General features: G+C 64.3%; 98 protein-coding genes and 3 pseudogenes. 62 read left to right on the forward strand and 39 right to left on the reverse strand.

All coding sequences use genetic code 11. The features are described 5' to 3' along the window. Nucleotides 1-158 precede the first annotated feature (158 nt). The 4 genes from EGK63_RS12695 to EGK63_RS12715 all read left to right on the forward strand — a co-directional run bounded on the left by EGK63_RS12695 (nucleotide 159) and on the right by EGK63_RS12715 (nucleotide 3,272). The gene (locus EGK63_RS12695) at nucleotides 159-773 is read left to right on the forward strand and encodes a recombinase family protein (protein WP_099593669.1); all 615 of its coding nucleotides are present in this window, start codon (nucleotides 159-161) and stop codon (nucleotides 771-773) included. A 65-nt stretch (nucleotides 774-838) separates the two neighbouring features. Then, a complete protein-coding gene (gene aph(3'')-Ib / locus EGK63_RS12700) occupies nucleotides 839-1,642 on the forward strand; it encodes an aminoglycoside O-phosphotransferase APH(3'')-Ib (RefSeq protein WP_025464697.1) in 804 nt (267 codons plus the stop codon). Next, nucleotides 1,642-2,478 carry an APH(6)-I family aminoglycoside O-phosphotransferase gene (locus EGK63_RS12705; RefSeq protein WP_000480959.1) on the forward strand — a complete coding sequence of 279 codons (837 nt, stop codon included), beginning with the start codon at nucleotides 1,642-1,644 and terminating at the stop codon, nucleotides 2,476-2,478. Before aph(3'')-Ib ends, EGK63_RS12705 begins: the two co-directional genes overlap by 1 nt. Nucleotides 2,479-3,017: 539 nt before the next feature. Beyond that, complete coding sequence (locus EGK63_RS12715) at nucleotides 3,018-3,272, forward strand: hypothetical protein (RefSeq protein WP_165906606.1); 255 nt, start codon at nucleotides 3,018-3,020, stop codon at nucleotides 3,270-3,272. 29 nt (nucleotides 3,273-3,301) lie between these two features. Here EGK63_RS12715 and EGK63_RS12720 read toward each other — a convergent pair whose 3' ends face one another. The 13 genes from EGK63_RS12720 to EGK63_RS12775 all read right to left on the reverse strand — a co-directional run bounded on the left by EGK63_RS12720 (nucleotide 3,302) and on the right by EGK63_RS12775 (nucleotide 22,748). Further along, nucleotides 3,302-3,745 (reverse strand): hypothetical protein, encoded by a 444-nt coding sequence (locus EGK63_RS12720; RefSeq protein ID WP_125901810.1) that lies wholly within the window; start codon nucleotides 3,743-3,745, stop codon nucleotides 3,302-3,304. Between the two features lie 170 nt (nucleotides 3,746-3,915). Beyond that, entirely contained in the window at nucleotides 3,916-5,256 is a 1,341-nt protein-coding gene (locus EGK63_RS12725) for a TrbI/VirB10 family protein (protein ID WP_125901811.1), read from the reverse strand. Beyond that, entirely contained in the window at nucleotides 5,253-5,693 is a 441-nt protein-coding gene (locus tag EGK63_RS12730) for a hypothetical protein (RefSeq protein ID WP_125901812.1), read from the reverse strand. The genes EGK63_RS12725 and EGK63_RS12730 overlap by 4 nt, the downstream gene beginning before the upstream one ends. After that, nucleotides 5,693-6,685, reverse strand: a complete 993-nt coding sequence (gene trbG / locus EGK63_RS12735; RefSeq protein WP_205618630.1) for a P-type conjugative transfer protein TrbG — start codon at nucleotides 6,683-6,685, stop codon at nucleotides 5,693-5,695. The genes EGK63_RS12730 and trbG overlap by 1 nt, the downstream gene beginning before the upstream one ends. Nucleotides 6,686-6,697: 12 nt before the next feature. Then, entirely contained in the window at nucleotides 6,698-7,378 is a 681-nt protein-coding gene (gene trbF / locus EGK63_RS12740) for a conjugal transfer protein TrbF (protein WP_039247771.1), read from the reverse strand. A 31-nt stretch (nucleotides 7,379-7,409) separates the two neighbouring features. Next, nucleotides 7,410-9,371 (reverse strand): P-type conjugative transfer protein TrbL, encoded by a 1,962-nt coding sequence (trbL, locus tag EGK63_RS12745; protein WP_125901813.1) that lies wholly within the window; start codon nucleotides 9,369-9,371, stop codon nucleotides 7,410-7,412. A gap of 13 nt (nucleotides 9,372-9,384) precedes the next feature. Continuing rightward, on the reverse strand, nucleotides 9,385-9,561 hold the full coding sequence (locus EGK63_RS16525; protein WP_165906607.1) for a hypothetical protein: 177 nt from the start codon (nucleotides 9,559-9,561) through the stop codon (nucleotides 9,385-9,387). Further along, nucleotides 9,561-10,310 (reverse strand): P-type conjugative transfer protein TrbJ, encoded by a 750-nt coding sequence (gene trbJ, locus EGK63_RS12750; RefSeq protein WP_052247814.1) that lies wholly within the window; start codon nucleotides 10,308-10,310, stop codon nucleotides 9,561-9,563. Before trbJ ends, EGK63_RS16525 begins: the two co-directional genes overlap by 1 nt. Next, complete coding sequence (locus tag EGK63_RS12755) at nucleotides 10,300-12,786, reverse strand: transporter (RefSeq protein ID WP_125901815.1); 2,487 nt, start codon at nucleotides 12,784-12,786, stop codon at nucleotides 10,300-10,302. The genes trbJ and EGK63_RS12755 overlap by 11 nt, the downstream gene beginning before the upstream one ends. Nucleotides 12,787-12,794: 8 nt before the next feature. Further along, the gene (trbD, locus tag EGK63_RS12760) at nucleotides 12,795-13,082 is read right to left on the reverse strand and encodes a conjugal transfer protein TrbD (RefSeq protein ID WP_039247780.1); all 288 of its coding nucleotides are present in this window, start codon (nucleotides 13,080-13,082) and stop codon (nucleotides 12,795-12,797) included. After that, nucleotides 13,079-13,459 (reverse strand): TrbC/VirB2 family protein, encoded by a 381-nt coding sequence (locus tag EGK63_RS12765; protein WP_052247815.1) that lies wholly within the window; start codon nucleotides 13,457-13,459, stop codon nucleotides 13,079-13,081. Before EGK63_RS12765 ends, trbD begins: the two co-directional genes overlap by 4 nt. A 9-nt stretch (nucleotides 13,460-13,468) precedes the next feature. After that, a complete protein-coding gene (gene trbB, locus EGK63_RS12770) occupies nucleotides 13,469-14,440 on the reverse strand; it encodes a P-type conjugative transfer ATPase TrbB (RefSeq protein WP_052247816.1) in 972 nt (323 codons plus the stop codon). Nucleotides 14,441-14,639: 199 nt separating this feature from the next. Then, nucleotides 14,640-22,748: an Ig-like domain-containing protein gene (locus EGK63_RS12775; protein ID WP_165906608.1), complete on the reverse strand. Its 8,109-nt coding sequence runs from the start codon at nucleotides 22,746-22,748 to the stop codon at nucleotides 14,640-14,642. A 403-nt stretch (nucleotides 22,749-23,151) separates the two neighbouring features. Here EGK63_RS12775 and EGK63_RS12780 point away from each other — a divergent pair, with 403 nt between their 5' ends. Continuing rightward, entirely contained in the window at nucleotides 23,152-23,739 is a 588-nt protein-coding gene (locus EGK63_RS12780) for a serine protease (RefSeq protein WP_125901817.1), read from the forward strand. 60 nt (nucleotides 23,740-23,799) lie between these two features. Here EGK63_RS12780 and EGK63_RS12785 read toward each other — a convergent pair whose 3' ends face one another. Beyond that, nucleotides 23,800-24,066 (reverse strand): helix-turn-helix domain-containing protein, encoded by a 267-nt coding sequence (locus EGK63_RS12785; protein ID WP_165906609.1) that lies wholly within the window; start codon nucleotides 24,064-24,066, stop codon nucleotides 23,800-23,802. 832 nt (nucleotides 24,067-24,898) lie between these two features. Here EGK63_RS12785 and EGK63_RS12790 point away from each other — a divergent pair. The 13 genes from EGK63_RS12790 (at nucleotide 24,899) to EGK63_RS12850 (ending at nucleotide 34,364) form a co-directional block, all read left to right on the forward strand. Continuing rightward, entirely contained in the window at nucleotides 24,899-26,116 is a 1,218-nt protein-coding gene (locus EGK63_RS12790; protein ID WP_125901819.1) for a replication initiator protein A, read from the forward strand. A gap of 723 nt (nucleotides 26,117-26,839) precedes the next feature. Continuing rightward, nucleotides 26,840-27,445 (forward strand): recombinase family protein, encoded by a 606-nt coding sequence (locus EGK63_RS12795; RefSeq protein ID WP_125901820.1) that lies wholly within the window; start codon nucleotides 26,840-26,842, stop codon nucleotides 27,443-27,445. 351 nt (nucleotides 27,446-27,796) lie between these two features. Further along, entirely contained in the window at nucleotides 27,797-28,177 is a 381-nt protein-coding gene (locus tag EGK63_RS12800) for a single-stranded DNA-binding protein (RefSeq protein WP_039247786.1), read from the forward strand. A gap of 81 nt (nucleotides 28,178-28,258) precedes the next feature. Next, complete coding sequence (locus tag EGK63_RS12805; protein WP_039247789.1) at nucleotides 28,259-28,519, forward strand: hypothetical protein; 261 nt, start codon at nucleotides 28,259-28,261, stop codon at nucleotides 28,517-28,519. Between the two features lie 775 nt (nucleotides 28,520-29,294). Then, complete coding sequence (locus EGK63_RS12810; protein ID WP_039247791.1) at nucleotides 29,295-29,573, forward strand: hypothetical protein; 279 nt, start codon at nucleotides 29,295-29,297, stop codon at nucleotides 29,571-29,573. A gap of 259 nt (nucleotides 29,574-29,832) precedes the next feature. Further along, complete coding sequence (locus EGK63_RS12815; RefSeq protein WP_125901821.1) at nucleotides 29,833-30,207, forward strand: hypothetical protein; 375 nt, start codon at nucleotides 29,833-29,835, stop codon at nucleotides 30,205-30,207. A gap of 368 nt (nucleotides 30,208-30,575) precedes the next feature. After that, nucleotides 30,576-31,262: a ParA family protein gene (locus EGK63_RS12820; RefSeq protein WP_039247795.1), complete on the forward strand. Its 687-nt coding sequence runs from the start codon at nucleotides 30,576-30,578 to the stop codon at nucleotides 31,260-31,262. Then, entirely contained in the window at nucleotides 31,259-31,720 is a 462-nt protein-coding gene (locus EGK63_RS12825; protein WP_125901822.1) for a hypothetical protein, read from the forward strand. The genes EGK63_RS12820 and EGK63_RS12825 overlap by 4 nt, the downstream gene beginning before the upstream one ends. 526 nt (nucleotides 31,721-32,246) lie before the next feature. Beyond that, nucleotides 32,247-32,552 carry a hypothetical protein gene (locus EGK63_RS12830; RefSeq protein WP_039247799.1) on the forward strand — a complete coding sequence of 102 codons (306 nt, stop codon included), beginning with the start codon at nucleotides 32,247-32,249 and terminating at the stop codon, nucleotides 32,550-32,552. Between the two features lie 75 nt (nucleotides 32,553-32,627). Beyond that, nucleotides 32,628-33,119: a hypothetical protein gene (locus EGK63_RS12835; protein ID WP_125901823.1), complete on the forward strand. Its 492-nt coding sequence runs from the start codon at nucleotides 32,628-32,630 to the stop codon at nucleotides 33,117-33,119. A 14-nt stretch (nucleotides 33,120-33,133) separates the two neighbouring features. Then, nucleotides 33,134-33,337 (forward strand): hypothetical protein, encoded by a 204-nt coding sequence (locus tag EGK63_RS12840; protein ID WP_039247801.1) that lies wholly within the window; start codon nucleotides 33,134-33,136, stop codon nucleotides 33,335-33,337. Beyond that, complete coding sequence (locus tag EGK63_RS12845) at nucleotides 33,337-33,582, forward strand: hypothetical protein (RefSeq protein ID WP_039247804.1); 246 nt, start codon at nucleotides 33,337-33,339, stop codon at nucleotides 33,580-33,582. Before EGK63_RS12840 ends, EGK63_RS12845 begins: the two co-directional genes overlap by 1 nt. Next, nucleotides 33,579-34,364 carry a phosphoadenosine phosphosulfate reductase family protein gene (locus tag EGK63_RS12850; protein WP_125901824.1) on the forward strand — a complete coding sequence of 262 codons (786 nt, stop codon included), beginning with the start codon at nucleotides 33,579-33,581 and terminating at the stop codon, nucleotides 34,362-34,364. The genes EGK63_RS12845 and EGK63_RS12850 overlap by 4 nt, the downstream gene beginning before the upstream one ends. Before the next feature lie 211 nt (nucleotides 34,365-34,575). On the opposite strand, the gene EGK63_RS12855 is transcribed toward EGK63_RS12850, so the two are convergent. Further along, nucleotides 34,576-34,860, reverse strand: a complete 285-nt coding sequence (locus EGK63_RS12855) for a hypothetical protein (RefSeq protein ID WP_039247806.1) — start codon at nucleotides 34,858-34,860, stop codon at nucleotides 34,576-34,578. A gap of 398 nt (nucleotides 34,861-35,258) precedes the next feature. Here EGK63_RS12855 and EGK63_RS12860 point away from each other — a divergent pair, with 398 nt between their 5' ends. The 5 genes from EGK63_RS12860 to EGK63_RS12880 all read left to right on the forward strand — a co-directional run bounded on the left by EGK63_RS12860 (nucleotide 35,259) and on the right by EGK63_RS12880 (nucleotide 39,157). Beyond that, nucleotides 35,259-35,582, forward strand: coding sequence for a hypothetical protein (locus tag EGK63_RS12860; protein WP_039247809.1), 324 nt, complete (start codon nucleotides 35,259-35,261; stop codon nucleotides 35,580-35,582). Between the two features lie 4 nt (nucleotides 35,583-35,586). Continuing rightward, nucleotides 35,587-36,009 (forward strand): hypothetical protein, encoded by a 423-nt coding sequence (locus EGK63_RS12865; protein ID WP_039247811.1) that lies wholly within the window; start codon nucleotides 35,587-35,589, stop codon nucleotides 36,007-36,009. Nucleotides 36,010-36,183: 174 nt separating this feature from the next. After that, nucleotides 36,184-36,687: a hypothetical protein gene (locus EGK63_RS12870; protein ID WP_039247813.1), complete on the forward strand. Its 504-nt coding sequence runs from the start codon at nucleotides 36,184-36,186 to the stop codon at nucleotides 36,685-36,687. 78 nt (nucleotides 36,688-36,765) lie between these two features. After that, nucleotides 36,766-38,763, forward strand: coding sequence for a ParB/RepB/Spo0J family partition protein (locus tag EGK63_RS12875; protein WP_125901825.1), 1,998 nt, complete (start codon nucleotides 36,766-36,768; stop codon nucleotides 38,761-38,763). Nucleotides 38,764-38,911: 148 nt separating this feature from the next. Next, complete coding sequence (locus EGK63_RS12880) at nucleotides 38,912-39,157, forward strand: hypothetical protein (protein WP_125901826.1); 246 nt, start codon at nucleotides 38,912-38,914, stop codon at nucleotides 39,155-39,157. A gap of 81 nt (nucleotides 39,158-39,238) precedes the next feature. On the opposite strand, the gene EGK63_RS12885 is transcribed toward EGK63_RS12880, so the two are convergent. Together EGK63_RS12885 and EGK63_RS12890 are read right to left on the reverse strand one after the other, a co-directional pair. Continuing rightward, entirely contained in the window at nucleotides 39,239-39,754 is a 516-nt protein-coding gene (locus tag EGK63_RS12885; protein ID WP_125901827.1) for a hypothetical protein, read from the reverse strand. After that, entirely contained in the window at nucleotides 39,754-40,476 is a 723-nt protein-coding gene (locus EGK63_RS12890) for a conjugal transfer protein TraL (protein WP_125901828.1), read from the reverse strand. Before EGK63_RS12890 ends, EGK63_RS12885 begins: the two co-directional genes overlap by 1 nt. A gap of 580 nt (nucleotides 40,477-41,056) precedes the next feature. On the opposite strand from EGK63_RS12890, the gene EGK63_RS16925 reads away from it, so the two are divergent. The 7 genes from EGK63_RS16925 to EGK63_RS12925 all read left to right on the forward strand — a co-directional run bounded on the left by EGK63_RS16925 (nucleotide 41,057) and on the right by EGK63_RS12925 (nucleotide 50,281). Then, nucleotides 41,057-41,182: a hypothetical protein gene (locus EGK63_RS16925; RefSeq protein WP_256375791.1), complete on the forward strand. Its 126-nt coding sequence runs from the start codon at nucleotides 41,057-41,059 to the stop codon at nucleotides 41,180-41,182. Then, a complete protein-coding gene (locus EGK63_RS12895) occupies nucleotides 41,179-41,526 on the forward strand; it encodes a conjugal transfer protein TraJ (RefSeq protein ID WP_125901829.1) in 348 nt (115 codons plus the stop codon). The genes EGK63_RS16925 and EGK63_RS12895 overlap by 4 nt, the downstream gene beginning before the upstream one ends. Beyond that, a complete protein-coding gene (traI, locus tag EGK63_RS12900; RefSeq protein ID WP_125901830.1) occupies nucleotides 41,523-43,613 on the forward strand; it encodes a TraI/MobA(P) family conjugative relaxase in 2,091 nt (696 codons plus the stop codon). Before EGK63_RS12895 ends, traI begins: the two co-directional genes overlap by 4 nt. Nucleotides 43,614-43,693: 80 nt before the next feature. Then, entirely contained in the window at nucleotides 43,694-45,577 is a 1,884-nt protein-coding gene (locus EGK63_RS12905; protein WP_243637689.1) for a type IV secretory system conjugative DNA transfer family protein, read from the forward strand. Continuing rightward, nucleotides 45,574-46,164, forward strand: a complete 591-nt coding sequence (gene traF / locus EGK63_RS12910; RefSeq protein WP_207896379.1) for a conjugative transfer signal peptidase TraF — start codon at nucleotides 45,574-45,576, stop codon at nucleotides 46,162-46,164. The genes EGK63_RS12905 and traF overlap by 4 nt, the downstream gene beginning before the upstream one ends. After that, on the forward strand, nucleotides 46,164-46,796 hold the full coding sequence (locus EGK63_RS12915) for a lytic transglycosylase domain-containing protein (RefSeq protein WP_125901832.1): 633 nt from the start codon (nucleotides 46,164-46,166) through the stop codon (nucleotides 46,794-46,796). The genes traF and EGK63_RS12915 overlap by 1 nt, the downstream gene beginning before the upstream one ends. 137 nt (nucleotides 46,797-46,933) lie before the next feature. Beyond that, entirely contained in the window at nucleotides 46,934-50,281 is a 3,348-nt protein-coding gene (locus EGK63_RS12925) for a zincin-like metallopeptidase domain-containing protein (protein ID WP_125901834.1), read from the forward strand. 386 nt (nucleotides 50,282-50,667) lie between these two features. Here the strand turns inward: EGK63_RS12925 and EGK63_RS12935 are convergent, their stop codons facing one another. From EGK63_RS12935 to EGK63_RS12990, 12 genes are all read right to left on the reverse strand, one after another. Further along, nucleotides 50,668-50,997, reverse strand: a complete 330-nt coding sequence (locus tag EGK63_RS12935; RefSeq protein WP_125901835.1) for a cytochrome c — start codon at nucleotides 50,995-50,997, stop codon at nucleotides 50,668-50,670. Between the two features lie 10 nt (nucleotides 50,998-51,007). After that, the gene (locus EGK63_RS12940; RefSeq protein ID WP_125901836.1) at nucleotides 51,008-51,364 is read right to left on the reverse strand and encodes a hypothetical protein; all 357 of its coding nucleotides are present in this window, start codon (nucleotides 51,362-51,364) and stop codon (nucleotides 51,008-51,010) included. Beyond that, nucleotides 51,318-52,709 carry a hypothetical protein gene (locus tag EGK63_RS12945; protein ID WP_125901837.1) on the reverse strand — a complete coding sequence of 464 codons (1,392 nt, stop codon included), beginning with the start codon at nucleotides 52,707-52,709 and terminating at the stop codon, nucleotides 51,318-51,320. Before EGK63_RS12945 ends, EGK63_RS12940 begins: the two co-directional genes overlap by 47 nt. A 29-nt stretch (nucleotides 52,710-52,738) precedes the next feature. After that, entirely contained in the window at nucleotides 52,739-53,215 is a 477-nt protein-coding gene (locus EGK63_RS12950; protein WP_207896381.1) for a DUF305 domain-containing protein, read from the reverse strand. After that, on the reverse strand, nucleotides 53,212-53,904 hold the full coding sequence (locus EGK63_RS12955) for an anti-sigma factor (RefSeq protein WP_125901838.1): 693 nt from the start codon (nucleotides 53,902-53,904) through the stop codon (nucleotides 53,212-53,214). The genes EGK63_RS12950 and EGK63_RS12955 overlap by 4 nt, the downstream gene beginning before the upstream one ends. Next, a complete protein-coding gene (locus tag EGK63_RS12960) occupies nucleotides 53,901-54,407 on the reverse strand; it encodes an RNA polymerase sigma factor (protein ID WP_125901839.1) in 507 nt (168 codons plus the stop codon). Before EGK63_RS12960 ends, EGK63_RS12955 begins: the two co-directional genes overlap by 4 nt. Nucleotides 54,408-54,459: 52 nt before the next feature. Then, entirely contained in the window at nucleotides 54,460-54,837 is a 378-nt protein-coding gene (locus EGK63_RS12965; RefSeq protein WP_125901840.1) for a hypothetical protein, read from the reverse strand. A gap of 405 nt (nucleotides 54,838-55,242) precedes the next feature. After that, nucleotides 55,243-56,000 (reverse strand): IS5 family transposase gene (locus EGK63_RS12970; RefSeq protein ID WP_125901841.1). Its coding sequence is split into 2 segments (ribosomal slippage): nucleotides 55,243-55,667 and nucleotides 55,667-56,000, totalling 759 coding nucleotides; the frame shifts between segments, so codons are not numbered across the junction. Between the two features lie 199 nt (nucleotides 56,001-56,199). Then, nucleotides 56,200-56,823: a recombinase family protein gene (locus EGK63_RS12975; protein WP_003155741.1), complete on the reverse strand. Its 624-nt coding sequence runs from the start codon at nucleotides 56,821-56,823 to the stop codon at nucleotides 56,200-56,202. A 61-nt stretch (nucleotides 56,824-56,884) separates the two neighbouring features. Continuing rightward, entirely contained in the window at nucleotides 56,885-58,102 is a 1,218-nt protein-coding gene (locus EGK63_RS12980) for a TniQ family protein (RefSeq protein WP_125901842.1), read from the reverse strand. Continuing rightward, complete coding sequence (locus EGK63_RS12985) at nucleotides 58,099-59,007, reverse strand: TniB family NTP-binding protein (protein WP_125901843.1); 909 nt, start codon at nucleotides 59,005-59,007, stop codon at nucleotides 58,099-58,101. Before EGK63_RS12985 ends, EGK63_RS12980 begins: the two co-directional genes overlap by 4 nt. Nucleotides 59,008-59,009: 2 nt before the next feature. Continuing rightward, nucleotides 59,010-60,689, reverse strand: coding sequence for a Mu transposase C-terminal domain-containing protein (locus tag EGK63_RS12990; RefSeq protein WP_000179844.1), 1,680 nt, complete (start codon nucleotides 60,687-60,689; stop codon nucleotides 59,010-59,012). Between the two features lie 153 nt (nucleotides 60,690-60,842). Between EGK63_RS12990 and EGK63_RS16535 the strand changes: the two genes are divergently transcribed. Beyond that, complete coding sequence (locus EGK63_RS16535; RefSeq protein WP_243637690.1) at nucleotides 60,843-61,019, forward strand: hypothetical protein; 177 nt, start codon at nucleotides 60,843-60,845, stop codon at nucleotides 61,017-61,019. Here the strand turns inward: EGK63_RS16535 and EGK63_RS13000 are convergent. The 3 genes from EGK63_RS13000 to EGK63_RS13010 all read right to left on the reverse strand — a co-directional run bounded on the left by EGK63_RS13000 (nucleotide 61,014) and on the right by EGK63_RS13010 (nucleotide 64,076). After that, the gene (locus EGK63_RS13000; protein WP_038148826.1) at nucleotides 61,014-61,235 is read right to left on the reverse strand and encodes a DUF2274 domain-containing protein; all 222 of its coding nucleotides are present in this window, start codon (nucleotides 61,233-61,235) and stop codon (nucleotides 61,014-61,016) included. The two genes, EGK63_RS16535 and EGK63_RS13000, sit on opposite strands and share 6 nt — an antisense overlap. Nucleotides 61,236-61,424: 189 nt before the next feature. After that, nucleotides 61,425-62,462, reverse strand: a complete 1,038-nt coding sequence (locus EGK63_RS13005) for a zinc-dependent alcohol dehydrogenase family protein (protein WP_113731489.1) — start codon at nucleotides 62,460-62,462, stop codon at nucleotides 61,425-61,427. Nucleotides 62,463-62,720: 258 nt separating this feature from the next. Next, entirely contained in the window at nucleotides 62,721-64,076 is a 1,356-nt protein-coding gene (locus EGK63_RS13010; protein ID WP_012112698.1) for an IS1380-like element ISPme1 family transposase, read from the reverse strand. 110 nt (nucleotides 64,077-64,186) lie between these two features. Here EGK63_RS13010 and EGK63_RS13015 point away from each other — a divergent pair, with 110 nt between their 5' ends. Both EGK63_RS13015 and EGK63_RS13020 read left to right on the forward strand, forming a co-directional pair. Next, nucleotides 64,187-64,624 (forward strand): thermonuclease family protein, encoded by a 438-nt coding sequence (locus EGK63_RS13015; RefSeq protein ID WP_052247822.1) that lies wholly within the window; start codon nucleotides 64,187-64,189, stop codon nucleotides 64,622-64,624. A gap of 138 nt (nucleotides 64,625-64,762) precedes the next feature. Further along, a complete protein-coding gene (locus EGK63_RS13020; protein WP_039247814.1) occupies nucleotides 64,763-65,182 on the forward strand; it encodes a hypothetical protein in 420 nt (139 codons plus the stop codon). Nucleotides 65,183-65,883: 701 nt separating this feature from the next. On the opposite strand, the gene EGK63_RS13025 is transcribed toward EGK63_RS13020, so the two are convergent. Together EGK63_RS13025 and EGK63_RS13030 are read right to left on the reverse strand one after the other, a co-directional pair. After that, a protein-coding gene (locus EGK63_RS13025; RefSeq protein WP_165906610.1) for an IS3 family transposase occupies nucleotides 65,884-67,073 on the reverse strand; the annotation gives its coding sequence in 2 pieces (ribosomal slippage) (nucleotides 65,884-66,821 and nucleotides 66,821-67,073; 1,191 coding nt in all). A gap of 319 nt (nucleotides 67,074-67,392) precedes the next feature. Beyond that, nucleotides 67,393-68,406 carry an IS110 family transposase gene (locus EGK63_RS13030; protein WP_125901846.1) on the reverse strand — a complete coding sequence of 338 codons (1,014 nt, stop codon included), beginning with the start codon at nucleotides 68,404-68,406 and terminating at the stop codon, nucleotides 67,393-67,395. Between EGK63_RS13030 and EGK63_RS16540 the strand changes: the two genes are divergently transcribed. From EGK63_RS16540 to EGK63_RS13065, 7 genes are all read left to right on the forward strand, one after another. Next, nucleotides 68,350-68,955 (forward strand): hypothetical protein, encoded by a 606-nt coding sequence (locus tag EGK63_RS16540; RefSeq protein ID WP_165906611.1) that lies wholly within the window; start codon nucleotides 68,350-68,352, stop codon nucleotides 68,953-68,955. The two genes, EGK63_RS13030 and EGK63_RS16540, sit on opposite strands and share 57 nt — an antisense overlap. 112 nt (nucleotides 68,956-69,067) lie before the next feature. Then, entirely contained in the window at nucleotides 69,068-70,336 is a 1,269-nt protein-coding gene (locus EGK63_RS13040; protein WP_243637691.1) for a TolC family protein, read from the forward strand. Then, the gene (locus EGK63_RS13045; protein WP_125901848.1) at nucleotides 70,333-71,598 is read left to right on the forward strand and encodes an efflux RND transporter periplasmic adaptor subunit; all 1,266 of its coding nucleotides are present in this window, start codon (nucleotides 70,333-70,335) and stop codon (nucleotides 71,596-71,598) included. The genes EGK63_RS13040 and EGK63_RS13045 overlap by 4 nt, the downstream gene beginning before the upstream one ends. Before the next feature lie 14 nt (nucleotides 71,599-71,612). Beyond that, nucleotides 71,613-74,801 carry an efflux RND transporter permease subunit gene (locus EGK63_RS13050; protein ID WP_133411905.1) on the forward strand — a complete coding sequence of 1,063 codons (3,189 nt, stop codon included), beginning with the start codon at nucleotides 71,613-71,615 and terminating at the stop codon, nucleotides 74,799-74,801. After that, on the forward strand, nucleotides 74,801-75,994 hold the full coding sequence (locus EGK63_RS13055; RefSeq protein WP_125901849.1) for an acyltransferase: 1,194 nt from the start codon (nucleotides 74,801-74,803) through the stop codon (nucleotides 75,992-75,994). Before EGK63_RS13050 ends, EGK63_RS13055 begins: the two co-directional genes overlap by 1 nt. An 80-nt stretch (nucleotides 75,995-76,074) precedes the next feature. Beyond that, complete coding sequence (locus EGK63_RS13060; protein WP_243637692.1) at nucleotides 76,075-76,710, forward strand: HupE/UreJ family protein; 636 nt, start codon at nucleotides 76,075-76,077, stop codon at nucleotides 76,708-76,710. Nucleotides 76,711-76,724: 14 nt separating this feature from the next. After that, on the forward strand, nucleotides 76,725-77,396 hold the full coding sequence (locus EGK63_RS13065) for a transmembrane anchor protein (protein ID WP_125901851.1): 672 nt from the start codon (nucleotides 76,725-76,727) through the stop codon (nucleotides 77,394-77,396). Nucleotides 77,397-77,472: 76 nt separating this feature from the next. Here EGK63_RS13065 and EGK63_RS13070 read toward each other — a convergent pair whose 3' ends face one another. Beyond that, the gene (locus EGK63_RS13070; protein WP_125901852.1) at nucleotides 77,473-78,798 is read right to left on the reverse strand and encodes an MFS transporter; all 1,326 of its coding nucleotides are present in this window, start codon (nucleotides 78,796-78,798) and stop codon (nucleotides 77,473-77,475) included. 56 nt (nucleotides 78,799-78,854) lie between these two features. On the opposite strand from EGK63_RS13070, the gene EGK63_RS13075 reads away from it, so the two are divergent. The 11 genes from EGK63_RS13075 to EGK63_RS13125 all read left to right on the forward strand — a co-directional run bounded on the left by EGK63_RS13075 (nucleotide 78,855) and on the right by EGK63_RS13125 (nucleotide 88,139). Further along, on the forward strand, nucleotides 78,855-79,214 hold the full coding sequence (locus EGK63_RS13075) for a MerC domain-containing protein (protein ID WP_165906612.1): 360 nt from the start codon (nucleotides 78,855-78,857) through the stop codon (nucleotides 79,212-79,214). Between the two features lie 66 nt (nucleotides 79,215-79,280). Beyond that, complete coding sequence (locus tag EGK63_RS13080) at nucleotides 79,281-79,556, forward strand: metal-sensing transcriptional repressor (protein WP_125901854.1); 276 nt, start codon at nucleotides 79,281-79,283, stop codon at nucleotides 79,554-79,556. A gap of 183 nt (nucleotides 79,557-79,739) precedes the next feature. Next, on the forward strand, nucleotides 79,740-80,768 hold the full coding sequence (locus tag EGK63_RS13085) for an IS110 family transposase (RefSeq protein ID WP_125901855.1): 1,029 nt from the start codon (nucleotides 79,740-79,742) through the stop codon (nucleotides 80,766-80,768). Nucleotides 80,769-81,288: 520 nt separating this feature from the next. After that, entirely contained in the window at nucleotides 81,289-83,142 is a 1,854-nt protein-coding gene (locus tag EGK63_RS13090; protein ID WP_125901870.1) for a P-loop NTPase fold protein, read from the forward strand. A 44-nt stretch (nucleotides 83,143-83,186) separates the two neighbouring features. Next, on the forward strand, nucleotides 83,187-84,008 hold the full coding sequence (gene qatB / locus EGK63_RS16970; RefSeq protein WP_305764433.1) for a Qat anti-phage system associated protein QatB: 822 nt from the start codon (nucleotides 83,187-83,189) through the stop codon (nucleotides 84,006-84,008). Continuing rightward, complete coding sequence (gene qatC / locus EGK63_RS13100) at nucleotides 84,005-85,273, forward strand: Qat anti-phage system QueC-like protein QatC (protein WP_125901857.1); 1,269 nt, start codon at nucleotides 84,005-84,007, stop codon at nucleotides 85,271-85,273. The genes qatB and qatC overlap by 4 nt, the downstream gene beginning before the upstream one ends. Then, on the forward strand, nucleotides 85,270-86,001 hold the full coding sequence (gene qatD / locus EGK63_RS13105; protein ID WP_125901858.1) for a Qat anti-phage system TatD family nuclease QatD: 732 nt from the start codon (nucleotides 85,270-85,272) through the stop codon (nucleotides 85,999-86,001). Before qatC ends, qatD begins: the two co-directional genes overlap by 4 nt. A gap of 416 nt (nucleotides 86,002-86,417) precedes the next feature. After that, entirely contained in the window at nucleotides 86,418-86,879 is a 462-nt protein-coding gene (locus tag EGK63_RS13110; RefSeq protein WP_125901859.1) for a hypothetical protein, read from the forward strand. Between the two features lie 109 nt (nucleotides 86,880-86,988). After that, nucleotides 86,989-87,288: a nucleotidyltransferase family protein gene (locus EGK63_RS13115; protein WP_125901860.1), complete on the forward strand. Its 300-nt coding sequence runs from the start codon at nucleotides 86,989-86,991 to the stop codon at nucleotides 87,286-87,288. Further along, nucleotides 87,289-87,681, forward strand: a complete 393-nt coding sequence (locus EGK63_RS13120) for a DUF86 domain-containing protein (RefSeq protein ID WP_125901861.1) — start codon at nucleotides 87,289-87,291, stop codon at nucleotides 87,679-87,681. It begins immediately after the preceding gene. 5 nt (nucleotides 87,682-87,686) lie between these two features. After that, nucleotides 87,687-88,139 carry an XRE family transcriptional regulator gene (locus EGK63_RS13125; protein WP_125901862.1) on the forward strand — a complete coding sequence of 151 codons (453 nt, stop codon included), beginning with the start codon at nucleotides 87,687-87,689 and terminating at the stop codon, nucleotides 88,137-88,139. 153 nt (nucleotides 88,140-88,292) lie between these two features. On the opposite strand, the gene EGK63_RS16930 is transcribed toward EGK63_RS13125, so the two are convergent. After that, complete coding sequence (locus EGK63_RS16930; protein WP_256375793.1) at nucleotides 88,293-88,418, reverse strand: hypothetical protein; 126 nt, start codon at nucleotides 88,416-88,418, stop codon at nucleotides 88,293-88,295. Here EGK63_RS16930 and EGK63_RS16805 point away from each other — a divergent pair. From EGK63_RS16805 to EGK63_RS13150, 5 genes and pseudogenes are all read left to right on the forward strand, one after another. After that, nucleotides 88,417-89,250: a hypothetical protein gene (locus EGK63_RS16805; protein WP_125901863.1), complete on the forward strand. Its 834-nt coding sequence runs from the start codon at nucleotides 88,417-88,419 to the stop codon at nucleotides 89,248-89,250. The two genes, EGK63_RS16930 and EGK63_RS16805, sit on opposite strands and share 2 nt — an antisense overlap. Further along, nucleotides 89,250-90,632, forward strand: a complete 1,383-nt coding sequence (locus EGK63_RS13135) for a DUF4942 domain-containing protein (protein WP_125901864.1) — start codon at nucleotides 89,250-89,252, stop codon at nucleotides 90,630-90,632. Before EGK63_RS16805 ends, EGK63_RS13135 begins: the two co-directional genes overlap by 1 nt. 3 nt (nucleotides 90,633-90,635) lie before the next feature. Beyond that, nucleotides 90,636-91,568, forward strand: a complete 933-nt coding sequence (locus EGK63_RS13140) for a hypothetical protein (RefSeq protein WP_125901865.1) — start codon at nucleotides 90,636-90,638, stop codon at nucleotides 91,566-91,568. A gap of 173 nt (nucleotides 91,569-91,741) precedes the next feature. Next, nucleotides 91,742-92,125, forward strand: coding sequence for a helix-turn-helix domain-containing protein (locus EGK63_RS13145; protein ID WP_039247761.1), 384 nt, complete (start codon nucleotides 91,742-91,744; stop codon nucleotides 92,123-92,125). Nucleotides 92,126-92,232: 107 nt separating this feature from the next. Then, a pseudogene (locus EGK63_RS13150) lies at nucleotides 92,233-92,913 on the forward strand (cysteine--tRNA ligase); the annotation flags it as partial. Between the two features lie 30 nt (nucleotides 92,914-92,943). Here EGK63_RS13150 and EGK63_RS13155 read toward each other — a convergent pair. After that, a complete protein-coding gene (locus tag EGK63_RS13155) occupies nucleotides 92,944-93,378 on the reverse strand; it encodes a mercury resistance transcriptional regulator MerR (RefSeq protein ID WP_003131969.1) in 435 nt (144 codons plus the stop codon). A 71-nt stretch (nucleotides 93,379-93,449) separates the two neighbouring features. Between EGK63_RS13155 and merT the strand changes: the two genes are divergently transcribed. From merT to EGK63_RS13185, 6 genes and pseudogenes are all read left to right on the forward strand, one after another. After that, nucleotides 93,450-93,800, forward strand: coding sequence for a mercuric ion transporter MerT (gene merT / locus EGK63_RS13160; protein WP_003124454.1), 351 nt, complete (start codon nucleotides 93,450-93,452; stop codon nucleotides 93,798-93,800). 13 nt (nucleotides 93,801-93,813) lie between these two features. Beyond that, a complete protein-coding gene (gene merP / locus EGK63_RS13165; RefSeq protein ID WP_003131872.1) occupies nucleotides 93,814-94,089 on the forward strand; it encodes a mercury resistance system periplasmic binding protein MerP in 276 nt (91 codons plus the stop codon). A 71-nt stretch (nucleotides 94,090-94,160) separates the two neighbouring features. Further along, nucleotides 94,161-95,846 (forward strand): mercury(II) reductase, encoded by a 1,686-nt coding sequence (merA, locus tag EGK63_RS13170; protein ID WP_031942740.1) that lies wholly within the window; start codon nucleotides 94,161-94,163, stop codon nucleotides 95,844-95,846. A gap of 17 nt (nucleotides 95,847-95,863) precedes the next feature. Further along, nucleotides 95,864-96,229, forward strand: coding sequence for a mercury resistance co-regulator MerD (gene merD, locus EGK63_RS13175; protein WP_000995360.1), 366 nt, complete (start codon nucleotides 95,864-95,866; stop codon nucleotides 96,227-96,229). Continuing rightward, on the forward strand, nucleotides 96,226-96,462 hold the full coding sequence (gene merE / locus EGK63_RS13180; RefSeq protein ID WP_003132004.1) for a broad-spectrum mercury transporter MerE: 237 nt from the start codon (nucleotides 96,226-96,228) through the stop codon (nucleotides 96,460-96,462). Before merD ends, merE begins: the two co-directional genes overlap by 4 nt. After that, nucleotides 96,459-96,587: pseudogene (locus tag EGK63_RS13185) on the forward strand (Diguanylate phosphodiesterase); the annotation flags it as partial. The gene merE and the pseudogene EGK63_RS13185, both read left to right, overlap by 4 nt. Nucleotides 96,588-96,625: 38 nt before the next feature. On the opposite strand, the pseudogene EGK63_RS13190 reads toward EGK63_RS13185, so the two are convergent. Beyond that, nucleotides 96,626-97,369, reverse strand: a pseudogene (locus EGK63_RS13190) (Tn3 family transposase); the annotation flags it as partial. 32 nt (nucleotides 97,370-97,401) lie between these two features. Next, nucleotides 97,402-100,371, reverse strand: a complete 2,970-nt coding sequence (locus EGK63_RS13195) for a Tn3 family transposase (RefSeq protein ID WP_125901866.1) — start codon at nucleotides 100,369-100,371, stop codon at nucleotides 97,402-97,404. Nucleotides 100,372-100,509: the final 138 nt, after the last annotated feature.

Here is a 100,509-nt window from a genome sequence, read left to right on the forward strand (position 1 = left end):
CCACCTTCGTGAAGGAAGGCATCCCGCCGGAATTTCTGTCACATTACCTGCCTGATGCACCCTTTGCATGTCTTAAACAAAATGACGGGTTAAGTGACAAATTTTGACGGATAGAGCTTTCCGGCTCACACTGTCACATAATCGAACGTTTGTGATACATGCTGATCGGATATGCCCGCGTCTCCAAAGCCGATGGCTCGCAGTCTCTCGACCTGCAGCACGACGCCTTGCGCGCCGCAGGTGTCGAACGGGACAATATCTATGATGATCTTGCTTCCGGCGGTCGTGATGATCGCCCTGGTTTGACCGCTTGCCTCAAGTCATTGCGTGACGGCGATGTGCTGGTGGTCTGGAAGCTCGATCGCCTCGGACGATCGCTTGCCCATCTGGTCAACACGGTGAAGGAGCTGTCAGACCGCAAGATCGGCCTGCGGGTTCTGACTGAAAAGGGCGCTCAGATCGACACCACGACTGCGTCCGGTCGCATGGTGTTCGGAATCTTCGCCACCTTGGCTGAGTTCGAGCGGGATCTGATCCGAGAGCGCACCATGGCGGGTCTCGCCTCCGCGAGAGCGCGCGGTCGCAAGGGCGGACGAAAATTCGCGCTCACCAAAGCTCAGGTGCGTCTCGCGCAAGCCGCCATGGCCCAGCGCGATACTTCAGTTTCCGATCTCTGCAAGGAACTTGGCATCGAGCGCGTCACTCTCTACCGGTACGTCGGCCCCAAAGGCGAGCTCAGAGACCATGGAAAGCATGTTCTTGGCCTTGCATAGCAACTCTTTTCTTTTCGCAGGTTGAGCCACCTCCGCGCCTCATCAGCAAACTGAAGGAACCTCCATTGAATCGGACTTATATTTTTTTGGGTGAATCGCATTCTGACTGGTTGCCTGTCAGAGGCGGAGAATCCGGTGATTTTGTTTTTCGACGTGGTGACGGGCATGCCTTCGCGAAAATCGCACCTGCTTCCCGTCGCGGTGAGCTCGCTGGAGAGCGTGACCGCCTCATTTGGCTCAAAGGTCGAGGTGTGGCTTGCCCCGAGGTAATCAACTGGCAGGAGGAACAGGAGGGCGCATGCCTAGTGATAACGGCAATTCCGGGAGTACCGGCGGCGGATCTGTCTGGAGCAGATTTGCTCAAAGCGTGGCCGTCAATGGGGCAGCAACTTGGGGCTGTTCACAGCCTATCGGTTGATCAATGTCCGTTTGAGCGCAGGCTGTCGCGAATGATCGGACGCGCCGTTGATGTGGTGTCCCGCAATGCCGTCAATCCCGACTTCTTACCTGACGAGGACAAGAGTACGCCGCAGCTCGATCTTTTGGCTCGTGTCGAACGAGAGCTACCGGTGCGGCTCGACCAAGAGCGCACCGATATGGTTGTTTGCCATGGTGATCCCTGCATGCCGAACTTCATGGTAGACCCTAGAACTCTTCAATGTACGGGTCTGATCGACCTTGGGCGGCTCGGAACAGCAGATCGCTATGCCGATTTGGCACTCATGATTGCTAACGCCGAAGAGAACTGGGCAGCGCCAGATGAAGCAGAGCGCGCCTTCGCTGTCCTATTCAATGTATTGGGGATCGAAGCCCCCGACCGCGAACGCCTTGCCTTCTATCTGCGATTGGACCCTCTTACTTGGGGTTGATGTTCATGCCGCCTGTTTTTCCTGCTCATTGGCACGTTTCCCAACCTGTTCTCATTGCGGACACCTTTTCCAGCCTCGTTTGGAAAGTTTTTTTGCCAGACGGGACTCCTGCAATCGTCAAAGGATTGAAACCTATAGAAGACATTGCTGATGAACTGCGCGGGGCCGACTATCTGGTATGGCGCAGTGGGAGGGGAGCAGTCCGGTTGCTCGGTCGTGAGAACAATCTGATGTTGCTCGAATATGCCGGGGAGCGAATGCTCTCTCACATCGTTGCCGAGCACGGCGACTACCAGGCGACCGAAATTGCAGCGGAACTGATGGCGAAGCTGTATGCCGCATCTGAGGAACCCCTGCCTTCTGCTCTTCTCCCGATCCGGGAGCGCTTTGCAGCTTTGTTTCAGCGGGCGCGTGACGATCAAAACGCAGGTCGTCAAACTGACTACGTCCACGCGGCGATTATAGCCGATCAAATGATGAGCAATGCCTCGGAACTGCGTGGGCTACATGGCGATCTGCATCATGAAAATATCATGTTCTCCAGTCGCGGCTGGCTGGTGATAGATCCAGTCGGTCTGGTCGGTGAAGTGGGCTTTGGCGCCGCCAATATGTTCTACGATCCGGCTGACAGAGACGACCTTTGTCTCGATCCTAGACGCATTGCACAGATGGCGGACGCATTCTCTCGTGCGCTGGACGTCGATCCGCGTCGGCTGCTCGACCAGGCGTACGCTTACGGGTGTCTTTCCGCGGCTTGGAACGCGGATGGAGAAGAGGAGCAACGCGATCTAGCTATCGCGGCCGCAATCAAGCACGTGCGACAGACGTCATACTAGATATCAAGCGACTTCTCCTATCCCCTGGGAACACATCAATCTTACCGGAGAATATCGTTGGCCAAAGCCTTAGCGTAGGATTTCGCCCCCTCCCGCAAACGACCCCATGCCATCCGCTTTCGGAACGCGGCTTCATACTCCCAATAGGCCTCATCCCGGTCCGTAATCGTATCGAGCGGGCGCGCCCACATACTTGAGCGGTCGACAAACCGCACCCGGCCGGGACACCCTGGAATCTTGCAGGCGGGACGCCGGTTCGCGAGCGAGAAGGTTCCACCCTTCGCCTTGGCCAGGCGTCCTAAATCGACCTGACCGTTGTGGCCCAGGGGCGCGACTTCGCATTCCCACCTGACGGTCCTTTCATGCTCGATCAGCCACCCGAGGGTCGTTTCTCGCCAAGCGCTCATGACGCCGGCATATCCGAACGAACCGGGAACGACAATCGATGGGCATGGGGGAAAATCCCCTATAGGGACCGCCCCCAATAGCGCCGCTTAGCGCTGCGGTGGACCTTCGCACTCCCTCAGTAGGAGTTGCATATGTCCGCATCCATCCACCCGGCCGCTGCGTCCGCCCAGGCCGCCGAATACCTACCACCCATGACCTACGCCGACTTCGAGGCGGCCTTGCAGCTGGTCGCTTCCGACCGTCAGCACCGCGTCATGGTTCCATTTTTGGTGTCCGGCCTTCGCAAGCAGGCGCCGTTCATGAATGGCCAGGCCATGATGCTAGAGATTCTGAGTTCGGCCGCTTGCCTTGCGGATCTTCCGATGAGGCCCCGCGCGGCCGCCTAAACGTCCGCGCACTGATGCCCGGCCTGGCGTCAAAGCCGGGCCGGCCACTGGCGCAGGTATGGTGCCCGTGATGCGGCCTTTCGCGCGGCCCTTGGATGCGCGGCCGACCAACGCAGCAGACCTTCACCGGCCGGTGTCTCAAAGAAGTCGCTTCGCGGAATACCCGAGCCCTCGCCGCAGACGTCTAATCCAAGCGTGATGCCGTATTCGTCTGCGAGGTCGAACACCTCACGTTCAGAGAGGCCGTGGAGGCTAATGCGCGGGTGGCGGCGATCGTACTTGCAGACATAAAATCCCGGCCGCTGATGTTCCTCTGCACCAAGCCAATGGATCACCAGCGGTTCGCCCAGGGACACGCCCGGCAGCGCTTCGCGGCCTTCCATCCTGGCAAGATACGGCTCCGGGCCATTGCAGAGGCCAACGAAGACGATACCGCCCACCTCGGCTTCATGAAATCGGTCAGACTTAGGCATCGACACCTCCCGTCCTGCGACAACGGATTGAGACCCGATTTGCAATCCAGCGCAACAGGGGCCATCACGGCAAAGGGGACCGGCGCGCGCTCCGGTCCCCTTCTCTGGCTTAGGCTATGCAAATGGGTGGTTCGCGCCGCCCAAGCCAGGCGGCGGAGTGCGGTATAATATTACCGCCGCCACTCTCGCAGGATCAGATCGGCCGTTACTGCCACGCTTAGGTTTGCGCCTGGCCGGATCGTCAAAGTCGGCTGGATTTGCATATCACGCCGAGATTGCTCCATCCCCAGCTGGCCGAGCTGTTGGCCCAGCTGCGCCGCCGCCGTCTGACTGTTGCTGACGTTCTCCCCGTTCGTGGCCTGGGGCTGCGAGATTTGCACCCCGGCCGCGAAGAGGCTCAGCATGATCGCGTTGCCCCAGCGCCGGACATTGTGGTTGTTCACGCGGTCCCGAAGACCGGTGTAGCCCGCGCCGTCCGTCCCCGGCATTGAGCCGAGGTCGATGGACGAGCCGTCAGGGTAGATCAGCCGGTTCCAGGCGACTTGCACCCGCGATTGTCCCGTGCTGACGCTGCTGTTGTATTCGCCCACCAGGCGCGCGCCTTGCGGGATCAGCAGCTTACGCCCCGTCGCCGTGTCATAGACGTTGCGGTTCACCTGGGCGACCAGCTGGCCAGGAAGATCCGAGTTGATCCCCGTAATGAGCGTGGCCGGAATAACCGTTCCCGCCTTGATTTCGTAAGGAGACACCGGGCTCTGAATGCGCCCGGCAGCGTAGGGATCGCGACCGCCGCTTTCGGCCAGGAACGCGCGCTTGTCGCCCTGCCAGTTCAGGTCGTCCCCCTGCTGTCGGCCGCCCCTCCCGATACCGGCGGCGGGGCCGCCCCCGGTCATCATCATGCCGCCGCCGGCAGGCCCGGCGCCCTGCCCGCCGGATTGCGGCTGGGGCCGGTCCTGGCGGTTCTGCACTTCGACGCTGCTACCGCCGATTCGGGCGTCGTCGGCGGCCTTGTAGCGAGCCTGGGCCATCGCTGCACGCTGCTGATAATAGGCGTCCCAGGCTTGGGAATGCGGATTCCACGCGGCTTGACCGCCGCCCGAATACGCGACCTGCTGATAGCCCTGACCGCTCATTGCGGCCCCGGCTTCCCCGTGCGGCAGCGGACCGCCCGCCTCGGGACCGGCCATCAGCGAAGGGACGCCAGGCGGCAGAGTTCCATCGCCCTCGCCGATCGCGCCGGAGGTCTGCGCGTCCTTGAGGAATTCCGGTCGCGCCGGCGACGGCCCGCTTCGGCCGTCCGCCGCCTCGGCGACCGCCACGTCTCCGTCCTTCCGCGCCGCCTTGGCGTTGAGCGTGAAGATCAGCACGAGCGCAACGGCCGTCGCGCCGCCCAGGACGAACAGCAGCGGTTTCTTGTTGAGCCGCCGCACGTCCATACCCCGCTTCGGCGGCGCCATCAGAAGATCCGGCGAACGCTCCGGCCCGTCCATTTTAGTCGTATCGTCCGTCATTGAACGGTCCTCACCGAAAGCGGCCCGGCTTCCCGTAGGACGCCATCGAGGCCGCGCGTGAACAGTTGGGAGGTCTCGCGATTGTCCAGCTGGACCCGAAGGAGAACGGAGTCCTCCCACGGCGCGGAGACATGGTAGCGAACCAGGTGCGCGCCCGGCGTCGGCTGGCCATCCACGGCCAGCGCGAAACCGGCCTGCCGAAGCGAGAGCGCGAGCGCCGGCGAATAGGTGTCGCCCCTCGCGCACCCCGCCGCATCCTTAAGGATCACGACCGAGTTCGCGGGCGGCATCTGTTCGGCCAGGAGCGCCGTCGTGGCTTGGGCCATGCGCGCCGCGTCGGCCGCCGGCATCGGGACGGCTGTGGAGCCGTCCGATGGGCCGCCGCCGACGCCCAGGACGCACATCGAGGCCGCAAGGAAGATCGCAGCCGCCGACATTAGCGCCCCCCTTCCCGCACGATTTCCACCTTCGTCTGGTGGCGGCCGACACCGCTTATCAGCGCGGCGCGCTCAAGCACCTGGTCGACCACGAAGCGGTCGCCATCGGCCCGGTAGTTGATGATTTCGGGGTTGTCGTCAGCGCCGACGCCGACCAGCGCCGGGGCCTGCCCGTGAATCATCTGCGCCGGGAAGTCGATGTAGGTCTTCCGGCCGTCCGAATAGACCCGCAGCGGGCGCCACGCGGGGCGGTCGCCGCGAACGCTGAACCCGAAGTCCAGGTTGTCGATCGCCTCGCCGGTCGGCAAAACCGTCGCCTGGATCCTCGCGGCCTCCCGCGCCGCGACGACGGCCTGTTCCTGGCGCTGATTGGCCATGTAGACCTCCCATTCCCGGCGCATATCGTCGGGATAGGAGAACGCGACGCGCGGCATCCATTCCGTCCGGTGACTGACCAGCTTGAGAACGTAGGTCCGCCGGTCGGTCGTGATGACCAGGTTCGTCGTCAGCCCCGCGTCTGTCGGCTTAATCAGGACGTGCGTGACCGCATCGCCCGCCGCGCCGCTGCGCGCCGGCGACACCTTCCAGCGCACCGCGTCGCCAAGGTTGATATCGTTGATGACCTCGCCAGGCTGCAGCATCACATCGCAGACGAACAGAGGGGCACAGACGATGGAGGGCAGCGTGTCGCCGAACGCGAACATTGCCGCGCCTTCCGCCCCGGTGGCGGGCCGCCCCGTGCGGCTTTCAGCCCAGGCTTCCGCGATTTGAAGCCCCGCCCGCTCTCGCTCCGAGAGACGCGGATTAGCGCCCATGACGCTCGACAGCGCGGGCGGGGCCGAGTGCGGATAGACCGGCCCGGATGGCGGCGGCGGCGGCGGCGGGACACTCGCGGCCGCACCCGCCTCAAGGGCGGGCACGGCCGTCTGAGCGATGGCCGCGACCGGGGCCAGAACGGCCGCAACGGCCATGGCGATGATGGTTTTCTTCATGGCTTTCATTCCTTAGATGCGGCGCGACCAGCTGACCGCGTTGACGAAGATCCCGAGCGGATTGACGAAAATCGCTTCCTCGCTGGCCGGCGGGACGATCTTGGTGTTGAGGACGGCTTGCCACTGGACCGACTGCGCGACTTGGCCATCACGGCCCCGCGTCGTCTCGGTCCATTCAACCCGCCAGGTGTCCGCGCCGACGGGGAGAACCGAGTTGACCTCGACGTCCACCGTTTCCTTCTGCGCGCGCTTGAACGGGTCGTTTTCCTTCATGTGGTCGTTGACCACCTGGAAAGCCGGACCGTTCTGGTCGATCAGCGCATACGCGCCATAGACGTTCTTCATCTGCGCCGAGGCATCCACCGACACCGTGCGGATCTTCGTAATCCAGTCCGCCAGCTGCGCGCGGATCACGCGCTGATCGGGCCTAGAGGCCTGGTCCGCGCGCGCGACCGGCAGCACCGCGCCCAGCTTGTCCACCTGGACGATGTAGGGGACGGTTTTTTGCTGCGCCGCGACAGCGCCCAGGCCGCCGCAGGCGATCGCGGCGACCGCCATGGATCCCAGCGCCGTCAGCATCCACGCGCGCTTACCCTTAATGTGGTCGGCGTAGCGCTCCGTCCATTCGCGGCGGCCGTTGAGATACGGGTTCAGGTCCGCATTGGGTTTCGCGTTTGCTGGCTTCTTGAACATTGGTCAGTCCCTCGTCTGATTGGTGAAGCGCCTACTCACGATCGCCATTCGGCTTTCGCGGTGCGCGTTTGATTTCCTTTGGCGTCCCCCTCGCCGCCCCGAGGCGTCCGCCGAGCCCAGCGCTGGCCGCGCCCTTGCCGGGCGCTTCCGGCCAAGCGGCCGCCGAGGCCGCAGACTTGGCCGTGCGTTTGGTCGATGACGGACCTTCCCCGCCCGGGGACGCGGCGCTGCTGTGGCCGCTGGCGAGACCCGACGCGCCGTCGCGGCCTTCGGCGGGCGCTGCATTAGCCGCACCGGCGGCGCTCGCCGAGGCGACGATTGAGCCCGCTTCCGGGCGCTCAGCACCGCCGCCCAGCCCGGCCGTCGCGGCAGTCTCGCCAGCCCTTCCCTTGGCGTCTTGCCCCGCTCCGGCCGCGACGGCCGCACCGGACGCGCCAGGGGCTTTGCCCTCTGGCCCGCCGGCGTTGGCCGACGCCGCGACAGGGCCTCCATGCGGACCGCCCATCCCAAGGCCATCGGTTCCCGTGGCGGCGGACCGGATAGGCTCGCGGACGGCTTGCGGGGCCTCAAGCGCCGCTTCCTGTTCGGGCGCCTCGCCGAAGATCGGCGAGTTCGCGGCCTCCCGGCCGCCTTGCGGCGCAGCGCCGGACGCCGCGCTCCTGGCGGCCGTCGCCGGCTTTGTCCCGCCGCCGCCGCTCTCGCCGCCCCCAGCACGGATCGAGCCGCCGTCGTTCGCCGCCGCAGGCGCGGCGGTCGGCGCGGCGGTCGGCGTCAGGCTTGGCGCCATCGGCTTTGATCGTTCGGCCGACAGCTGGCGCGCCTGGGACGACATGGACTGCGCCATCCGGCCGCCCGTCGTCCCGCGCTGGGCCTGGCCGCCCAGCCTCGCGCCGACGTCGTTCGCGGCGGCGCCGGTCAGGTTCTTGCCCATCTGGCCGACGTGAGAGGCAACGGCGCCGAAACCCGTGCCGCCCTTGCCGCTGGCCTTGCCCTGTTCGCTTGCCAGCTTGGACGCAGCGCTCACAGCCGCGCCACCGCCGAGGGCAGAGGCCGCGGCCCCGGCGGCCGCGCCGCCGACAGCCGCCGCCGCCGCTGGCAGGGCCATGCCGGACCCCGGCGACACGCCATTGATGATCCCCTGCACGGTGTCGGGAATGGTCTTGGTCAGGGCCAGCATGACGATCGCCGAGCCCAGCATGACCATGACTTCGCTGAAATCCGCCGGCACACCGCTGGGGCCCAGGTTGTCCGCCCAGCTCTTAATCATGGCTTCGCCGATGCCGACGAGCAGTTGGATCACAAACAGCTTCGCCCCTACGCTCACGCAGTAGGTCATTTGTTTGATGGCGAAGTCCTTGGTGAACCGCGAGCCGCCGAAGCCCAACAGCAGCGTCCCGGCCGACATGACGATATAGGCCTCGACCAACGCCAGAATGAGGAAGGCCGCCATCAGCGCGAAGCACAGCGCCAGCACGATCGCACAGATGCCGAGCATGATCTTCTCGCCCATCTGTTCGAGGCCCCAGCCCGAATCCTTCATGGCGTCCATGACCCGCGTGGCCATGTCCATTCCGGCTTCGAAAATATCGGACGGCCGGACCCCGCCAGAACCGCCGCCAGCCTGCGCGGCGGCGTTGCCCGCCTGACGGAAGCTGTTGATTATGTCCTCGGAAAACTGGCCCGAGTTCAGCAGCAGCCACAGGAAGAAGCCAATGAACATCATGCGGCCGACCAGTTCGGCGAGGAAATCGCCGAGGTCCGCGCCTCGAATGGCCATCTTGATAAAGCTGTAGCCAACCTCGATCAGCGCCAGGATGCCGAACAGGCCCAGGGCGTAGTTCCGCAGGGTTGGTCCCCACGACGCCGCGCTGTTTCGATACAGGTCAACGATCGAATCCAGCGAGCCTTCGGCGGCGGCGGGGCCAACGCCGAAGATCAGCGCCGTCGCCGCGCCCAACGTGGCGTAGAGACAGAAGCGGGACATGGGAGCCATGGGCCTGTCGTCCTCAGTAGGTGTTGCCGGTGTATTTCGGACCGTCCCGGCGCGCGGGCGGCGGGTTCGTCGGCGTCGCCGGGCGCGTCTCGCGCCAAGCAGCGTCGTCCTGGCGCGGCGGCGTCTCCGGTCCCTCGCCACACGCGGCGAGGGCCAGGATCACCGCCCCAAGCATCCAGGCGGCCCGCATCAGTAGGTGCTTCCCGAGTAGGTGCTTTCGCCGCGCGAGAAGAATTGCCGGGCGCGCGCATCGCCGACCGCGTTCCGGTCCGCTTCCAGCTGCATCTGTTGGGCTTGCAGCTGGGTCTGCGTCATCAGCAGTTGGCGAAGACGCTGCATCTGCGCCACGCTTTCCGCCGCCAGTTCATTTCCGACCTGGATAGCCTGCATCTGGCCGCGCGCGGACCCGGCGCGCGATTGCAGCTGGCGCAGCATCGCCGCCTCGGAGTCCATGCCTTGCGACTGGAGGCCCAGCGCCCGCATGGCCGTCAGGATCGACGAGTTGGATTCGTCGGACCACTGGCGATACTTCGCTTGCAGCTGTTCGTCGCTCACGCCGTTCTGGCGGTAGCTTTCGAACGACCCGTAGCGGTCGGCGAACGCCTGATCCAGGTTCGACGCCGTGTAGGCCAGGCCTTGCGCCTGATCCATCAGGTTGTTGATGGAGGCGAGGTCGCGCGCGACGTCCCCGAACATCTGATCCGGCAGGGCAAGCCCGTCTTGAAGCGCCTGCTCATACTGCTTGAGTTGGGTGCTCAGCTGCTCCGCTTGCCGCAGTAGCGACAGCGCTTGGTCGGCTTGCTGCTTAAGCTGCGTCACCTGGCTCGCGCAGTTGGTGCAGTAAACCGCTTGGGCGACAGCGGCCGAGGGCGCCGAGCCCACGCCGGTCAGAGTGAGACTGACGGCGGCGACGGCCGCCAGCAGATGATTACGCCGCATGGCGATAGTCCTCCGATTGATAGCGCTGATAGGAGACCCCGCGTTCGCGGAGCCATTCGTAGGGCCACGATGGGCCGTGCGCGGCATGGAGCGCCTTCACCCGTTTGACGCCTTCCTTGTCGGAGACGGCGACGAACGCCAAAGTGACGGGGCCGAGTTCCAGCGTGAACAGACGGCGGCCGAGCGGGCTGACGTAGTAGTAGTGCTTCTTCTTCGTCGCGTAGGCGAGGATATCGAGTTCGCGTTCGTTCAGCCCCAATCCGAGGTAAAGATCACGAGGCCCCAACACCTGATCGGACCCGGAAAGACCGGCTTCCTCATTCGGCAGGAAGATCTTGGTCGGGCAGCTTTCGCGCAGCACGTCCATGATGCCGGAGGCCTGCGCGTCCGAGAGGCTTTGCGTTGCGATGACGACCGCACAGTTCGCCTTGCGAAGCACCTTGAGCCATTCCCGAATCTTGTCGCGGAACACGTCATTGCCGAGCATCAGCCAGGCTTCGTCCAGGATCAGCAACGCCGGCTGGCCCGTCAGCGATTTTTCGAAACGGCGGAAGAGATAGAGCAGGACCGGGATCATGTTCTTCGCGCCGAGGTTCATCAGATCCTCGATTTCGAAGACTGAGAAATCCGCGCCCGCGAGGCCGTCTTGCTCCGCGTCCAGCAGGTCGCCGAGCGCGCCGGTGATCGTGTAGTGGTTCAGCGCCTCACGGATTTCCTCGTCTTGCACCGTGCCGACAAAGTTGGTCAGCGAGCGGCCGTAGGACGCCTGGCGCATCAGCGAAATGGCGCGGTGGATTTCCTTGCGCTGGCCCGGCGTCGGCTGCTTACCGGCGGAAAGGGCGAAACAGGTCGCAATCCATTCCTCCGCCCAGGCGGCGTCGCCGGGGGTGTCCAGGTGTTGGAGCGGACACAGCTTCGGCGACTGTTCGTTGTCCGGCGACAGATCATAGTGCTTGCCGCCGGACGCCAGGACGAGAGGCAACATCGAGTTGCCCTTATCGAAGGCGGTGATCGTGGCGCCGCGATAGCGCCGGAACTGCGCGGCGATCGTGGACAGCAGCACCGATTTGCCCGCGCCCGTGGGGCCGAACACCAAGGTATGGCCCAGGTCGCCGACGTGGAGATTCAGGCGGAACGGCGTCGCGCCGGACGTGGCGCCCTGCAGTAGAGGCGGCGAACCTTCCTCATAGAACGGGCAAGGGTTCTCGGGCAGGCCCGGCCAGGCGATCGACAGCGGCGCCATGTCGGCCACCGCAAGCGAATGCACCAAGGGCCGCCGGACATTGGGGATGACGTGGCCGGGCAGCGAGCCCAGCCATGCTTCCATGGCGTTCACCGTCTCAACGCGCGTCGCGAAGCCCAGCTTGCGGATCTCGGCCGCGATCGTCCTTGCGTCGGCCAGGACGTCCTTTGCGACGGGGCCGGTCAAGGTGATCGTGGGGGTGTAGTAACCGAAAGCCACCAGGGCGCTTTGGGCGTCCGTCATGGCGGCTTCCGTCTCCGCGGTCATCGCAACGGCGTCGAGGTTCGTCGCCGGCCCGCCCTGCTTCATCACCTGCGAAATGAAGCCGCGTTCCGCCTGCTTCCAGCGGCGTTGACCCTTCTTGAGGATCGCCATGGCCTCAACCAGGTCGAGAGGAAGGAACCGCGTCGTGAAGCGATACGGGATCGCCATGTGGTTCATCAGGTCCAGGATCCCCGGCATACTTTCTGCCGGGAAGCCCTCGATCGCCACGACGGCCTGGAAGTTGTCGCCGATCTTCGGCGTATCGCCGACGTAGAGTTCCTGGCCGCCGATCAGGGCGTCCAGATACATCGGCACCGGCGGAATATTGATCCCGTGTTGCAGGCCGGTCAGCACGAAGTGCAGGTAGTTGACGAGTTCGTCTTGCAGATGCTCCCGGCCGTGGTCGTCGGTGAACCGGAACGACTTGAGCCGACGCATTTCCAGCACGTCGGAGAGGTTGTCTTGCAGTTCGCCCAGCACCCTTTCGAAGTTCTGGTGGTGCTTCTTGGCCAGGTCATCCTTGGTCGAATTGTCGTCGTCATAGACGAAATCCGCCAGCTTGCTCGACGCCTTGATCGGCGGCGTCCACATCACGCACAGGACGTTTTCGGTCTCGTAATGCTCACCTTCGGCCAAGGCGGTCGCGCGCCGTTCTTCGTCAATCAGGTGTGTGATCGGATCGGCGAAATGCGACGCGGCGGGGTCCGAATACGCCGCGACAGGCATCCGCACGGAGTCGAACCAGAGCGCCCAGCCCGTTCCGAGCCGGGTCAGGGCGTCGTTCACTCGACGGGACACCAGGTTAAGGCGCTCGTTCGTGCTGCTTTCGCTGTCTTCGCCGCGATAGAAAAACGCCGAGAGCAGCGCGCCGTCTTTGCACAGGATCACGCCGTCATCGACCAGCGCGGCCCAATTGAGCAGATCAGGAACGCCCTTGGCCTTGGACCGGAAAGGTTGGAGGAAGTTCATGGGGTGCGCTACTCCTGGCGCCAGTGGCGCGAGCGGGGCGCGTAGTAACCGCTGTATTTCAGCTGGCGCAGATAGACCTTGCTCATTTCAGGGTCTGCCTTGGCCATCAGACGCAGCAGGTAGAGGTTCGCGCCGTAGAGAAGGAAACCGACCACGGCGGCCACCCAGTTCATCGCCGAAGCGACGAGACCGAAGGCCACCAGGCCGGTCATCAGCACCAACTCGCGCTCCCCGCCCGCAATCAGCGTCGGGCGATGGAGCGCGCGGTGCAGGGGTGTCCGCCGGCGGTCGATCACGACAGGGCGACCATCCCGGCGGGCAGCGCAATCATGGCGCCGACGCCGAACAGGGTCGTCAGGATCGAGGATGCGCCGACGATCAGCGCGATCACGAAGATCAGCATGACCATCTTGCGGACGAACTCATTCATTTCCCCACCCCAGATCAGCATGGCGCCGGTGACGACGATGCCGAGCAGGGAAATCACCATGGCGACAGGGCCGGTGATCGAGCGTTGCAGCGTTTGCAGCCCGTTCTCCCAGGGCAGACCCGCGCCCGATGACGAGGCTTCCACGATGCCCGGCAAGGTGACGGCGAGGACGCCGACCGCCAGCATCGGGGCCGACTTCTTGAGACTGGCGGCCAAACGGCCCGCCTTCGTTTGGGTGTTCATAGTATTTCCCTAGTTTTCGATGACTTCGGTTTCGTAGTCGCGGCCGTTCCACTTGATGACACGGCGCAGTTCACGGACCCGACGCCCCTTGGGCGTCTTGCCGATCACGACGACGAGGTTTATCGCCGCCGCAATTTCGTCCTGGGCGGGCGTCGGGCGCGCCTCCGCAACCAGGCTTTCGATACGGGTCAGCCCCGAGCGCGCGTCGTTCGCGTGAACGGTCGCGGCTCCGCCGGGGTGACCCGTATTCCAGGCTTTCAGAAGCGCCAGCGCTTCGCCGCCCCGGACCTCACCCACGATGATGCGGTCCGGCCGCATACGCATGGTGACCTTGAGCAGCTTTTGAAGATCGACCGAGGCGTTGGAACGCAGGATCGTCTTGTTCTCCGCCTGGCATTGCAGTTCGTTCGTATCTTCCAGGATCACCAGACGGTCATCCGGGGTCAGCCGCGCGATCCCATGGAGGATCGCGTTCGTCAGCGTCGTCTTCCCGGAGCCGGTGCCGCCGACGACAAGAATGTTCTGCTTCTCGACAATGGCGGTCTCGATCGCGGCGCATTGCGCCTGCGTCATGATCCCGCTCTCGACATACTCCGCCAGGGTGAACACCTTGGTCGCCTTGAGGCGAATCGCGAACGTGGGGGCGCTGGCGATGGGCGGAATAACGCCTTCGAACCGCTGGCCGCCCAGCGGCAGTTCGCATTCCAAGATCGGGTTTTGCGCCGTGATCGTCGTATTCAGGTAAGCCGCGATCGTCGCCATGGCCGCTTCGGCCTGAGACGCCGGCATGGCGCATTCGCGAACCATGCCCTGGCCAAGCCGCTCGACCCACAGGTAGCCGTCCGCGTTGAGCATGATTTCGATGACTTCGGGGTCTTCAAGCCAGGCGCAGATCAGCGGCCCAAGCTGGCGTCGCAGCTGTTCCCGCCCGCGCCTCTGGCTTTGTTCCCGCGCATTCAGCGGAGTTGCATCATCGGCCATTCGACCGCCACCCGTTCAACGGTCCGCCCACCCAGCGAACCATGGCGATATTGCCATATTCGCAAGTCCGCTCCAAGCAGTTTTTATCAACGATCGGCTATAAACTAGGGCGGCGGATCAATGACCCGCCGCCCGTATACTTAACTCCGCGTTACAGCCCGCCCCTTTTATTTGGCGTCCATCCTTGCGCGGTTCGCGCTCAGAACTTCACGCCGAGGCTCAGGCGCACCCGCCCGTCCTGTGCGGTGTCGTTCACCGTCGTCCCTTCGTAGTCCACAGACCAGTTGACGCCGTTGACGCCGCGCCAGGTCACGCCCACGCCAAGAACCAGGTTCTTGTCGTCGTAGGGGGCCAACTCGACGCTGTAACGAGGGCTTTCCGTCCAGTCCGAATAGCGGACACCTGTTTCGCCGCCGTTCTTGACCTCCTGGCGATACTCAGCCCGGAAGGTCGGCAACAGATCGCCAGCGCGGAAGCGGAACAGGTAGTCGCCGTGGACCCCGAGCGCCGCCGTGACCCGCGTGGACTTCTGTTCTTCGAAGTCCAGCGCCCACATATCGTCGCCGGTTTCCGTGAAGCCCCCGAGTTCAATGTCGGCGAATTCCACCCTGGCATAGGGTGAATAGTGCAGGCGCCGTCCTCGATGCTCCCATCCGGCCGAGACCGCGCCGAACAGCTGGCGGCCGTCGCGCTCGCTGTCCAACAGAGCGCTCGCCTCTGCGGCCCAGCGTTTGGCCTCGTAGGCCATGGCGGTATAGCCCAAGACGCCATCCACGAAGACCGAGCGGCGCGGTTGCCACGAGCCATAGACGAACCCGCTATAGGCGTCGGCCGTCGTGTGCGTCCCGTTCAAGCCAACGCGGCTGTCGTCCCGGCCGAAGCCGCCGCCCAAGCCCACCAGAAGGTTGTCGCTGACACCCCAATCGACGCCGGCCGTGAGGCCGTCCGTGCTGAAACGGAAGCCCTCGCGCACCCGGTCACGCCGTTTGAACCCAAGGTCCACGGCGCCGTCCAGCCACCAGCTGGCGTGTCCCTGCCCGATTTCACCGGAGGCGCCCGGCCGGGCCTCGCCGTTCGAACCGCCGACGTGTTCCACCATACCGGCCGCGATCATGTAATCGCGTTGGCGCTCCATGATGGGGTTGTCGCCGGGAATATCGGCAAGGCTTTCCATCGGCACCAGCGACAGTCCGACGCTGTTGCGGCGGGCTTGGCCGCCGTGCACCGATTCAAGGCGACGCATGACGTTCGCAACCTGGACGCCCGAGAAGCGATAAGCGGCCTGGGTCTGCGCGTTGATAAGGCCCGCGACTTCGGGATCCCGCGATGGGTCGGGACGCTCGCGAACCGTCACCCTCACCAGACCTTCGTCCGAGACCGCGAAGGCGTTGGCCAGGGTGTATCGGATTTCCACAACGCCGCTGAACGCCCCCTCCGGGACGACATTCAGGCCATACTGGCCTGGCGTCGGCGTCCGCAGGGTCACCTTCGCCGCATCGCTGGGGGTGATGCTGACAATGTTCGCGGCCGTGAAGGGCCCGCCTTCGGCCCGCTCCATCAGATCCACGTCAACAGGCCGACCTTGCCACGTCTCAACTTCGATGACGGGGCCGGTCACGGGACGCGGGTTGACGATAGCGGTCACCGTCGCGGGCTCCGACCAGCCATAGCGGTTCTCGACCGCAAAGCGGAACGTTGCCACGCCCGTCCAGTCCGCGTCCGGGTAGAACACGACCTTGAGGCCTTCCACGACCGCGCGGCCGCCGTGGCCTTGTGGCGTGGAGCCGCCGCCCTGGATCAAACGCACCGATTGGAACGGCCCGTTGTCCAGCCCCGCCGTGACGTCGAACACAATCGGTTCGCCGGACAGCCCCGTCTTTTCCAACGAGTCCGGTTCGGGCGCAGGCCCGCCCTCGACCGTGATCGTGGCCGTGGCGATCTCCGAAGCGCCGCCGGGGCCGTTCAGGCGGAACGTGAAGCTGTCCTTGCCGACGAATCGGGTTCCTGGCGAATAGGTCGCTTTCAGACCGTCCAGCACGACGACGCCGTGTTTCGGCTGGCTGACGATGGCGGCCGCCTCGATGAAGCGGTCCGTCTCGTCGCCGAGCGCCAGTTGCACGGGTTCCTCCATGCCCGTCGTGGCCGCGACGTCCAGGGCGACCGGCTCTGGCGCGCCGACAGTCACTTTGACGACGGCGGGGGCGGACGCACCGCCTGGGCCGCGCGCGACGAAAGTGAATTCGTCTTCCCCAGCGAAGCCTTTGGCCGGGGTGTATGTCGCCGTGTCGCCCTCGATGACGACGCTTCCGTTGGACGGCTGCGACGCCAGGTCATAGCCGTCCACAATCCCGGTCCCCGACAAAGTGCCGGCCACAGGGGTTTCGAACGGCGTCGAGAGCGTCAGGCCCTCGGCCGCGATCGGCGCATCCGGCAGACCAACCTTGACGGTCACAGTCGCCGGGGCAGAGACGCCGCCGGGGCCTTCGGCTACGAACGTGAATGCGTCAGCCCCATAGAACTCCGACGCGGGTGTGTAGGTCACCTTATCGCCGACCAGGACTGCGCGGCCGTTCTCCGGCTGGCTGTCCAGGCGCAGGCTCGTCACCACGCCCGAAGCGCTCAGCTGGCCCGTTACGGGCTGCTCATAGTCCGTCGTAAGCACCAGATCCTTTGCCGCAACGGGCGCCTCCGGCCGACCGACGCTGATCCGCACCGTGGCTTCGGCCGACGTGCCGCCCGGTCCCTCGGCGATGAAGGTGAAGGAGTCGGCCCCGAAGTAGGCGGCGGCCGGGGTATAGGTCACCCGATCGCCGACCAGGACTGCACGGCCATGGGCCGGTTGGGACGCCAGGACGAGGCGGGACACGACGCCGGTGGCGGCCAGCCTGCCTTCGACCGGCGTTTCGTAGGGCGTCGAAAGCGCCAGGTCGGCGGCGGCCACGGGCGCGCCTGGGCGAATGACCGTCACCGCCACCGTAGCCGGGTTTGATTCACCCCCCGGCCCTTGCGCGACATAGGTAAAGGCGTCCGCACCATAGTAGCCCGCCGCCGGGGTATAGGTGACGACAGCGCCTTGCACCGCCACAGCGCCGTGCGTCGGGTGGTCGCGGATCACAAACCCGTCGAACACGCCCGTGGCGCGCAGCGTCGTGGAGCCCGGCGTTTCATACGCGGTCTCAATGGACGACGGCGAGGCGACGGGCTTGCCAGGCAGTCCGACCGTCACCGCCACCGTGGCGGGCGTGGAGTCCCCACCCGGGCCGGTCACGGCAAACGTGAAGGAGTCCGCGCCATAGAAGCCCGAGGCCGGGGTGTAGCTGACCACGCCGTTATCCAGGACGGCGCTTCCGTGCGTCGGCTGCGCTTCAAGCCGGAACGCGTCGAACACGCCCTCCCCGCGCAGTCTCACAGAGCCCACAGTTTCAAACGGCGTCTCGATCGTCGCCGCCAGCGCGCGCGGTGCGTCGGGAAGACCGACCGTCACACGCACCGTCGCGGGTGCGGAGTTTCCGCCCGGCCCGGCCGCGCGAAACTGGAAGGCGTCGGCACCGAAGTAACCGGCCGCCGGCGTGTAGGTCACTCGGTCGCCGACCAGGACCGCGGCCCCGTGCGACGGTTGGCTTAGCAGCGTGAAGCCCGAGACCACGCCCGAAGCGGCCAGCGTCACTTCCCCTGGCGTTTCATAGGGCGTTGCGAGGGCGAGCGACGGCGCAGCGACCGGGGCACCCGGCAGGCCGACACTCACCGCAACGGTCGCGACCTGGCTGACGCCGCCGGGGCCGGTCGCCTCCACCGTGAAGGCGTCCGCGCCATAGTAGCCATCCGCCGGGGTGTAGGTCGCACGTTCGCCGTTCAGAATGGCCTGGCCGTGGTTAGGTTGGTCGACAATCCGCAGCGACGTAAACACGCCGCTGACCACCAGATCGGTCTCACCGGCGGTCTCGTAAGCCGTTGCGATCGAGGCGGCGTTCACCGAAGGCGCACCGGGCAGGCCCACCTTGATTTCCACCACGGCAACGCCCCCAGCGCCGCCCGGCCCTATCGGCCGGACCGTCAGGCTATCGTCGCCATAGAAGCCCGCAGCGGGCGAGAACACGAGGCGCTGGCCAACGATGGAAGCCGAGCCATGCGACGGAGCGCCGACAATCTCCAGGCTCGACCAGACACCGGCCGGGGCCAGGACGACTTCGCCATTCGTCTCGAATGCTGTGGTCAGAGTCGCCCCTTGCAGCGTCGGCGCAGCGGGCAATCCGACCGTGACGTTGACCGTCGCTGGCAAGGCGGCGCCACCGGCGTTCGTCGCCTCAATCGTGAACGAGTCCGCCCCATAGAAGCCGTCAGCTGGCGTGTAGGTCACCGAGCGACCGGAAACGACGGCGGAGCCGTGGTTAGGCGCATCGCCGACCGACAGGGTTGGCGAGAAGCCCGTCACGGTCAACGCGCCGGTTACCGGCTGGCCGAAGTCCGTCGCCAGGTTCAGATCGCCGATGGTCGGCGCATCAGGAACGCCGACCGTTACGGCGACTGTCGCGACCCGCGATTCACCGCCGGGGCCGACCGCCTTATACGTCAGTTGGTCCGCGCCATGATGCCCGCCGGCCGGGGTGTAGGTCAGCGTCGTGCCCGTGATTGAAGCCGAGCCGTGCGACGGCTGCGCCACGATATTGACCGACGTGAGGACGCCCGCGACCGGCAGGATCGCCGTCTTCGTCGTCTCGAAAGTCGTTGTCAGGGTGGCGTCGGCGGCTGTCGGCGCGGGCGGAAGCCCAACGACGACTGTGACCGTGGCCACGCGGGAATCACCGCCTGGGCCGGACGCCGTGTAGGTGAAGCTGTCCGTCCCGTAGAAGCCGAGGGCGGGCGTATAGGTCACGCGGGTTCCGTCGATCGTCACCGATCCATGCTGGCCCTGGGTGATGTAGACGCGCTGCGTCACCCCGCCTGTCGGAAGATCCAACGAGCCCGGTTCCTCATATCCAGTCGTCAGCGTGGCGTCGTCGGCCGCTGGCGCGGGCGGAAGCCCAACGACCAATGAGAAGGTCGCCGGTCCCGACTGGCCACCTGGGCCGATCGCGCGGAAGCGGAATGAGTCGGCGCCGTAGTATCCTGCAGCTGGGGTGTAGGTCGCCTTGGTCCCGCTGATCGACAGAACGCCATGCGCCGGTTCCGTGACCGTCCCGACCGACGAGACGACGCCGCCGACGCTCAGGTCAAACGTCTTGGTCTCGCCGAACGCCAGGTTGCCCGAGCCGCTTTGTGCCGTGGGAGCGGCCGGGAGACCGACCGTCACGTTCACCGTCGCTGGCGCGGACGCGCCGCCGGCGTTGGAGGCGATCACGGTGAACGTATCCGCCCCATAGTAGCCCGCGTCCGGAGTGTAGGTGACAGAAGCGCCGCTGAACGACACTTCGCCGTGGGCGGGGGCCTGGCCGATCGAGAGGACCGGCTGATAGCCGGTCACGCTCATTGTCGTGCCGCCCGGCGTTTCGAAAGAGGTCGAGATCGAGCCGTCCGCGATAGTGGGCACGGCAGGGGCCGCAATTGTGATCGCGACCGTGCGCGTCTGCGACGCGCCGCCTGGACCGGTCGCCCGGTAGGTCAGCTGATCCGCCCCGTGCTGGCCAGCACCGGGCGTATAGGTCAGCGTCGTCCCGGTGATGGACGCCGCGCCCTTGGTCGGCTGGGCGACGATCACCACATCGGTCAGGACGCCCGCGACCGGCAGCACGCGCGATCCGGCCGTCTGGAATGGGGTCGATAGCGTCGTATCGGCGGCAGTCGGCGGCGGCGGCGTGGAAACCGTCACGCGCACGGTCGCTGGGGCGGAAACGCCGCCGGGGCCTTCAACCGCATAGGTGAACGTATCCTGGCCATAGAAGCCAGCCGCCGGGGTGTAGCGGAACCCGGCGCCTTCCACAGACGCCGTGCCGTGCGAAGGTGCGGAGGTGATTTCCGGCGGGGCCGAGGTCGCCCCACTGACGCTGTAGGCCACGAGCGTCGCCGTTTCATAGGCCGTCGTCGCTGTCACATCGTTCGCCGTAGGCGCAGGCGGCGTGTTGATCGACATAGTGACGGTGCGCGTCGCGGAGTTCCCCCCCGGTCCGCTGGCGCGCCAGGTGAAGGTGTCTGTCCCGAGCTGACCCGCGCCCGCCGTGTAGGTCGCACGGGCACCGTTCAGTGACACGCCGCCCTTGCCCGGCTGTGCGATGATTTGAACGTCGTCGTATACCCCGCCCACGGCCAGGTTGAACGAGGCCGCGCTTTCATAGTTGACCGGCTGGGACTGGTTTGACGCCGTGGGCGCGGGCGGCGCCGCGACCGTCACCGTAACCGTCCTGGTCGGCGAGTTGCCTCCCGGCCCACTTGCCCGGTAGACGAAACTGTCGGTGCCGTAGAAGCCCGCCGCCGGGGTGTAGCGAACGGTCGTGCCCGTCAACGACGCCGACCCGTTTGCAGGCGAAGATCCGAGCGCCACCGACGTGTATTCGCCAGATGGCGTCAGCGCGATATTGACGGCGGTTTCATATGATGTGCTGGCGCTGACGTCCCCAGCCCCAGGCGCTGGCGGCGTCCCAACCGTGACGGTGACGGTCCGCGTCGGCGAATTGCCGCCAGGACCGGACGCCCGATAGGTGAACGAGTCTGTGCCATAGAACCCAGCTTCCGGCGTGTAACGCGCCGTCGTGCCAGTGATGGTCACGGAGCCGCGCGACGGATCACCGACCTTCGCGACCGACGAATAGACGCCCGTTGGCGTCAGGGCGACGTTGACCGGCGTTTCATACGCCGTGCTGGCGCTGACGTTGCCCGCGCCTGGCGCGGGTGGCGTCCCAACCGTGACGGTGACCGTGCGCGTCGGCGAGTTGCCGCCGGGGCCGGACGCCCGATAGGTGAAGGTGTCGGTTCCGTAGAAGCCCGAGGCCGGGGTGTAGCGGGCTGTCGTGCCCGTGATCGTCACCGTTCCGTTCGATGGGTCCGCGACCTTCGACACCGACGAATAGACGCCGGTGGGCGTCAGCCCAATGTTAATGGCCGTCTCATACGCCGTGCTGGCGCTGACGTTGCCCGCGCCAGGCGCGGACGGCGCGGCTACCCTCAGTGTCACGGTATATTCGGGTGACGAACCGCCCGGCCCGTTCACCCTGTAGCGCAAACTATCGTTCCCGTAGAAACCAGCGGCGGGGGTGTAGGTGATGGTCGGCAAGAACCAGTCGGCCGATCCGTTAGACGGCAACGATGTGACCGAGATCGAACTCGCTTCGCCGCTCACCGGCACCGTGAATTGTTTGCCCGTCTCATACGCGAAATCGACGGTCAGATTGCCCGCCGTTGGCGCGGGAGGCGGCGCCACCGTGACCGTGACTGTGGCATCGGCGGACCGGCCACCTGGACCCGTCGCCGAATAAGCGAAGCGATCGGTCCCATAGAATCCTGTCGGCGGCGTGTAGCGCATCGTCCCGCCGGACACGCTTGCGGTGCCGCCATTCTGCGGAACACCGACGTCCAGGCGGGACCATTCTCCACTGACGTTCCCGGAGACGTTGACGGCTGTGTTGTGCGCCGTTGACGTTGAGATATTCGCGACAGTTGGCGCGGCCGGCGCCTGGATCGTCACCGTGGCTGTCGCCACGTTCGAGTTCCCGCCCGCGCTCGTGGCCCGGTAGGTGAAGGTGTCCGTCCCGGTCTGGCCGATATACGGCTCGTATCGGAAGGACAGCCCGCTTACGGTCGCCGTGCCCTTTGAAGGCCCCGATACGACCTCAACGCCAGTCGCATCCCCGGAAATGCTCGCCGGCATCGTCACCAGGGTGCGATAGGGCGTCGTCGCCGTGATGTTGCCGACCGTCGGCGCGGGGGGGGCGGTGATGGTGACGTTGACCGTCACCTGACCGCTGCCGCCGGAATAGCTCGACGTGATCCGGGCGACGAAGCTGTCGGTGCCCGACGCGCCCGGATTTGCGGAGTAACTAAGCGACCCGCCGCTCGATCCTGCGAACGCGCTCCCTGTCCCCTTCGATCCCTGGGTGACGATGCTCGTGGACCAACCGCAAATGGTATGGCTTGTGCCGCCATTGGCGCCGCCGGTCGCCGAGCCGCTGAACCACGTCAGCGTCCCGCCGCCGCCTGACGGGACGGTCAACGACCGGGTGCCGCCGATGTTGACAGCATAGTTGGAGCAGTTGGTACGGTCCTGGGTTGCGCCCTGGGACTGCGCCGACGCGGGCGCGCTCGCAAGGACGGTCAACGCCGAGACGGCGACCGCCGCCAGCCCCTTGGCCAGCGCGCGCACCGCGCCGCCCGACTTCATTCGCAAGCTAATCATGCCAGCCCCCAGGGTCGTTTTCCGTTTCGGCCAGTCTATAGCCGATTGTTTATAGCGTTTACGGCAAGCCCTTCATTTTATCAACGATCGTTTATAGGATTTCGCGTAAACCCACGCATGGCGGCCTTCTGGCGGCCCGCCAGGCCCCCGCCGTCCCCATGCGGGCGGGGCCTCACGGCGAGCCGCGCGTGAACAGGCGGCGACATCGGAAGTAATGACGCGCAGTAGGCGCGTCTCGCGCCGGTCGCGCTGCGCCCGTTGCTTTGCTACGCCAAAAGGTAACTAATACTGATTGACAGTTTACTATACTTCGTTGTTGGCGCTTATAGCCGATTATTTATAATCTTTCCTGTAGAGCCGCTGTTGTTGGCGGCAGGGAGAGATTGTCATGAAGTTCCACCTGATCGCCTTGGCCGTAGCGTCCGTCATGACCGCTGGCGTCGCTCACGCTCAGTCCGCCGCGCCGTCCTTCTCTGAGGGCGCTGTCGTTCGCTTGAAGTGCGGTATGGGAACCGGGTCCGCTGTGATCCTGGGCGGCGATACGATCCTGACCGCCAATCACGTCGTGAGCGGCGACACCTGCTCGATGTGGCCCGCAGGGGCGCGCGGCGAAGCGTTTGAGATCGTGACCCAAGACCCGGCGGCCGACCTGGTGGTGGCGCGCGTCGCTGACGCCGAGCGGCCCAGCCTGTCGGTCAGCTGCGATGGGTTGGTGACTGGCGAGCGGTATTGGCTCGTCGGCTACGCGAACAAGATGGAGCGCACCATCAGCATCCCGGTCGTCGCGACGGATCGCGTCGTGAACGCGCGGATGCCTTCTGGCGTCGCGCGTGGTCTTCGGATGGTCGAGGCCGCCGGCGGCGCGGTGCTGGACGCACAGGGTCGCATGGTCGCGTTCAACAGCGCCGTGGGAACCGATTGGGGAAGCGAAACCTACGTCAAGGAGTTGAAGGGAACGCCGGTCTGCCCGGCCTAGTCCCATTTTCCTTTGGCGTCGTCAGGCCCTCCGCTGCGCGGGGGGCCTTTCTCTTGCGCGCTAGCTGCCCGCGCCGTTCTTGATGACCCTATCAGGCACCAGGGCGGACAGCGGAAGGCCGAACGCGCGCGCGAACTGCGCCATGACCATCAGGGACGGGTTCTGGCGGGCCATTTCGACCTGCGAAATATACGGCTGCGACAGACCGGTCTCTTGCGCCGCCTGGTGCTGCGTCCAGCCGCGCGCCTTGCGTTCGGCGGTCACGCGGGCGGCGAAATAGGCGACCTCGGGCCACTCGTCCGCTGGGATCACTTCTCTTTCGGCCAAATCCGTCTTCCCCACCCATCACTAAGTGCGGCGCGCGCTGGTGCGCCGCCGCAATCTCTGCTGAACTCGCTATGGCGTCTCCCCGTTCAAGAGCGCCACAACGTCAAATACGCTTATCAGGGGTAAGCGGACCTCTGGCAACGTCACATTGCGGGATTCAGAGGCCGAGGCGGTGACTTTTTGCGCTCGCGCCTGGCGGGATCGCGTTTCGCGCCTTAGTAATTTGTTATTACGATCGTTTATAAAAGCGCTTGTATTGGGCGTCTAAGTCAGGCACCCATTCGGTAGAACGCGAACCTTCGGCATCGGTCGAGGTTGCGTTCGGGAGTATCAGGGGGAGTATCACACACGGTAGATCGCGAACCTTCGGCGGGGAAAGCGCCAGGATTCGGTAGATCGCGAACCTCAGCCGTCAGCTGGGCTTTAGGACACGGTAGAACGCGAACCTTCGACCGCCCGGCGGCTCGGTAGATCGCGAACCTTCTTCCTGCATCCAGCCTCTCGACACGGTAGATCGCGAACCTTCGACCCCTCGACACGGCCCCTGACTCGGTAGAACGCGAACCAGAATGGCGGCCTTGGCGAATCGCCGTAGGCTTCCTGACGTGGATTCGCGCCCTTTCGGGCGGTCCCAGCTGGACCGACTCGGTAGAACGCGAACCTTCGACTGCGTGTAGGCGTCCCACTGACGGCTAGCGCCCTACCGGCATCGGTCCGTTCGCGGACTCGGTAGATCGCGAACCTTCTCTCCCCTCTCGGCGGCAATCCGGCCGCCGACTCGGTAGAACGCGAACCAACGGCTCGGGCCGTGGTCGCAGTAGGAGTGAACGATATGGCCACCAGCGCCACGAAGCCGGCCCCCTCGGAGGTCATTTCAGCGCCGCAACACGACCTGTTTGTGCGCCCGGTCAAGAACATCAACCTGCGTATGGACCGGGTGTTGATGGAGTATCCGTTCGCGTCGATCCGCAAAACGCCGCTGCGGACCATCCAGCGTTTTCAGATGGGCGAGACCAAGATCACTGTCCGTCCCAGCGTTGACGGCATGGCGACTTACTACGACCTCGACGTTATTCGCTTCGCGGTTTCGAAGCTGAACCAGGACGTTGACGAAGGCCTGCCTCTTAGCCGCAAGATCCAGTTCACGGCCCACGAATTCCTCCGCACGACCAATCGGGGCGTCGGAAAGCAGGCCTACAATCTGTTGTATGACGCGCTGAGACGCCTCGACGGCACACGGATCGAAACCAACCTCCCCTCCGCCGGGAAGGTTCGCACGACCGCCTTCGGCTGGATTGAGGGCTACGAGTTCCTAGGCGAACGCGACGACGCCGGGCAGATCAAGCGCCTGCAAGGTATCACGATCACCCTGCCCGACTGGATTTTCGACGCGATCGTTCATGACCGCCGCGTCCTGGCGTTCTCGCCCGACTACTTCACGCTCAGCAGCCCATTGAAGCGCCGCCTCTACGACATTGCCCGCAAGTTCTGCGGCAACAAGAAGGAGTGGAAGATCGGCCTTCCCAACCTGCATCAGCGCGTCGGGACGACACAGCCGCTCAAGCGCTTTCGCCTCGACCTGGCGGAGTTGGTCGCCGAACAGCCGTTGCCGGACTACCTCATTGAAGTCCTGGACGGCCAGGTGCCGGGCGAGGCGCGGAAGCGCGTCAGCAATCTCGAGCGCGTCCAGGTGCGGTTCGTGCGAAGGGCTGGCGCCGTCATCGAGGTTGACCCTCACGAGGGCACCGTAAGCCTGGCCGAGCGCATGGGTCAGGCCCCGACACGCGCCGCCTCGCCGGCGAAGGCGCTCCCGGCCCCGCCCGCCGTGACCCTGGACCTGGATCTTCCCGGACGGCCTTTCCCGAAGGGGGGGACGCTGAAATACAGCCCGTGGGAAAAGATCGCCCGTGACGCCCTCCCCCTGCCCCGGCCAGATATCGACATGGTGGCCGACAAGTTCCGCACCTGGGCGGCGAGCAAGCGGATCGACCTGTCGGGGCGCGATATCGAAAAGACCTTCATCGGCTTCTGCACCAGCTGGCGCAGCTGATCTGGCACACGGTAGATCGCGAACCTTCATGTCCCCCCAGCAGGCCCGCCTCGCCCCTATGCGGCGGGTCTGATCGGCGCGCATTCGGTAGATCGCGAACCTTCCTGCCGCCAATGGGCGTCAGACTCGGTAGATCGCGAACCTTCCGACCGGCTGGACCAGCCTGGAACCGCCTGTCACATTCGGTAGAACGCGAACCTTCGGGCCTAGCCCGGCCCTCCAATTCGGTAGAACGCGAACCTTCCCGGGTCTCTTGCCGGCCGCCAGCCCTTTTGACACACTCGGTAGAACGCGAACCTTCGGTCGAAATCCCGAGGTCCGCGCGGTCCGTTCGCGCCCTGGGCCGGGCTTTCGCCCGCTTGGCGCGAACCAGGCGACGCTGGCTCGGTAGAACGCGAACCAAGGCCTCGGTAGAACGCGAACTTTCGACTCGGTAGATCGCGGACTATGGCTCGGTAGATCGCGAACCTCCTGACTCGGTAGATCACGAACCCCGGCTCGGTAGATCGCGAACTCCGGCTCCGGTAAGTGTCTGTCGCTGTTGCGCTTTTCGGACCCGTAACTCGCTAACTAGAATCAATTAACTTGGTAACTAGGAGCCCAGGCGGGCTAGCGCGCTTGGAGCGCGCCCCCTGGGCTCTAGGGAGGCGGTCGCCTTCGGCTCCCTTTTGATTACTCGCAGACCTGTTCTCAAATCCGCCAAGTCTATATACAATCGTTTATATGGACGCAGGTTTTGACGATTCCGCATCTGTTGTCGCGCAGTTTCCGCATCACATACGGTGCGCGACAACGGCGAACGCGGCTCCCCATATCGGCTATGCGCGTGACCGGGACGGCCCTCGCCTAGCGCGATTGATCGAGCGTCGGCGCGCCGCCGGCTGCGATCAGGTATTCAGTGACGCCGCGCACGGCGCCGCCATGTTCCGGCCAGGGCTCGACGCGGCGATCGCCGCCTTGGCGCCCGGCCGACTTCTCGCCGTCGATAGCCTCGCCCTGCTGACCTGGCGGGAAGACGAGTTGCGAAAGATCCTGTTCGCCGTGGGATCCGCTGGGGCTCACATCCTGGCTGACGCGGAGGCCTTCGACACACGGCGCGAGAGCGACATTTTCTCGCTGGCGCGGAGCCTGGACGCCTTTGCGTCGAGTGTCCGGGCGGCGCGCATGGCAGAGACCGCGATGCTTCGGGCCGACCGGCGCTCCAAGATCGAGCCCGCCGCTTGGCGTCAGATGCGGGCGAAGATTGATTCCGGCGAAGTCACAGTGGCTGCGGCCGCCGTCGCTTTGGGTGTCAAGCGATCGACCATCTATCGTCGGATGGAGGCCTAGCCTTGCCTTTGGCGTTTCTTTCCGGCGGCTCGGAGCGGGCGGATGCCTCGGATCGGGGGCGTTGCCGTTCGATGCGTTCACCTGGTGCTGCGGGCGGGACACCACGTCGGCCTTCGGTCAGGCGCGATCTCTCACTGACCCCTACGGCTTGCCGCCGACTTTCCCGAAATCGACCCCTGCGGGGCGCGCCCTGGGCGGACCCTCCGCCTTCCGCGCTGCGCTTGTGCAGGCGGTTTCCACCCCGGTCGCGGATTTCGGCGTCGGCTGGCTTCGCCGTGTCGGGGCTCGTGATCGCGGCAGTGACCGCGGCCCGGCCGGATACCCTGGCCGGTTTTGCTAAAGGTGAATGAAATGTCGAACTCGAACAACGTCGTGATCCTCAAGGGCAACCTGTTCGCGGACCCGAAGATCAACCCCACGAACGGCGGCAAGGAAGTCGTCAACATCTTCCTGGCGACGAACCGCCCTGACTGGCGCGACGACGAGGGCCAGTGGCACAAGCGCCCCGTCCAGAAGAACAACATCGCCGTGTTCGTTCCTCGCGGGATCAAGCTGCTCAAGGAGCTGAAGGCCGGCGACGGCATCGAGGTTCGGGCCAGCGTCGAGATCCGAGAATTCGTCGACGGGGACGGCGTGGTCCACAAGCGCACGGAGATCGTCTGCGGTGACCGCTACGAAGGCCACCTGGTCAAGCGCTGGGCGCCGCCTTCCCGCAAGACCGGGGCTGAGTAATCAGCCCCTCCCCTGCCCGCCTGGCGTCAGCTGGGCGGGCTTTCGGGTGCTTTGAAGCGCTCGGGTCAGGAGTATCGAGTAATGGCCGACGACCGCTTTTCCCAGGGCGCGAAACCGGATCGCCTGGACGGTGGAGACGATCAGAAGGTGGTTGAACTGGCCGCGTTCAAGCCCGTGCGCGAATTGCCATCGCGCATCGTCTCGCCTGCGACCCGGGCCTTGGATTTCGTGGTGTCTGCCTTGTTGCAGCAGCACGGCCAGTTTGGCGCTTATGACCAGCTGTTGGATGCAGCGGAGCGTGTTCGTCCCGCCGAGGACAGCAACGACCAGAAGGTGCGGTAGAACGCCGGGTGCGCGAGGGCTGGAAGCCAGCTGCAGAAGTTGCCTGAGTGCGATGAGATCCGGGAGAAGGGTCGTTTGTGGGGGAGCGCCCTCCCCTACGCCGGAGCCCCAAAGGGTCTCCCGCTACCCCTCCAGCAGGGGGCGAGCCCCCCGCAACGCCCCCCAGGATTACGGCCCCGGACGCGCGTTCGCATTCGCGCTCGCGCGTCCGGGGGCCGGGCCGTCAGAACACCAAAAGCGGGCCGATTTATCGACGTCGAAACGTCAGGCAAGTGTTGTTCGGCTATAAACGATCGTTTATAAACATGGCCGGCGGATAGGCCGCCAAACCCCCTCCCCTCCCGGCCTATTCGCCGGGCTTGGCCGAAAGGAGGACCGCGCTTCGACCTTGGCCTTCGGGCCTCAGTTCTGGCGGCCCAACCCGTTCGACGGGCCGTTAGGCGTCGCTTCGGCGGCGCGGGGCTGACGCCTCGGTTTCCCCCCCCGGCGTCGTGGGGCCGCTGTCTTTCCCTTCGGCGGCCCCAGCCCCTTCCCGATCAGGTCGGGCGCTTACTGTCATGCTTCGATTCTCCGATATGTCCGAGGTCAACCGGCGCAATGTCCTCACCTGGGCCAGGAAGCGCCCGTGGGGCCGTGACGCGGCCATGAGCCCGGACGGAGTGCTTTACGGCTGTGTGGCTCCCCCACGCGCCGAAAACCGGGCCTCTCGCATGGCCTGCCTCAACTTCGCGGACCTTCACGACCTTGCGGCGTGGGCGCGCGAACAAGGATCGCTATGAAGGCCCGTGTTATTCATCGCATCGGCGGTATGGTTCTGGCCATCGGCTTCTCGGCCGCCTGCTGGGCGGCGCTATGGGCCTGGTCCCCATGGATTCTCGCCGTCGTTCTCGTCGGCCTCATAACGCTGGGCTTCGTGGGCTGGCTGCTGCCTGGCCAAGGCGCGGGCCTGGTCGAACCCCATCACGGAATTTTTCTTACGGTTGGCGCCGTCGTGGCGATCGCTGTTGCGATGCTGTGGCTGTTCGTGGCGCGTGGTCATCAGCCGTTGATTTGATTCGCTATTCTGCCGGGATTTCGCCGCAAATCTCGCCATGCCAGATTCAATCGGCGGTTACAGACCAGCTATCACATTACAAAAAGTTCATTGGCGGCGGGTGGAACCCACGTTCGCAGGTTGTTAGGTTTTTGGCTCGATGAAGGCACTCGAAGCCAAGCAGAATGCGTAAAGTTTCGAGTTCGGGGGGTTGAGTAGCGTGCTTGTAGTAGAACGCGGTTCGGTAATCGCTATGGTTGAAACGCGATGCCTTGAACTGTTGGAGCGTATCGCCTCTGGCGAGTCCTGCAACGCTTTGGCGTTTGGGGCGGAAATTGGGCCGCTGCTGGGCGAGGTGTCGGATCTAGTTCGTCCAGGCGGGGCCGGATGCCCGGCCAACTGGCCCCATGATCCCCACGCCGATATCATCGTCATCGAGTCCGGCGAGGCCTACAGCCTACGCCCCAATGCCTGGCTGGCCTTCGTCGTCCAGGCGGCTAGCCAGCCCAACATTTCACCCTCCGACTTCGGCCCGAGCCTCGGCCGTGTCCTGGCCGATACAGCTTCGTTGACGCCGGCGGCGGCGGCGACGCTGGCGCTCCAAATCAGGGCGGGCGTCCCTGCCTTCCCTGATCGGCAGGTGCGGGCGGCCTAGGCCCCTCCCCTGCTGATCCTGGCCGCATCGGTTCGCCGGTGCGGCTTTTTTATTTTCTTCGGTTTGGCCAGCGAATGGACAGACGGTGGCTGGCGACCAGCTGTCGGCCCGACCGTCGTTGGCTGGCCAGCCGTTGGACAGCGGCCCGACAGCGGCCCGCCAGCGGGAGGCCAGTCGCAGGCCTGCAACTGTCTGGCAACTGGCCAGCGGAGGGCCGATAGCTGGCCATCGGACGGCCAGACGCTGGCCGTCAGAAAGTAAGCGTCTGTCTATTGACTGGCCAGCGACTGGCCAGCTATTGGATAGCTTATCGCTGGCTCGCCGCTGTCGCGCGGCCAGCACATGGACAGTTTGGGGAAAGATTGCCGATGGCCACCGTCGTATTCGCTTCGTCCAAGGGTGGGGTGGGCAAGTCCACTTCCGCCCTTCTGCTCGCGACCACTCTGGCGCAACAGGCGCCCGTCACCCTGATTGACGCCGACCCGAACAATCCGCTGGCCAGCTGGGCCATGTTGCCGGGCAAGCCAGAACAGCTGACCGTCGTGAGTCGGCATAACGGCGAACGGATCACCCGTTCCACCATCATGAACGTGATCCAGGACGCCTCCCAGCGTGATCCGTTCGTCATCGTGGACCTGGAGGGCACGGCGTCGTCTTTGAGCGGCTACGCCATCGCCCTTGCCGACCTGGTGATTGCGCCTTTAGCTGCCTCCCAGGTGGAGGCCGTCGAGGCCGAACGCATCCTGGAATTCGTGCGCGAACAGGAACTCGTCGCCAGGCGCCAGATTCCTTTCCGCATCCTGTTCACGCGGACGCCGAGCGCCATCCGCACTCGCGGCATGAACGATATCCAGAACGCATTGGCGCAGGCGGAAATCTCGACGTTCGAGACCCACCTTCACGACCGCGAGGCCTTCCGCGCGATCTTCGCCTACGGCGGCTCGCTCGATGACCCCGATTTCGGTTCCTTGGTGTCGAACGTCGAGAAGGCCAGAACCAACGTGCGGGCATACGCCCAGGAAGTCGTCAACGTCTTGAAGGAGGTGGTGCAATGAGCCGCGAGCGCGCACCTGTGTTCGCCGGTCGCAAGGCGGCCGATAGCAGTCTGGACCTCGGAGGCCTCACCGCTCGGCCCGCAAAGCCCAAGCCGCCGGTCGATCCCGCCGCGTTGGCCGAGGTCGCGGAACGGCACGGCTTCACCGATCGCGATAGCGGCGGCCAGGTCGGGGCAGGGGAGGGCGGCGGCCTCGCCGCTCCCCCGGCCTCGCCGCCCGCGTCGCCTCAAGTCGTCACCGCACCGGCGCCGGCATCGGCCGCGCCCGGTCGGCGCGTCCTCCGCAGCGGCCGCAATGTGCCGGTCAACCTCAAGGCCACGCCGGACTTTCAGGCGCGGTTCTTCGCGGTCTGCGACCGGCTGACCGAGATCCACGGACGGCCGATCACGCAGGCCGAGGGTTTCGAAATGGCAATCGCGGCGTTGGAGCGCGAAGTGGCCGAGGGAGGCGCGAAATGACGGGGAGGGCGGGGAAGGCCAAGAGTGCGGACGAGGACCGTCAAGCAGCGGTCAGGTCGTGGCGAGACCGCCAGGGGTTATTGACCTGGGCTTGCCTAGTCCTGGCGGCCGGCGCTTTCGCGGCAGGCGTAGCTGGTCTGTTCGGAGGCTTCTGGCCGATCCTCGTGGCGGTCGGGATGATCGGTATGGCATGGAACGTCATGACCCGGTCTTTGCCGGTTCGGCTACGAGGCGCGTTGCGTCCGCCGCCTGGGCCATGGTCGCGTTGACACTGAGGTGAAGGGATGCAGGCCCGGTCGCGTGAGCGCCGGGCCATTTTATTGCGCTGCGCGCGGCTGTTTACTCCAAAAGGAGAGCGGGCCGGGTATTTGTGGGCCGCAATACTAACAATAGTCATGTAATAGCACGCTATTCGCTTGCAGCGGCTAGTGCGATTGTATATATTCGTAGTGTTCCCCGGTAACGGGAAGCGACCACCCGGCGGGCTTGCCGGACCAGCTTTGGTAACACTCAGAGAGTATAACGCATGAAGACCCTGACCATCACCGGAAGCCACGGCATTCTGACCGTCGATGCTAATTCCGGTGACGTGCTGACACTCGTGCCTTTCGACAACTCCACGGATTATTCCGGCATTACACGTTTCGATCTCGCCGAATGGCGCTCGTATTGGGACGCGGAGCCGGAAGGCGTCGCTCTGGACATTCTGGACGTCGGCTTTTGGGACGGCGGCGAATACGTGGAGGCCGAGGCCGACTGGCGCGCCGAGGTTCGTCAGGCCCGCGAGGCAAGGCGGGCGATCCGGGGAACGCCAGTCGTCCGGGCCGCCTAGGCCCACCCCCTACCAGCGCGGGCTTTGGCCCGAACCTTCCCGGCGGGCTTGCCGGGTCCAATCTTGGAGACTCCCATGCAACTGATCCTTACTGCAGAAGCGTTTGCGGTGAACATTCTGGCCGGGGCCGGGGCTGACCGCCCCAGGGCCTACGCCGCCGCCCTGGGCGCGCCGTTCGCTGAGAAATCGCATCGCGGCTTCGACTTCTACCTGTCGGCGCTGGGCCACATCGAGCCGAAGCGGTCGGCCGAGGACCGGGCGATTGACCTGGCCTTCGCCGCCTTCCAGTCCGCCGCCGTTGAGGCCTTCAAGGCTTCCGGCTCTCGCGACATCGGCGACTGTGGCGGCGTGATGCTGGGCTATCGCGGAAACACCCGTTTCGCCAAGGCGCTGATCGCCCGCAAGATCGGCCGCAAGATGGGCGGCAAGGTCTACGTCTGCCTGCCTCTTCCTTCTGGCGTTCAAACCCAATTCCGCCGGGTCCAGGAACAGGCCTACGACGCCTTCGTGAAGGCCGCGCAAGGCGGCGGCTTCACCCCGGTCGAACACTACAGCTACGCCGACTGAGGGGAGGGGACACCATGAATCACTCCACCGCCATGCTGTTCGCCACAACGGTCAACTATCGCACCCGGCTCGGCCGCCCCGGCGTCTGGACAGGCGAAGTCCTGGCCACCTGGGATACGGTGCATGAAGTCGCCACCGCCGCCGCCCGCCGCGCGCGGCGGGCCTTGGCCAAGATCGACGGTTCGGCCGCACGGCCCGCCGTCTGGACGAGGCCGTGATGCGCGGCCTCGACCGGAGCCAGCGCCGCGAAGTCCGAAACCCGGTCCTCGGCCTCCCGGCCGCGAGGCGGCTCCAGGCGCTGCCGCCCGAGGTTCGCGCCGACTTGCGAGCCCTGTTCTCCGACTTGGCCGCCGATGCGCGCGGTCGCGCGCAACGCAGCTGGTCGCAGAACAAGGGGCCGATGGCGGCCTATTGGAAGGCGACCGGCGCCTATGCGTTTCACATCGCGAGGGTGCTGAAATGAGCGGGTGCAATGTTGTCCAGCTTCGCCTTTTCGGCCGGGATCCAATTCCGGCCCATGTCCTGGACCTGGTTCGGCGCGGAGCGCTGTTTGTGGTGAACCACAGCGGCGGCAAGGATAGCCAGGCCATGTTGATCGTCCTGCGCCGGTTCGTCCCGGCCGATCAGCTTCTAGTCGTTCACGCGGAGTTGCCGGGCGTCGAGTGGGACGGCACCGCCGACCACATCAGGGACACGATCGACGGCTTGCCGCTTATCGTCACCCGCGCAAAACGGACCTTCATGGAGATGGTCGAAGCGCGTCAACGCTTCCCCTCACCCCAGCAGCGTCAATGCACGTCCGATTTGAAGCGCGGCCCTATTGAGCGGGAGGTTCGCCGCTATCTGGCGGCCAATTCGCGGTTCGGCGGCCTGGTCGTCAACTGCATGGGGATGCGGGCAGGGGAGAGCAGTCGCCGCGCCAGCCTGACGAGGTTCCGCCGCAGCGAGCGCAACAGCAAGGCCGGTCGGCAGTGGTTCGACTTTCTCCCGATTCATGACCTGACAGAGGGAGAGGTGTTCGACACGATCCGCGATGCTGGCCAGGAGGCCCACTGGGTATACGCCGCTGGGATGACCCGGAAGTCGTGCCAGTTCTGCATTATGGCCAGTGAGCGGGATTTGAGGACGGCTGCGCGCCTCGCGCCCGTCGCCTATCGGCGCATGGTCGCTACCGAACGCCGCTTGAATTTCACCTTGTCCATGTCCGGCCGGACCCTCCCGCAGATCACCGGGATTGCGGCTTAGTCGCCGCGCCCGTTAGAGAGGCCCTATGATAACCTTCATGCCGCCGCGCCGCCGCCGCCTACGGCATTGGCTTCGCTCCGTCCTGGGTGGCGTCGCCGCCGCCTTGGGGCGGCCGAGAACCCTGCGACGTCCATAGGAGCGTCAGGAGACAGGAAAAAGGGCGGCGGGCATCAACCCGCCGCCCTTTGTCGTTTCGGGGCTGTAGCGCCCCTCAGAGCCGCGCCAGCGCGTGTCGCGCTACGTAGAGGTCGATCGCGCCCCGAGCGCCATCGACCATCGCAGCGAATGCGAAGCCCGTCAGAAGCACCGCGAACAGCGGCGAGGCGAGGGGGAGGGGGGCGACCAAGGCCCCGGCGACGACCGCCACGGCGGCAGCGCCGGCGATGGCCTGGCCCAAGGCCATCCGTTGCAGGAATAGCCAGTCGCGGGCGACCTGCTCACGGGCCAGCTGGCCAGATGCGACCAGGTTCAGTGTGGCGCGGCGTTTGGGGTTCATGGCGGGTCCGGCGGTTGTTCTAGGTTCCTGACAGCAACGAATAGGACGTTAAGCAGGGTGTTGTTGTCAACACTGTAGGGCGGCGTCGCCGCCCTTGGTTACTCCAAGAAGAAATGAAGAATAATCAGCGCGTTAACCCACTTTCTGCTTGATCTATAGCCTATAGGCTATAAGGTGTTCATACAGTCACTTCAAGCAAAGGACGCGCCATGTATAGCTTCGCTAGCCCGATCAACACCCCGGCCCCCACGCCTGCGCTGGCCAACTCTTTCGCCGTCGCAATGGAACAACTGCGTCAAGCGCAGGCCGCCGCTGCGAATACCGCTCCGAGCAACCAGTAAGACTTGCAACCCTTCCCGGCGGGCTTGCCGGGCTCGATTTTGAGAAGGAATAGACCCATGGCTGATCTGGTTGTTTTCAAGAACCCGAAGGCTCCGCAGAACTCCGGTCCGATCACCGTCAACGGCGTGACCATGTGCAAATGGTCCCAGGTGACGCCCCTGCTGGGTCTCTATCTCGACATGGATGACAACTGGCGCTTGGCGACCGGCGAGCATCGGGGCTTTCGCGGTTATGCGATGCGCGAGTTTGACCAATGGGTCGTGTCGGCTTGGTGCGGCAGCGGAAAGCCCAAGGCATGGCGTCAGCCCAACATGCGTTACAAGACCGAGGGCGGCGCCGTCCGCGCCCTGGAGCGCATGGCCCGGTTCATCGAGGGCTGACCCGATGAACGACTTGAGCATGGCGCGTCTTGAGCCTCAATCCGCCTATAGCTGGGAACTCAGCTACCGGCACGGCACCGAGCCGACGCCCGACCTTTTCCGCGAGGAAGATCCGGCGCGGCCCGGCGTTGCCGACCTCATCCAGCCCGGCCAGCTGTTGAAGACCAACTATGGGAGCGGCCCCTACCGCGTGGAGAGCGTGACGCCGCAGACCTACTTCGGGCGGACCGCATGGGCGCTGGTCCTGTGCCAGGTCGTGGACGGCGTGGTGAAGCCCGGGCACTTCTGGATCAATGAGGTTGTGGCCCAATGGGAAGGAGACGCGGTGCGTTTCCTCAAGCTGTTCAGAGCGTCCGACGACGAGGTTCTGTTGATGGAGGGGGCGGCGTTTCAAATGTCGCGCTCAGGTCAACTTTCCCTGTTCTAGATAGTCCGGTAACCGGCCTATTGAGGTTAGAACGCCAAAAGGAAGTAACAGGCATTTATTCTTCGCTTTTGGCGTTTTTCCCTTTCTTTCTATAAGCAATCGTTTATAAGAAAGAGGTCGGTTGTTCGACACCTTCCCGGCGGGCTTGCCGGGTCCAATCTTGGAGAAACGCTTATGGCCTCACGCGCCACCGCCATCCTCAACCTTATGAACCACTCTCGCTTCGGCGCTCTGGCGCAGTTGCTGGTGATTGATGCTGTCATGAAGAGCTTTCCCAACGAGAAGCACCGCGACGGCGAAACGAATGTGGACCTCGTTAAGCGCCTGATGGCCGCAAATCGTGGCGTCGTGGAAACCGTCATCGAAACCCGCGCCCAGGAGATCACCGGGGCCGGTAAGGAGGCAGTCATTGAGGCTTGCAAGCGTTCGGCGGTCAACGGCGCGGCTTGGTATGGCGTGGCGTCAGAAATGGAAGACGCTTGCGGGGAGGCGATCGCAGATCGTTTCCTGATCGTGGAGCGCTACGGCTTCCCGGATCAGCAAGTGATCGAAGCCTATTCCGATGACCGCGAAGCCGCCGTGATCCTGAAGGCGGACTATTCGGACGCCAAGCAACAAGAACTGAACGTGCGCCTCGTCTGTGAAGACGGCGACGGCAACTGGCACCTCGACTTCTAACAACCCTTTCCGGGGAGGCATTGGGCCTCCCCGCCCATCCCCCCCGGCGGGTTTGCCGGGCCAACCTTGGAGACAATCATGACCCAACTGACCATCGCTCTGAACAAGACCGTTCTTTCCGACCTGAACATGCGCCAGGGCGACGTGGACGTGTCCGACCTGATCGCCAGCATGAAGGCCCGCGTGGCCAAGGGCTTGCCGGTGTTGATCCAGAACCTCGGCGCCACGATGCAGCTGGACGCCGACGGCAAGGAGACGGGCGTTGCGGAAATCCACGTCGGCGGCCGACGCTGGCGCGCGCTCAACGAACTGGCGAAGGCCAAGATCATCAAGCGGACCCACCCGATCACCGTCAACGTCACCGCGAGCCGCGAGGACGCGATGGTAGAGACGTCGGAGGAAAACGACGTGCGGTTGCCGCCGAACCCGGTCGACCAATACGAAAACTTCGCTCGCATGATCGAGGCGGGCCATTCCCCCGCCGATATCGCCGCCCGGTTCAACATTGACGAGGCGCGGGTTCACCGGCGTCTGAAACTGGCGAAGGTGTCGCCGAAGCTGCTCGCTCTCTATCGCGAAGGAACGATTGAATTCGAACAGCTGGCCGCCTTCACGCTGGCCGACGATCACGCCGTGCAGGAGGCCGCCTACTTCGATGTGCCGGAAGGCTGGGCGCGCAACGCCGGTCATATCCGCAAGCGTCTGACGGAAGGTGAAGTTGACGCCTCGACCGACCGTCTGGCCCGCTTCGTCGGCATGGACGTCTACCGCGCCGCCGGTGGCGCCGTGCGCCTGGACCTGTTCTCGCTCAAGGGCGAGGGCTTTATCCAAGACGTGGCGCTGCTGCAAAGGCTGGCGGCCGAGAAGCTGTCGGCCGAGGCGGCTGTGCTGGAAGGCGAAGGCTGGAAATGGGTCCGCGTTGAGCCGGAAATCAACTGGCAGGAAATGGACGCCATGGGCCGCATCTATGAGGTTGACCTTCCGCTTTCCGAGGAGGTCACCGCGCAGATCGAGAAGCTGTCTGAACAGTATCAGGCCTTGGAGGCCGAAGGGCAGGGCGAGACCGTGGAGGGCGCGGCGGCGATGGACGCCATCGAGGCGCAGCTTTACGAACTGGAAGCGAGCGGGCGGCAATGGCGGGACGAGGAAAAGGCCCTCGCCGGGGCCATCGTCTATATCGACACTGACGCCCACGCCAAGATTCGGCGGGGGATGGTCGCTCCCGAGGACCGCAAGGCTATGACCGCCCTGACCCGCGCGCGGGAGGCCGGTGAAGCTGTGGCGGCGGCCGACGATGGCGACACCACGAAGATCGCGACCGTCCAGGCCGAGGCCTCCGGCGCCGGGATTTCGGCGACTTTGCGCGAGAACCTTTCCGTCCAGCACTCCATGGCGCTCCGCGCGGCGCTGCTGGACAATCCCACGGTCGCGCTGGTGACGACGGTTCACCGGATGCTGCTGATCGGCCACTACCGCAACAACACGAACGCCCGTCAGCACGGGGCCGCTCCGTTCGAGGGGCTGGGGTGGAATGACAACCTCGACAAGCACGTCAACGATATCCGGGAGACTGTCGCTGGCCAGAAGGTGGCCACGGCTCAGGAAGCCATGACAGCGGCCTTGCCCGCCGATCCGGCCCAGCTGTGGGATTATCTGGTCGTTCTGCCCGAGGCCCGTCTGTTGGAAGTCCTGGCCTATGCCGTGCAGCACATGGTCTATGCCGTCAGCGGCTACGGCAATGCGCGTGTGGCGTCCGCCTATCAGATGGCCGAGGCTCTTTCGCTCGACATGGCCGATTACTGGACGGCGACCGTTCCCAGCTACTTCGGCCGGGTCGGCAAGGGCGAAATCGCCAGCGCCGTCCGCGAAGCCAAGGGCGATGAAGCGGCGGCCGGTCTGGCCAGCTTGAAGAAGGGCGAAATGGCCGAACAGGCGGCGACGCTTCTGGCCGACACCCGCTGGCTCCCGGCGGCGCTTCGCACCCGAGGCGTCAACGACGTCCAGGGCGGTCAAGCCGACGACGCCGACCAGCTGGCCGAGGCCCGCGAGCCGTCCGACATTCCCGAGGCGGCTTGATCCCGGCGGGGCGGCTTTCGGGTCGCCCCGTCATCCCCTTTCCTTTTGGCGTCCTATCGGCGCGCAGCGCCACGACAGCCATGTTGCGTGAATAGGTGCGTCAATGAGATACGCGACACTTTCCCCCGCCCAAACCGAGGCCTCCGCTATGCCAACCTACAAGGTCGATATCCGTTGGCCTGCGACGCAGACCCTTGAGGAACGGACCGTGACTGTGAGCGCGGCAGCGGCCGAGGTTGCTTTCAGGGAGTTGTTGGGGCGCGCCGACCTGGTTGGCCAGGACTGCGCTGCGCGCCTCATGCTCGACGGCCGCCAGGTTCACTACAGCGAATTCAACAAGCCGCTGGGCGCCGGGCGGCTCGCCGCAGACGCGCCGCTGAATCTTCCGGTCTAATCCCTTCCCTGGGCCAGACGGCATGAGGCCCGCCGCCCCATCGAGGGGCGGCGGGCCTCAGTCGTTTCACGACGTGGTGGCCTAGGCGGCGAGGCTCCCGGCATAGAGCCCAGCCGACGCCACGGCCGCCAGGATCGCGACCGCGGCCGCCGCCAAGGCGACGTGCTTATCCCTACGCGCCGTCTTCGCCGCCGTCGCCGCGTCGCGGGCTTCGGCAAGGACCGGCGCAAGCCCCGCCACCACGGCCTCGGTGATCGTCGGCGCCATATCCTGTCCCGCCTTCATCACCCGGCCGGCGATAAACCCGCCGCCCTCGTTGACGATCCGCTCAGCAATCTCACGGCTGGCCTCGCGCTGTTCGATGGACGTGGCCGTGATGGCGTCCTGGGCCTGGGCGACGTGGGCGGTCAGGATCGCCAGGTGGTTCTTGCTGACCTCTTCCAGCACCGTGCAGAGGACGAAAACGGGATCGTCCGCCTTGAGCAGCACATTGTGCCGCTTGGCGACAATCCCGATCAACGTCTTGACGTCGATCGGCGGCGGTATCGCCGAGGCGGCCGACGCCGGCAGGTCCAAGCTCCCTTGATCGTCGGCCATCACACCACCTGACCAATGCGCTCATAGAAGCGACGCTGCAGTTGGGTCAGCCGTTGGCGCGGCATCAGTCCGAACCTGTCGTCGGCCAGCGCTTCCTTGAAGGTCAGCTTGCCATCCAGCATCGCTTCCAGATCCTTGCGGAACGTGTCGCTGGACTGGCGCTCGATCGGCACCAGGCCGTGGATCCGATCGCGGTTACGGGCATAGACGCCCATCTGTTCCAGCGCTTTCCCATCGGCCGTGACCTCGCCGAAGTAGTCGTTTCGCCAGACCACCACGCGCACTTCCGGGGGCATCTGTTCCAGGATGCTCCCCAGCCCGGCCAGCGTGTCCATCAGGGCTTGGCCGCCTGTCACGACGGTGTGCACCACCAACTGCTTGCCGGCGTCCTGGATCATTCGCGGCGCATCGTTCTCGACCAGGTAGGCGCTCAGCGGAACGAACGAGGACGCGCCATTGTCGATGACGAAATCCCGATCCTCAGTCAGAACCCGCTCCATCATCTGGTCGAACTGGCGCTCGGAGATTTTCTTGTCCGCGTCCAGCAGCTCCAGGCGGTCGACGTCCAGGCCGCCGTAGCCCGCGAACGTCGCGTTGACCGGATCAGTGTCAATGCAGACGGGCTCGGCCCCTTTGTCGCGAAGATACTGCGCCAAGAGGGCGGCGATCAGCGACTTGCCGACGCCGCCTTTGCCTTGCAGGGTCATGTGGACGTGCTTCATGGGGGATTCCTCAGATCAAGCTATCCCGGTCAGGGACCGGGTTATGGGTGAAGGTTTTGGCGGGGGCAGCGGCGGCCACGATGGGCCCGCCCCCGGGCCTCGCGCCGGGCAATGCCGGCGCTGACGGAGCCGGGGTCGGGGGCGGCGCTGGGGCCACCGCCGCCGGGCTCGGACGCGCACCGCCTGCGCCTGGCGGCGGGGCTACCAGGTCGGGGAAGTAGCGGCGGACGTATCGGGTGAAGTTGGAATATACGAACGGGAATTTGTCGCGGTTCTCGTCGTATATGGCCTTCGCCAGGTCGCCCCGTTCCAGTCGCTCTCGGATCATCGCCAGGTGCGCGCGGAAGGCCTGACTGCCTCCCGTGCCTCGTCGCCCGGCTGTCGCCTTCTTCGTCATTCGGCCTCCCGCTAGATAGACGATCCTATAAACGATCGTTTATAACGGATCGCGGCCGAAATGAAGCCGAATGAAGCCGAATGAAGTCTAATGAAGTCTGACCCGCGCCCCAGCCCTTCGATCTGGCCCACGCCTCATTCCGCTTCATTCCGCTCTTGGAGTAACGAGGCAGGATATGTGTTGTTGGCCAACATCGCCAAGGCGCTGCTGTCCCCCAACACGCCGTTACTCGCCTTCGGCTCGACCGTCCTCCTGCTCTGCGAGGCACACTCCGGCTACCGCCGGTTGGGTCGGGGCCTCGCCGCATGAGCGGCAAGGCCCCGGTCGCCAGGGAGCGTAATCGCCCCCTGCGCGTCGTGGTGTCCGTCGATGAGCGGCGCACCATCCAAGAGAACGCCAAGGCGGCAGGGCTGACGGTCTCCGCCTACCTGCGGGCGGTCGGCCTGGGCTACGAAGTCCGTTCGGTCCTCGACCACGAACACGTCGCGGAGGTGACGCGGGCGCGCGGCGACCTCGGCCGCGTCGGTGGCTTGCTTAAGCTGTGGCTGTCAGAGCGGGCGGGGGAGGGCGCGGCCGTTGAAGACGTGCGCGCTCTCCTTGAGCAGATTGAGGCGGCTCAGCTTGAGGTGCGCGAAAAGGTGCGCTCGCTATGATCGCCCACCGTATCAAGCGCACGTCTGGCAGAGACTCGTTCGCCCGGCTTGGCTGCTATGTCCTGGACCTGAACAGCCCTACTGATCCCAGGGCGTTCGACCGGCTCGCATCCTACATCGTAGACCGCCAGGGTGATGGGGAACGGGTTGTCGGCGCCAGGATCACCAATTGCGAGTTCGTGGCCGATCTTGAGGAAGCGATCGCCGAGATTGGCCGGACCCAGGATCGGAACACTCGGTCGAAACTAGATAAGTCCTACCATCTGGTCATCAGCTTCCCGGAAGGGGAGCGGCCGACGCATGACCAGCTTCGCGAAATCGAAGACTACCTGGTCGCTTCGATCGGCTACGCCGAGCATCAGCGGATCTCTGCCGTCCACGACGACACCGACAACCTCCATATCCACGTCGCGATCAACAAGATCCACCCGACCACGTTCCGCGCCATCGAGCCGCACTACGATATGCCGAAGTTGATGCAGGCGTGTCGCGACATGGAGTTGAAGCATGGCCTAACGATCGACAACCACGGCCTCGCCGAGGATCGAGACCGCGATCGCGGGCAGGACGCCGGCGACGACCGCCGGCAAGGACCGGAACCCGGCACCGGCGCTGACAAGATGGAGGCCCACGGCGGCCGAGAAAGCCTGGCCACATGGATCGAGGCGAACGCGAAGACCCAGCTGATCGAGGCCGCGTCCCAGGCCCTGTCCTGGGCGGATTTCCACGAGCGGCTTGCCGACCTTGGCCTTACGTTGAAACCGCGCGGGGCTGGGTTCGTCATCGGTTCCGCCGATGGGAAGGCCCATGTGAAGGCGTCCAGTGTCGATCGCGGCCTAGGCGTGGGGCCGCTGACGGAACGTCTCGGCGAATACCGGCCGCCCTCGCGCGAACGTGGCCGTGACGAGGGCCCGCCCTCCAAGCGCTACGACGCGGGGCCGCGCCAGGATCGCCGAAAGGCGGCGCCGCTCTATGAGCGGTTCCAGCGCGAGCGCGCGCGCGTCGAGTCGGCGCGTGATATGGCCGTCGCGGACCTGGGCCAGGCTCACGCCGCCTATTCGTCCCAGCTGTCCCGGCATTACCGGCAACAGCGCAGGGTCGTCCGGACCACGCCTTACGTCGCCCCCCAGGTTCGCAAGCGCGAACTGGAAGAAATCAACCTCGCGCACACGAAGGCCCGTGCGGAGCGGCGCCAGCTTGCGATTCAGCAGCGCGCATTCATCCGCCAGTCCAACCCGCTACCCACCTGGCAGTCCTTCCTAGAACGGGAGGCGGCGAGGGGGGATGAACAGGCCGTCGCCATCCTTCGGTCGCGCGTCATCAGCCGCAGCCCGGAAGGCGCGAACATTCTCACGGCCCAGGACCGGGAGAGCGCGCGGCACGTCGTCTATCAGCAACTCCAGCCGGTCGCCGCCAAGAACGGCGACATGATCTATCAGCTGTCGGACGGTGGCCGGGTCACCGACCGGGCTACCGAAGTGAGGGCCGACCGTTCCACCACGGCCGCGGCCTTCCTCGCGCTGTCTCTCGCAGCTGATCGCTACGGGCACCAGCCGTTGGAACTGGATGGGTCCGATGCGTTCAAGGCCGCCGTCATATCGGTGGCCGCGATCCGGGGCTTCGACGTGACGTTCGCTGATCCCGACTTGGAACGCGCGCGCCTGGCGGCGGTCGCCCACGCTCGGGGCGACGAGGTTCCCGAGACCGCGCGCAGCGGCGCCATCGCTTACGTCCAGGCGCGCAATAGTCTTCGCGCTCGCGTGTCGGACGTCCCCGAACATCGCGTGTGGTCGCCGCTAGACGCTGGACCGGCCGAGTATGCCGGGCGCCGCCGGTTCGCTGACGGCAGCGAAGCCGTCTTGCTCCAATACGGCGACGCCATCGCCGTCCTACCCGTCACATCGCGGCAAGCCGCGAAGGCCAGCACTTGGGCGGTCGGGGATCTCGTCATCACTGACGATCGCGGCCGGTTCCTGAACGCCGGGCGCGAACACGGCGCGCGGGCGGGCCGTGAGACGGCCGACATGGCGGCGGCCATGAAGGCGGGCGCCGAACGATCGACGGGTAACGAAAGGGGAGGGGGCTAGTCGTTCCTATAAACAATCGTTTATAAACACGGCCTCTATATTGGGGAGGCCCGACGATGAAGCCCTACAAACCAAAGCGAGTGAAGACTTCGAAGGCCGCCCTTTGGGGGTTAGGCCTGCTGCTCGTCTATGCCGTGATCGCTTCCTGGGCGACGACGCAATGGCTCGCTCATCGGTTCGCGTATCAGAGCGAGCTTGGCGAGCGGGGCGTCCTGGGTCTCTACGGACCGTTCGACGGGGCCAAGTGGGTTCTGCAGTTTTACCGGAGCGCGCCCGACATATTCCTGCAAGGGCTGGTGGGTTGGGCTGTCGCCCTCACGGTCGGCCTCCTTGCCTACGTCATGCTCGTCGGCTTCGGCCAGCGCAGTCCGAAACAGCATGACGGCATCCACGGCACAGCCCATTGGGCGACCCAGGAGGAAGTGCAGGAAAGCGGTCTCTTGCCCCCTGACGGGGAGGCCGGGAAGGGCGTCTATTGCGGCGCCTACACGGACAAGAAGGGCCGCATCCACTATCTCCGCCACGACGGCCCGGAACACGTCGCCGCCATCGCCCCGACGCGCAGCGGCAAGGGCGTCGGCCTGGTCGTGCCGACCCTGCTGAGTTGGCCCCATAGCGTCGTCATCAACGACATGAAGGGCGAACTGTGGGCGATGACCTCGGGCTGGCGTCAGAAACACGCCAACAACGTCGTCCTGAAATTTGATCCGGCCGCCGCCGAGGGAAGCGCGGCTTTCAATCCCCTGAATGAGATCCGGTTGGGGACGATCCACGAGACGGGCGACGTCCAGAACCTGGTGACCATCATCGTGGATCCCGATGGGAAGGGGATGGAGAACCACTGGTCGAAGACCGCCCACGCCTTCCTGACCGGCGTGATTTTGCACCTGCAATATCTGTCCCGACGCCATGGCGGCGAAACCTGCCTCGCCGACGTGGCCCATGCGCTGTCCGACCCGAACCGCGACGTGAAGAAGCTGTATGAGGCGATGCTAAACAACCAGCATCGCGGCCCTGGCCAGCCTCACGAAGTCGTCCAGTCCGCCGCGCGCGATATGCTGAACCGTGCGGAAAACGAGCGCAGCGGCGTTCTGTCGACCGCCATGTCTTACCTGTCGCTTTATCGCGACCCGCTGGTGGCCAACAACACGAGCCGCAGCGACTTTCGCATCAGCGACTTGATGGATCATGACCGGCCGGTGTCGCTGTATCTGGTGATCCGCCCCGAAGCGCAGGATCGGATGCGGCCCCTGGTCCGCCTGATCCTGAACCAGATTGTTCGCGTCCTTCTACGGCCCGAACTCAAATACGTTGAGGGCCGCCAGCAGTCGCCTCACAAGCATCGCCTACTGCTTATGCTGGACGAGTTTCCGTCCTACGGCCGCCTCGACGTCTTCCAGGAAGCGCTGGCCTACATCGCCGGTTACGGCATCAAGGCCTATCTCATCATGCAGGACATTTCGCAGCTGTATGGCGCGTATGGCCAGCACGAGTCGATCATCGCCAACTGCCATCTTCGGATCGCTTATGCGCCGAACCGTCAGGAGACCGGGCGCTGGCTCTCCGACAACTGTGGCGTCGAGACTGTCATCAAGGAGAACCAATCCGTCTCCGGGGCGCGGTTCGGCGCCTTCCTGCAAAGCGTGTCGCGCAGCTTCCAGGAGACGCAGCGCCCGTTGCTGACTCCTGACGAGGCGATGCGGCTCAAGTCGCCCAAGAAGGACAAGCGGGACCAGATCGTCAGCGCGGGTGAAGTGGTCGTTTTGCAGGCCGGTCACGCGCCGATCCTCGGAACGCAAAGCCTCTACTTCCTCGACCCCGTATTTCGCGAGCGCGTGAAGATTCCGCCGCCCACCAACACCGACAGCGTGGAGGCCCGCCCTCCCGAGCCGCCCCAGGGGCCCGATCCGGCCATGCGCGCGCTACCGGCCCCGAATCCTGACGAGGTTTTCTCCCTGCTATGATCCGGCTTCCTCATCTTTCGGCGCGGGCCTCGCGCCAGGTCGATCGCGCGCTTCACGGCGCAATGATCGTCGCCGCCGCCGTCGCGACCGTGACCGCCGCCGGCACCGCAGCCGCGTTCGCGGGCGGATACCGTTGGAACACCACAGCGTCGATGCCCCTTGGGCTATGGCGCGTCCACAAAACCGATCGCATCCAGCGCGGCGATATCGTGTGGGTGTGTCCGCCGAACACAGAGACGTTCCGACAAGCCCGGCGCTACGGCTTTGTGCCCGACGGCTACTGTCCTGGCGGGTTCAATCCCCTTCTCAAGCCGATCGCCGCTGTCGCCGGCGATCGCGTGGAGGTTTCGTCCCAGGGGATTCGAGTGAACGGGCGCATGATCCCGCGCTCCGCCCCGGCTCCCAAGGATGGCCACGGCCGCCTTCTGCCGCGCATCCCTCACCGCAGCTTCACCGTGCGGGCGGATACGGTTTGGCTGGTGTCCAGCTACAATCCGGCCAGCTTCGACAGCCGCTATTTCGGCCCGGTCCCGACCTCCGGCATCACGGGCGTTGCGACGCCTGTGGCGACCAGGGAGGGCCGGTGATGATCGACCCGAGCCTATACGCCTGCGCTCCGCACATCGCTCCCCATACGCTGCGCGAGGTCATCCGCGTCGAGAGCAGCGGCAATCCGATAGCGGTGAACGTCAACGTCATCCGGGGGCGGCCGCGGTTCCGCGTCCCGCGCATCCAATCGGCGGCTCACGCTGCACAGATCGCAAATCAGGCGATCAGTCAGGGCTACAATGTCGATCTTGGTTTGATGCAGATTAATAGTCGCAACCTGCCTCGTCTTGGCTACACGGTAGAGCAGATGTTGAGCGACCAATGCCTCAACATCAAGGCCGGCGCACGTATCCTTTCGGAGAATTACTCTCGCGCCGCGCAGACCCACGGTCCCGGCCAGCAGGCGTTGCTTGCCGCGCTGTCTGCTTACAATACGGGAGACTTCCGGCGCGGGTTCACGAACGGATATGTCTCTAGATATACCTCTATAAACTATGGTATATATACTAGGACGGCCGAAGCATCGTCGCCGCCATCGGTGGACGGCCCGCCCGTCATTGAAGTGCCTAATCCCTTCACGGCCGGATCATCGGTCTATTCGCGAGAAAGCAGCAGTAATGCAAACTCCGCCGCCCCGAGTAACATCGCAAGTCCCGATCCTCTCAACTAAGCCAGCAGACGGCGAGGTCTTCGGCGTAATGGTCGAATTCGAACCGGACGAAGCCGAGGCCATGGGCGCGTTCCAAGAAGACGCGCTGTCGGCGGACGACGCCTGGGATTCCCAGGGTGACGGGGAGGGTGACGACGATGGCCACTGATTTCTCCAAAGAGGTCGCGCAAGACATTATCGACCGTATGCGGGCTGGCACCGCCCCGTGGCAGCGCCCTTGGGAACCGGGTCAGCTGCGGTCTCACTTCAACCCGAAGACCGGCAAGCCCTATCGTGGCTTCAACCAAATCTGGTTGGACCTACAGGGCCGGAGCGACCCGCGCTGGATGACCTACAACCAGGCCGCCGAAGTCGGAGGCCAGGTGCGGAAGGGCGAGCGTGGAACGACCATCGAATACTGGCAATGGTCTAAGGACGAGCCGGCGAAGGACGACAACGGCAAGATCATCAAGGATGCGGACGGGCAGACCGTCATGCGTCGGGTAGAGCTGTCGAAGCCGCGTCGGTTCTCCGCCAGGGTGTTCAACGCCGAGCAGATCGACGGGTTGGAGCCCTTGCCGCCCACGCGGCTGCTACCCGATTTTGAGCGTCACCAGCAGGCCGAAACGATCCTGTCACGGTCGCCGGCGCCCATCCGGCATATCGACGGCGATCGTGCCTACTACGAACCAATCGCCGACCGGATCACTCTGCCTTTGCGCGAGCAGTTCAAATCGCCCGACCTTTACTATGCGACCGCCTTCCATGAACTCGGTCACAGCAGCGGCCATGAAAGCCGCCTGAACCGCGATCTACTGCATCCCTTCGGCAGCGAGGCCTACGCCCGCGAGGAACTTGTCGCGGAAATCGCCAGCTACATGATGGCGCAGCGGATGGGGATGGCCTTCGACCCAGGCCACCATGTCTCGTATCTCGAAAGCTGGCTCCGTCGCCTTGAGCAGGATCCGCGCGAGATCTTCCGCGCGGCGGCCGAAGCTGAAAAGGTCGTGGAGTGGGTCATTGGGCTGGAACGCGAGGTCGAGCGCGAGCAGTCAGCGCCAGGCATCGAGCAAGAACCTCTTGCGCCGGCCCTCACCGCTGCGCTGGACGAAGCCTTGGCCCGGGTTGAGCGCGAGAACGCCGACCTGCGTCTGGCGGCCGAGGTCAATGCGGCCTTGAACCGTCAGATCGAGACCTACCTTCCCGGCCAAGACCTATCTGCTTCGCAAGACCTGCAAGCGGCCCTTCTTGCGCGAGAGCGGCTTTGGATGGAGACCGACCATCCGCTTAGCCAGGCGCACCAACGCCTGCGCGAAAGCGATCGCCTGGGCTCGGTCACGCCAGCGGTCGCCGCCTTCCACAGCCTCGAAAATCCCGATCAGCTGCTAGAGGACCAAATCCGGTTCGCCCGGCAGTTCGGCGTTCCGCCCGCTCACGTCGAGATTCTCGTCGGCATCCTCGGGGAGGCCTTCGACGGTCGAAATGTGCAGGCGGATTTCGAGGCCTTTGCCAGCATCAGCGAAGGTCATCTGCTTTTGGCGTCCACGACTTTCCACAGCCTCTTCCGCGACCGCCCCTCGCCGGAATGGGCCGTGCCGCCATCGTCTCCTGAGCGGCCGGACCTGGAGCAGCGCTACCTTGCGGGGATGATCGCCGCTGAGGTCAACCGCGATCGCGTTCACTCTGGCCCGATGCTGGCCGGCTTCCGGTTTGAGGGCGTCGATGACGTGAACGCCCTTATTCAGTCGTGGTCGGGCGTGGAGCCCCAGCATGGCCGCTTGGCCGTCCATGCCGCAGAAATGGTGATGGCCTTCGGGGCCGTGCAGCGCCCGGACCAGGCGCCAATCCCGCAGCTGGCTGACGCCGACCAAATCCTGTCCGACTTTGGCCGAGTGAGCCCGGCGCACTTCGCCGCCTTGGCGACCTTGCGCGAGCAGATCGACGCCGCCGTTTCCCAGCCCGTCAGGGAGACCTTGAAAGCCTACGCGCTGACGGCGGCCGAAGTGTCGGCTGAGATTCCGGCCGAGCGGACGTCCATGGCCTCAGACCGCGCGGCCAATGTGCGCGGCGACACCCAGCAGAAGGATGCCCCTATGCGCTCCGAAGACGCAGCGCCCATCATCGCGCCAGCCCGCGTCAATCTCGACGTGCCCTTTGCCGACAAGAACGAAGCGAAGGCGGCCGGCGCTAAGTGGGACAAGACTGAAAAGACCTGGTTCGCCCCCAAGGGGACCGACCTGGCGCCTCTCGCGCGCTGGACCGGCGCGCGCGCCGAGGAACCCGAGTTGGTGCCCGAGGTGGAATTCAAGGAATTCCTCGAATCCCATGGCTACGTCTTCGACAAAGGCGAGCTTCCGATCATGGACGGCGAGATCCATCGCCAGAAGGTCGACGGCGACAAGGGCTCCGAACGGAGCGGCGCTTACGTCGGTTACACCGACGACCATCCGGCCGGGTTCATGGAGCGGTTCGGCTCGAAGGGCTACAAGCTGAACTGGAAATCCCAGCAACGAACGGCCGGGCTTTCCAAGGAAGATCGCGACCGGCTGGCCCGGGAAGGGGAGGCCAAGCAGGCCGAGCGCCTTGCCGTGCGTCAGGCGGGTTACGAACGCGCGGCGGCCGAGGTCGAGAAGATCGTGGCGGCGTGTGAACCCGCACCGGGCACTCACCGATACCTCGACGCAAAGAACGTCCTTCCTTCTGGCGTTCTAATGATGACGGGCATCGCCGCCATGCCGCCGGGCGACCCGGACCCGCAGCAGTTTGGGCGGCCCGGCAACCTTCTGATTCCGGCGCACGATATCGACGGCAAGGTCTGGACGGCTCAGTCTATTTCGCCGGGCGGAATGAAGTCGTTTCCCCGTGGCGCCCGGCTCCATGGCTGTCACCACCTGATCGGCGAGGCCTCGCGCGAAGGCGGCGATATCCTGGTGTGCGAGGGCTGGGCGACCGGCCAGACCATCCACGAAGCGACCGGCAAACCGGTCGCGGTGGCGTTCAACGCGAACAATCTAGAGGCCGTCGCAAGGGAGTATCGCGACCGCTTCCCTGACAAGGCAATCTTGATCCTGGGCGACAACGACCATCGCAAGGAGGCCGAAATCGACCCGGCGACGAACCTCCCTAAGCCGAACGTCGGCAAAGAGAAGGCAATCGCCGCCGCCCGCGCTGTCGGTGGCCAGGCGGTGTTGCCGCCCTTCCGTCCGACCGATCAGGGTTCGGACTGGAACGACTTCGCCACTATTCACGGCGAGGCGGCGACGCGGCGCGCGATCCAGGAACAGTTGGCCATCGCCATGCGGCGGGAACTGACGGAGGAAATCACCGCCAGCCGCGATATCGACCGTGACCAGCCCGCGCAGGAGCGTGAGCGCGAGCGAGAACAGGGGAGGGCGGCCATGCCCGATCGAGACGATGATCGGCCGCGGCGTGACCTCGACCCGGACCGCGACCGCCAGCGAGAACAAGACCGGGACCGCGAACCCGCGTTGACGATGGGCCGATAAAGGCCTGACCACCTTAACCGCCGCCCAACCGGGCGGCGGTTTCATTTGGAAAACCCCACGCTGTACCGGCTGATGTTCACACCGCCGCCACGGCTCGGAGTCAGCGATGATCCATGGTCGGGCGAAGCTGGAAGACAGATACTAAATCTATTGCTGACGGGACTTCGCTGCTCTCAGGACCAAGGCTTTTTTGTCGTTTTCAGAAGACGGCTGCACTGAACGTCAGAAGCCGACTGCACTATAGCAGCGGAGGGGTTGGATCCATCAGGCAACGACGGGCTGCTGCCGGCCATTTGCAGCCGGTGGAGAACTCAACCTCGAACGCCTGCTTGAGATTAAAAGCGGCCTTTTATCCCCGAAGCTTACATGACCGCCGTTGCCTCTTTTTATTTCGCACCTGTTACCCCGGCAACGTACTGTGACAGTAGTTTGACCTGTTCGTCGCTGAGGTTAGTGAAGGCGGGCATTTGACCTATTCCATTGCGAATTGCTTTTTCCACACGTGACGCGTCGGGCTTGAGCTCATCTAGATTGGGTCCAATTTCACCTACAGCGCCCGCGTCCTTGAGCGTATGACACACCGAGCAGGCAGGGACTGCAGTTTGGTTAAAGAGTTTCTTTCCCGCGCCTACCTCGTCCTGTGCAACGGCTGCAGTACCGAACTGCAATGCAGCTATGCCGGCGGCAACAGCGAAACATCTAATTTTCAATGACATAGAGTTTCTTTCAAACGACACTGAGGGTCAGCGCATGATCGCGCCAGCTATTGTTGTTGTAGCCGCCAGCGTTTTCTACCCGACCTTCCGGCTGCCGGTTTCCTTCCGCATCGACAACCATGCAAGCAATCGTATGACTGCCCGGCTCGAGCGTTGCCGGCAGCACGAACTGCCGCCACGCGTAGCGCCCCATATCCGGGCCGACCAGCCGCGCCTGCTTCCAAGTCTTGCCCCCATCAACGGACACTTCCACTGACTTCACCGCATTGATGCCGCCAAATGCCACCCCCTTGATCTGTACTGGACCGGCTATGAGTTCATCAAGAGCCGACGAGGACGGCCTTTGCCGTATCTGCCCCAGCTTCACCCTCCATTACGATGATTTTGCTGGCCGCCACATCCTTGGTGGACAAGGTGTTGGAGACTTCGCGCAGCGGCCCAATGGCCGTTCCATTGGCCATGCCCATCGAATTGGTCTTGAAGCTAGCAACCGGCGTTTTTTGACCGGTCACATACACGCTGTAGACGGTTAGCGGTTTTAGCTTAAACAGCGAGACTTCCAGAGAATCGATGACCCCCAGATTGCGTGCCACCACGAAGCCCTTGCCGTCGCCCACAACCGGTTTTAATGCAATATTGATCGGATCGCTATTGCCACGCGGCGTCAGGTTCGCCGCCCCATCTCCCTCTATGACTGCATTCGACACATAGACCAGGGCCTGGGGCGCCTGCCCGACCGGCACACGTGCAATCACTTTGTTGGAGGCTGTGTCGATCACATCCACCGCGTCGCCATTTTCAAGCCCAACATACTGGCGACTGCCATCGTCGGATGCCCAGATGCCGTGCGGCAGCGCACCGACCGGAATGGTCGCCATCAGCTTAGGCGTGTCGTCAGTCGTGAATACCTTTACTGCATTTTCGCCTCCGACGGTGACATAGGCGAGCGTGCCGTTGGCTGATTTGGAAAAGGCCAGATGGTTGGTGATCATGCCGACGTCAAAGACGCCCTTCACTTCAAGGGTTGTGGTATCAATGCGAGTCACCTTTCCCACGTCCTTGTGGGTCATCCACATCTCCTTGAAGTCGGGGGTGAATTGCAGAAACGGCGAGAACGGACTGACTACCTTGATCTGCTTGACGATTTTGTGCGACGAGACATCGATGACGTCGACCACCGGGTTGAAACTTGATACGACAAAGGCCTGCTTGCCGTTCGGGTGGAACAACACCATGCCGGGACCTGGCGTGGTATCGATGCGGCGTGTTTCCTTGTAGGTGATCGGGTCGATCACCGAGATATAGTTTTCGCCCCGGACCACTACCCAGACTTCCTTGCCGTCTGCCGTGAAAAAGCCTTCATGCGGCGAGCGGCCAATGTAGGTCACGCCTTTGACCTTATTGGTCGCAGTATCGATGAAAGTCACCGAGTTGGACCCATTGGAAATGGCAATCAATGTTTTGTGGTCGGGCGAAAAACCAAGACCATGCACATTGATCTCACCCTTGTACAGGGGTGAGAGCACGTCGGGGCGCTGATTTCCTAATCTGATTTGACCGACCAGGGCGTTGGTGGACGGGTTGATGACCGAGACGGTGTTGCTATTTTGGTCGGCTGTGTAGACCCGGTCTGTCGAAGCAGGGGCCGCCCATGCCATGCTGGCCGAAAAGGTAGTGATGGTGACAGCGGCCAATAAAAGAACTCGGTTCATGGTTGCCTTTTTTTGATAGAAATGGAAAGTTATTTCGGTGCCGCGGCGTTGCCGGCCTGCGATTTCTGGTAGCGCGTGAGCCACGTCTGCATGAGACGGATCTCGTTCTGCTGTTCTGTAATGATAGCCTGCGCCAGGTTGCGCATTTCCGGATCGCGGGTGCTGAGCAGGAGTGCTTTCGCCATGTCGATCGCGCCCTGGTGATGGGGAATCATCATCGTGACGAAATCATGCTCGGGGACACCGTTCATCAGCGCGCGCCTCATGCCGTCGTCCATGACCGCCATGGCGTCGTCCATCAGGCCTGAAAAAGGCTTGGCGGTGCTGGCTATGAACGGCGCAGGCGCCTTGCCAGCGCCGGCACTATGATGCTGGTGCTCCTCATGCCCCTGGTTTGTCTGTTGTGCCGAAGCCCGGTGAGACAATGCCAGCGACATCATAAGCACCAGGCAGAGCAAAATGGATGTTGTAATCCTGGCAGGCAGGGGTATGGGATATCCGGTCATGCGGGCGCCTTCAGCTGTTCGTGGACGGCGCTGGCGATGCGAGCCAGTTCACCTTTGTTGGTACCGGCCGATAGGGCATAGCCGAACTTGCCGTCTATCCAGTAAAACACGTTGACCGGTCCTTCCTCAGCAAAGCGGAAACCCGTATCTTTGTTGTGCGCCTGCTCCGTGGAGACATACAGTGTCAGGCTTTTGCTGCCGATCCGCTTTGACAGCCATGTCACGAGCTGTTCCTCCTGGTCCGCACCGATTTCGACCGGGCGTTTTACGTCCGGGCTATAAACCACATGAGCGATCGCCGCCTGCCGCGCAAGGTTGGCTACCTGGCGGCCTTCCGCAATACGGTTTGATCTTTGCGCTTGGGTAGAAACGCCTGGCTCATCCATTTGACCGTGCAGCGTCCACCCGGCGGCGCCACCGGCCACGGCAATGGCCACGCTTGCGGCCCACCGCTGCAGCATCCAGTTTTTAGCCTGAGGTACGCCGGTCAGCCGCGCCGGCACTGGCTCCGATAACACGGGATTGAATAGCACGCGCAAGGTTTCGGTCTGCAGCCGGTAAGCTAAAACCCGCTCGGTTTCTTCGGGACGTGCGGCAAGATAAGCCTCGATCTCGGTACGCCGCGATTCCGGAAGATGCCCGTCTATATAAGATTGCAGATCGGCTTCGGTAACAGGTAGTTGAGTCATTTAACGACCTTCAAACGAGGTGGGATGGCTTTTCCTTCCATTAGAAGCCGCAGTCGTTCGCGGGCGCGCGAAAGACGCGACATGACTGTGCCCAGGGGTATGCGCAGGGTGGAAGATATTTCCTCATAGGTCATTTCTTCCAAAGCGACCAGAAGCAGAATTTCGCGCTGCTCGGCCGGCAGCATTGCCAGGGCCGATTGCATATCGCGGATTTCCATGTTTTGCATCTGTGGTGCACTGTAAGATGGCACGGGCGTATCCTCATCTAGCTCGACCGTCGCAACCACTTGCTTGCGCAGTTGGTCCACGTAAAGGTTGTGCATGATGCCGAACATCCACGCCCGCATGTCGCTACCAAGGCGCCAGGACGCGAGCTTGCTCCAGCCACGTTCGAGTGTGTCCTGCACCAGGTCGTCAGCTTCGGCGCGGCTCCCCACCAATGCCCGTGCATAGCGGCGCAGGCGGGGAATACAGGCGACGAGCTGAGCGCTGTTCTGTTCCATAGCGCGTTGGTTCAGGATGCCTGTGAAAGATTATCCATTGATGTAGTTCTCGTTAATCTTTGACGACGTGCCAGATGTCTTTGAAGTTGTCGCCGGTTCGATCGCCTGGCTTTTGGTCCGCTGCATAGAGGTAAAGCGGCTTGCCTTTGTAGGCAAGTTGCTTGCTGCCATCATCCCGGGTAACCACAGAATACGGCGTGGATGGCTGTGCGGCACTGGCTGCTACAGGCGGCCACAACGTAGCGCACGGGCCGTTGCATACACTTTTGCCGCTGTCAACGGCATCTTTATCAAAGGTATAGACCGTTTTTCCGTTATGGTCGACCAGAATGCCATTGGCCTGTTTAAGTGCGGCATCGGAGGCAACGGCAGATCCTACAGCGAAGGACAGAGTAGCAATAATCGACGCTAAAAGATGAACTGCTTTCATGATGAAGATCCTATAAGAGTAGCGTTTGGGTTGTGCCACCGGCCTTGGGTGTGCAGGTAAGCATAAGGCAACCGTCGAACGCTGAAATCGCCTGCCTATACTTGGGTGTACGAGACCAGCACCTGATTTATTCCACGACGCTTGAAATAATTTTGGCGCACACAGTTTTAAGCCACGTCGCTCGATGGTTGAGTAAGCCGGTGATTTGATTAATAAGTCCAGTCGATCGTAGACTTCAATTGGTGCCATAACCAGCGACGCAAATTTTCTCAAAAGAAATTAATGGATTCGGTAAAATTGTAGCTAGGCTCGGTGTCCATGACGCATACCGTACCACCACTCAAACCGTTCTTTGTTCGTAATGGTGCGCCTGGGTGAAACTGCATATGGAGCTAGGCTCAGGACTCATAGCCAGAACAGCACGGTAGCGGCGAGGGCTATGGCGGACAGGAAGACGTTCGGGCAGCGATCGTAGCGGGTTGCGACCCGCCGCCAGTCTTTCAGGCGTCCGAACATGATTTCTATGCGGTTTCGCCGCTTGTAGCGACGCTTGTCGTAACGGATGGGCTCGGTGCGGGTTTTGCGGCCCGGGATGCACGGCATGATCCCCTTGGCCTGCAAGGCGTCCCGGAACCAGTCGGCGTCGTAGCCTCGGTCTCCCAGCAGCCACTGGGCGCGGGGCAGGCTGTCGAGGAGGGCGGCGGCGCCAATGTAGTCGCTGACCTGACCCGCTGTCATGAAGAGGCTGATGGGCCTTCCGTTCGCATCGGTCACGGCGTGAAGCTTGGTGTTCATGCCGCCTTTCGTGCGTCCGATCAGTCGCCCGAGATCCCCTTTTTTACCGCGAGGCTCGAAGCCGTGCGGTGCGCCTTGAGATAGGTCGCGTCGATCATGACCGTGCGGCGTTCGGCCTGAGCCCCGGACAGGCCCTCCATCATCCGGATGAAGACGCCAGCCTCACTCCATCGCTTCCAGCGGTTGTAGAGGGTCTTGTGCGGCCCGTAGGCCGCCGGCGCATCTCGCCAGCGCAGGCCGTTGCGGTTGACGAAGATGATCCCGCTCAACACCCGGCGGTCGTCAACGCGCGGCTTGCCGTGGCTCTTGGGGAAGAAAGGCTCCAGCCGAGCCATCTGCTCGTCCGTTAGCCAATACAGATCGCTCATATCCAGACTCCTCAGGAGCCTGAATCAGATCGTTCGCCTCACATCAATGGGTCCTGAGCCTAACCCAGCAGGATAATAATGACTCCTTACTGTAGTAGAGCAGCCGTTCAAAAAATTTAAGCGACTGTCTGCAGTGGGTCGACACCGGTAATCGGATCGTTGCCGCACTGAACAGCGCCCCGTTCCAGGTCGCCTCCATTTATGCGGCTGAACCGAGGGATAGCAGCTTTACGCCGTCTGGCCGCAGTTCGCCCTTGGGCGACACGTGCCGGTAGAGCGTCTGCCGGGTAATCCCGAGTTCTTCGCAGAGATCGCCCACCTTGGTTTCCGGTTGCCCCATGCTGGCCATCGCCAGGCGTAGCTTGGCGGCGGTCATCTTGAAGGGGCGCCCCCCTTTCCTGCCGCGAGCGCGCGCCGAGATAAGTCCAGCGACTGTTCGCTCGGAAATCAACTCACGCTCGAACTCGGCCAGCGCGGCAAAAATACCGAACACAAGCTTGCCGGCGGCAGTCGTCGTGTCGACCGCCGCACCGTGACCGGTCAGGACCTTCAGGCCCACGCTACGCGCAGTTAGGTCGTGCACGGTGTTGATCAGGTGGCGCAGATCACGGCCAAGCCGATCGAGCTTCCACACGATCAGCGTGTCCCCTTCACGAAGCGCCTTCAGGCAAGCAGCCAACCCTGGGCGATCATCGCGCCTGCCCGAGGCCAGATCCTCGTAAAGGTGCGCAAGGCTCACACCAGCGGCGATGAGCGCATCGCGTTGCAAATTGGTGGACTGGGATCCGTCCGCCTTCGATACCCGCATGTAGCCGATCAGCACCTTTTCACCCGTCACGTATACGTTCGATTATGTGACAGTGTGAGCCGGAAAGCTCTATCCGTCAAAATTTGTCACTTAACCCGTCATTTTTTTTAAGACATGCAAAGGGTGCATCAGGCAGGTAATGTGACAGAAATTCCGGCGGGATGCCTTCCTTCACGAAGGTGGCGCGCAACCGTTCCAAGGAAGCGGGATCGCGCCGACCATAGGAAGCCAACGCGAACAGCGAGCGTGCCGTCTCGGGGTTGTGTCGCGCTTCAATGATGGCCTCGTCGATGGCCTGGACTGCACGCTGCCAGTGATTGATGGGCTCGGGCTTCGGCGCTTTCGTCGGCAGGCCACTGGTGAACCCGGTTTGGGGCTCGGACCAGAATAGCTTTGCCTGCTCGCCTGGCGGGCTGATGTCCCTCACCTCAATCAAGCTGATTGCCGTTGCCGCCGCCTCCAGCATCTGTAACCGTACTACCGGATTCAGGGTTTCATACGGTCGCCACAGACTTTGCCCAGCACGCAGCGGATGCCCGCAGCCTTCCCAGACTTGGCGGGGATACCCCGCGCAGGTTCCGCACGCGGAAAGCGGGGTGTTCAGCTCATCGAGCAGCGTGCGAAGAAGTCGAAACCACAATCCGGCGTGGATGCGTCGGCACGGCAGCTCCACGTGACCGGTTGTCAGTGCCTGCCAGGTACGCTGATCCATCGCCGCAATCGCGTCGCTGGCGGTGCGCGGTTCGGCGTCGGCGTTCTCCCAGCCGAGAAACCGCCCAGGCACTCCCCAATAGGATTCCAGCCAGCAGCCATGCAGCGGGCAGCTCAGCATCAGGGGCAGCTTCCACGCGAGCAGTACGGCTTGGTTATCCGGATCGCTCAGGCAGAGCGGACAGGCACAGTGTATCGGCTGGCTGGGTAGCCAGGCACGCCACCTCGTGATGGATCGCTTCTTACGGTGGAGTTTTGGCAGCAGTACCGAGAGCTGAAATGCATAGGTTTCCAATGCGTCTGGAATCTGGTCATCAAGACTATCCAGTAGCCAAGGCACCCAGCCGGCGAAACTCATGCTGCGCAGCCGGTCCGGATCGATCCCGCTCCGCTGGGAAAGCATCGCCAGCAGCGACAGTGGTGGCGCGGTGTCCAGGTCATCGACCTGGCTGTGGCCAAGATCGTGCTCCAGCAGCTCGGGCAGTTCCATGTGATAGCAAAGGGCCACGCGGTTGAGCCATGAGGACAGCGCCTCGCCTTCTTTCGGAGCGGGATGCAGCGGCCAGCGCGGCGCGGGCTTCACATTAGTTCCCGCTCGAACTGTCGTCGCCGCTCGCTGGGGCCGGTGTAGTCGGCCATGCTGAGCGTGCGATGGTTGATCGCTTCCTCGCCGCTCTCCACGGCGACGATGGCCGCCGCCATCAGCAAGTGCGCCAGTTCCCCTATGGTGCCCTCGCTGCGTGTGAGCAGGTAGCGAGCCATGTCCAGCGTGGCAATTGGGGAAGGCCGGCGCAGCGGGAGCGAAGCGGCGAAGCTGGCCAGCAGTGAGCAGCAATCGTCGTTGGCCTCCCATACCGGCAGCATCATCGGCTCGAAGCGATTTTCCAACTGGTCATCGGAGCGGATGGCTAGGTAGGCGTCGCGCGTGCCTACCCCAACCAACGGGATGCGCAGTTCGTTGCCGAGGAAGCGCAGCAGGTTGAGGAATTCCCGGCGGTTGACGCTGTTGCCGGCCAGCACGTTGTGCAGCTCGTCGATCACCAGCATGCGCACGCCGACCTTGCGCAGCAGTGCCAGAGCCAGTTGCTCCATTTCCGGCAACCGTGGGCGTGGGCGCAGCGGCGCGCCCATCGCGGCGAGCAGCGCGACGTAGAAGCGGATCACGGACGGCTCGGACGGCATCTGCACGACCAACACTGGGATGTGCTCCTGGTCGGCGTCGGCGCTGGCCGGGTGGGTGCGGCGGAACTTCTCGACGATCATCGACTTGCCATTGTTGGTCGGGCCGACCAGCAGCAGGTTGGGCATGCGTTGCTTGTTTGGCCACGCATAAAGGGCTTCCAGCCGGTTCAGCGCCTCGACCGCGCGCGGATAGCCGATCCAGCGGTCGGCGCGAAGGCGCTGGACGCGCTCGTCCGCCGGCAGCCGAGCCAGCCCCTGCGCCGCCGGCAGCAGGTGGGACAGGTCGATGATGGGATATTCGTCCACGGCTACCACTCCTCAATCTGGTCGAACGGTTTGGCGGGTGGCAAGTTGTCTGCCTGCGGGTCGGCAATATCCGTATCCGGCGGAACGGGCTTGTCCGGCCGAGCTGATGTCTTGAGGTGCTGGCGGCGATCCGCGTCACGCCGCGCCTTGCGTGTGGCCTTCTGCGCGCTGGTCACAATCTCACGCATCTGGCCGATCATGCGGAACAGCGCCGACTCATCCACCTGTTCGCGCCCTTGCTGCCGCAGTTTCGCCAGCGCCTGCCGTTGTTCCCAGAGGGTGACAGCCGGATGCGACAAGGTACGGTAGGGAATTTCCAGGTAATGCTGTCCCTCCGGTTCCAGGACCCAGATACGGCTGATGTCGCGCGGATCGCGCCGGATCAGAAAGGACGGCCAGCGTTCACGCCGCGCAATCCACGGCTTGAGCGCATCGGCGTAGTAGTGGATGTGGTCGATGACAAAGCCGGTGCGGGTCAGCGTGCGCCGGAGGATCGGCAGAAAATCGACCAGGAACGAAGTAGCGCGTGTGACGACGGCCGGTACGCCGACACGCGCCACGGCCTCGGCCCAGCGCGCGGCCGGCGGTTGGAGCAGGCCGTTGTGCACCGAACCGTGGTAGGTGCCGACCGCCAATGTGAGCCAGCGCTCTAGCTCGCGCAGCGTCAGGGCGGCCTTGTTTTCGGAATCGTAGTCGCCGCGCTGGTCAGGGTTGGAGAAGGTCGTTCCCGGCAGTTCGTCGTGAATCATCTGCATCGCCGTGCCGATGATCCGTTCCACGATGCCGCCATAGTGCGGCTGTCCCAGCGGGCGATAGTCCAGCCGGATGCCATGCTGCTCGCAACCCCGGCGCAGGGCCTCGCTCTTGAACTCGGCCGCGTTGTCTAGGTAGAGCAGCAAGGGCTTGCCGCTCATCTGCCAATCCATTTCCACGTTCAGTCCTTCCAGCCAAGGGCGCTTGTCGCAGGCGACATGCACGAGGCACAGGCCAACCGAAACGGCAGACGGCGCTTCCAGCGTGACGACCATGCCGAGCACGCAGCGGGTGAACACGTCGATGGCGAGGGTCAGGTACGGGCGGCCAATAGGTTGCCGGTCGCGGTCATCGACCACGATCAGGTCGATGACCGTATGGTCTATCTGCACCTGCTCCAGCGGCGCGGTCACGGCAGGAGGCTCGCCGCCCACACCTTGTAGGTCACGAGCGGCATCCTGGCCTTCCCGCCGGCGGATGACCTTGCGCGGGTCAAGGCTAGCGATCCGTAAGGCCACGGTATTGCGCGCCGGCACTCGCAGTTTTTGAGCCTTGCACACCTGAGTGACTTCGCGGTGAAAGGCCGCTAGGCTGCGCTTCTGCTTGGTCAGGAACCGCTTTTGCAGTAGCTCGTGGATGACGCGCTCGACCGGTTCCGGCAAGCGCCCCTTACCTTTACCTCCACCGGACTGGCCGGGCACCAGATCCGTCACGAGGCCGCTGCCTTGCCGGGCACGCCGGATCAGAACGTATACCTGGCGCCGAGACAAGCCCAGCGCCTGAGCCGCCATATCGGCCGCTTCGTGCCCGACCGTCTCCGACTGCGCCAACGGACTGATGATCTCCGCACGACGGCGCGCACGCTCCCAAGCCTCATCAGGCAGAGTGGCCACGCCTTGTTCTGGAATCCGTGGGGTGTCCGTCGCCATGCTCACCTCGCTTTGGTGCACACGAGTATTGAGCATAGTCGAGATTGGTGCAGATCACTTCTGATATTGAACTGTCAGGAGCTGGCTGCACAACAGCCATTACGCCCAATCAACTGGTGCAGTTGTCTTCTGAAAATGACATTTTTGCCCGGCATGGATCTGAGCCGTTACAGCTTTATGTTCTGGTCAACGGTACATGGTGCGGTAAGCCTCACCCTTCAGAACCGGGAAATGGATCAGCCCGCCAAATGGGACGCGACACGAGAGGCCGTCGATACGTTGATGGAAATCATCGCCGCGACGCGCAATGGCACGCGCGGCGCCTCATGAGCGAGATCTTCGGGCGCTGGCAAAGCCCCGATCTGTCGCAATGAACCGCTCCAGCATCGGCACAATCAGCCTGACAGGATCGGCAGCGGGCTGGCCGGTTTCGCGAGCCAGCACTTCGGCATAGGCGGCAAGATCGCGGTGCAGCGGTCCCGGCAGTTCCACCGTCACCTTCACGGGCTTGTCTTCGATGAGGGGGCCGAGTTTCAGCTTCGTCATGGTCAGTTCCTGTAAGGTTCGAGTACGAGTCGGCATTGCCCTGCTCACCCTGCTCGGCATCTTTGCAGCGGGGATCGCAACCCGGAAATAGAGAGGCGATCGGCGCAACCCGAATGTCCCTGATGCAAGAACACCCCGCCGGATCGTCCAGACGGGGTGTTCATCCACAAATTTGAAGAAAATAGCGCCTCAGGCCTGGAGGATTACCTTCATCGCCTTTTCGCGTGCGGCATTCGCAAAGACGTCATAGGCGTTCAGGATCTCATCCAGCGGGAAGCGATGGGTCACCAGCTTGCCTGGATTGACCTTACCGGATCCCAAGGTCTTCAGCAGCATCGGCGTGGTGTTGGTGCAAACCAGCCCCATGGAGATGTTGATGTTCTTGATCCACAGTTCTTCGATGTGAAGCTGGACGGGTTTGCCGTGAACGCCGACATTGGCGATGTTGCCGCCTGCCGAAACGATCTTCTGGCAGATATCGAAGGTCGCCGGAATGCCGACCGCCTCGATAGCGACATCAACGCCTGCTCCGCCGGTGATCTCCAAAACGCGCGTAACAGCGTCTTCCGTTCCGACCTGGACCAGATCAGTGGCGCCGAACTGTTTCGCCAACTCCAGCCGCGCCGGATCCATGTCGATCATGATGATGCGGCCGGGCGAGTAGAACTGCGAGGTCAGCAGCACCGACATGCCCACCGGGCCGGCGCCGATAATGGCGATGGCGTCGCCCGGCTTCACCCGGCCGGCCTGGACGCCGATCTCAAGCCCGGTCGGCATGATGTCCGAAAGCATCACAAGCGCCTCTTCGTCAGCGCCCTCCGGGATCGGATAAAGCGAATTGTCGCCATAGGGGATGCGGACATATTCCGCCTGGGTGCCGTCGATCTTATGGCCGAGGATCCAGCCCCCGTCCGAGCAATGCGCGTAAAGCTGGCGCTTGCAATTCGGGCAGGTCCCGCAGGAGGTGACGCACGAAATCAGAACCGCGTCGCCCTTCTTGAGGTTGCGCACGGCTCCGCCGACTTCCTCCACCACGCCGACGCCTTCATGGCCCAGCGTCCGGCCTTCGGTCACCGCGGGCACATCCCCCTTCAGGATATGAAGATCGGTGCCGCAAATCGTGGTCTTGGTCACCCGCACGATCACGTCGGTGGGTTTTTCAATGACAGGTTTTGCCTTTTCGACCCAGTCTTTCTTGCCGGGTCCCTGATAGACGAGCGCTTTCATTCTCGTTTCCTCCTTGGCGCTGATTGTCCGATGTCTTCCGACATTCCCCAAGTGGCCTGCCGCTTGACTTCAAGATCGCCTGATTTTGCTCGCTGGGCCAGCGTTTTTCGCCCCGAGCGGTGTCTGTCGTCGCGCAAACGGCCGAAGTCGGGTGGATCAAGCCTCGAACCCGCAGCATTCTGGCCCGGCAGAGCCGCTTTTCCGCGCGGCAGACGGACCTGTCCTGCCGCTTTCGTTCAGCTTGGGCATGGATCGTGGTCATGCGCATGACGGAGGCGTTCGAAGACGGCGGATGGCGGCAAGGACGGCCCGCACCATCGGGCCGGTGACGGCGACCTCGGCCAACTGGAAGGTAATGGCGCGGGCGTGGCGGACGACGCGGGCGCCGATCTTGATCAGCTTGAGTTGCAGGCTGGTCAACGACCAGTCCGCCATGGCCTCGGGCAGTTCGATGCAGCGCAGGAAGGTTGCCAGGTTGTAGGCCAGCGCGTGCAGTTGCAGCCGCACCTCGTTGTGCCGGAACTTCCGGCATGACAGCCGCGTCCAGCGAAAGGCATATTTGCCTTCCTTGATGTGCTGCTCTGCGGTGCCGCGCTGGTTGTAGAACCTCACCACCCAGTCTGGCTCCATCGGCAGGTTGGTGACGATGAAGCCGACTTTGGGGAACAGCTCGCCCGGATGCCATTCGATCTTGGCGATGACGCGGCGCGGCTTGTCCCAGGACGCCGCCTGATACTCGAAGTCCTCGAAGAACCGTTTGACCTTGGTCAGCGAAGGCCGTCCCACGGGCCGTGTCAGCCGATGCGCGATCTTCTCGCGCAAGACGGCGTTGGCGGGCAGACGGATGGCGTAGAAGAACCTGGCTTCTTCCAGCCGCATATAGATCGCGGGGATCGCGTAGGCAGCGTCGGCCCGGAAGAAGCGTCCACCAAGGTCGCGGCCAGCATATCGGGCAATGACGGGATCAAGGACATCCCGCCAGCCATCGGCGCTGTGGACATTGCCGTTACGCAGGGCGCAGCGCTCCAGCATGCCAAACTGGTTGAACAAGAAGATGGGGTGATAGCAGGTGCAGTCGAAATGCCCGTTCCAGGCAGCACCTTCCTGATCGCCGTGGGTGGGGCTGACCGAGCTGTCCATGTCCAGCACGATGTATTTCAACCCGTTGCGGTCATGGAACCGGTCGATCCATTGGCCGTTCAGATCGGCCAGCGCCGCCCGGTTCGCGGCCAGAGCCAGCGTCTCGGTCTCGAACCGTCCCATCTGCGATGCCGAAGCAGCTTGCGCCTCGACGGCCCTGCCGCCAACGACCTGACGCATCACGGGATCGAGGGCCAAGCGGTCGGCATCGTTCACATCCTCGTATCCGGCCAGTCGTCCGAACACCGATTGCCGGAACAATCCGTCAAGCCGATGGAGCGTGTTCTTCCCGGTGCGGCTGTCTCGCAGCGCCTCCGACGCCAGATTGGACAGGCCGAGCACGTCATCAAGCTCGCGCATCACCAGCAGGCCACCGTCTGAACTGATCTGCGCACCACGGAACTCCAGACGCACACGGCGGTCGAAATCAACCCGATCTCCCCGCGCCAAGCCCGCACCCTCCAGGTGATCCATGAAACGCGCCCCTCGCAGCCGTCAACGCCATGATTTATATGCGAAATATCACGATTACGACAGCGAAATCAGCGACTTACTTGGAGAATGTGGGTTCATATGGAGCCTTGATGATGACCCTATTCTTCCGCGCCCTTGCCTTACCGGCCGCGCTGGCCGTCGTCGTGATGGCGGGAAGCGCTGGCGCGGAGCCGCGCGTGATCGCCGGACGGCCCTCCGTGACCGATGGGGACACCTTGCGCGTTGGCGCGACACGCATCCGATTGTTCGGGATCCAGGCCGCTGAAATGAATACGTCGGAAGGCCAGGCGGCCCGCCGGCACCTGGTGCAGCTGATAGGGCGAAGCAGCGTCCGGTGTGTGGATACGGGCCAACGATCCTATGACCGGATCGTCGCCCGATGCTTCGTGGGTCAGGCCGACATTGCGGAGCAGATGGTGGCCGATGGCTGGGCGGCCGATTGGCCGCGCTTCTCTCGCGGCGCCTATGCGGCGGCCGAGCGCCGCGCGCGGCTGGCAAGGCGTGGAGCCCATGCGAGCGGCTTCTAGCCGCTCCTGGTTTCCTTTTCACGCCAGGTAAGAAGTGCGGGAAACTTTCCTTGTGTTTTCCTGTGTTTTTGCTTGTTGCTTATATGCAATCGGTTATAGTGTGAGTGAGGATTTATGATTGTGCTAGGGAGTGTTCGGATGACTTATCTACAGCAGCACGTTTCTAGTGCGCGGCGTTCGCCCGAGGTCACGGTGATCGACGCCGTGCCGGTCGAGACGACCTACTCTGTGGTGGAGCCCGCTCCGCTGGCGCCCGCTCCGCGCGGCCGGGGAGGCGTGGTCCAGTTCTTCCTTGAGTTCGGCTGGGCTCTCACGAACGGTCTCCTGGGCGTGGCCAAGTCGCTTGTGGGGCTGGGAATGCCTTTGGGGCTGTTTGGTGTGGCGGCCTTTGTCGGGCTCTACTTCCTGACGCGACACGATTACGCCCTGACGCTGGCGGCCATCAGCGCTGGTGTGGCGTTCGTGGCCTTCACCTTCTGCTACCTTTCCGGCGTGGTGGAGGCGATGGGCGATCGCTTTGTGGCCAAGGGCCGTCGCGGCGCTCAGGACGCGGCCTGACCCTGCTTTCCCCAGGGGCGGGGCCGTGGCTCGGTATGCGTCGTTCAATGAAGGAATGATGGCGGCCAGTTAGCCGCTGTCTAATCGCTGTCCGCTCGAAAGCCGTCCCGATCGCGCCAATCGGGGCGGCTTTTTGCTGGCCAGTCTATAAACGATTGTTTATAGACTGAGCATCGCCGTAGCAACGCGAGGGGCAAGGCAAGCATACAGGTTACACATCGCGCAATGTCCGCGCTCCATCTGCGGAGTCATGCAGGACGTCCCATTTCCACCGTTCCCGCTAATGCGAATCGTTCGCGCCTAAGATATCTTATGCGAAGGCCGACCAATCTCATTTCTGTTGCAGCTGTAGCGCAAACCCACGACGCGCAGCTATCCAAACGGCGCAGCGACGTGGGTTTGGGCGGGCCGCCTCGACCCATATTAGGCTTGATCGCACTGAACTAAAGCTGCTGTAGCTTCCGTTAGTTACGCACTTATCAGCTGCCCACGAATGAGTTTGTTACCTCCATCGCTAAGCGGTCCTGCATGCGTCGACGCATTGGGCTTTCCTCGGTACGCCGCCACCATTTGGCTCGACTTCCTAAATGCGCATGCCGCAATTGCGACGCGTGAGAAGTATGCGCGCGCAATCTCGGGTCTCTATTGCGATGCCGAAGCCATGCAGCCGCCGGTGGACCTTGTGACGTGACCCCCGTTTCTCATCCAGCCATAACGAGAGTCCTAGGTTGATCTGAGCTGTGATCGGCTGGGTTGGCAAGAGGCCGGTCTGCGCAGCCATCAACCAGCGCAGCAGGCCGGCCGATGTGTCCGGTGAGCGCTTCTGCATAAGCCTGCGGCGTCAGCCACCCGAGCTTCGAGTGCGGACGCTGCTCGTTGTAATCGCGTCGCCACGCCTCCAGCACGGCGCGAGCGTGCGGCAGCGAGCGGAACAGCGTCTCGTTCAGCAGCTCGTCACGCAGCCGCCCGTTGAAGCTTTCGTTGAAGCCGTTCTGCTGGGGCTTGCCCGGCGCGATGTAGTGCCAGCCGACGCCGGTGTCGTCGGCCCAGGCCAGGACCGCGTTCGAGGTGTACTCCGTGCCGTTGTCGCTGACGATGGTGTCGGGCCGCCCTCGCTGCCGGATGACGGCGTCCAACTCCCGCACGACCCGCGCGCCCGACAGCGAGGTGTCGGCCACCAGCGCCAGGCACTCGCGCGTACAGTTATCGATCACCGTCAGGATGCGGAAGCGCCGCCCGTCCGTCAGCTGGTCTGCGACGAAGTCCAGCGACCAGCGCTGGTTGGGCGCCAGCGGCAGGTCCAGCGGTCGCCGCGTGCCCATCGCTCGCTTCCGGCCGCCGCGCCGGCGCACCGTCAGTTGCTCGTCGCGATAGATCCGCTGGACCCGTTTCCTGTTGACCGCATGGCCCTCGCGCCGCAGCAGCACGTGCAGGCGACGATAGCCGAACCGTCGACGTTCCTGGGCCAGGGCCTTCAGCCGGTCGCGCAGAGCGCCGTCGTCCGGGCGCGTCGCCTGATAGCGCACGCTCGTCCGATCGACGCCCAGAACACGGCACGCCCGCCTTTCGCTCATCTCGTAGGCGGCCTGCAGATGGCCAGCCGCCTCGCGATAGCCGGCGGGCGTCACCACTTTTTTCCCAGCAGGTCCTTCAGGGCCACGTTGTCCAGCATCGCGTCCGCCAGCATCCGCTTCAGCCGGGCGTTCTCATCCTCGAGCGCCTTGAGCCGCCGAGCCTCCGACACGTCGAGCCCGCCAAACTTGGCCTTCCATTTGTAAAAGGTCGCCGAGCTGACCCCGTGGCGTCGGCACACCTCCGCCGTCGCTACACCGGCCTCCTGCTCCCGCAGGATCCCGATGATCTGCTCTTCCGTGAACCTCGATCGCTTCATTCTGTCCGTCCTTCGTTGGGCGGACTCTAGCTATTCCTGGAGGAGTTTCAGGGGGTCATGTGTGGACGACCTCCAAGACGCAAGAGTGAAAACGACGTTGGCGCTCGGTCGAGTGCAGTCATGTGTTCGGCCTGTTGATGCAGCTGTGTGCGCTGCTGGCCTTGATGAAGTCCGCGGACCGGCTCCCTAATCACGTCAACGCGCTCGAAGCGCTCTGACCCCCTGGGTTTCACCCGTCCCCGGCTGCGGCCGGTTCGTCATCACGTCTCACCACTCTTTCGTCTACGGCGTCGGTCCTTGTTGGGAGCCGGGCCGATCTCTATGCCGCTATGGGCCTGTAGTCCTCCTGTCGCACCATCAGGGTCCATGCGATACGGGCCGTCTTGTTGGCCAAGGCCACGGCGGCGACTTTGGGCTTCTTGCGCTCGAGCAGATTGCCGACCCAGCCCGCCCGTGCTCGCTGGCGGGCCATTCGCAGGACGGCCGTCGCCCCGACGACCAGCAGGCGTCGCAGATAGCTGTCGCCCATCTTGCTGATGCCGCTCTGACGTTCCTTGCCGCCGCTGCTGTTGGCGCGCGGCGTTAGCCCCAGCCAGGCCGCGAACTGTCTTCCCGAGCGGAAGAGTTTCGGATCCGGCGCGCTTGCGGCCATGGCGCTGGCGGTGATCGGCCCGATGCCTGGGATGGTCGCCAACCGCCGGCTCGTCTCATCCTGTCGATGCCACTCGAGAATCCGACGTTCCAAGCGACCTATCTCTGCACCAAGTTGTTCGAGCTGTTCCGCCAGACCTCCCAGCGCGGTACGCGCCAGATCTGGCAGGTCCTGATCCTCTTCCCGCAAAGCCTTCAGCGCCGCCTGCACCCCGGCTGGGCCTTGAGGCGCGGTTATGCCGTACTCGCCGAGGTGGCCGCGCAGCGCATTGATCAGCATCGTTCTCTGGCGAACGAGCAGGTCTCTCGTCTTGTGCAGCATCAAGACTGCCTGCTGCGCCTTCGACTTCACGGCCACAAACCGCATGGTCGGCCGGGTGACGGCCTCCGCGATCGCCTCAGCATCTGCGGCGTCGGTCTTGCCGCGCTTCACGTAGGCCTTCACGTATGCTGGTGGCATGAGACGCACCTCATGGCCGATCGCCATCAACTCCCGCGCCCAGTGATGGGCAGAGCCGCACGCTTCGATCCCGACCAAGCATGGCCCTATCGACTGGAAGAAGCCCAGCACCTGACCTCGTCGCAGTTGCCTCCTCAGGACGACCGTGCCGTCTGCGGCGACACCGTGAACCTGGAAAACAGTCTTCGCCAGATCGAGCCCGACGACAGCGATGGTCTGCATGATACCGCTCCTAGACGTGACGTCCCTGATGACGACACCGCCAGAACAGCCGGTCAGGTGGAGGTCGTCCACACCATCACGTCAAGCGCCCCATTGCTGAAACTCCGCGTTCAGCGTAAGCGGAGGCTTCGGGGTATTTCATTGTCGCACCTTGCTCGCCAGTTCTGCGTCGGCCTAGCCGTGACCCTCATGGTCGCGCTGCAGGGCTTTGGCGCGATCAGCGCCGAGCACAAGATCGAACATGCGGTGCAGTTCCCCGGCGTCACCTATGTCGAAATCGCCGCCGACGATCATGACCATGATCGCCGGGCTATCGACGCCCTGCCGGGCGATACCGCCTTCGACGTCGCCGATAGCGATATCGGCGAGAAGCCGATCAAACCGCACCACCACCACGGTGGAGCCGACCAGCATCTGGTCATCGGCGCCGACCTGCCGTCGATCGGCGGTTCCATAATCCATGTCGCGCGTCTCGGGCCAGCGCCCGATTCCGTGCCGCCGGGCGCCCTGGTCGACGCCCCGCACCAACCTCCGAAACAGAACGCCTGATCGCCTGAAAAGCTGATCCTGCGCGGCCGTTCGGCTGCGCGCGTCCTGTCGGAGAAATTCCTTGATACGTCCTCAGTCCGGCCCCGCCGGATGGCGAGGCCGAGGCGCGGCTGTGTCCGCCCTGGTGCTCGTCACGGCCGCGACCTTGTTGCCGCCTTCGGCTGCGCTCGCGCAGTCGCCCGCTGCGCCTGCCTCATCGGCGGCGCCCCTTATGGATCTCGATGCGGCCTTGCGCCGCGCGATCGCCGCCGACCCGGCCCGCGCCGGTCTCGAAGCGCGTCTTCGCGCCGTCGAGGCTGGGGTTCGCCAAGCCGGCGTGCGCCCCAACCCCACCCTTGGCCTGATGGTCGAGAATCTGCCGACCTTCGGCGCCGGTTCCTTCATCGACCTGACCCAGACCACCCTGACCTATGATCAGAGGCTGGAACGCGGCGGCGATCGACCCGCGCGTTCCACCCTGGCGCGCAGCGAAGGCCTGCTGGTCGTCGCCGAGGCGCGGGTGGCCCAGCTCGACAGGCTGGAACTGGTCCAACGCGCCTGGACCGACGCCCTAGCCGCCGCCGCCCAGGTGGAGATCGCCCGCGAACGGCTGGATCTGGCCGAACGTTTCCAGGCCGAGGTGCAGCGGCGCGTCAACGCCGCCCGCGATCCTCTGTTCGCCGGCGCTCGCGCCGAGGCGGAACTGGCCCAGGCCCAGATCGAATTCGATCAGGCCGAGGTCGCGGCCCGCCTCGCCCGCATCGTGCTGGCGAAGTTCTGGGACGGCGTCGCCGATTTCTCGGTCGGCCGCGCCGCCTTCGAGGACACCAGCGCTTCGCGGATCGCGGCGGGCGAGGTTTCGCCGGCCGACCTAGAGGTCTTCCAGGCGCGTCGGGCCATCGCCGAAGCCCAGGTTCGCGTCGAAGAGGCGCGCGCCGTGGCCGACCCGACCGTCAGCGTCGGCGTGCGGCACATGTGGGACAACGACGTCTCTCTGGTGTTCGGGGGCAGCATTCCCCTGCAGCGTTACGACAAGAACCAGGGCGCAATCGATCGCGCACGCGCCGAAGGCGTCGCCGCCCAGGCGGACATGAACGCGCGCCGGATCGAACTGGATCGCGAGATCGCTCGGCTGCAGGTCCTGCTTCTGACCCAGGCCAACGAAGCGCGGCGGATATCCGAAGAAACCCTGCCCCAGGCGGAACGGGCGGTGACCCTGGTCCGCGAAGGCTTCGCCCGAGGGGGCTTCACCTACAACGACGTCATGTCCGCCCATACGGCCCTTCTGCAGGCCCGCGCCCGACGCGTGGCCGTGCTGCAGGCCTTCCACAACGACCGCGCCCGCCTCGACCGGCTGACCGGCGCGCACGCTGGCCTGATCGGCCTGGAGACCCAACCATGAACAGCATCCGAACCCCCAGGCTCGCCTATGGCGCGGCCGTGACCGTCCTCGCACTGGCGCTGGCGTCCTGCGGCGGCGGCGCGGAAAAGGCGGAACCGACCGCCGAGGAGGCGGCGGCTGCGGCCGCCGACTACGAGCGCGGCCCGCACAACGGTCGTCTGCTGCGCGACGGCGATTTCGCTCTCGAAGTGACTATCTACGAAGAAGGTCCCGAACCGCTCTTTCGCCTCTATCCCTACCAGAACGACAAGCCGCTCGATCCGCGTCAGGTCCAGGTTACTATGGCCCTGAGCCGCCTGGGACCGAAAGTGGATCGGTTCGTCTTCACGCCAGAGAACGACTATCTGGCCAGCCCCGGCGTCGTGTTCGAGCCTCACTCGTTCGACGTCTCGGTCAATGCGGTTCGCGCCGGCAATCGGTCTAACTGGACCTATCAATCCTATGAAGGACGGACCACGATCACCGCGCAGGCGGCCCAGGCCGGCGGCGTGACGACGGAACGGGTCGGACCGGCGGTGCTGGGGGAGACCTTGCCGCTCAACGGTCGGGTCGAGATCAAGCCTGAAGGCAAGGCCGAGGTCCACGCCCGTTATCCGGGCCGGATCGTCTCCATGAACGTGGAACTGGGTCAGTCGGTCCGGCGCGGCCAGGTCCTGGCGCGCGTCGAGTCCAGCGAAAGCCTGCAGACCTATACGGTCACGGCGCCGATCTCGGGCGTGATCACGGTCAAGAACGCCAACCCCGGCCAGATCACCGGCGGCGGCCAGCCCATGCTGGAGATCGGCGACCCGTCTCAACTGCACGCGGAGTACTTCCTCTATCCGCGTGACGCCGAACGGGTCCGTGTCGGCCAGCGTGTCGAGGTCAAGAGCCTGGCCGGCGATAGCCGGACCATGGCGACGATCGAGGCCATCCTGCCGTCGGCGGACGTGATGAGCCAGACGATGGTGGCCCATGTCCATCTGCCTGCCCAGTCGGGCGCCTGGCGGCCGGGTCTGGGCGTATCGGGCGTAGTCCAGGTCGGCACGGGCGAAGTCCCGCTGGCGGTCAGGACCAAGGCTCTGCAGCCGTTCCGCGACTTCACCGTGGTCTACGCCAAGGTAGGCGACACCTACGAGGTGCGGATGCTCGATCTGGGTCGTCGCACCGACGAGTGGACCGAGGTTCTCGGCGGCATTGAGCCCGGCACGACCTATGTCGTTGACGGCGCTTTCCTCATTCGCGCGGACATCGACAAGTCCGGCGCGAGCCACGACCACTAAGGGGTGCGCGCATCATGCTTGAACGCATCATCGCGCTATCGATCCGGTTCCGCTGGGTCGTCATGGCGCTCGTCCTGGTCGCGGCGGCGGTCGGCGTCTGGAGTTTCCAGAAGCTGCCTATCGACGCCACGCCCGACATCACCAACGTTCAGATTCAGATCAACACGGAGGCGCCCGGCTATTCGCCGCTCGAAGCCGAACAACGCATTACCTTCCCAGTCGAGACCGCCATCGCAGGCGTTCCCGGCCTCAGCTATACCCGATCCGTCTCACGCTACGGCCTGAGCCAGGTCACGGTCGTCTTCGAGGACGGCACGGACATCTACCGGGCGCGGCAACTGGTCAACGAGCGGCTGCAGAGCGCGCTCGGCCAGTTGCCGCCGGGTCTGTCGCCGGAACTCGGCCCCATCGCCACGGGGCTGGGCGAGATCTTCATGTACACGATCGAGGCCGAGCCCAGCGCTCGCAAGCCCGACGGCACGGCCTATACGCCCGAAGACCTGCGCACCCTGCAGGACTGGGTCATCCGTCCGCAGATGCGCAACACCCCCGGCGTCACCGAGGTCAACACCATCGGCGGCTTCGTGCGTGAGTACCACGTCACCCCCTCCCCCGAACGGCTCTCGGCCTTCGGCGTGACCATGGGTGAAGTGGTCGAGGCGCTGGAGCGCAACAACGCCAATGTCGGCGCCGGCTATGTCGAACGGTTTGGCGAGCAATGGCTGATCCGGGTGCCGGGCCAGGCCTCCACCCAGGAAGACCTGTCCAACATCGTCATCGCGACGCGCGGCGGGGTTCCGATCCGGGTGGCGGAAGTCGCGGACGTCGGCCTGGGCGAGGAACTTCGCACCGGAGCCGCGACCGAAAACGGCAAGGAGACGGTGCTGGCCACCGTCCTGATGCTGGCCGGCGAGAACAGCCGCGTGGTCGCCCAGGCGGCGGCGGCGCGACTGGAGGAAGCCGCCAAGGCCCTGCCCAAGGGCGTGGTCGCCTCGCCCGTCTATGACCGCACCGACCTCGTCGAGCGCGCCATCAAGACGGTCGAGAAGAACCTGGTCGAAGGCGCTCTGCTGGTCATCGTCGTCCTGTTCCTTCTGCTCGGCAACATCCGCGCGGCCCTGATCACGGCGGCGGTCATTCCGATCACCATGCTGATGACCATCACCGGCATGGTTCAGGCCGGGGTCTCCGGCAATCTGATGAGCCTGGGCGCCCTGGACTTCGGTCTGATCGTCGACGGCGCCGTCATCATCGTCGAGAACTGCCTGCGTCGCTTCGCCGAGGCGCAGCACCACAAGGGCGGTCTGCTGACCCGCGAGGAACGGTTCAGCCTTGCGGCCTCGGCGTCCAGCGAGGTGATCCGTCCGTCCCTGTTCGGCGTGCTGATCATCACCCTGGTCTATGTGCCGATCTTCGCGCTGGACGGCGTGGAGGGCAAAACCTTCCACCCGATGGCCATCACCGTGGTCATCGCCCTGACCGGCGCCCTGATCCTGTCGCTGACCTTCGTGCCGGCGGCCGTGGCCATGTTCGTCACCGGCAAGGTTCAGGAGAAGGACAGCTTCCTGATGCGCTGGGCGCGGACAGGCTATCAGCCCGCCCTCGACTTCGCGCTGAAGGCCCGCGTCCTGATGGTCGGCGCCGCCGTCGCCCTGGTGGCGCTCTCGGCCCTGATCGCCTCGCGGATGGGTTCGGAGTTCGTGCCGAACCTCGACGAGGGCGACATCGCCATGCACGCCCTGCGCATCCCCGGCACCAGCCTGTCTCAGGCTATCCAGATGCAGACGGCCGTGGAGGCGCGACTGGCCAAGTTCCCGGAAGTGGAGCGTGTCGTCGCCAAGATCGGCACCGCGGAGGTGGCGACCGATCCCGTTCCGCCCTCGGTCGCGGACACCTTCATCCTGTTGAAGGACCGTAAGGACTGGCCGGATTCGAGAAAGCCCAAGCTCCAGCTCGTTCGTGAGATGGAGGAGGCGGTCAACGAAATCCCCGGCAGCAAGTACGAGTTCACCCAGCCGATCCAGATGCGGTTCAACGAACTGCTCAGCGGCGTCCGCGCCGACGTGGCCATCAAGGTTCACGGCGACGACCTGGATCAACTGGTGCAACTCGGCTCGCAGATCGAGGAGATCGTCGGCGCCATTCCCGGCGCGGCCGATCCGCAGTCCGAGCAGGTCACCGGCCTGCCCATGCTGCAGATCACGCCCGACCGCGCCGCCATCGCCCGTCTGGGTCTGAGCATCGACGATGTTCAGTCCGTCATCGCCACCTCCATGGGCGGGACGACGGCCGGGCAGATCTTCGAGGGCGACCGCCGCTTCGACATCGTCGTGCGGATGCCGGAGGATCTTCGCTCGGACACCGACGCCATCGGCCGCATCCAGGTGCCGGTGCCGGCGATCGACGGTCAGCCGCGCGGCTTCGTGCCGCTGAGCGAGATCGCCACGATCGGGCTTGAGACGGGACCGAACCAGATCAGCCGCGAGGACGGGAAGCGACGTATCGTCGTCACCGCCAACGTCCGCAACCGCGACCTGGGCTCCTTCATCGGAGAAGCCCAGGACCGGATCGAACGCGAAGTCGAACTGCCCGCCGGCTACTGGGTCACCTACGGCGGCACCTTCGAACAGCTGATCTCGGCCGCCAAACGACTGCAACTGGTCGTTCCGGCCGTGCTGCTGCTGATCTTCGGCCTGTTGTTCGCCCTGTTCCGCTCCTGGAAGGACAGCGCCATCGTCTTCTCCGGCGTGCCCCTGGCCCTGACCGGCGGGGTGGCGGCGCTGGCCATGCGAGGTCTGCCCCTGTCGATCTCGGCCGGCGTCGGCTTCATCGCCCTGTCGGGCGTGGCCGTGCTGAACGGGGTGGTGATGGTGACCTTCATCAGGTCGCTGATCCATGAGGGCAAGCCGGTCGGAGAAGCGATCCGGGACGGCGCCCTGACCCGGCTCCGGCCGGTCCTGATGACCGCTCTGGTCGCCAGCCTCGGTTTCGTGCCGATGGCGATCAATGTCGGCGCGGGCGCGGAGGTCCAGCGTCCGCTGGCCACTGTGGTCATCGGCGGCATCGTCTCCTCGACTGTGCTGACCCTGCTGGTCCTGCCGGCCCTCTACAGCCTGGTTCACGGTCGTGACGGAACGAGTGATCGTCCGCGCACGACCTGGATGGATCGTCTGCCGTTCCATACAGGGCGTCGGAACGGCTGATGACCCGCGCTCTTTTCCCGAAGAGCGCGGGCGGCGCCGACGCGGTTTCCCCCACCGCGTCGGCGCATGCTTTCCCTGATCGGATGCCGGCCCTGACCAGCATCCGGTTCTGGCTCGCGCTCGGTGTCGTGCTGTTCCACTACCAACTCAATATGGTGCCCCAGGGTGGAACCGGCGTCGCCCTGATCGAGCGTGCCCGTCTGGCTGTCGATTTCTTCTTCATCCTTTCGGGCTTCGTCCTGGCGCACGTCTATGGGCGTCAGGTTCGCGAAGCACGCTACAGCCATGGGCGATTCCTGATCGCCCGTCTGGCGCGGATCTATCCGGCCCACTTCGCCATGATGATGGTGATGGCGGCCATCGCCTTCGTCGCCGTCCTCTTGGGGCAACCCTTCGATTCCGACAGCTATTCGCTGACCGGGTTCGGCTCGGCGATGGTGCTGACCCACGCCTGGTTCGTGGCGAAGGCGCCCAACGAGTGGAATGGACCTTCCTGGTCGCTGTCCGCCGAATGGGCCGCCTATCTGGCCTTTCCGATCTTCGCCTGGATCGGCCTGAAGGCGCGCCGTAGCGCCTGGGTCACCTTGACCTTGGCAGCGGCGCTCTTCCTGGGGCTGGACGGCTTCTACAGGGCGCGGTTCGGTGAGGTTCTGACCCATGCCGAACTGGTTCTCGGCGTGCTCAGGATCGCACCTGAGTTCCTGTTCGGCATCGGCCTCTATCAGGTCGGATGTCGCTTCAGGCCGTCAGAGACTGCCGCTCGATTGATCGCGGCCGGCGCCCTGACCGGGCTGCTGGTTCTAATGCAGTCGTCTGCGGACGAGCGGCTGACCGTTCTGGTCTGCGGCCTCGTCGTGCTGTCGCTCGCCCTCCTGGCCAAGGCTGGGGCGGACGAGTGGGCGGCGCATCCGTTGGCGCTGGAGGCCGGCGAAGCCTCTTACGCCCTCTACCTCGTGCATCTGCCTCTGCTCATCGTCTGGAAGAACGCCATGGCGATGATCCGAGGCGGGGACAGCCGCTACCTCCTGCCCTGGTGGGAAGCCGGCGTGCTCCTGGCGATCACACTCGTCGCCGCCTTTGTCCTGCACCGCTTTTGGGAACGTCCCGCCCGTCTCTGGGTCAGGCGGACCTTCCTGGCGTCTTCCTCCCCGGACGACGCTTCCCCCTCTCCCCAATCGAAAGGTCTAAAATGACGTCCTCTATGGGTCGTTTGCTTCGATCTCCATGGACCTTCGCGGTCATGGTGATCCTCTTCCTCTTTGTTGAAGGCGCAATGACCAGCGCCTTCGCTCACGGTGTCGCCGAAGGTGACAAGGGCTACATCCAGGAGACCTCCGGCTTCCTGTTCTGGCCCTTCGTCTATCTGGGCGCCAAGCACATGGTCACCGGCTACGACCACCTGCTGTTCCTGTTCGGCGTGATCTTCTTCCTCTACCGGATGAAGGACATCAGCATCTATGTGACGCTGTTCGCCATCGGTCACTCCTCGACCCTGCTGCTGGGCGTGCTGACCGACATCAGCGTCTCCAGCTATCTGGTCGACGCCATCATCGGCCTGTCGGTCGTCTACAAGGCGCTCGACAATATGGGCGCCTTCCAGAGGTGGTTCGGGTTCCAGCCTTCGACCAAGGGCGCGACCCTGGTCTTCGGCCTGTTCCACGGCTTCGGCCTGGCCACCAAGCTGCAGGACTTCAACCTGTCGCCTGACGGTCTGATCTTCAACCTGATCGCCTTCAACATCGGCGTCGAGATCGGCCAACTGCTCGCCCTGGGCGGCATCCTGATCCTGATGGGCTTCTGGCGTCAGTCGAACAGCTTCTGGAAACACGCCTACCTCACCCAGGTCGTCCTGATGACCTGCGGCTTCATCCTGATGGGCTATCAGCTCGTCGGCTTCTTCGTCATGTGATCGGAGACACCTCCATGTACAACGCAAACCGTCCCGCCCGCTCCGACCTGCCGACCTCGGGTCAGCTTCTCAAATCCACCGGCATCGCCGCCGCCGTCGCCTCGGTCCTTCTCGTGACCGTGGTCCTGCCCAGCGAGTACGGCGTCGATCCGACCCGCATCGGCTCGGTGTTCGGCCTGACCGAAATGGGTCGCATCAAGGTGCAACTCGCCGCCGAAGCGGAAGCGGACGCCGCTGCCGACGCCGCCGCTGGGTCCGGTCTGTCGGCGGCTCCGCCGCTCGACGTCGCGACGCCTGCTGCAGAAGGAGCCGCTCCCGCTGCCCCCGTCCAAGCCGCGCCTGCGCCGGCCGCCCCGACGCCGGCCGCCGAAGTGCGCAACGATGAGACCGTGATCACCCTCGCCCCCGATCAGGGCGCCGAGATCAAACTGGTGATGACCGAAGGCGCCAAGGTGCGGTTCACCTGGCTCAGTAGCGGCGGCAAGATCAACTTCGACACCCATGCCGATCGACCGGGCCTGTCCTACCATGCTTACGGCAAGGGTTCGGCTCAGCAGCAGTCCGGCGAACTGACGGCGGCCTTCACCGGCAGCCACGGCTGGTTCTGGCGCAACCGCACTAGGGAGCCGGTGACCATCACCTTGCGCACCCAGGGCGCCTATACCGAGATCAAGCGGGTGGTCTGACACCGGCTTGTGCGACCCGCCCTTGAGGGCGGGTCGCTGGGTTGGCGGAGCGTTCCTGCTTGCGCTCCGCCAACACCTAAGATTTAGGCCAGCGCCTGTGCCGGTTGTCGATCACGACTGGATGGGCGTGCGCAGTGCCCGCTCCATCCGGCGTCATCCCTTCCTTGAGATGCGGATCGTCGGCCGCCAGGTCGTCGTGGCTGTGCAGCAGGTTCAGCGGATCATGCGCAGGCCAGATGGACAGGGCCAGCACGACGCCCAGACCGCACAGCCCGGCCAGGACCATGAAGGCCGCCCTCGGATCGGCTTCGGCCGAAACCAGACCCGCGACGGGATAGGCGATCAGCCAGCAGGCATGGGACAGGGCGAACTGGGCCGCGAACAGGGCCGGCCGATCCTCGGGCGCCGCCGACCGGCGCAAAGCCCGACCCGCCGGCGTGATGGTCAGAGAGTAGCCGAACCCCATCACGATCCACAGGCCGATCAGGATCGGATATGTGTTCGCGACCATCGCGCCCGCCGTCAGAACCGCCGTCATCAGTCCCGCCCCCAGGACCATGGCCGTCCGGTCGGTCAGGCTGTGCAGCAGTCGAGGCAGCAGGACGGCGGCCGTCATCGAGCCCCCGCCGAAGGCCGCCAACGCCCAGGCCGTCGCCTGTTGCGACAGGCCAAAGTTGGACTGCACCAGCACGACCGTATTGACGAACACCATGGCGCCGCCCGCCGCCGTCGCCAGGCTGATCGCCAACAGGCCGCGCAGTCGAGGCGTGAAGGCGAACAGACGCACGCCGCCGGTCAGACGACGCAGGAAAGGCAGGGGCCGAGCGTCCGACGGACGCGGCAGGATCGCCGTGACGACGAACCCTGCGGACAGGACAAAGCCCAGGGTCGTGCCGACGAACAGATTGTTGTAGCTGATCACCGCCAGCAGCAGGGCCGCGACGATGGGGCTGGCGACGCTTTCCAGATCGGCGGCGAGACGCGAAAGCGACAGCGCCTTGGTGTATTCCGCCTCGTCCGACAGGATGTCCGGGATCATCGCCTGGAAGGCCGGCGTGAAGGCGGCCGACGCGACATACAGCACCGTCATCAGGGCGTAGACCTGCCACGCCTCGCCCACGAACGGCAGGACGACGGCCACGCCCGCGCGAACGAGATCGAGGCCGACCAGCAGAGTCTTGCGCGGCAGCTTCGCCGCCAGGGCGCTCGCGAAGGGCGCGACGCCGATATAGGCGGTCATCTTGATGGCCAGGGCCGCCCCGAGGATCTCGCCCGCATTGGCGCCGGCGAGGTCATGAGCGAGCAGCCCCAGCGCCACCGTCGCCATCCCCGTTCCGAGCAAGGCCGAAACCTGGGCGATGAAGAGGTGACGATATGCGGCGTTACGAAGCGGAGAGAACATCTTTCAATGCCTGACTGACGGAGATAAACGTTACAGGGTAACATCGGAGTATGTCGTTGTCGGAAGCCCTTACGCCTCGCAGGTCTGGAGCCGTTCTGGGCGCCGGTCTGTCCGTGATGTGCCTGCTGCACTGTCTGACGGCTCCCGTGCTGGTCAGCGTGCTGCCGCTGGTCGGCCTGGCGACGACCGAATGGCTGCACGGCGTCTTCGCTCTGGTGGCGGCCGCCTTCGCCTACGGATCGATCCTGCGCCGGCCAGACATCGCGACCGCGATCAAGACGGTCGCCGTCTTCGGGGTTTCGCTTCTGGTGTTCGGCGCCACCGAACTCATGGGGCACGGCTGGACAGTGGGGAGCACGGTTCTAGGTTCGCTTCTCCTCATCTCGGCGCACGTCGCTTCCCTTCGTCGGGTCTGATCCGCGCCCCCCACGGACTGGAATTTCATCTTGCCGTATCCTCTCCGGGGGGATAGGTCAAATTCCATGGCACACGTATCCCATGCCTCGCACCCCGACATCATCAAGCGGCTCAAGCGGGCCGAAGGGCACCTTCGCACGGTCATCGGCATGATCGAGGCCGAGCGGTCGTGCCTCGACCTCGCCCAGCAACTGCATGCGATCGAAAAAGCTGTCGCCGCCGCGAAGAAGACGTTGATCCACGATCACATCGACCATTGCCTGGCGCACGCGGCCGAAGGCGACCGGGCGGAGGCGCGTCAGGCTGTCGGAGAGTTTCGAGAGATCACGAAGTATCTGTGAGATCGAAAGGCGCAACCGAGAACAAATCTGACCTCACCCAAGATCGTCGGTGGGGTGCAGAGCCCCCTTCTCGACTGAGCTGATAGAAAGCAATGCGCCATGAGCATGCGTAATCGGGCGGTCCTGCGAAGGGGCAAGCTCCCATAGAGTGCTCGGCTCAGTCCGAGATGAAGGGAGACGACGATGTTCTACGCTGCGTTGGATGTGTCGCTGCGCTCAGTGGCGGTCTGCATCATTGATGACGACGGGAAGGTCCGCTTCGAGCGATCCGTGCCGTCGGATGTACCGGACCTGGTCCGCTGCCTGAACGCGTTCGGCGAGCCGATCCACCAGGTCGGCCTGGAGGCCGGCACCCTCACCCAGCACCTGACCTATGGCCTTCGGGAGGCCGGCTTCGACGTTGTGTGCATGGAGGCGCGGCAGGTCGCGGCGGCGCTCTCGGCCATGCGCAACAAGACGGACAAGCACGACGCCCGCGGCATCGCGCAGATTCTCCGCTCCGGCTGGTACAGCCGCGTTCATGTGAAGAGTGTCGAGAGCCACCACCTGCGGGCGCTGCTGACCAGCCGCAAGGTGATGCAGCGCAAGTGCATCGACCTGGAGAATGAGATCCGGGGCCTGTTGAAGGTGTTCGGCGTGAAGCTGCCGATGCGCCTGTCGCGCGGCGCCTTCGACGTCGCCGTGCGCGACACCATCGAGTGCGATCCGGCGCTGAGCCGGGCCCTGCTGCCGATGCTGCATGCGCGGCAGATGTTGTTCGAGACCTTCATGGAGCTGGACCGGCGGGTGCGAAAGGCGGCTCACGAAGACGAGGTCTGCACCCGGTTCATGGGCATCCCCGGCGTTGGCGAGATCACCGCCCTGAGCTTCAAGGCCGCCGTCGATGATCCGGCTCGCTTCAAGAGCTCGCGCACCGTCGGCGCACACTTCGGACTGACGCCCAGACGCTTCCAATCCGGCGAGAAGGACAACCCCGGCCGCATCTCCCACGCCGGCGACTCCGACGTGCGCGCCACCCTCTACGCCGCCGCCAACGCCATGCTCATGCGCTCGATCGCATGGTCGAGCCTGAAGGCCTGGGGCATTCGGTTGATGAAGGCCAAGGGCCGCCGACGCGCCATCGTCGCCGTCGCCCGCAAGCTTGCTGTCGTCCTGCACCGCATGTGGGCGGACGGCACTGAGTTCCGGCACGGATCGGAGGCGGCGGCATGACCTGACCTACAGCCTCCGACCGATCCTGGCCGGATCGTCCCACGCGGACGACGGGATGGATGAAGCCGAAAATGTCTGCTGCGCTTCGAGCGCGTCCAAAAGCGAGGCTCTCCAGACCCTGATCCCATGCATGCGTGCAGCGGCTCCGCTCGCAAGGAGCCATCCAGACTGCGAAGAGAAGCGTGATCCGCGTGATCGATCAGGCCGACAAGGACCACAAACCAGCTTGACCCCCATGCCCGATTAGAGAAGCGGACATTGTACGCCTACGCACCGTCCGATCGTCTTCGCCGTCTCTCGCGCCGACAGCCAGAAACTCCTTCACCTTGTACCGCCCGGCCCTTGAAATAGTCGCGCACGGCCCAGACTGCGGCGGCCCTGCGACGCCATTTCGAAAATGGGTCGCCTCGGCAGTCAACCGACAGAAATTAACGGCGAGAGAACGATGTTTTCTCTGCATGTTTCAACTTAGCCGCTACGCGCTATGGTCGTGACTTGTCTCTGATTCGCGAGCGTGAAGATGTGGCCAGATAATGAGACCGACCGAGATTTTTTGAATTTCTCAGGCGTAGCCCAGACCGTTGGTGAGATCATTGCCCAAGCAAAAGGGCGGCCGGTTTCCATCGGCGTGTCGGGAGCATGGGGCGTCGGCAAATCGTCGATGATCAAGTTGACCCAGGCGGCCCTGACGCAGCGGATCGCCTCGCCGGGCGACCGCCCCTTCGTCTTCGTGGAATTCAACGCCTGGCTCTATCAGGGTTATGACGACGCCCGTGCGGCGCTGATGGACGTGATCGCGTCCAAGCTGGAGGACGAGGCCAAGGCTCGGGCCACGGGCCTGGACAAGGCTGCGGCCCTTCTAAAACGCGTGCGGTGGCTTCGGTTGGCGAAGTTGACGGGCGGCACGGCGATTTCCCTCGCGTTGGGCGGGCCGCCCATCGGCCTGGTCGGTGAAATCTACAATCTCGGCGTCCGGGCGCTGACCGGCGGGGTCGATCAAAAGCTACTGGAAGACGGGCAGACCAAGGCGGGTGAGGTCGCGAGGGCGTCCGAGGGGCTGCTCCATCCGGTGGCGGACTCGTCGCCCCCCAAGGAAATCCAGGCGCTCCGGGACGACTTCGAGGAGACGCTGGAGGCGTTGGGCGTGACGCTGGTTGTGCTGATCGACGACCTCGATCGCTGTCTGCCCGAAACGACCATCTCCACGCTGGAGGCCATCCGGCTGTTTCTCTTCTTGCGCAACACCGCCTTCGTGGTCGCCGCCGACACGGACATGATCAAACACGCCGTGCGCAAGCATTTCGAGGGGGTGCCCGACGAAGCCCTAATCACCAGCTATTTCGACAAGCTTATCCAGGTCCCCATCCGGGTTCCGCCTTTGGGCACCCAGGAAGTGCGGGCCTATATGATGATGCTCTACGTCGATGAGAGCAGTCTCGGGACGACCGACCGGGAACGAATCCGCTACGGCATCGCCGGCCAGCTCCAGAAGACCTGGCAAGGCAAGCGGGTTGATCGCGCCTTCGTGCAGTCGCTCGGCGTGGACCTGCCCGATGCGCTCCTTGCGCGTTTCGATACGGCCGAACGCCTCGCGCCGCTGATGACGTCGGCGGCCGGCATCTCGGGCAATCCGCGACTGATCAAGCGCTTTCTCAACGCGCTCGCCATCCGCATGACGATTTCGCGGGCTCAGGGGGTCGGTGTCGATGAAGCCGTTCTCGTCAAACTGCTGCTGTTCGAGCGGTTGGGCGACCCGACCGCCTATGCCGCGCTCGTCGGCGCCGTGACGGGCAGCGATACCGGCAAACCCGCCTTCCTGGCGGAGTGGGAGGCCAAGGCGAACGCCGGCGCGGACTTGGCGCTCGAGGCCCCGTGGGACAGTGCCTTTGTGAAGGAGTGGCTGTTGCTGGCCCCGCAGTTGGCCGACCTGGATTTGCGCGGCGCCCTGTATGTGAGCCGGGAGCACGCACCGCTCATCACGCCGGAAGATCGCCTGTCGTCGGAAGCGGCGGAACTGCTCCTGGCCTTGCTCGAACATCCGGACATGGCGTCGTTACTGAAGGATCGTCTGGTGGCAGTGCCGCGGGTCGAAACCGCGGTCATGATGGACCGCCTGCTCGCGAAGGCGCGACAGGAGCAGGAATGGGGCGTGCCGGATATTCTTGAGGCCTGTCTAACCCTCTCGAATGTGGATCCTGCACAAGGAGCCCGGATCGCAGCGTTTCTGCGCGAACGACCGCCGGCCCAGATTCGCGCCAACATCATTCCCAAGATCGGCGAACAGCCTTGGGCGAGCGCTCTGATGGACTACTGGCTGACGGCCGCGGTCTCGCCGCCGGTCAAGGCGGCGATCAAAGTGAAAAGGGGAGGCTGATGGGAACGTCCCAGTCGAGCGGGGGGCCGGGCGGCGGCGTTCCCATGGTCCCGCCCTGGACACCTGCGCCGCCGCCGGGCGGGCCGGATCCCCAACCCGATGGAGACGGCGCCAATCCAGACGCGCCGGACGCGCCGGACGCGCCGCCGGAGGCCGCTCCCGCCCCTGCTCCCGCCCCTCAACCGGCGCCGCTGGCGCCGCCAGGTCGTTTCCTGGGCGTACGCCGGAACATCGGCGAATTCGCCCGGACAGGGGACCAACGCGCCCTGCAGCGTAGTCTGGGTCAGTATGCCAGAACGGGCTACGGCGGTTCAGGCACGGCGACACGCCGCATGGGCGGCACCGCCGCCACCGCGGGGGCGCTGGCGAGCGCACTGGGCGGTCTCGCCGCGGGCGGGCCGCCGATTTCGGGCGTAGATGCCGCAAGCCTCGCGGGCAAGGACGCGGGTGAGGTCATGGACGCTCTTGTCGAGGCCGTGCGGCCGGTCGACGGGACCCAGGACGCCGAGGCGGAACGCGCCTCTATCCGCGATGCGTTGAGCGAGCTGCTGACCACCCATCCCAACGCGGACCTGGTGAATCTCTCCCCGGAGGAACGGGCGTTTGCGGTGGAGCGGTTTACCGCCAGCGACGTGTTTCGCCGGTTCGATCTGGATGTTGGCAAAGCGCTTCGCGATAGCGCTCCGTCCGCCACCACGGCCCTGGCCCGCCTGAAGGAGGTCCGCGACTACATCCGCGAAACCGTCGCCTCATCCTTCCGTAAACTGCAGCAGGCCGGGCAATCGCTAACGACCGGCCGGGTCTCCCAGATCGTGCGCGCTGCGCTACGCGAGACCTTCGTCGTCTTTGAGGGATATGGCGAATGAGGCTGATCTGCGGACCTGCCGGCTTCGACGTGGTCGGTGCGCCTGACGGGGCGATGCGTGTCACCTTGTTTGGGCAACCCGGGTCTCCGGGCCGATCGAGCGCCGGCGAGGCGGCGGCCGGAATGTTCCGGCGGCAGAAGCTACAACCCTCGCAGCGCGGATGGGATTTTCTGGCCATCGCGTTGTCGGTCGTGGCCGCTGATTTCAACGTGGTGCGGGATCGCAGCCCCGATGGATGGACGCGGGAAATCGAACTGGACATCGCCGTATCGGACCCCGCTTTCTGGCAGACCCAAGCTCCCGAACTCCAGCGCGCCTTAGCGTTCCTGACGAGCGACGTCTGGACGCTGCGGTTCGCTGCGGGCGGGTTCGCGCCAGCGAAGCTGCCCAAGCCGTTCAGGCCGGCGAATGACAGTGTAATGCTACTTTCGGGCGGACTGGACAGCTTGATCGGTGCCATCGATCTGAAGGCCGTGGGCTGGAATCCCCTTGCGGTGAGTCAGACCGTCCGGGGAGACGGCGCGAAGCAGAGGGTCTTCGCCAGTTTGCTGGGACTGAGGCACATCCAGGTCAATCCGAATGTGCAGATTCCGGAGGCGACCGAGGACTCCCAGCGCGCCCGCTCCATCGCCTTCATCGCCTTCGCGGTCGCGACAGCGACTTCCCTCGCGCCTGTGCAAGCCGGTGGAACGGTTCCGTTGTTTGTTTGCGAGAACGGCTTCATTGCGCTCAACGCACCACTGACGGGCATCCGATTGGGGAGCCTGAGCACGCGAACCGCCCACCCCGAGTATCTGGGGCGGCTACAGTCTGTCCTCGATGCTGCGGGACTGGGCGTCAAACTCACCAATCCCTACGTCGGTCTGACCAAGGGCGAGATGATGCTCCATTGCCGTGATCAGGTTCGTCTGGCTTCGCTTGCCGCAGGATCCACCAGCTGCGGGCGTTTTCAGCGTTTCGGCTATCGGCATTGCGGGCGCTGCGTCCCCTGCCAGGTTCGGCGAGCGGCTTTCATCCGGTGGGGACGCCAGGACGACACCACCTACATCTATGACAACCTTGCCAAGGATGACGCCGACCACGCGATGTTCGATGACGTGCGAGCCGTCGCCATGGCTTTGGCCTTGGCCAAGGCGAGCGGCGTCGATACCTGGATCGGCCACGCTCTTAGTTCTCCATTTCTTGATCGCGAGGCAACGCGCGGAATGTTAGAGCGCGGACTTTCAGAGTTCCGCGCCCTACATGGGGCCTATGGTGTGAAGTGATCGATCTGCACTGCCATCTGGATCTCTACCCCGATCCGGCGGCGGTGGCTGAACGTTGCGAGGCCGATGGTCTCTACGTCCTGTCGGTGACCACCACACCTTCGGCGTTCGAAGGCACCGAGGCCTTGGCCAAGGGAAAATCACGTATCCGAACCGGTTTGGGCCTGCACCCGCAGTTGGCGCACATTCGCTGCGGAGAAACGGGATTGTTTGCCGACCTACTCCCCCGCACTGCCTATGTTGGAGAGGTTGGTTTGGACGGCTCGCCGGAATGTCGGCCGTTTTGGACCGAACAGAAGGCAGTCTTTGGCGAACTCCTGCGGAACTGTGAGCGCGCTGGAGGCCGCATCTTATCGCTCCACAGCCGTCGAGCCGCGACGGCCGTTCTTGATGCACTGGAGGCCCATCCAAAGTCTGGTTCGCCAGTGTTTCATTGGTTTTCCGGAAGCGGGACCGAACTCAGACGGGCAGTAACCTCGCGAGCTTGGTTTAGCGTCGGGCCAGCAATGCTGGCGTCGGAGCGGGGACAAAAGTTGGTCGCCGCCATGCCGGTCGATCGAGTTTTGACTGAGACGGATGGCCCCTTTGCTATGGTCGATGGCGAACGTCTCATGCCTTGGGATGCCAGCTTGGCTATTACTGGTCTCGCAAAAATCTGGCGTCGGCCCGTCGAGGATGTGCGGGGACAATTGAGGGACAATCTTCGCCGCCTTGCCGCTTCGTCCTAGCACTCGAGACTATTGCGTCTCAGTCACCTCAAGCAGACTCACGGAACTGCCGCTCCGAGTCAGAAGCGGACGCCTCGCTTCGCCCCTGGCGTTTATCCACAAGCTTTCTACGTCTCGAATTTCTGGAACTTTCCCGCTTAACAGCCACCCAAGCGGCGGCGGCCTCGCAACAGGGCCTCGGATAATGAGTGCAACGGGCTTGACCCTAAAATTGCGAGATTAATTCCAATAATTCAGCCGCCTATTTTCGCAACACGCTCCGAGACTGTGTGGTCTGCGAAATCCTGAGCAAATCCAATATGTTAGCACACAACACGCCGCTAGGTCAAATCGCTGGGTCCGATGGATTTGGGCCGTGGGCGTTCCGCGCCGCTGAACGCGGCCACGTCCATCGCGGCTATTTCCATGGAAACGGAATGACCCTGCATCTGGCCTATCCGGCTGGCGCTGACCTGGATGGCGAGTTCGCCGCGACGTGCCTCGACACAGGGGATCATTTGACGGTCCAGGGCTGGCTCTACGAATCCGAAGACGTGCCGACCGAGCCCGCAAATCGTGCGTCGCTCCATCCCGTGCTTCACGCGGCGCTCGCCGCCGGCGATTGCTCGCCGCACGTAGCGGCTTTGATCCGCGATTGGGGAGAGAGAGATCCGATCGACGCGATGCAGGATGCGCGCCTTCTCGCTCAGGCGTTCAAGGCTTCCGACGCGGCGACGGTCACCCTGCCCGATGTGTCCCGTGTCGCGCGTCGTGCCTATCGCGATTTCATGCGACACTATGGCGAGGCCGAACGTATCGGAAACGCCGAGAAGCTGGCGACCGTTCTAACCGAATGGGCCGACGCCGTGCTTCAAGAGGCGATCGCCGGTCATGGATGACCTGGACGGGGGCGAACGGTTTGTGCGGTTCCGCCGTTGGGTCCGAACGTCGGGTGGTAGGGCAAAGCTAGGCTGCTGTGCTAATCTGACGCCAAGAAGGAGTAGGACAATGCGCCGAGCCATCGCCCTTACGAGGCTGCGTCACCTTGAGCCGACGTTGCGCGGGCAAGGGGTGGATCATCTGTATCTGTTCGGTTCCGTTGCACGGGATGAGGCGAGAGCCACGTCTGACGTGGACGTCGCTTTTGACGTTCGCCCAGGCGCGTCTTTCGACGCCTTTGACCAAGGGCGCATCTGCCTCGACCTGGCAGACGCTCTTGGCGTCTCGGCCGTCGATTTTGTCGAGCGGCGCACCTTTTCCCCTCGGTTTGCGCGGGAAGTCGAACCTGAGTTGTTGCGAGTATTCTAAGTGAACCCGACCGACCGCGCCGACATTCTCCGGCTAGAGCAAATCTCCGACCTGCTCGATAGTTTCCAGCGTGATTTCGGCGGCATGACGCGGGCCGCGTTTGCCGCCTCGCCGCTTCACCAGGATGCGGCCACCCATCGCCTTATGCACATCGGCGAGAAGACCAACCACCTGAGTGACGATCTCAAGGCCCGGCACCCTGATATCCCCTGGCGTGAAATGAAAGGCTTTCGGCATATCGCCGCTCACGCCTATGAGCGCGTCAGCCCCGATTTGGTGTGGACCACGATGACGGGGCGGCTCGGTCCTGTCAGGGACATGGTGACCGCAGAGTTGGGCCGCGACGCTGAACGGGCCGCCCAGGATCGCGCCGGCCTGGATCCTGAGCGGTAATTCCCATGACCAACCGTTCCGAACAGAGCCCGCGCCTACGGCTGCTGCTGGCCACCGCTATCGCGAACCGGGTGAAGGCCTGGAATGTCCCCCAGGCCGAGGCCGCGAGGCGCCTAGGCTTCAGTCAGCCGCGTCTAAACCTGATATTGAACCACGCCAGCCGCAGCGGGACGGTCGATTCCTTGGTGGACGTCGCCCTTCGGCTAGGGCTCGATGTGAAGATGGCAGTAGGCGAGCAATCCGAGGCCTTGATCGCGCCCCCTCCCCCCACATACCCGCCAACGCTGGATCAGATTCGTCTCGCCGGTTTTGACGTGAAGCGCGCGCCGGGCGGATGGCGCGTCGTGAACGCGAAGGGTGATCCGCTCACGTCCGCCTCGTCCAAGGCCGAGGCCGTGGCGGCGGCGGCGGTGATCGTCATGCGTGGGCGCGACCCAGCGATGGAGGCGGCCGCTTGAGGTTTGGCGTGTAAGTTTCGACTTGTTCGTAACGCCAGAATATATACAATAGTTATCAGCCAAGCGGCATCGGCCGCGCGGTAACTCAAATCGGATTGACCGACCATGTATATCCCTCCTGATCGCCACCCTCGCCTGCCCGTCTGGATCGGCTTATGCGCCGAGGCCGGTTGGAGCCCTGACGAAATAGCCGAAGCGTTCGACTTGGCCGCCGATGACGAGGCGGGCGAGGTCGATGAAGACGACGAATTCGCCGCCGTCGCAGCGTGAGGCGGCCATGCTGACCGATCGTTCTCAGCGCTGGCGCGACCGGCGCGCCCGTTTCATCCCCGCCGCTACAGTCATACGGCCATGCGACTATGCAGTTGACGTGATCGACTGCGAGCGCCAGGCCCGACCGTTCGTGGAAGCGCACCATTACGCCGGCAGCTTCCCGGCGTCCCGCCTATCCGTGGGGCTGTTTGACCAGACCGTGCGGCGTCCTCTCCTGGTCGGCGTGGCGACCTTTTCCACCCCGATGAACAACCAGGTCGTGCCGGCGCATACCGGCCTGCCCTCGCCCGAAGGCGTGGAGTTGGGGCGCCTCGTCTTGCTGGATTCGGTGGCGGGGAATGGCGAGACCTATTTCCTCTCGCGCGCGGTGCGGCTCCTTCGCCGCGAGAAGCCAGCTGTGCTTAGCGTCGTCTCCTATGCCGACCCGGTGGAGCGCCGCGATGGCGCGGGGCGCCTCGTAAAGCCGGGCCATGTGGGGCGGGTTTATCAAGCCATGTCCGCAACCTATCGAGGCAGGGCGAGGGCGCGAACCCTTCATGTCATGCCGGACGGCCAGGTCTTCTCCGGACGGGCGACGTCCAAGATCCAGAACCGTGAACAGGGCTACGCCTACGCCGTCGACCAACTGGTCGCGGCTGGCGCAGTCCGGCCGGATCGGAAAGACGATTTGCGGGCCTGGTATGCTGGCCTGCTGGCCACCGGCTTCCTCCGTCGCCGTCGCCACCCTGGCAACCACGTCTATGCGTTCAGCCTGACCCAGGCGGCGCGGCTTGCGGCAAGAGCGCTTCCGTCACTTCCCTACCCCGTTGATGGGTTCCAGTTCGGCGAGGCGGCGTGATGGACGAGGGACGTGAACTCATCATGGCCGCGCCGATCGACAAGATCGACGCACACCGTCTCGCGGCGATCGAGACGTTCGGCCGGGCGTTCGACCTTATCCAGGAGGGCTTTTCTCACCTTCACGAGACGGGCCCGACTGATCCGACGACGGGCTATATCGACAAGTCGATCATGGAAATGCTCGGCGGCCGTCGTGGTGACCGCCAGGCGTTTGTCGCGGGCGTCGAAAAACACGCCAACCGTGTCGCCTGGCGACACCTGCTGAACATCAGCGGTCTTGAGCGTTTGATGGATCGGACGGCTAAGGAGCAGTTCGCGCGGCAGCTGACGGACGATCCGCCGCCGGCGACACCGGAAAACTGTCGCGCGACGATGCAGGCGCTGTTCGAAGACGCCGACACCATTTTCAGGCGCGGGATCGCGACCGCATTCGCGAAGCTGGACCGGCGTTTTCGTTCTCACGATGGGTTCAAGATCGGTTCCCGCATCGTTCTCTCTAACGCCTTCGGGATTTATGGGACGTGGAACCACTACGCCCGCCAGCAAGACGTTCTCAGAGACGTCGAACGGACGTTCCACGTCCTGGACGGCCGCCAACAGCCCGACCAGGTGGACGGCATTGTCGGCGCGATCGACCGGGACAAGCGCAATCGCGGCGAACGGCCCGCGTTCACGGTCGAGGACGCTTACTTTCGGGTCCGCATTTTCAAAAACGGCAACGCCCACGTCTGGTTTCTCCGCGACGACCTGGTTGAGCGGGTCAACCTCCTGCTGGCGCAGCACTATGGCGCAGCCCTTGGTGACGCGAGCGGATCCACGCCTGGCGCTCCCGTGCCGCGCGAGGCCGCGGCCGGGTTCAGCTTCTTTCCGACGCCGGACGACCTGGCCGACCGTGTGGTGGACGACACCAACATTCGCGCCGGCATGACCGTCCTGGAGCCTAGCGCTGGGACCGGCGCCCTCGCCTTCCGCGCCGCTTCTCGGGGCGGACACGTCACGGCCGTTGAGATCCAGCGTCAGTTCGCGGAGCAGCTGGCCAGCAGCGGCACGTTGGGCCGGGTCATCCATGACGACTTCATGCAGCTGTCGCCGGAGGTCGTCGGCCGGTTCGATCGCGTGGTGATGAACCCGCCCTTCTGTCGCGGTCGCGACCTGGACCATGTTCGCCATGCTCTCCGATTCGTCGCGCCAGGCGGCCGCCTCGTCGCCATCATGTCCGCCGGCGTCGCCTTCCGCGAGGACGCCGCCACCGTCGCGTTCCGCGCGATGGTGGAGGCGGCGCGGGGCCGGATCATGGACCTGCCCGAGGGATCGTTCGCGAGCGTCGGGACGAACGTGAACACCTGCCTCGTCACGATCCCCGTTTCCCTTTTGGAGTGACCTATGACGACCCTGGACGCCACGACGCCGACTGCGCGTCTTATCAGCTTGGCCGAGCGGCGGTTTGGTCCGTCCTGGCTGACGCCGTTTTCCGAGCTGGCCCGCATCAACAGACGCACCCTGCAACGCATCGTCGCCGCCGCTGACGCCGGGGAGGATCACCCCAGCGCAGCCGGTGTGCTGGCCGCTGCGCGGGAGGTCCTGGTCTCGGAGATCCTGGACGCCGATGATCCCAGCCAGTCAGTCGGCCGGCGGATCAGCGAGGGAGCGACGCTTGATGAAATCCGGCCGCTGTGGGAACGGCTGATCGGTCCTGCGGCTCGGCACGGGCGTTCGACTTTCCCGCCCGATGCGCTTCCCGTGGGGCCGATCGACGGCTTGACTATGGCCGAGGTGGTTTGGCGCGCGCAGGAGCGCGAACAAGGTCTCCTTAGACTTCTGCAGTATGCGCTAGCGGCTCCGCCATCATCCTTTCCAGGGTTGGAGGATCGCAGGCGCGCCGCGATCGCCGAAGCGGCCGACGCAACTGGCGCCCTCTTCGTCCACCATTACCGTCGTCCAGAAGCCATCGAGGCCTGGACGATGCTCAGGCCGCCTCAGGCGATTTTCGGCACAGGCCAGGCTTTGATTGAAGACTTGCCGCTTTGGCCCAGCACTCCGCCTCCGGTCGCCTTCATCAGCGCCGCGACGGCCGAGGACGCGGAAGCGCTGTCGGCCCGGGCCGAATTGCATCCGGCCGTGCGTCGAGTGGTGGCCATCGCCGATTCCGTGGCGGGTGATCTTGGCGACGCCATGCCGGCGACGATTCCCCTTTGGGTGGTCGCTCCTATTCGACCTGGCCAAGAGCGGTCCGTGATGGCGTCGTTCTCCCAAGGCGGAGAAGGGCGCGTGGTGGTCTGGCTCAATGGCGACGGTCCCTATGACCTCGGGCTTTAGCGGCCCGACCGCCTGCCTGGCCTTGCGCCGGGCGGCTCGCGGCCGAACAGGCGGACGTCCGCCATTATGGATCGCATCACCGCGCCGTAGAGCCACCTGAACATTCTGCCTGCCCTGCCCCGTTAATCTCCCATACCTGCGCCGTTGCGCGCGAACAACCCGAGCGAGCGCCCATGTCTCAGAACCAGAAGCCCAACGACACCGACTCCGCTATCGGCCGCAACCTCGCTGCGCTTCGTCGCGAGCGGCGCGTCACCCAGCAAGATCTTGGCGATGCGCTTGGCGTGACATTCCAGCAAATCCAGAAGTATGAGCGCGGTTCGAACCGCTTGTCGGCGGGACGGCTTCTCGACGCCGCCCGCTATTTCCGCGTCCCGGTTGCTCAGTTCTACGAGGGCGTCGCCGCGTCGGCCGACCTTCCCGCCGCAATCTCCGATCCGGTTCTTGCCGAGGATATCGCCAGCCTGACGGGCTACTTTTTGCGCCTCCCGGCGGAGCAGCGCCGCGCCGTCCTAAGTCTGGTGGATGGCCTCGCCGCCCGCTCGACGGCCGCGTGACTTCGCACCGGCCGGGAGGCGCTTAACCTTCCTCAATCCTTCGGGGCGGTATATCAGGCGGCACATGGAGCGGCGCCGCCGCCCCGAGCAACCACGCCCGCCTGTCGATGCCACTGATCCTTCACGACACCCTGCGCCGTGAAAAGCGCCTGTTCGAACCGCGCGACCCGGATCGGGTGACCCTCTATGTCTGCGGCCCCACGGTCTATGACTACGCCCACATCGGCAATGCCCGCCCGCCGGTCGTGTTTGACGTCCTGGTGCGGCTCCTGCGCCGGACCTACGGCGCCGAGAAGGTGATCTACGCCCGGAACGTCACCGACGTGGACGACAAGATCAACGCCAAGGCGGCGAAGGAGGGCGTGCCGATCGGCGAGGTCACCGCCCGCTACGAGGCGGCCTATCTGGCCGACATGGGCCTGCTGAACGTCTCGCCTCCTGACCTGGCCCCGCACGTCACCGACTACATTCCCGCGATCGTCGGCCAGATCCAGGCCATCGCCGACGCCGGCTGCGCCTATGCGGCCGAGGGTCACGTCCTGTTCGATGTTTCGTCCTACCCGGCCTATGGCGCGCTGTCTGGCCGGAACCTGGACGACATGATCGCCGGTGCCCGCGTGGAGGTCGCCCCCTACAAGAAGAACCCCCACGACTTCGTGCTGTGGAAGCCGTCCAAGGACGGGGAGCCGTCCTGGCCTTCGCCGTGGGGCGATGGCCGCCCCGGCTGGCACATCGAATGCTCTGCCATGATCGAACAGACCCTGGGTCTGCCGATCGACATTCATGGGGTCGTCTCAGAAAACGGAAAATAAAGCACGCTAAGGCATAGCCGAACCTGCCAAGCTTGCTCCACCCTGTAGTGACGCGATCAGCGGGCAGGAAACGTTCCCCCTTCGCGCATGGCAGGCGCACACCAACTCAGACAGCACGGCCTCCATGCGCGCCAGGTCAGCCATTTTCTCGCGCACGTCCTTGAGCTTGTGCTCGGCCAGACTGCTGGCTTCCTCGCAATGGGTGCCATCCTCCAGCCGCAGCAGCTCGGCGATCTCATCCAGGCTGAAGCCCAGCCGCTGGGCTGATTTCACGAAGCGCACCCGCGTTACATCCGCCTCGCCATAGCGGCGGATGCTGCCATAGGGCTTGTCAGGCTCCAGCAACAAGCCCTTGCGCTGATAGAAACGGATGGTCTCCACATTGACCCCGGCCGCCTTGGCGAAAACGCCAATGGTCAGGTTCTCCAAATTGTTTTCCATATCGCTTGACTCCGTACATGAGTACGGAAGTAAGGTTACGCTATCCAATTTCAATTCGAAAGGACAAGCGCATGTCTGAACCAAAAACCGGGCGCGGCGCGCTCTTCACTGGAGGGCTTGCCGCCATCCTCGCCTCGGCTTGCTGCCTGGGGCCGCTGGTTCTGATCGCCCTGGGGTTCAGCGGCGCTTGGATCGGCAACTTGACGGTGTTGGAACCTTATCGCCCGATCTTCATCGGCGCGGCGCTGGTTGCACTGTTCTTTGCCTGGCGGCGCATCGTCCGACCGACCGCAGCCTGCAAGCCGGGCGAGGTGTGCGCGATTCCGCAAGTGCGCACCACCTACAAGCTCATTTTCTGGTTCGTCGCCGTGTTGGTCTTGGTCGCGCTTGGTTTTCCCTACGTCATGCCATTTTTCTACTAACCAGGAGTTCATCATGAAAAAACTGTTTGCCTCCCTCGCTCTCGCCGCTTTCGTTGCCCCCGTGTTCGCCGCCACCCAGACCGTCACGCTGTCCGTACCGGGCATGACCTGCTCCACCTGCCCGATCACCGTCAAGAAGGCGATTTCCAAGGTCGAAGGCGTCAGCAAAGTTAACGTGACCTTCGAGACACGCGAAGCGGTTGTCACCTTCGATGATGCCAAGACCAGCGTGCAGAAGCTGACCAAGGCCACCGAAGACGCAGGCTATCCGTCCAGCGTCAAGAAGTGAGGCACTGAAAACGGCAGCGCAGCACATCTGACGCCCTTGTCTGCTACCACAAACGAAAAAGGATCTGTCGCATGACCCATCTAAAAATCACCGGCATGACCTGCGACTCGTGCGCGGCGCACGTCAAGGAAGCGCTGGAAAAAGTACCCGGCGTCCAATCTGCCATAGTGTCCTATGCCAAGGGCGCGGCCCAGCTCGCCCTTGATCCAGGCACAGCGCCGGACGCACTGACCGCCGCCGTGGCTGGCCTGGGCTACAAAGCGATGCTCGCCGATGCCCCGCCGACCGACAACCGCACTGGGCTGTTCGACAAGGTGCGCGGCTGGATGGGTGCCGCCGACAAGGGCAGCGGCGGCGAGCGCCCGTTGCAAGTCGCCGTGATCGGCAGCGGTGGAGCCGCGATGGCGGCAGCACTGAAGGCCGTCGAGCAAGGCGCGCAGGTCACGCTGATTGAGCGCGGCACCATCGGTGGCACCTGCGTCAACGTCGGTTGTGTGCCGTCCAAGATCATGATCCGCGCCGCCCACATCGCCCATCTGCGCCGGGAAAGCCCATTCGACGGCGGCATGCCACCCACACCGCCGACGATCTTGCGCGAGCGGCTGCTGGCCCAGCAGCAGGCCCGTGTCGAAGAACTCCGTCATGCCAAGTACGAAGGCATCCTGGACGGCAATTCAGCCATCACCGTTCTGCACGGTGAAGCGCGTTTCAAGGACGACCAGAGCCTTATCGTTAGTTTGAACGAGGGTGGTGAGCGCGTCGTGATGTTCGACCGCTGCCTGGTCGCCACGGGTGCCAGTCCGGCCATGCCGCCGATTCCGGGCCTGAAAGAGTCACCCTACTGGACTTCGACCGAGGCCTTGGTCAGCGACACCATTCCCGAACGCCTGGCCGTCATCGGCTCGTCGGTGGTGGCGCTGGAACTGGCGCAAGCCTTCGCCCGGCTGGGTAGCCAGGTCACGATCCTTGCGCGCAGCACGCTGTTCTTCCGCGAAGACCCTGCCATCGGCGAGGCCGTCACAGCCGCCTTCCGTGCCGAAGGAATCAAGGTACTGGAACATACGCAAGCCAGCCAAGTCGCCCATGTGGACGGCGAATTCGTGCTGACCACTGGACAGGGCGAAGTGCGCGCCGACAAGCTGCTGGTCGCCACCGGCCGGACACCGAACACGCGCAGCCTGGCATTGGAAGCGGCGGGGGTAGCCGTCAATGCGCAGGGGGCCATCGTCATCGACAAGGGCATGCGCACCAGTAGCCCGAACATCTACGCGGCCGGCGACTGCACCGACCAGCCGCAGTTCGTCTATGTGGCGGCAGCGGCCGGCACTCGTGCGGCCATTAACATGACCGGCGGCGACGCAACGCTCGACCTGACCGCAATGCCGGCCGTGGTGTTCACCGATCCGCAAGTGGCGACCGTGGGCTACAGCGAGGCGGAAGCCCACCACGACGGGATCGAGACCGACAGCCGCACCTTGACCTTGGACAACGTGCCGCGTGCGCTCGCCAACTTCGACACACGCGGCTTCATCAAGTTGGTTATCGAGGAAGGCAGCCATCGGCTGATCGGCGTACAGGCGGTCGCGCCGGAAGCGGGTGAACTGATCCAGACGGCGGCTCTGGCCATTCGCAACCGCATGACGGTGCAGGAACTGGCCGACCAGTTGTTCCCCTACCTGACGATGGTCGAGGGGTTGAAGCTCGCGGCGCAGACCTTCAACAAGGATGTGAAGCAGCTTTCCTGCTGCGCCGGGTGAGAAAAAGGAGGTGTTCAATGAACGCCTACACGGTGTCCCGGCTGGCTCTTGATGCCGGGGTGAGCGTGCATATCGTGCGCGACTACCTGCTGCGCGGATTGCTGCGCCCGGTGGCGTGCACACCAGGCGGCTACGGCTTGTTCGATGACGCCGCCTTGCAACGGCTGTGCTTCGTGCGGGCGGCCTTCGAGGCGGGCATCGGCCTCGACGCGCTGGCGCGGCTGTGCCGGGCGCTGGATGCGGCGGACGGCGACGAAGCGGCCGCGCAGCTTGCCCTGCTGCGTCAGTTCGTCGAGCGTCGGCGCGAAGCGTTGGCCGATCTGGAAGTGCAGTTGGCCACCCTGCCGACCGAGCCGGCACAGCACGCGGAGAGTCTGCCATGAACAACCCCGAGCGCTTGCCGTCCGAGACGCACAAACCGATCACCGGCTACCTGTGGGGCGGACTGGCTGTGCTGACTTGCCCCTGCCACCTGCCCATCCTCGCTGTCGTGCTGGCCGGCACAACCGCCGGTGCTTTCCTCGGCGAGCATTGGGTCATCGCGGCGCTCGGTTTGACCGGCCTGTTCCTTCTGTCCCTGTCGCGGGCGTTGCGGGCATTCAGGGAAAGAGAATGAGCGCTTTCCGGCCGGATGGATGGACGACGCCGGAACTGGCCCAAGCGGTCGAGCGCGGGCAGCTTGAACTGCACTACCAGCCCGTCGTCGATCTGCGCAGTGGTGGGATTGTCGGCGCGGAAGCCCACAAGGGGTCGTTTGCGGGAGGGGGCGGAATCCTACGCTAAGGCTTTGGCCAGCGATATTCTCCGGTGAGATTGATGTGTTCCCATCCGAGCGGCGAAACATGGGCCAAGAGATCGGGCGATAGCAGCTTTCCATCGCGTTTCTGGTTTGCAACGACCTCGCCGAGCTTCATGGTGTTCCAGAAGATGATGATGGCGGCGAGCAGATTCATGCCGGCGATGCGGTAATGCTGGCCTTCGGCGGAACGGTCGCGGATTTCACCGCGGCGGTGGAAGCTGATTGCCCGCTTCAGCGCATGATGAGCTTCGCCTTTGTTGAGCCCGATCTGGGCACGCCGTTGGAGTTCGGCATCCAGAATCCAGTCGATCATGAACAGGGTGCGCTCGACGCGACCGACTTCCCGCAGGGCTGTCGCGAGCTCGTTCTGCCGCGGATAGGAGGCGAGTTTCCGCAGAATCTGGCTTGGCGCGACGGTCCCGGCAGCAATGGTGGCGGCGATGCGCAGGATGTCGGGCCAATTGCGCTCGATCATGGCTTGGTTGACCTTTCCGCCGATCAACGCTCGCAGGTGCGCCGGGGCGGCCGACGGATTGAACGCGTAGAGCCGTTTGGATGGCAGGTCGCGGATGCGCGGAGCGAACCGGTAGCCGAGAATGGCACATGCGGCAAAGACGTGATCGGTGAAGCCGCCCGTGTCGGTGAACTGCTCGCGGATATGGCGTCCAGCATCGTTCATCAGCAGGCCATCGAGGATGTAAGGCGCTTCGCTTGCCGTTGCAGGGGGTCGCCTCAGAAAACGGAAAATAAAGCACGCTAAGCCGGTTGCAGTGGCCGTAGCGGCCTGAACTTGCCCGCGCCGATCTTGGCGCTGCTGCGCCAGAGGTAATCGCCGGTCAGGTTGATATGCTCCCAGCCCAGCGGGGACAGGTACTGCAACTGGGCGTCATCGACGGCCTGGCCGTGGCCACGCAGGGCGTTCGCGGCCCGTTCCAGATAGACAGTGTTCCACAGCACGATGGCGGCAGTCACCAGGTTCAAGCCGCTGGCCCGGTAGCGCTGCTGCTCGAAACTGCGGTCGCGGATTTCGCCCAGGCGGTTGAAGAACACCGCGCGGGCCAGCGCGTTGCGCGCCTCGCCCTTGTTCAGTCCGGCATGCACACGGCGGCGCAGCTCGACGCTTTGCAGCCAGTCCAGGATGAACAGCGTGCGCTCGATGCGTCCCAGCTCGCGCAGCGCCACAGCCAGGCCGTTCTGGCGGGGATAGCTGCCGAGCTTGCGCAGCATCAGCGAGGCCGTCACCGTGCCCTGCTTGATCGAGGTGGCCAGCCGCAGGATTTCTTCCCAATGGGTGCGGATAGCCTTGATGTTCAGCCGGTCGTTGCTGACCATCGATTTGAGCGCGTCGTAGGCGGCTTCGCCCTTCGGGATGTAGAGTTTGGTGTCGCCCAGGTCACGGATGCGCGGCGCGAAGCGGAAGCCCAGCAGGTGCATCAGCGCAAAAACGTGATCGGTGAAGCCTGCCGTGTCGGTGTAGTGCTCCTCGATGCGCAGATCGGATTCGTGGTACAGCAGACCGTCGAGCACGTAGGTCGAGTCGCGCACGCCGACGTTCACGACCTTGGTATGAAACGGCGCGTACTGGTCGGAGATGTGGGTATAGAACGTCCGCCCTGGGCTGCTGCCGTATTTCGGGTTGATGTGGCCGGTACTCTCGGCCTTGCTCCCGGTGCGGAAGTTCTGGCCGTCCGACGATGACGTGGTGCCATCGCCCCAGTGCTCAGCAAAGGGATGGTGGAATTGCGCGTTGACCAGCTCGGCCAGCGCCGTCGAATAGGTCTCGTCGCGGATGTGCCAGGCTTGTAGCCACGCCAGCTTGGCGTAGGTCGTGCCAGGGCACGATTCCGCCATCTTGGTCAGGCCCAGATTGATCGCGTCAGCGAGGATCGTGGTCAGCAGCAGGTTCTTGTCCTTGGCCAGGTCGCCCGATTTCAGGTGCGCGAAGTGCCGGGTGAAGCCCGTCCATTCGTCCACCTCCAGCAGCAATTCGGTGATCTTGACGTGCGGCAGGACCATTGCGGTCTGGTTAATCAAGGCCTGCGCGGTATCGGGCACCGCTGCATCGAGCGGCGTGATCTTCAGGCCCGACTCCGTGATGATGGCGTCCGGCAGCTCGTTCGCCAGCGCCATGCGGTTGACGGCCGCAAGCTGCGTTTCCAGCAGCGTCAGCCGTTCATTCAGGTACTGGTCGCAGTCGGTGGCCACGGCCAGCGGCAATTCGCTGGCCTGCTTGAGGCTGGCGAATTTTGCGGGCGGCACCAGATAGTCCTCGAAATCCTTGAATTGGCGCGACCCCTGCACCCAGATGTCGCCGGAGCGCAGCGCATTCTTCATCTCCGACAGCGCGCACAGTTCGTAGTAGCGCCGGTCGATGCCGTTGTCGGTCATCACCAGCTTCTGCCAGCGTGGCTTGATGAAATTGGTTGGTGCGTTGGCGGGCACCTTGCGGGCGTTGTCGCTGTTCATGCCGCGCAGCACCTCGATGGCGTCGAGCACGTCCTTGGCGGCGGGCGCTGCCCGCAGCTTGAGCACAGAGAGGAATTCCGGCGCGTACCGACGCAGCGTGGCGTAGCTCTCGCCGATGCGGTGCAGGAAATCGAAGTCCTCGGGTTGGGCGAGCTTCTGCGCCTCGGTCACGCTCTCGGCGAAAGCATCCCAAGACACGACGGCCTCGATGGCGGCGAACGGATCGCGGCCCGCTTGCTTGGCCTCGATCAGCGCCTGGCCGATGCGCCCGAACAGCCGCACCTTGGCGTTGATCGCCTTGCCGGATGCCTGGAACTGCTGCTGATGCTTGTTCTTGGCGGCGTTGAACAGCTTGCCCAGGATGCGGTCGTGCAGGTCGATGATTTCGTCGGTGACGGTCGCCATGCCCTCGATGGCGAGCGCGACCAACGTCGCGTAGCGCCGCTGCGGCTCAAACTTGGCCAGGTCGGCGGGCGTCATCTGGCCACCCTCGCGGGCGATCTTGAGCAGGCGGTTCTGGTGCACCGACCGTTCGATGCCGGAAGGCAGGTCGAGCGCCTGCCACCCCTTTAGGCGTCCGATGTGCTCCAGCATATGCCGCGAATTGGGCTTGACGGGTGACTGGCGCAGCCAGGCCAGCCAGGTCGTCTTGCCGTTGTCCCGGCGCTTGAGCAGATCGTCGAGGCGGCGGCGATGCGCATCCGACAGCGGTTCGGCCAAGGCATCGTAGATGCGCCGGTTGGCGCGAGTGATCGCCTCGGCGCTCGCCCGCTCGACGGCGTTGAGGGCAGGCAGAATGACCGACTGCCGCCGCAGATGCTCGATCAAGGCGCTGGCCAGCACGATGCCCTTGTCGGTCTGCATGGCCAGCTCGGTCAGCAACTGGACGGCCTGCCGGTAGTGGCTCATGGTGAAGGACTGGAAGCCGAACACCGTTTGCAGCTCGACCAGGTGCTCGCGCCGGGTCTGTTCCCGCTGGCCGTACTCGTCCCAGCTTTCGACGCCGACCTTGAGCTGGTTGGCGACCAGTCTCAGCAAGGGCGGGAACGGCGGCTCATCGACGCCAAGGATGACGCCAGGAAAGCGCAGGTAGCAGAGCTGCACGGCGAAGCCTAGCCGGTTGGCCGGGCCGCGCCGCTGCCGGATGATGGACAGGTCGCTTTCGCTGAACGTGTAGTGACGGATCAACTCATCCTTGGTGTCCGGCAACGCCAGTAGGCTTTCGCGCTCGGCGGCGGACAGGATCGAACGGCGGGGCATGCGGTTTCCTTCTTCTTGAAAACGTAGGTTTGTGACAAGCCCGCCAAAGCGCCCGGCGCGGCTGTCGTTTTCAGAAGACGGCTGCACTGAACGTCAGAAGCCGACTGCACTATAGCAGCGGAGGGGTTGGATCCATCA

This window comes from Brevundimonas sp. 357, assembly GCF_003938605.1.
GTDB lineage: Bacteria > Pseudomonadota > Alphaproteobacteria > Caulobacterales > Caulobacteraceae > Brevundimonas.

Bases quoted from the DNA above. Each gene is read 5' to 3' on its own strand.
- EGK63_RS12695 (WP_099593669.1), top strand. From the start codon at position 159: ATGCTGATCGGATATGCCCGCGTCTCCAAAGCCGATGGCTCGCAGTCT.
- EGK63_RS12705 (WP_000480959.1), top strand. From the start codon at position 1,642: ATGTTCATGCCGCCTGTTTTTCCTGCTCATTGGCACGTTTCCCAACCT.
- EGK63_RS12715 (WP_165906606.1), top strand. From the start codon at position 3,018: ATGTCCGCATCCATCCACCCGGCCGCTGCGTCCGCCCAGGCCGCCGAA.
- EGK63_RS12720 (WP_125901810.1), bottom strand. From the start codon at position 3,745: ATGCCTAAGTCTGACCGATTTCATGAAGCCGAGGTGGGCGGTATCGTC.
- EGK63_RS12725 (WP_125901811.1), bottom strand. From the start codon at position 5,256: ATGACGGACGATACGACTAAAATGGACGGGCCGGAGCGTTCGCCGGAT.
- EGK63_RS12730 (WP_125901812.1), bottom strand. From the start codon at position 5,693: ATGTCGGCGGCTGCGATCTTCCTTGCGGCCTCGATGTGCGTCCTGGGC.
- trbG (WP_205618630.1), bottom strand. From the start codon at position 6,685: ATGAAGAAAACCATCATCGCCATGGCCGTTGCGGCCGTTCTGGCCCCG.
- trbF (WP_039247771.1), bottom strand. From the start codon at position 7,378: ATGTTCAAGAAGCCAGCAAACGCGAAACCCAATGCGGACCTGAACCCG.
- trbL (WP_125901813.1), bottom strand. From the start codon at position 9,371: ATGGCTCCCATGTCCCGCTTCTGTCTCTACGCCACGTTGGGCGCGGCG.
- EGK63_RS16525 (WP_165906607.1), bottom strand. From the start codon at position 9,561: ATGCGGGCCGCCTGGATGCTTGGGGCGGTGATCCTGGCCCTCGCCGCG.
- trbJ (WP_052247814.1), bottom strand. From the start codon at position 10,310: ATGCGGCGTAATCATCTGCTGGCGGCCGTCGCCGCCGTCAGTCTCACT.
- EGK63_RS12755 (WP_125901815.1), bottom strand. From the start codon at position 12,786: ATGAACTTCCTCCAACCTTTCCGGTCCAAGGCCAAGGGCGTTCCTGAT.
- EGK63_RS12765 (WP_052247815.1), bottom strand. From the start codon at position 13,459: ATGAACACCCAAACGAAGGCGGGCCGTTTGGCCGCCAGTCTCAAGAAG.
- trbB (WP_052247816.1), bottom strand. From the start codon at position 14,440: ATGGCCGATGATGCAACTCCGCTGAATGCGCGGGAACAAAGCCAGAGG.
- EGK63_RS12775 (WP_165906608.1), bottom strand. From the start codon at position 22,748: ATGAAGTCGGGCGGCGCGGTGCGCGCGCTGGCCAAGGGGCTGGCGGCG.
- EGK63_RS12780 (WP_125901817.1), top strand. From the start codon at position 23,152: ATGAAGTTCCACCTGATCGCCTTGGCCGTAGCGTCCGTCATGACCGCT.
- EGK63_RS12790 (WP_125901819.1), top strand. From the start codon at position 24,899: ATGGCCACCAGCGCCACGAAGCCGGCCCCCTCGGAGGTCATTTCAGCG.
- EGK63_RS12795 (WP_125901820.1), top strand. From the start codon at position 26,840: ATGGACGCAGGTTTTGACGATTCCGCATCTGTTGTCGCGCAGTTTCCG.
- EGK63_RS12800 (WP_039247786.1), top strand. From the start codon at position 27,797: ATGTCGAACTCGAACAACGTCGTGATCCTCAAGGGCAACCTGTTCGCG.
- EGK63_RS12805 (WP_039247789.1), top strand. From the start codon at position 28,259: ATGGCCGACGACCGCTTTTCCCAGGGCGCGAAACCGGATCGCCTGGAC.
- EGK63_RS12810 (WP_039247791.1), top strand. From the start codon at position 29,295: ATGAAGGCCCGTGTTATTCATCGCATCGGCGGTATGGTTCTGGCCATC.
- EGK63_RS12820 (WP_039247795.1), top strand. From the start codon at position 30,576: ATGGCCACCGTCGTATTCGCTTCGTCCAAGGGTGGGGTGGGCAAGTCC.
- EGK63_RS12825 (WP_125901822.1), top strand. From the start codon at position 31,259: ATGAGCCGCGAGCGCGCACCTGTGTTCGCCGGTCGCAAGGCGGCCGAT.
- EGK63_RS12830 (WP_039247799.1), top strand. From the start codon at position 32,247: ATGAAGACCCTGACCATCACCGGAAGCCACGGCATTCTGACCGTCGAT.
- EGK63_RS12835 (WP_125901823.1), top strand. From the start codon at position 32,628: ATGCAACTGATCCTTACTGCAGAAGCGTTTGCGGTGAACATTCTGGCC.
- EGK63_RS12840 (WP_039247801.1), top strand. From the start codon at position 33,134: ATGAATCACTCCACCGCCATGCTGTTCGCCACAACGGTCAACTATCGC.
- EGK63_RS12845 (WP_039247804.1), top strand. From the start codon at position 33,337: ATGCGCGGCCTCGACCGGAGCCAGCGCCGCGAAGTCCGAAACCCGGTC.
- EGK63_RS12850 (WP_125901824.1), top strand. From the start codon at position 33,579: ATGAGCGGGTGCAATGTTGTCCAGCTTCGCCTTTTCGGCCGGGATCCA.
- EGK63_RS12855 (WP_039247806.1), bottom strand. From the start codon at position 34,860: ATGAACCCCAAACGCCGCGCCACACTGAACCTGGTCGCATCTGGCCAG.
- EGK63_RS12860 (WP_039247809.1), top strand. From the start codon at position 35,259: ATGGCTGATCTGGTTGTTTTCAAGAACCCGAAGGCTCCGCAGAACTCC.
- EGK63_RS12865 (WP_039247811.1), top strand. From the start codon at position 35,587: ATGAACGACTTGAGCATGGCGCGTCTTGAGCCTCAATCCGCCTATAGC.
- EGK63_RS12870 (WP_039247813.1), top strand. From the start codon at position 36,184: ATGGCCTCACGCGCCACCGCCATCCTCAACCTTATGAACCACTCTCGC.
- EGK63_RS12875 (WP_125901825.1), top strand. From the start codon at position 36,766: ATGACCCAACTGACCATCGCTCTGAACAAGACCGTTCTTTCCGACCTG.
- EGK63_RS12880 (WP_125901826.1), top strand. From the start codon at position 38,912: ATGCCAACCTACAAGGTCGATATCCGTTGGCCTGCGACGCAGACCCTT.
- EGK63_RS12885 (WP_125901827.1), bottom strand. From the start codon at position 39,754: ATGGCCGACGATCAAGGGAGCTTGGACCTGCCGGCGTCGGCCGCCTCG.
- EGK63_RS12890 (WP_125901828.1), bottom strand. From the start codon at position 40,476: ATGAAGCACGTCCACATGACCCTGCAAGGCAAAGGCGGCGTCGGCAAG.
- EGK63_RS12895 (WP_125901829.1), top strand. From the start codon at position 41,179: ATGAGCGGCAAGGCCCCGGTCGCCAGGGAGCGTAATCGCCCCCTGCGC.
- traI (WP_125901830.1), top strand. From the start codon at position 41,523: ATGATCGCCCACCGTATCAAGCGCACGTCTGGCAGAGACTCGTTCGCC.
- traF (WP_207896379.1), top strand. From the start codon at position 45,574: ATGATCCGGCTTCCTCATCTTTCGGCGCGGGCCTCGCGCCAGGTCGAT.
- EGK63_RS12915 (WP_125901832.1), top strand. From the start codon at position 46,164: ATGATCGACCCGAGCCTATACGCCTGCGCTCCGCACATCGCTCCCCAT.
- EGK63_RS12925 (WP_125901834.1), top strand. From the start codon at position 46,934: ATGGCCACTGATTTCTCCAAAGAGGTCGCGCAAGACATTATCGACCGT.
- EGK63_RS12935 (WP_125901835.1), bottom strand. From the start codon at position 50,997: ATGTCATTGAAAATTAGATGTTTCGCTGTTGCCGCCGGCATAGCTGCA.
- EGK63_RS12945 (WP_125901837.1), bottom strand. From the start codon at position 52,709: ATGAACCGAGTTCTTTTATTGGCCGCTGTCACCATCACTACCTTTTCG.
- EGK63_RS12950 (WP_207896381.1), bottom strand. From the start codon at position 53,215: ATGACCGGATATCCCATACCCCTGCCTGCCAGGATTACAACATCCATT.
- EGK63_RS12955 (WP_125901838.1), bottom strand. From the start codon at position 53,904: ATGACTCAACTACCTGTTACCGAAGCCGATCTGCAATCTTATATAGAC.
- EGK63_RS12960 (WP_125901839.1), bottom strand. From the start codon at position 54,407: ATGGAACAGAACAGCGCTCAGCTCGTCGCCTGTATTCCCCGCCTGCGC.
- EGK63_RS12965 (WP_125901840.1), bottom strand. From the start codon at position 54,837: ATGAAAGCAGTTCATCTTTTAGCGTCGATTATTGCTACTCTGTCCTTC.
- EGK63_RS12990 (WP_000179844.1), bottom strand. From the start codon at position 60,689: ATGGCGACGGACACCCCACGGATTCCAGAACAAGGCGTGGCCACTCTG.
- EGK63_RS16535 (WP_243637690.1), top strand. From the start codon at position 60,843: ATGGATCTGAGCCGTTACAGCTTTATGTTCTGGTCAACGGTACATGGT.
- EGK63_RS13000 (WP_038148826.1), bottom strand. From the start codon at position 61,235: ATGACGAAGCTGAAACTCGGCCCCCTCATCGAAGACAAGCCCGTGAAG.
- EGK63_RS13005 (WP_113731489.1), bottom strand. From the start codon at position 62,462: ATGAAAGCGCTCGTCTATCAGGGACCCGGCAAGAAAGACTGGGTCGAA.
- EGK63_RS13010 (WP_012112698.1), bottom strand. From the start codon at position 64,076: ATGGATCACCTGGAGGGTGCGGGCTTGGCGCGGGGAGATCGGGTTGAT.
- EGK63_RS13015 (WP_052247822.1), top strand. From the start codon at position 64,187: ATGATGACCCTATTCTTCCGCGCCCTTGCCTTACCGGCCGCGCTGGCC.
- EGK63_RS13020 (WP_039247814.1), top strand. From the start codon at position 64,763: ATGACTTATCTACAGCAGCACGTTTCTAGTGCGCGGCGTTCGCCCGAG.
- EGK63_RS13030 (WP_125901846.1), bottom strand. From the start codon at position 68,406: ATGCAGACCATCGCTGTCGTCGGGCTCGATCTGGCGAAGACTGTTTTC.
- EGK63_RS13045 (WP_125901848.1), top strand. From the start codon at position 70,333: ATGAACAGCATCCGAACCCCCAGGCTCGCCTATGGCGCGGCCGTGACC.
- EGK63_RS13050 (WP_133411905.1), top strand. From the start codon at position 71,613: ATGCTTGAACGCATCATCGCGCTATCGATCCGGTTCCGCTGGGTCGTC.
- EGK63_RS13055 (WP_125901849.1), top strand. From the start codon at position 74,801: ATGACCCGCGCTCTTTTCCCGAAGAGCGCGGGCGGCGCCGACGCGGTT.
- EGK63_RS13060 (WP_243637692.1), top strand. From the start codon at position 76,075: ATGACCAGCGCCTTCGCTCACGGTGTCGCCGAAGGTGACAAGGGCTAC.
- EGK63_RS13065 (WP_125901851.1), top strand. From the start codon at position 76,725: ATGTACAACGCAAACCGTCCCGCCCGCTCCGACCTGCCGACCTCGGGT.
- EGK63_RS13070 (WP_125901852.1), bottom strand. From the start codon at position 78,798: ATGTTCTCTCCGCTTCGTAACGCCGCATATCGTCACCTCTTCATCGCC.
- EGK63_RS13080 (WP_125901854.1), top strand. From the start codon at position 79,281: ATGGCACACGTATCCCATGCCTCGCACCCCGACATCATCAAGCGGCTC.
- EGK63_RS13085 (WP_125901855.1), top strand. From the start codon at position 79,740: ATGTTCTACGCTGCGTTGGATGTGTCGCTGCGCTCAGTGGCGGTCTGC.
- EGK63_RS13090 (WP_125901870.1), top strand. From the start codon at position 81,289: ATGTGGCCAGATAATGAGACCGACCGAGATTTTTTGAATTTCTCAGGC.
- qatB (WP_305764433.1), top strand. From the start codon at position 83,187: ATGGTCCCGCCCTGGACACCTGCGCCGCCGCCGGGCGGGCCGGATCCC.
- qatC (WP_125901857.1), top strand. From the start codon at position 84,005: ATGAGGCTGATCTGCGGACCTGCCGGCTTCGACGTGGTCGGTGCGCCT.
- EGK63_RS13110 (WP_125901859.1), top strand. From the start codon at position 86,418: ATGACCCTGCATCTGGCCTATCCGGCTGGCGCTGACCTGGATGGCGAG.
- EGK63_RS13115 (WP_125901860.1), top strand. From the start codon at position 86,989: ATGCGCCGAGCCATCGCCCTTACGAGGCTGCGTCACCTTGAGCCGACG.
- EGK63_RS13125 (WP_125901862.1), top strand. From the start codon at position 87,687: ATGACCAACCGTTCCGAACAGAGCCCGCGCCTACGGCTGCTGCTGGCC.
- EGK63_RS16805 (WP_125901863.1), top strand. From the start codon at position 88,417: ATGCTGACCGATCGTTCTCAGCGCTGGCGCGACCGGCGCGCCCGTTTC.
- EGK63_RS16930 (WP_256375793.1), bottom strand. From the start codon at position 88,418: ATGGCCGCCTCACGCTGCGACGGCGGCGAATTCGTCGTCTTCATCGAC.
- EGK63_RS13135 (WP_125901864.1), top strand. From the start codon at position 89,250: ATGGACGAGGGACGTGAACTCATCATGGCCGCGCCGATCGACAAGATC.
- EGK63_RS13140 (WP_125901865.1), top strand. From the start codon at position 90,636: ATGACGACCCTGGACGCCACGACGCCGACTGCGCGTCTTATCAGCTTG.
- EGK63_RS13145 (WP_039247761.1), top strand. From the start codon at position 91,742: ATGTCTCAGAACCAGAAGCCCAACGACACCGACTCCGCTATCGGCCGC.
- EGK63_RS13155 (WP_003131969.1), bottom strand. From the start codon at position 93,378: ATGGAAAACAATTTGGAGAACCTGACCATTGGCGTTTTCGCCAAGGCG.
- merT (WP_003124454.1), top strand. From the start codon at position 93,450: ATGTCTGAACCAAAAACCGGGCGCGGCGCGCTCTTCACTGGAGGGCTT.
- merP (WP_003131872.1), top strand. From the start codon at position 93,814: ATGAAAAAACTGTTTGCCTCCCTCGCTCTCGCCGCTTTCGTTGCCCCC.
- merA (WP_031942740.1), top strand. From the start codon at position 94,161: ATGACCCATCTAAAAATCACCGGCATGACCTGCGACTCGTGCGCGGCG.
- merD (WP_000995360.1), top strand. From the start codon at position 95,864: ATGAACGCCTACACGGTGTCCCGGCTGGCTCTTGATGCCGGGGTGAGC.
- merE (WP_003132004.1), top strand. From the start codon at position 96,226: ATGAACAACCCCGAGCGCTTGCCGTCCGAGACGCACAAACCGATCACC.
- EGK63_RS13195 (WP_125901866.1), bottom strand. From the start codon at position 100,371: ATGCCCCGCCGTTCGATCCTGTCCGCCGCCGAGCGCGAAAGCCTACTG.